Source organism: Paenibacillus sp. FSL K6-0276, assembly GCF_037977235.1.
Classification (GTDB): domain Bacteria; phylum Bacillota; class Bacilli; order Paenibacillales; family Paenibacillaceae; genus Paenibacillus_AQ.
This window is the reverse complement of record NZ_CP150276.1, coordinates 230,686-346,028: the sequence shown is the minus strand read 5'-3', so window position 1 is coordinate 346,028 and position 115,343 is coordinate 230,686. Positions and strand designations below refer to the sequence as shown.

Here is a 115,343-nt window from a genome sequence, read left to right as displayed (position 1 = left end):
TTCATAACGATATCTAATCTCCCCTACATCATAACCCAGTGATTGGATGATAAATTCCGGTGCTTCATCTTCACTTATAGGGCCAGTATGGTTAAAATAACCCGGAGTGATTTTCCCCTTGTAGGTAAACCCACCGTCTGCTATCTGTTGATCCTCTTCCTGTACCTGCCCCCCGGAAAGGGTATTCTTTAACAAACCGCCGTTAACCTTGATTTGAACAAAAGAGCTATAAGAGAGTGATTCACGCAGCTGAATGATAAGCTTATTCTCTCGAATGTATACCTCACCTAAATCGAGCGTGTCCTCACTTTGATTCAAAGTAACACTCACCCCATCCCTCGCAGCATTAGGATTAGAGTCATCTGCGATATTAAAGGCTAACGGTGCTGTAAACGGCAAAACAATCTCAGTATCACTGACGAGATAGTCATAGATATGTTCTCTAAATTCCTGCTGGTCTATCTCAGGCGCGCCAAGTGGATTTGGTGTTTCCGTTGGCTCTGGCGTCGGTGTTGGCGTTGCTGTTGGTTCCGGCGTCGATGTCGGCGTTGCCGTCGGTTCCGGTGTTGGTGTCACAGTTGGCTCCGGCGTTGGCGTTGGTCGTTTTGGCTTCGATAGATCTAGAGGAATCGAACTAGATAGATCATAATTAATCTGAGGTGAAAATGTTGGCATAGATATGACCGGGTGACCCACCATAGCATCTTTTATTTGCTGGATTAATCTTTCGATTTGATTATTTACTGCTTCGGTTAATTTCCCTTCTTCGTTCAGATATTTCAAATGCTGCTCTAGAGCAAATTGCGGTAATACATCCAGGGACAGCCTTTCTGTCACCCATTGTTGATTCTCCATAATAAGTTGTTGGGAAGCTGTTATCATACGCTCAATCAGCGTGGAATCTATAGACGGAACTACATGAACTGTTCCTTCCAAAACTGCCAGATAGCTGCCGTTATTTCCATTAAGGACATTGCCTTGACTAGGATTAACACTAACAAAAAACTCTGTGCCCATAACGCCCATGATAGCCGTCGGAGTCTCAATCTCAAAACGAGAGTCGCCATCCAGCTTCTTCTTCACCTTAATCATGACTTGTCCATTTTGCAGCTTCAGGCTTGTCTTACCGCCCAGCGCCTTTGCGCTTTCGACTAATTGACTGATAGTAAGTGTCGTTCCTGCACCGATCGTAACTTCTTTGTTAGCATCAAGATCGAGGCTGATTTGCCCATCAGTGCCTGTTATAATCGTATCGCCTTGGGTAATCGCCATCCCTTTAAAAGCATTGAATTTCTTCGTTCCACCGCTCTTCTTTACCTCAGACTTGCCTGAGACCGCAGTTATTTTCCCCACTTTGACGCTATCCTTCGCCTCTGTGACAACCGCTGGCCAAAGAATACTGAACAACAAAATAAACGAAAGGGTAAGCTTTAACGACTTCATCTCAATCCCTCCAATTCGTAGACGCTGATTCCTTGTTCCTTGCCCTTTACCTTGATCTCTCCTAATGAATCAGCAGTTACTCTATCTTTTACAAAAGCGTAGGTAGCCTCACTGATGAGGATTTGTCCAGGCTTCGCATTGCTTTCCAGACGGGCTGCCGTATTGACGGTGTCGCCAATCGCTGTATAATCCATCCGTGTCTTGGAGCCGATGTTCCCAAATACAGCAGGGCCAGTATGTACCCCAATGCCGAATTTCACTACAAGCCCAAATCGTTCAAACAGCTTTTGTTCCACCGCCGCCGAGCCTTCCTTCATCGCCCACGCAGCCTTCACCGCTTGCATCGGATGATCCTCCAGCAACAATGGAGCATTAAAGATCGCCATCGTGGCATCACCGATAAACTTATCCAACGTGCCATCATACTTAAAAATACAACCCGCGGTCAGATCTAGATACTCATTCAAAATCTCTACAATCTCCTCAGGTTCAGCGGCCTCCGACAACGGAGTAAAGCCACGAATATCGACGAATAACAAGGTTAGCTCTCTGCGACTTCCTCCTAGCTTCAGCCCTTCTTGACCGTTTTTGAGAATTTGATCCACAACCTGCGGGGCAACATAGCGGCCAAAAATATCCGTAACCCTACGTTTTTCCATCAACTCTTCTAAATATTGAAACCCTATCACGATAATGCAGCTTACAATTAGAAACGGAACCACATAACCTAGTGAAATCACCGTTCCTCGATCATAGAAAAATCGACCTGCAAAAATAAGAAGAGCCATAATAACCGCAATGGCGGCGTAAGAATACAACATTTTCACTTTGCGGAATAGTAGATAGGCCAGGAGTGCAACCAGCAGCAATACAACTTCATTCCACTTCCAGTCCAGCACGCGTTTGTAATTATCGTCCAGCAGCGATTGAATGATATTCGCATGTATTTCCACGCCGTATAACGTGTTTTTGCCGCTGATCGGTGTTAGGAAGTCATCCTTAAACCCTGTAGCATAAGGCCCAATTAGCACAATTCTATTCTCAAAATAGGAGGGTGGAACCTCTCCGCTAAGCACCGCCGAATAAGGGATCTCCTCAAAATCACCATTGCCTCCGGAATAGGGGATATAGAAACGCCCGAACTTATCTAACGGCAGCTTCTGCGGATCAGCGATGCCCCCCATCGCCTCTCGATATTTCTGATAGACTCTCCATGACAAGCTGTGAATAGCTTCGCCCTCATAATCAAAAGAAAAAAGAGCTTTACGCACCACATGGTCCGTGTCGGTAATGGTATTGATATGGGCTGTGGCAGCCGCGGCTTCCCGTAAGGCCTCAAACGGCTGGAACAGCTCCAGCGCTTCGATCTTTCCCTGCTCGGTATTTGGCGCAAATGTGCCATATACCGGCAGGACTACATTCCCCGCACGGGCCACAGCCGCGGCGAATTCAGTATCCGCCTCCGGGTCCTCCGAGCCGACAGGGAACGTAAGGTCAAAGCCGATTACAGCTGGATGTCCTTCGGAGAGTGTGTCCAAGAGCTGGGCATGAACATTTCTGTTCCATGGCCAGCTGCCGAAATCCTCCAAGCTCTGATCATCTATCCCGATAATAGCAATGGTAGTATCCACTGGACGCTCATGCTGCATCACGCGATCTTGTAACAGATGATCAATGGAGTCGAGACTCCCTCTATACAGTAGAACCGCAAAAATCACCGTAAGCAGAAGCAAAATATGTGCTAACTTTACTCTCAAGGTCCGTTTCTCCAATCTATGTATTATGGAATGAGTCCGAGCCAGCGCCAATAAGGAATGCAAAGGATCTCTAGTAATATAACGGCAAGTCCATAACCTAAAGCAATCTTTTGAGCCTGCTTGTGGGTAAAGGCTTTACCTTCTGCGCTATAATAGGCGGTCAGATACGTTGGTGATTGATAAGCGAAGAAGAAGGGGTCCGTGGATAATAAGATCAGGAACACAAGCACCCATGGATGAATGCCGAGCCCTGCGCCAATCGGAAGAAGTGCCGTGGCGAGTAGAATGACGGCTGGATCATCGCGAATGACAAGTGTAACTACGAAGGAAATCATTATAACTGCCAACAGAAACAATACCGGAGATGAAACAAACAGAGACATATACTCATTTAAAAAGGAAGAGAGCACCCCACTAATCGTCAGCACCGCAAAGCCTATCAGCCTCACCCATGTATTATCCAGCCCGTGAAGCGGCTGAAGCACCATTAACACAATGCAGCCAATAATCGTCCATAGGGAGATGCGTTCTTCTTTGGTGAGTGGACCGAGCAGTGTCAGTTGTTCGTTAAGCACATCGCCAGATACCACCTTGGAGCCTGAGACATTGCGGAACATGAAGGATAAGACGGCTAATAATACACCACCAAAAATAATCAGTGTGGGGAGAGCATACAGCAGCCATTGCAGCCAAGTAACCTGTTGTCCGCCTGTCACCAAACCGTAAGCCATAACATTAGTATAAGAACCTGTCATTACAAAAGGAGCGGTGAAGCCATAGAATAACATGGCGGCCAGACCTAACCCTGCTGCTCCTTTGCTTCGTTCACCGTAGCCCATGGACTCGGAGAGTGTGTGTGCAACAGGTACGCCAAGTGATACCTTAGCTGAGGAGGAGGGAATTAGCGGATTCATAATCATGCCACCAGCAACAATGCCTCATAGCTGCCCACGAAGTGTAGTTTCTACCGCTGCCTGTGCTCCTGCCGAACGAACTTCACCTGTTAGCAGCGCCATCTCTCCAAGCACTTCCCATTGTCCAAGCAGCGCTAAAGAGCGGCGGCCACCCGCTTCCGTGTTCAAGAATAGCTCAATGGTGCCTCGTTCAACGATAAACATCCGATCCCCAGGATCACCCTGTTCAAACAGAAGGGTACCCGCAGGAAGCTCCAGCTTCGTAAGCATTCCTAGCAGTTTAGCCTGCTCCATATTCGAAAGATCCTTGAACATCTCTATTCTTGTCAGCTTCACTTGCCATCTACCTCTTATTTTGAAAGATTATGTCTATTAAAATTATTCAAAAATATTATATATGAAAAATCATATGAATAGTAAGAATTTCCTATTTTTCTAGAAGAAAAGGGATGTAAGGTACAAAAAATGACAAAAAGCAGGTCAGAGTTACCTCTGCCTGCCTTTGCCATACTATTCTTATAAATTGATTATTCCATAAAGTAGTTTTGCAATTTCAGCACGGGTTACTTTGCCACGAGGATCGAAGTTATTGTCACCCTTGCCATCAAGGATTCCCTTAACTTTCAATTCACTTACCGCTTGTTTCGCCCACTCTGATACGCTGTTCATATCCTTAAAGCTTGCAGTAGCAGCAAAAGAAGATTGCGATCCTTCTTTGTACTGTATCAGTTTTTGCAGGACAACTGCCGCTTCCTCACGAGTAATAGCATCTTTAGGACGAAACTTGCCATCACTGCCTTGGATGAATCCAAGTTGAGCAGCTTTGTCAATCGATGATGCATAATACGCCTCTTTAAGTACATCAGCAAAAGTACTGTTCGCGATAGCCCCACTTGCCTCATCCAATCCAAGGGAACGAATGGCCAGTGTAACAAAGTCTGCACGGGTTACATTTGCCTGTGGTCCATAATGCGTATCGTCGATCCCTTTTATCACATGCTTAGCGGTCAGCTTGGAAATATACGACTCTGCCCAGTGACCAGCAGTATCATTAAACTGCTTAACGTATTCCAGCACCGCGAAGGAAGAGAAGTGATCGGTTGTAAAGGTAACTGTATTCCCTTTAAACACTCCACCCAAATATTCCAAGGTGCTGCCATTTACATAATAGACACCTGCAAAATCTGTATCGATCCTGGCAAGCTGTTCCTTCGTCAGGGTCAAGGTAATTGTAACGGCACCTTTTAACTGGTGAATAGCCGTTTCTTTGCCGCCTGCTGTAGTACTGAGGTTCAGCGTAACGGTAGCCCTTGATGGACTCATTCCAGCGACATTTGTTAGTACAGATGTCGTACTTGTATCTACGCTCAGTAGCAGCATATCACTGCCGGCCGGGATCGCTGGTATGGAGCTTGTTGGTACGCTCAATGTAACGTTGGAAGACACAATATTCAGATCTAGCTTCTTAGCGACAGCCAGTTGTATGCTCGCTGCATCAAGTGCAAGTTTAATCTGATCTTGGGTCGAAGCTCCTCCGCCTAAGCTAATCTTGATTTTCCCGCCTGTAGTAGCTTCCTCTATCAGCTTCTTAAATGCTAACGGATCAGCGGTATACGTTCCGTCACTTCCCAAGGTCAGTTCAATACTTCCTTTTTGCGCTCCAGGTGTAGCTGTAGGACTCGGAGCCACAGTAGGCACTGGTGAAACTACTGGAGGTGTAGGTGTTACATCCTCTTTTCCAGTGTAGAAGCCCCAAATGTCTGAAAGCACACTGCCGGAGTGATCATCCTCGACCTTTGTATACCATTGGTAGTAGCTATCCGGATTCAGCTTACTCCAAGTAACTTGAGTCTCCGCGCCGCTCACCACCTGCTGATTGGCCGTGATTTTCTGGTCGCTATAAATCTTGACCCCGATGTAATCGGTAGCCACTCGTTTAGTCACAGGCTGTAGATCCAGATCTAGTACGAACTCATCTTTGCCTGGGAATTCACCTTCATCATAGTAATTATAATCATCCAAATAAGGCGAATAAGTCTTCACGCGAAGCTTGTTGTCAGCTACATCGAACTGAAGCAGACGAATATAACCAAGTCCACCCTCTTCGGCACCTTGATAATCTGCCAACATTTGATATACATTGCGGTCTGGAATACCGTCGCCGTTATCATCCAACTCATCTACCTTAAGCTCTGCATCATGATAATGACCGGACAGTGCTGCGATTACGTTCTTGTTAGGTTTTACAACCTTTTCAAAGATCGTATCGGCAATCGGCGCGCGGTTATTAGATACCAGCATGTATTCGTGGAGACAGAGGATGGCTTTACGCTCTGGATAACGGGCAACAATCTCATTCATCCATTCAATTTCTTCCTCTGCCAGTCCCCAGCCCATATACACGATAATAAAATCATTTCCGTTCGCAGATACCAAATCATAATGACCTCGGTTGTTGTCATAAGAGCCCCCGAAGGTCGGCATGTTCTTGAATCTCCACTCCCCGAAGTATTCCCAGAACTTGGTGTAATCTCCGGTTTGATGACCTACGTCATGGTTACCCGCAAGAACACCATAAGGAATGTTAGCCTCCTCCAGAACCTTCATGTTCTGGTCAGCTTCCTTCCACTCATACTCTTGATAGGATTTATCCACGATATCGCCTGTATGGATAACATATTTCAGGTTCAAGCTCTCTTTGTTGTCAGCAATCCACTTCACATTCTTACGATAAATGTAAGGGTAGCTCTGTGAATAATATTGCGTATCAGACATCCATACAAAAGAGAAGTCATACGTATCTTGCGTAACTGTAGTTGCTGTCTTAGCCACGGACGTAATCTCATCCTGAACCATAACTGCAATGCTATTCCCATTAGCATATTCTCCAACAGTCACCGTAGATTTCAATTCAAAATCCTCAGTTCCGGCGATCAAATGATCCAGCTGTACCCATTTCTCTCCAGCAGGACTCCAAGTGTAGAGACTAACTTTACGTCCCGGCAACGAGTTCCCTTTCCATTCAATATCCACACGATCTGAAGCTTTCACTGATTCATCCAGCTTAATTTCATAACGCTGATAAGGAAATTGTTCAACAGCATCGTTAATTAAATACTGTCCGTCCATAGCACTTATTTTACTGTATTCGTCAGCGCTAAGCGCTTGTTCGCCCGCAGGAACGGATTGTTTTGGCGGTTCTGTATCGGATGCGTTCTTAAATCCAGTAAATCCTTGCTCTGGATGGTTACCATCGTACTTGAAACCTCTATAGAAGGTAACGCCCATCTTATCCTTGTTAGGATCTTCAACCTTAACCTTCAAAGTTGAATTAGTACCTACACCGCTCTCCCAGTTCGTAGGTGAGATCAGCAGTGGTGCAAATGGATTTTCATTCGGCACATGGAATGTAATGACCTTCTCCACCTGATTGCCGATCTTATCCAGGGCAGTGATAGAAAGCGTATGGTCTCCACCGGACAACTTCCCAGACGAAGTAGCATAAGGCAGCTCAATAACATTGCCGTCCAGCTTCACGCTGACTTTATCTACACCTGCGTAAGTATCCTTAATCTCAGCAGCAATTTCGAAATTACCACGATAAGTTTTTCCTTCTTCAATCGATGCTTTGATAGATGGTGGCGTGTTGTCTACAATTACATTTGACGATATCTTGGATCCACCTTCGGTCAGTGTTACTTTATGTTCTCCGTCAGTTACTTCTTTAGTATTCCAGTTATAAGCCTTCGAACGGAACAAATCCGATTTCAGATCGAACCGGAAGCCGATGGATTCGTGCTTACCTGCGCTGTCCCCCATCTTAATTTCTTTATCACGTTCTGCATAAGCGGGGTCCCAAATTTCAGTACCATCTGCAAGCAGAAGGCGAACATTTTTGACTTCAAAATCATCTTTATTCTCCTCTGGACGAGGGTCAAAAGGCGATGATTTAGAGCCAGCCCGAATGTAGATCACATTATCCGTGCCCACTTGTAAAGTCTCAGAGGAAATCGGGAAGGTCATTGTCGTATACGTAGTAATCGGGTCCATAAAGGTATACAGAATGCTCGCATCCCCTAGTTCTTCCGGTCCCATTGTAATGCCATTTTTGAAATAATAATCAACATTCTTAGCTTCAAATACAAAGTAAGCATCATTCTCAAGGGCGGCATATGCCTCGTTATTGCCCAGCACCTTATTGTCGGTGCTCAATCCCACTTCATCAGCCTTAGCAGTGGCAGAGGTTCCTTTTACCGTCATGGAGCCATTAATGAATTGCCCATCCTTCACATTCAAACGAAGCGCGGATTGATCGGGACCACCTGTAATTTTCACTTTCATTACCGGAGATTCTGTCTCATTCGTTCCATCAGAAACGACAAAATAATACTGTATTTCATTTCTACCAATCAAATCAGCTGATGATAATTTAAAGTGATACAAGCTATCGTTGAAGTCTTGGGATAGATTATGGCTGACAAAATCGGGCTGCTTATCCGAAGCTACTCTTACTTCTACGGACGTAACGGCTTTATTGTCATCAGCGAAAGCCTTCAAATCAAGACTCATCGACTGATCAATCTCCGTTATGGCAGTCAGATCATTTACCGTCGGATTTTCGGTATCCGGCTCCACATGGATCGGCGTGTTTGGAAGTTGTGCTACATCCACCCGGCCTGGTGAGGGGACGGCTGATCCCGTGCTAGTCTTGAGCATTTTGCTTTGCCCATTCACAGGATATTTGTATAGAAGGGCTTTATTTTCTTTGGTATCGTCACCTTTAGCTCCACCATCATAGGTAAGGTCAGCATCATAATACGCGGAGGAAATCTCCTTCTCCGTATTACTCTTGATTACGACTGCCCGGCGGCCAGAGTTGGCCATACCATCACTTTTGATCAGAAATAGGTTTGTGCCTTCCACCAGATTCGTATTGAATTCTGTATTGAATTCATTAGCCGTATACGTACTATTAGCACTATTAATAATCCAGAACACAACGGACTGCTGTGCAGGAATCTTAAAGTTCTCTTTCGTCGAAGGCCACTTCACATCGGAAGCGTTTCCTTTATCAGGATAGCGATAATAGATCTTGTAGTTCTTGAAATCAATCGGTGCGTCAGTATTGTTATAAACCTCAATGAATTCAAAAGCGTCACTACTCGTTCCTTTTACATTCGTCGAATTCGACAGCAGCTCTGTGATTAACAGTGGCGGCAAATTGTTCGAATCAAACGTTGGCAGGTTCACATGAACAGAATAGCTCTCTGTCACATTGTTTACGCGAATGCTGTAGTGCAATTCTGGCTCTTCCAACGCAGCCGCAGGAATTACCGCCGTATATTCATCTTCACCCTTTGGAGTCATGGTGATCACCGTATCTCTTACCTGGGAAGGAGAGCGATACTGTAGCTTTACAACGGGCAATGTTCCATCTGGTCCAATCTCTAGATTAGTAATCTTCGCGCTGATAGGGAGATCGGCTGCATCAACACTACTTTGCGAAATATGTACGATCTCCGTTTTTTTCTCCACAGGAACTTGCTCAGGCAGTTGTTCTGGATTTACCGTTCCAGGTGTAGCCGCAACCGTTCCCGAAATCGCCATGAGACTCATCACTGAGCTATCGGCTTGCGAATATTGATAGACAATCCCGTTATTCTCCTTAACATGTTCTTTTCCGTAAGAAGCAGTGACAATTAGAGCATCTCCTGCTTTACTTTTAATTTGTAAATTACGCGACGAAGTATTAGCCATACCGCCCCCGCCGTTGATACGGAACAGATTCACACCTTCCTGCAGAGATGCAGAAGGGTTAAAGTTTTTGATGAAATCCTCCGCAGGAACAGCCAGATTAATCCCGTTCATAATCCAGAAGACGATATTGCCGTGCGCCGGTATTACCGCATCGCCATTAGGTGTCCATGTATCTTTGTCATTATAAAAGAAATAATAATCCTTAAAGTTAATCGGCTTGTCCGTATTATTGTAGACCTCAACAAATTCGTAACCATCCACAGAGGTCCCATCCGTGCCTTTTACATTTTTAGTATCTGGAACAACCTCTGTAATAAGTAAAGATCCTGCATGGGTAGGAACTGCATACACATCTGTCGTTACGTTTGTTTGACTCATAAGCGTGACAAGCTGATCCTGTTCATCAACATGTAATCCTAATTCAGATGATGTCTGCTCCATTTCCAGCTGCTGTTCTTCAGCAAATCCCACCGGAACCATTAGTCCCAGCATCAAACTGCTAGCAATCAAGCTGGATAGAAAACGTTTAGTCTTTGCTGTTATTCTCAAAACTCCGAACACTCCCCATAAGTTTGATTGTGACCTATTTGCATAAATATGCAATTTAGATCATCTGGAAAGTATACAAGGGCTATATTATCGCTATATCAATTCAATGTTAAATCTTTAGGTTATCTTAAATATTGTTTAAGCTTGGGCTCAGCTTTCCGGGTTACAATAGAACTAAGTTAAATCACAACCAACACAGACACCTTAATCAGAACCCATAAAAACGTTATTTGTAAAATAAGAAAAGAGGACTCTAATGGATATAAAAAGAGTGATTATAGTAGGCACCGTAGTTATGGTAATGTCTTTTGGAAATGCTTGGAGTAGCCTTACTGCTAACGCAAGTTCGACTACCCAATGGTCCACTGTAAAGACTGCCGATAAAGACGAATTATTATTGAAAGCACTTAACCAACCTACAGATGAAGATCTATACGATGCCTTATATGACGGCAAGTCACTTCAAGATATTGCATCAGAACAAAACACAGATATTGAAGATGTGATCGATCTACAGGTAGCCCAGCTAACGGAACAACTAGATTCACGACTAGCTTCCGGAAGCATTTCAGCCGAGCAGTATGCAGCACACAAAGCGGAGCTGAGGGACATCGTTACGGAGAGTGTTCTCACTTCTTTCGGCTAACAAGGGTACATACAGTGGCCGTACAACATTTCTCCACACAAAATAAAGAGGGTGATCCGATAGCCATTGAATGGCTATCGGATCACCCTCTTCGTATATTCAACGCTATTTAACTGAATTCCTAAGTCCCTATCTTGTTATCTCTATTGATCTCTAGTATGTCCAGGAAGAATACAAAAATTGGAATTCCGAGAATTAGACCCCATACACCCAAGTAATGTTCAGAGAATAACAGTACGATAAAGGTGTAGAACATCGGCAGGTTCATTTTGGATGACATTAGTTTTGGATTCAAGAAGTAACCCTCGACAAAATGTAATACGGCAATCATAGCCAGTACATATATCGTCATAGCTAGGCCGCCAATATTGTAACCAATAATACAAAGTGGTATTAAGGAGACCACAAAACCTACAACCGGAATCAGACTAAGCAGGAAGATCATAATCGATAAGGCGAATAGGTACGGAAAACCTAAGATCCAGAGTCCAATCACCGTAAAGCATGTATTAAACAGCGCGATCAGAATTTGCGCTTCAATAACTTTACCGAAAGATGAGATGAATTTTCTACCAAAATACTCAAGCTCTACATAGAACCAAGAAATCTTACTCTCTTTAAGACGGGCAGTGAAACTGACAATTCTGTTCTTCTCAAGGATAAAGACAAAGCTCAGAATAGTGGATAATACGAAGCTGGTACCCCAATTACTTATTTTTAGACCGTATTCAAGACCATCTTTCACATAAGACTGATAGTTCAAATCCTTAAGCTGGGTAAATAAATACTGCGCGATTTCGTTCTGTGGAATATTTGCAGGGGCTAAACTGGTCAGAAAATTTGTTAACTGCTTAATCTGAGTGAAGACCTTCGGCAAATAATTAACTAAAGTAACTACGATCAGAGCAATTAAGGCTAAATACAAAATAATAATAATGACTTTACTGTTGACTGCAACATATTTATTGATCCGCTTCGTGAGTAGCACTTGAAAGCTGTTCATTACATAAGCCATCAGAAATGTTAACAGTACTAAATTGAGCATATCTCTAATACTGAATAGCAGTAGGGCAACCAGCCCCAAAATAAAAAAACGCCGGACCGTTAAATTCGCGTAATAACGCTTAAATACTTCCATCAGTTCTCTCCATTCGCCTACCAATTAGTACTCTATTTATAGTCTACAGTAAGGAATTCACTTATAGCAACTAGTGATTCGCCTAAATTGACGGAATTTCTCACTTTTTGTAAACTCCTACTGAACATAGAGAATAGTGATATCCATTCCATACATTTCCTTAGCCTTTTACGCTCCTCCAGTTGTGTGCATTAACTTAACGATTCGACTCTTCTGATCATAGTTCAGATTAATATGAAGATCTTTGCATAATTGAATAAACGGAACCATCAAAATCCCTTTTCTCATTTCGGGCGTGCTTCCTACCAGATCTACTCTTTGGTTATTCAGGGTTAATTCCATTGGCGAATCTATATGCTTGATCTGCTCAAGTGTTTGGACTGCGGTAAGACCCTGGCTTCCCCCGTTAATTCGAGAGGCGTTCCGGTCCGTTCTCGCATTTATTCCATCCTGAATTTTAAATGTCAGCGAAATCCCGAGTGAATCACAAGCAGATAGCAATCGGTCATTATAAGATCCATAGGGAAAGGCAATCGCTGAATCCGTATTCCCCAGTTCTTCCTTCAGCCTTTGCTCCGCTTTGGCCAAATCATGAGTGACTCTGCTGTAGTACTCCACGTTCAATTCATTTCTGTTCTCATCGTCGATATATAACAAGGCGCTGGCTGCTGGCCGCTCCCCACCCTCAGCATCCACGATACCATAATGGTGTAAATCGTACGTATGACTATAGAATCCCATCCCGTCCCGCTTCATTTCCCGCATCTGCTCCCAGGTGAGTTTCGGCACACTATTCGGATCTGGGTGATCAATCGCAGACACGATAACGAAATTAACTGCCGTATAGCCATACTTTTTCAGGATAGGAAGGGCCAATTCATAAAAGCTCTCATATCCATCATCAAAAGTTAGCAGCACCGCATTATCCGGAACCGTACCATTATTCAGCATAAATTCCCGGTATTCTTCCATCGTAATCACATGAAAACCTTCCTGCTTCAGCAGCTTCATTTGATCATCAAACCGATCGGCCGATAAGATCCAAGGAAACTGCGGCATTGGCTTCTCTGAAAGATGATGGTACATCAGCACGGCTACCTGATCTCTGTAGTAAATACCTTTCGGAAGTGGTCCCGGCTTCTGCCAGTTGATATGTATGTTCAGGGCCTGTTCGGCAACAGCCTTGGGGATCATAAGCTCATCAGGCGAGGCCGGGTATGTAGCTACCGTCTTAATGATTTGACCGTTCACATTTATAGTAACTATAGAAGACTCGCGTTGATTGTTGAAAATAGCAGCAAGACTTATTAGCAGAACGATGACTAAAAGTATCCTATATTTTTTCGTATGCAATCTCTGAATCTCCTTAAAAAGATCTTTTATTCACTATGTAACTACATATTTGGTGACAGTTCCACCTACTATTGGTTACATTTTCTTCTTATTTTGTTTTTTATAATAAAAACAGGAGGCGATCCTTAAGCCTGAACTGGCTTAAGGAACACCTCCTTCAAATGGAGATATATACAATTATATACATCTATATGTAATTGTAGACAGTCTAGAACCTTCTCTTGTCTGCAAAGTAATTCTCTTCACCAAGCTCATCCACAAACTGCTGCAGCCAATGATAATATTGGACGGCATGCTCCAGCTTCTCCAGATCCTTCAGGCAGAATTGCCGCTCCTCCTCAGGCGTATCCATGGCTTGAACCAATCCCTCCAGCTCAGGAATGACAACGTCCAAAGCCTGCTTCATGACATCAATCTCCCGCTGCAGCTTCATCCCAAAAAAGTTCTTAAAGGTCTGAAAGAAATCTGTTTCCACTGCATACAGATCCTTTCGCTCCCGCTTCTCCTCCAGCTTGGTCACCATCTTGGAAGCCATCAAAGAACGGACCCCATAGCTCATATTACTCTTGCTCATATTCATCACATTCTTCATCTCTTCAAGCGTCATCGGCCGGTCTTCAAAGAACATAATCCCATACAGCTGCCCGAATGAGTAATTGGCGCCATATAAGTCCATCGTCTGAGCAATCGCATCGATCATCGGACGCAGCAGCTGCTCACGTGGAGATAAGTCTTTATTCTCTTCACCAAAGGCTACCTGTTTCATAGCTGCACCTTCATTCCACTTAGAATCTACCCTTCTATTTTACACAAAACAGCAACTACTTTCGCTAATCTCTTAAATTTTTACATAATCTCGCATCGATCTTTACGCCCACTTGACCACGCAGCTGCTCGATGAGTGTACAATTTTTTTTGAACGGAAGAGCTTTCCTCAGAATTATACCGCAAAAAACAGAAGATGGAATGGGGTATCGACAGAATAATGAAACGTTCGAGATTTATAGGTGAGTTGAAACCGGTGCTCTTCACCTTGCCAGCAATGATTCCATTCGTTGTATTTTGGCTTGCGCCATTACTTTATGTATTTTATCTCAGCTTTACCGAATGGGACTTCATGAGCCCCGAGAAAACCTTTGTCGGACTAACCAACTATCTGGATCTGTTCAACAATCCTGCCTTCTATAAAGCACTTAGAGTGACTCTGTTATTCTGTGCGGGAAGTGTGCTGCCCGTTATTCTGATCGGACTTGGACTAGCACTCCTGATGAACGGAAAACTGAAAGGCTCCACCCTTTATCAGGTATTGCTTTTCTCCCCTTGGGTCACGCCGACCGTGGCTGTATCCATTGTCTGGTCCTGGATCTACGAACCGGAAATCGGTCTTGCCAATACTGTACTTGATCTATTAGGTCTAGAAAAAATCGGCTGGCTCCAAGATCCTAAATGGGCGCTGCTCGGTGTTCTGCTTGTGACGATATGGAAATCGGTAGGCTGGGCAATGATTTTTTACTTGGTGGCGCTGCGTAATGTTCCTTCTGATCTGCTGGAAGCCGCTGAACTGGATGGAGCAAATGCTGTTCAAAAATTCATCCGCATTACTTTACCGCTAATCTCGCCGACGACACTGTTTCTGTTCATCGTACAGATCATTGGAGCGTTACAGGCATACGACCAGATTAACGTACTTACACAGGGTGGACCCTCAGGATCAACACGTACCTTGCTCTATATGTATTATCAGTCTGCCTTTGAAGCCTTTCAAATTGGAGAAGCCTCTACTGTCGCAATGGTTCTTGTATTTATATGTATGCTGCTATCCGTAGTCTCGCTAGAGGTTAGTAAACGGACAACTCATTATCAATAACAACTGCTGTAAAGGAGAACGACTGATGAATGCAACGATCGTACGAGTGGGTAAACTGGCCCGCCATCTATTTTTTGCAGCTATTGCACTGATCATGGCCTTCCCCTTCTATTGGATGGTCACCAGCGCCTTAAAAACCAATGATGAAATCTGGCAGTCTCCTCCCACGATCTGGCCTAAAGAACCGCTGTGGAGTAACTTTTCAGCCGCCTGGCACGAAGCCCCTTTCTTCAGATATATGGGCAATAGCGTATTTGTCGCCGTGTCGATTGTTATTTTGCAGGTGATAAATTCCGGGATGATGGCCTATGCGCTTACACATATGAAATTCCGCTTCAGAGGACTGTTCTCAGGGGTTATTCTTTTCGGCTATATGGTCCCTGCCACCGCTGTTTATCTTCCGGGATATTTGGTACTGTCCCAGCTTCATCTACTAGATTCATATGCCGGACTAATTCTCTCCAACTGTGTAAGTGTCTTCTCGATCTTTCTAATTCGGCAAGCCTTCCTTCAGGTTCCCCATGAGCTGGTGGAGGCTGGAGAAGTAGATGGTTCCTCGCATATGCGGATTCTGTGGACCATTCTTGTCCCCATTACACGTTCTTCCTTTGCTGTGCTAGCCCTGATCACCTTCATTGATCAGTACAATAACTATTTCTGGCCGATGCTGATCACCAAAGACCCTAATCTACAGCTAGTCTCGGCCGGTCTGCGTAGTTTCTTCACTCAAGGAGGTGCTTACGGATTAAAATGGCCGCTGATCATGGCCGCTAGCGCATTCACCATCGCCCCGCTGCTGCTAGTATTTCTACTAGCTCAAAAAACGATCATGCAAAGTGTCAATATGACCGCTGGATCAAGCAAAGGATAAGCTAACAATTCTATTTAAATTAAGAGGAGAATGATGATGAACGTATTAAAGAGACTGTCCACCCTATCTTTGATTGCTGGATTTACAATGTTAACAGCTTGCGGAGGAAATTCGAATACAGGCAATGTTACAGCGGCAAATGGAGCTTCTTCTTCCCCCTCCACAGAGGCTGCGCCCACACAAAATGCACCGGTAACGATTGAATTCTGGTATGGTCTCGGCGGCAAGCTTGGTGAGAATATGGAGGCACTGATTCAGAAATTTAATGCTTCTCAGCAAGAGGTCATCGTCAAAGGTATCGCACAGGCGGATTACACTGAAACCGAGCAGAAGCTGCAAGCGGCGATTGCTACAGGAAAAGTACCGGCTGCTGCTCTCTCCTCAAATGTAGATTGGGCCCGTAAAGGATATTTCGCTCCGATGGACGAACTTATGGCAATGCAGCCAGATTTTAATAAAGAGGACTTTGTCCAAACCTTTCTAAATCAGGGCCAGGTTGATGGTAAGCAATACTTCCTGCCGATGTATGGAACAACGCAGGTTATGTACTACCGCAAAGATGCTTTTGAGAAAAACGGAATTGATGCGAGCACACTGAAGACTTGGGAAGACCTAGCTGCCGCCGCTGAGAAAATGACAGTGAAAGACGGCGACAAAACCACCTTCTTCGGTTGGGAGCCTATGTGGGGTCCAGGGAACATGATTGATGCCGTGCTCAGCAAAGGAGGCACTATTCTTAGCGAGGACGGGAAACAAGTCATGATTGACTCCAAAGAATGGATCGAAACCTGGGATTTGTTCCGCAAGTGGATTCACGAGGATAAGATCATGCGGATTCATTCCGGTGGTCAAGGCTGGGAGTATTGGTACAAGACGATTGACGATGTCATGAAGGGTCAATCCGCAGGCTACACCGGCTCCAGTGGGGATCAGGGCGACCTCGACTTCAGTATTGTTTCTGCCATGGAGCAGCCAGGCTGGGCAGGGATTGGCGAGGGTAAACCCGGAGCACAAGCACTTATGGCCGGCGTTCTATCCAAAGCCAGCGACAGTGAGAAGGAAGCGGCTATGAAATGGCTAACCTACTTCACAAATGCTGAGAATACTGCCTTCTGGTCAATTCATACTGGATATATTTCCGTGCGCCAATCCGCATTGCAAGACCCGGCGTTTGTGTCATTCAGCGAAAGCAATCCGCAGATTAAGGTTCCGTTGATGCAAGCCTCTCATGGTTCTGCACCATTCCAAGACCCAACTGGCGGCAAGATCAACGATGCGCTGAAAATCGCCGCAGATAAGGTGCAAATTGAGAATATTCCTGCAGCACAAGCACTTAAGGAAGCGCAAGAAACGGCGCAAGCAGCGCTTGATAAATTAAAATAAAGGGTGGTGGACTTCATGTCTGAGCTCATCACTCCACAGGGCAGATACACTGTTGCAGCTATTCTATTCGATAAGGATGGTACGCTGCTCCAGTTTGTATCCCTCTGGGGCAGCTGGGGCGAATGTTTTTTAGAGAAATTCATAAAGTATATGAAGCAAAGAGGACTACAGGTTGCAGAAGAACAACTCCCTGTATTAATGGGAACTGTACACAATGCCCAGGGAAGCATTACCGATTATGATCGCAACGGACCGCTGGCCATGGGGACCATGAGCGATCTCTATGCCATCCTGTCATGGCAGGGTTATCTGCAAGGTTTATCTTGGGCTGAGTCCATGGAGCTTGTTCATCAGTGCCGTCAGGAAGCGGATGATATGTTAGAAGAGAACCGCCCCGTTCTCTCACTTCCGGGACTACATCGTTTTCTTGATGATTGTTTGATTGCAGGCATCCCTCTCGCCGTGGTGACCGCAGATGAAACAGATGCCGCGGAAAAACATCTCCAATGGCTCGGCATACGGCATTATTTTACTGTGGTGATTGGAACAGATCTTGTGGATCAAGGTAAACCCTTCCCCGACATGGTGCAGCTTGCCTGCGAAAGGTTGGCCGTGGAACCCGCGCAGACAGCGGTTATCGGCGATACTAACGGGGATATGCGAATGGCTAAAGCAGCGGGCGTACAGGTAGCTATCGGCCTAGCAGACAGTGAAGACAATATTGCTTCGACGCACATTCTCCCGGATGCAGATCTCATTGTGCGATCTTATGCCGATCTCAGAATCGAGGTTACTTCCCTGTGAAAATAGAAGGAATATGGGCATGGATGTTTCTGACGCTGGCTATTGTGTTTGAGCTCTCAGGGACCATCTCTATGAAAATATCTCAGGGGTTCACTCAGCTCTGGCCTTCCGTGCTCATGTTCCTGTTCTATGGGGCCAGCTTCACCTCCCTGAATTATGCCCTCACCTCTATTAAGGTAGGCGTTGCTTATGCGATATGGTCAGGAGCGGGAATCATTCTAATTTCCTTCATAGGAGCCCTGTTTTTTGAAGAAAAGCTAACCCTGTCCTCACTACTATGGATAGCTGTTATTATTACCGGGATCATAGGACTGAACATTAGCGGGAAGACACATTAGCGAACAGCAACAGTATTTCATAGATTCATAGATGAAGGAGGATGCCTAAACATGAGTACGAACACATTACCTGAAGAGAAACCTGTTATCACCTTTCAGATTATCACGGATACGCATGTCACCGCTGAACGAAATCATGAGTACAATCTTAACTTCGAGCTGGCACTCCGTGATATAGCGGCGCATGGGAAAGGCAGCAGCGGGATTATGCATATCGGTGATGTCACAGACCACGGGTTCCCTGCTGAATACGAAGAAATGCTCCGTATCCTCAATCAGTATAAAGCGGACTTACCCGATATTACCTTTACCTTAGGCAATCATGATGTGGGCCTCGGAAATTGGGAGTCTCGCTTAGGGATGTATACGTCACAGACCGGAATGTCTGGACCCTATCATGATCACTGGATCAATGGCTATCATTTTATTTTTCTAGGTACAGAGCAAGGATTGCCCCTATTCTGTGACCTTTCCTCTGAACAACTTGATTGGCTGGAGCACAAGCTTGGGGAGCAATCTTCACCGGATCAGCCTGTCTTTCTCTTCCTGCACCAACCGCTCAAAGACACAGTGGCTGGATCGCTAGAATCACAAGATTGGTACGGTGTCACACAAGATAAGGAATTAAAAGAGATTCTTTCGAGATACCCCCAGACCTTGTTATTCACCGGACATACCCATTGGGAGCTAGAGGTAAACAACACTATGTACCCTGGCCATGGAGAGATCTCAACGATGTTTAATGCCGCTTCTGTCGCCTACCTTTGGACAAATGAAGATGAGCATAAGACGGGTAGCCAAGGCTTCTATGTGGAAGTGTATAGGGATAAAGTGCTTATCCGGGGCAGAGATTTTAAAACAGGAACATGGATTGAAGCTGCACAATATGAGGTAGCTTATCCAGCGGTAAACGTATAATGAAACTCCCCGCAGCAAGCTGCGGGGAATTTCATTCTGTAAATTACGCGCAGAAGTATTAGCCATACCGCCACGCCATTTTGCACATATTCACTTGCTTCACTTTTAAAGATGGACAAGAAGAAACGGCTGTGGAATGTCCTGCGTTATTCATCCCATGCTTCTAACAGCTTCGGAATTCCTTCTACAAGAAGCTTGTGGTATACCTCACAAATATCTTCAATATCATCCGTATTCGCCACACCCAGCAGCGTCTGCATAACGATCCCGTCAATAGCTCCAATCAGCAATGAGGCAATGGCTTTATTGTATTTCCCAGGCTGTTTTTCATATAAGCGTTGCAACAGCTCCTCGGTATGACCAATCCATTTCTTATATTTAACTTTCAATTGATTGGAAATTTCCTCGTTCCCGAGTATCGCTTCCTGGGCAAGATAGAACTGCATTCGATTGTCATCTATTTTGTTAAAACGATCTTTCACATTCTTGCTGATTCGCTCAATAACTTCCCCGCGGCTATACTTCCCTTGCTGTACCTCCTCGGCAATTCTCGTAGATACGGATAGACTGCGATCCATCGCATCATAAAGAATCTCTTCTTTACTATTGTAATGATGATACAACGCCCCCGTGCTAAGCCCTGCTTCATCGGCAATCCTCCGCATTGTCGTACCCGCAATACCCATTCGATAGATAACACGATTCGTCGCCTCAATAATATGTAATTTTCTATCCTCAGACATTAGCTCCCCGCCCAACTGAATCGCTTGTTGCGATTTTTTCATATAAAAAGAGTACTGAATCTGATCTGTTTTGTGTGTGTTAATTAGCACAGACAAGACCAATTAATTCCTAATACAATAAAACCGAACAGTTGTTATGTTTATGAACTAACCAAGCTTCGCAAGGTTGAAGCTTAGTGTCGGTACATAATGATTACGCTTTCACAAAAAAAGGAGGTTTATCATGGATATTCCTGCATGGCAATATGGCGTCAGTATGATCGGTTACATTGTTCTACTTCTTATTGTTGTCAATATTATGCGCAAACATTATAAGTTTGCCCACTGGTTCTGGATTGCTTCTTTACTGACCTTCCCCTTATGGCTCATGGGCGGTGTCGAAGGATGGTTTCGTTGGGCCAAGATTTTAAGTGTGATTCTTCCTACGATATTTGTAGGATTCATTCGTATTGCCAACTACGAGAAACGAAAAGGACCGTTCTGGAATGCGTTGCAGAAGGATTGGGTATTGTGGTTCGTATATGGCGTTCTATTCCTTAATATTATGGAAGCAACCATTAAAGACTTTACAATGGGGAATACGTTCAACGCGCTAACCGGCCTCTTATTATGCATAACCATCCCTTTTGCGCCAAAATACTGGAAGATTTCCACGCAATCGCACGGCGATCTCATTGTGTATACGACCATCGGCTGGAACTTCCTCTATACAACCTGGAACGCTGCTTTCGTCTATGCCGAGAGTCCGAAGTTCTTTGCAAGTTCGCTGTGCATTCTTCTCGCAGCCGAGCTTTATCCCATCATTAAACGCCGCCCGGAACTCTACATCACTGCGCGGGTCTATACACTGGCGGCTCATTTGCTCCTGCGTGCCTGCTTCGTTAACCTGTTCCCGACGCTGATGGATGCTTCGTCCTGGCATAATGCAGATGTCATGTACTATTGGGGAATGATCAACTTTATTATGATTGTTCCGTTTGTATTCTGGCATATGTGGCAGCTTCACACCGGCAAAGCAGAAACCAGCTTCCGGCGTGGCCGTCCTGAAGTGAACTAACCAAGAACGCCCTTATCCTTTCCATGAGGAAAGGGTAAGGGCGTTCTTTCTTTATTTCTTCTATCTGTCGATCTCCAGAATATCCAGGAAAAAGACGAATATCGGAATGCCCAGGATCAAGCCCCATACACCCATATAGTACTCGGAGAGGCTATCGTTGAATCGGTTCGATCCGGTAGCTTGCGTTAGCGCTGGCATCGTCTTCCACGCCGGCTCCGCCGTGAATCTGCCAGCCGAAAGACAGCACAGATTCCAGCCGGTTCTTCTCGGCTGTCGTCAATACCATTTCTATGGCTTCTTTACCCGCTTCAAGCTCCAACTCTGCCTCTTTACCAAGAGCAACCCATATCCAGCTACGAATGCCACGAATCGTGTTGTACTTGATCTGATAGCCTGTCTTCACCGCTTGCTCGAACAATTCTGGCTGCTCCGCTTGCAAAGTGGTCAACTGCTTATAATCAAATTCGTATTCACTCTCATCAACGGGTAAATCGCCTTCTGCCACTTTGCGAATAATTTCCTCATTAGACCAGCCCAAAGCGCGCAGCGATTCCACCAATAACGCATCCCACTGGGATAACTTTACTTGGTTCAAGTTCTCTGACATCCTGATTCCTCCCATACCTGTATATAGATTCTACTCATTCCGTGAAATCATAAGCAACATAATGACCCGGACTAACTTCCTGCAATGTAGAAGTCTCAGCCCTGCCGTACTCTGCCGAATATCCATCTAAAATAATTCTCTGATTAGCCCGCTTAGGGTCCGTCTCCAAAATCGAAGACAGCAGCGCCTTCGTATAAGGATGAATAGGGTTCTCGTACAGTTCATCACTTTCGGCTACCTCTACGAGACGACCGCCGTACATCACGCCAATCCGGTCCGAAATATGCCGTACCATCGACAGATCATGCGCAACAAACAGGTAGGTCAACCCGAATTCGGACTGCAAATCCTCCAGCATATTCACTACCTGCGCCTGAACAGATACATCCAGCGCTGAGATCGGTTCATCGCACACTACAAATTCAGGTTTCACAGATAACGCTCGAGCGATCGAAATCCGTTGGCGCTGCCCACCACTGAATTCATGAGGGAAGCGGTATAGATGCTCTCTTTTTAAACCCACCTTATCCAGCAGTGCAGCAACAGCTTCTATGCGTTCGTCGCCTTCGTGGATCCCGTGGATTTTCATAGGCTCACTGATCAGATCAAGAACATTCAGGCTTGGATTCAACGAGGAATATGGATCTTGAAAGATCGATTGAATCCGTCTGCGAAAAGGCTTAAGCTGCTTCTCTCCAAGCTTGCTCAGCGGCTGCCCGTCAAAAGACACTTCACCATCTGTATAGTCATACAATCGCAGCAAGCAGCGTCCAACCGTGGACTTGCCGCTTCCTGACTCTCCGACCAGTCCAAAGGTCTCCCCCTGACGAATCTGAAAGCTTACGCCATCTACCGCCTTGAGCACCGATGTATCGCGTCCCCATATATCCTTGCCTTTGGAGAAATGCTTTTTCAGATTATTTACATCCACTAGAATCTTATTATTACTCAACCGAACCGCTCCCTTCAACACCAGCTACGGCTGGAGTCTCCTGCACACCGTCTGCCAGCCAGCACATCGAACGGTGACCAGGCGATAATTCGGTTACCGGAGGGCGTTCGCTGCAGCGAGCAAAAGCATTAGGACAACGTTCCATAAATGGACATCCCGAAGGAGGATTCAGCAAATCCGGTGGTGTGCCTTCGATAGGGATAAGACGTTCCCGCGAATTGCCATCACGCTTCGGAATCGAGCGAAGCAGGCCTTTCGTGTAAGGATGCTGTGGGCGATAAAAAATATCCTCCACCGTGCCTTCCTCCATCACGAGTCCACCATACATTACGATAACCCGTGTACATACCTGAGCGACCACACCCAAGTCGTGGGTAATGAGCGCTACAGCTGTACTCGTATTATTCTTCAACTCTTTAAAAAGATCGAGAATTTGTGCCTGTATCGTTACATCGAGCGCAGTTGTTGGCTCGTCTGCAATCAACAGCTCTGGCTTACAAGAAAGAGCCATGGCGATCATGACCCGCTGGCGCATCCCGCCGCTGAATTCATGCGGATATTGCTGTAGCCGCTGTTCAGGATTATTAATACCTACCTGACGCAGGATGCTTGCCGCCTCTTTAAATGCTTCTTGCTTATTTAAACCACGATGCCGACGGATGACTTCCGTAAGCTGCTGGCCGATTTTTTTTACAGGATTAAGAGAGGTCATGGGGTCCTGAAACACCATTGCTATGCGGTTACCTCGCAGCTTTCTCCACTCTTTTTCCGAAAGGTTCGATAAATTCTCACCACGAAAATTAATATTTCCACCGATAATCTTACCCGGAGGTGTAATTAACGACATAATCGCTTTCGCAGTTACACTCTTCCCACTTCCGGATTCACCAACGATCCCTACCGTTTCTCCAGCATCTATATGAAAGCTAACGCCGCGAACTGCCTGATTCTCTCCGTCTCGAGTTTGGAAGGAAACCTTCAAATCCTCAACAGACAATAACCGTTCCGTCATGATGTCTTCACACTCCTATCTTCGGATCAGCTTCGGTTCAAAGCCAACCCGCAAAATATCGCCTAGAACATTAAAGCTCAGTACCGTTAATAGTATCAATAACCCAGGGAACAGAGCCAGATATGGCGCTTGCGCGATATATCCCTGTGCATTGTTAAGCATACTGCCCCAAGTCGCATTCGGGGGCTGCACGCCGAACCCAAGGAAACTTAGGGAGGACTCCATCATAATCGCCGAGGCGATATTATTCGTCGCACCTACAATGACAACAGGCACTAACCCCGGAAGAATATGACGCCAAATAATTCCGAAATTGCTCTGTCCGGAGGCTTTTGCATAGAGTACATATTCCCGTTCTTTGATCGTCATCGTCTCTGCCCGAATGACACGGGCGATATTCATCCACATTAATAGAGCAATAATAATGATGATATTCCCAACACTCGGCTTCAGAAATACGCTAAGCAGCAGCAGAACTAAGAAAGAAGGAATGGACAGCACTACATCAAGCATCCGCATGAGAAGATTATCAACCCATCCGCCAAAGAATCCACTGATTACACCCACAGTCACACCTATGCCTGTAGCAATGATCATTGAAGCAAAGCCAACTAGCAAGGACACCCGGCCACCATACAACGCGCGGGCAAAATAATCCCGGCCATAGTCATCCGTCCCGAACCAGTGATCGGCTCCCGGCGATTTCAGACGTGCCAGAACATCCATCGCATTCGGATCATGTCCAGATAAAAAAGCAAATATAGAGCCCAGTGTGAAGATGATTAAAGTAATGAGGGCTGCGACGCCCAATTTATTCGTAAATAGCTCATCTCCAACACTTTTCCATTTACTGCGATTCATGAGGTCACCTCGTTAATTTAATTCGTGGGTCCACGAAGCTATATAGAATATCCGCGACCAGATTGCCGATGATCAGCATTAAAGAGGAGAATAGAGTAATTCCCATAATCACGGGGTAATCCATCCCTTTAACTGCAGTCATCCCCAAAGAGCCAATACCTGGCCATGAAAATACCGTTTCTGTTACAATTGCACCTGCCACCAGATCACCCATAGACATCCCGAGTAATGTAATTACAGGAAGCAACACATGCTTCATTACATGACGGAACAGAATCGTTGTCTTGTTAGATCCAAAAGCATATTGAATCTGCACGTACTCTTCTTTTAGCTGTCCGATTGTACTAGAGCGAATGTATCGTACATAACCAGCCAGGAATCCAAAAGCAAGTACGGTGCAAGGCAGGATACCATGCTTGAATACATCAAACGCCGATTCCACTCCAATCGTTCGCATCCCCATAATGGGGAGCAGGTGCAGCTTAATCGCGAATAAATACATCAGTAAGATGGCAAGCCAAAACAAAGGTACAGATATTCCAACATAGGATAAGAAATTAATCAGCTTATCCACCCAGCGGTTCCGGTTTGCGCCAGCAATAAGACCGAGTGGAATTGCTAGCAAAACAGCAAGACCGATTGCAGAACCCATCAACCCTGCCGTTGCAGGTAGGCGTTCTAGAATTTGATCCAATACAGGCTGATGATTCACAAGGGAATAACCGAAATTCCCCTGCAGTATTTCTTTAATCCAGATTAAATACTGAATGTAGGCTGGCTTATCCAGCCCAAGGTTATGCCGGATACGCTCAATATCATCTGCGTGCATATTCGGCGTAACGAAGGATAATACCGGATCCCCCGGAGCCAGCTTAATCATCGCAAAGCACACAACCGAAACAAAAAACAACATCGGCAGGGTTTGCAGTAATCTTCGGACGATAAGTTGTCTCATACGTTTATTCTCCCAGTTCTGTATCGGTAAAAAAGTAAGCTGGATAACCCAGCTTACTTTTTCCCGTTTTTATTTAAGGTAGATTTTCGATAAATCTTCAAAAATAACGACAGGCTTCAAGACTGCTTCTTCAAGACCGCCGTAGTTCTTGGAGACAGCTACAATAGTCTTAGTATTAGCGATTGGATAAATCGGTGCATCGTCAGCAATGATCTCTTGGATCTTCTTATAGATCTCACCACGTTTAGTCGCATCTGCTTCTCCTGCACCTTCATTGAACAACTTATCAACCTCAGCATTATTATAATGCGAATAGTTGGAGTCAGCGGCCGAAGTGTACAAGATTCGATAAGCATCAGGATCATAACCCATGATATAACCTGCGATCGCAAGTTCAAAATCTGTTGAATTCATATCACTGAACTTCTGACCAAATGCTGTGGAATCCATATTTTGCAGTTCCACTTCAGCGCCAATAGCCTTTAACTTTTGCTGCACATAAAGTGAAATGGCTTCCTGTGCTTTATTACCGCTCTGTACAATTAATCTCAACTTCAGATCGCTAACCCCAGCCGATTGCAGAAGCTCTTTTGCTTTTTCCACATCATTATCAAAAGAAGGTACATCATTAGTATAGAACAATGCATCCGGAGTCAAGAATGACTTCGCCGGGTCTGCATACTCGTTAGAGGTATAAGCAGCCTGAATGATTTCATCACGACTTAGTGCTAGAGACAAGGCTTGACGAACTTCTTTTTTAGCAAGAGCACCTCTATCGCTGTTCGCATTGAACAACAGGTAGGACAATCGGCCTTCACTATAAGGAAGGATTTCGAAATTGTTCGAAGCTTCAATCGTTCCAACATCCTGTGGATCTAGATATTTAATGTTGATCTCACCGTTCTGAAGTGCGAGATTCGCAGCATTCGTATCTTTAGCAATCCGGTACGTTACGGAATCAAGATGTGGCTTGCCGCCGAAGTAGTTATCAAATCTCTCGAGTGTAACATATTCGCCTGCTTTGTATTCTTTAAATTTGAAAGGGCCAGATCCAACCGGAGCAGCATTCTTGGTGCTTTTCTCTAGATCAGTCTCATTCTCAAAAATATGCTTTGGAATCGGAAATACTTGCACAAGTGTTGCTTCAAAAGCTGGGCTGACCTGCGGAAGCTTGAACTCTACGGTCAGATCATCCACCTTAACTGCCTTAACGGGTTTATCACCGATGAATAAGTTCGCTCTCAGGAAGCTGTTTTGCTTCTCATCCAGGATACTATCGATTGTGAAGACCACATCGTCAGCCGTAAGCTTTTCTCCGTCATGCCATGTCAAGCCGCTTTTCAGTTTCAATGTATAAGTCAGGTTATCTTCTGAAAGCGTTAGGCTATCAGCCAAATAAAAAGTTTTCTTACCATCATTCACTTGGAACAGTGGAGCATAGAGCGCTTGGTCAATCGTAAGACTGACACGGTCACCCGCATAATTCGGATTTAGAATGACAGGATCAGCAGCGACCCCAATAATTAAGTTGCCACCATCTTTTGGCTCAGTGCTTGCTGTCGTTCCTTCATTAGCAGCAGGTGCCTGATTTGTATTTGTGGAAGTGGCGTTATTCCCCCCGGAGCACGCGCTAATCAAAAATGTTAACAAAATCAAAGTAATAACTCCAGATAATCCTTTACGCATAAGTTTCTCCCCCGTAATCCATATTCTGCTTCGCTTGTGTTTTTTATATTGTATATCGGAATACTAGGAATTACAATGGATAGCATTTCACATTAATGTAATATTGAGGGAATTCATGATCTTAACCTCTTTCATTATAATCCCTTACCTCCTACGCTCTGTCCGGCCCAACAATATGAGCTTTAGTCTTCGCTGTCTCTTCCGGTGCATATATTTCCTCAACATCCTCGTCCAGCAGTGGTCAATAACTCACCATTTGCATCATACCAGAACACATTCGCACGAGGATTCATGGCCAGTAACAGATTGATTAACTGCAGCACTTTTAGTGGTGACTTGTCCACGGTCCTCATTTCTTTGCTCTTCAAGTTGTCATTTATATCTAATTATTCGGTTATTGTACAGCAGATCGTTACTAATTAATATATCAAACATTTATTTACTATAGCGCCCTAGAAAAAATAAGGATTAATACCGCCCCCTGTAAATATATTGAGAACATACGAATACCTCTCAGAGCGAGAGAGAGTCCCCCAAGGAGGCCGTAATGAAAGTGAATAAGACACGCGTATTAATTGGCAGCCCCATCCACCAGAAGCCTATGGTTTTGCGAGAATTTCTGAATTCCCTGCAACGCCTGAACCTAGATAATATCGATCTAGATTTCCATCTGATTGATGATAATGACGATGAAGAATCCAGCCGGCTGCTTCAGGAATTCAAAAGCATGGGTGATCATATTTATCTTCACAGCTCCGGCTTTCACGATGCGTACATTCGCAATGATATCACCCACTTTTGGAATTCCGATTTGGTCTGGAAAGTAGCCGACTTCAAGAATCTCATGATCAACCGAGCTCAGACCCTGAACTATGACTACTTGTTCCTGATCGACTCCGATCTCATTCTCCATCCCGATACACTAAGACATCTCATAGGTACAAACAAGGATATTATTTCAGAGATATTCTGGACACAGTGGCAGCCAGAGACCATGTTTCAACCACAGGTATGGATGCATGACGAATACAATCAGTGGAAGCTACTGCCAGGCGAAAAGCTGCAACCAGAGGAGATCAACCGCAGATTTCATGAGTTCATAGCTGAGCTGAGAAATCCTGGAATCTATGAAGTTGGCGGTCTTGGGGCTTGTACATTGATCAGCCAGCATGCGATAAAAGCTGGGGTTAGCTACAATCAGATTCGCAACATTTCGTACTGGGGAGAGGATCGTCATTTCTGCATTCGTGCCGCAGCCCTTGGCATCCCCCTGTTCGTCGATACTCATTATCCCGCGCTGCATTTGTATAGAGACAGTGATTTAAGTAAAGTTGAGGATTTTATCAGAGAAACTACGGAGGCCGGGGCCGACTCTACTGAGTCTGAGAGCAGTTTATCTACGGAGGAAGTACCTATATTGGCAGAGCCGACATCCATAACAGACAACGAAAGTTTCAAGGAAACTGTCCCCACGACCAGAAAGCGACCTAAGCTAACCCTCACCATGGTTGTAAAAAATGAAAGTGGGCGCTTTCTGCGACAGGTTCTGGAAGAGCATCGCAAATATATCGACGAGGCCGTCATTATTGATGATGGTAGCACCGATAATTCAGCAGCCATCTGCTTGGAGACTCTTGAAGGCATTCCCGTTCATCTCATTCACAACACCAAATCCAAATTCAGCAATAAAATTGAGCTGCGAAAGCAGCAATGGGAAGAGGTTCTAAAAACGAATCCCGAGTGGATTCTGAATCTGGACGCAGACGAAATCTTTGAAGCGAGTTTTGCTGCAAATCTCGAACCCTTGCTGTACGCCAATGAGGTCGATTTATTCTGTTTCCGTCTTTACGATTTATGGAACGCGGACCATTACAGGGAAGCTATTTACTGGCGCCCCCATTTGAACTATCGTCCGTTTTTGCTCCGCTACAAGGAGGACTTCAACTACGTATGGAACGAATCGCCACAGCATTGCGGACGTTTTCCGGAAAATATTTTCGAGCTCCCCCATCAGCTAAGCAACTTGAGACTCAAGCATCTAGGCCAGTGGAAGGAGCAATACCTGTCCATTCTGGATGAACACCCTCATTTAATTCCTTGGGTAGAGTGAGTGTAATACGACAAGCATAAACGCCTTCGGCATCCCTATTAGAATGGTAAGCTTTTATGCGAGAAACATTAGACATAAAGTATAGGTGAAAAACTTATACTTTCTAATATTTTCAAAAAGGGCGTCCACAAAACCTTAACGGCTTTGTGAACGCCTTTTTTATTTCTTTATTGTATTTGAAGCGATAGTATCCCGTTTCGCTAACTTCTTCTTATTCAGAACGCTGTGGTTCATCGACATCAGGCTTCATAATGGACACCGTCAGTTCGCCGCCGGATTCATCTACTTGAATCACTGAACCCTCTGCGGCTTCGCCAGCAATGATCGCACGTGCCACACGGGTCTCCAGACTACGCTGGATGAAGCGTTTCAGCGGTCTCGCCCCATACACAGGATCAAAACCTTCCTTAGCGATAAAACGTACCGCCGGCTCAGTTAAATGAAGACCAATCTCCCGTTCTGCAAGACGTAGACGTAATCCGTCTACCAGTTTGTCCACGATTTTTTCAATCTCGCCCAGGGTCAGCGGCTTGAACATCACAATGTCATCTACCCGGTTCAGGAACTCTGGACGGAAATGACCACTTAGTTCCTTCATTACTCTGTCTTTGGCAGCATCCGTAAGCTGACCTTTCTCATCGGTGCCTTGAATTAAATGTGGTGAGCCGATATTTGAGGTCATAATAATGATCGTGTTCTTGAAGTCAACCATCCGCCCTTGTGAATCGGTCAGACGTCCATCATCAAGCAGCTGTAGCAGAATGTTAAATACATCAGGATGCGCCTTCTCCACTTCATCTAGCAGCACTACCGTATAAGGCTGACGCCGCACGGCTTCTGTAAGTTGGCCGCCCTCCTCATATCCAACATATCCCGGAGGTGCACCGACCAAGCGAGAAACACTGTGTTTTTCCATATACTCCGACATATCTATACGGATCATGCCATCTTCGCGATCAAAGAGAGAGACCGCGAGCGATTTAGCCAGCTCCGTCTTCCCTACGCCAGTCGGACCGAGGAACAGGAAGGAACCGATCGGCCGATTCGGATCCTTGATCCCGGCTCTCGCACGAAGTACGGCATCAGCTACCAGACTGACGGCTTCGTCCTGCCCCACAACCCGTTCATGCAGCGTTTCTTCCAGACGTAGCAGCTTATCCCGTTCGCCTTCTATCAGTCTGCTAACTGGCACGCCCGTCCAGCGAGAGACGATATCCGCGATCTCCTCTTCAGTTACGGCTTCACGCAGCAATCTTGTATCCTGATCCTGCTGTGCCGCTTCTTCCGCTGCTTTCAATTGCCGCTCTAGATCAGGAATGATGCCATAGCTCAATTCCGCCGATTTATTAAGATCGTATTCTTCCTGTGCATCGACCAGATCCTTGCGGGCTTGCTCCAGCCGTTTTTTGATGTCGCGGATGCCTTGGATCGCTAACTTTTCCTTCTCCCAGCGCGCCGTCATCCCAAGCTGCTTCTCCTTAAGATCGGCGAGTTCGCGTTGTAAGATTTCCAGACGACGTTTGCTGGCGTCATCGGTTTCTTTTTTGAGCGCGGCTTCTTCAATCTCCATCTGCATCAGACGACGTGTCACTTCATCCATCTCACCCGGCATGGAGTCGATTTCCGTGCGGATCATTGCGCAGGCTTCATCCACAAGGTCAATAGCTTTATCCGGCAAAAAACGATCCGTGATGTAGCGGTTAGACAGAACTCCTGCAGCCACGAGGGCGCTGTCATGGATTTTGACCCCGTGATGGACTTCGAATCGTTCCTTCAGACCGCGCAAAATGGAGATCGTATCCTCCACATCCGGTTCGCTGACCAGCACCTGCTGGAAACGGCGTTCTAACGCCGGGTCCTTCTCAATATATTTGCGGTATTCATCAAGCGTGGTCGCACCAATACAATGCAGTTCACCCCGAGCCAACATCGGCTTCAGCATATTGCCCGCATCCATCGAGCCTTCAGTTTTACCTGCGCCCACAATCGTGTGGAGCTCATCAATAAAGAGAATAATACGGCCGTTACTTTCGCGAACTTCCCTCAATACCGCCTGAAGGCGCTCCTCGAATTCACCACGGAACTTCGCACCTGCCACAAGGGAACTCATATCCAGTGAGAAAATCGTCTTATCCTTCAGACCCTCCGGTACGTCTTTGCGTACAATCCGGTGAGCCAAGCCTTCTACAATCGCTGTTTTACCTACACCTGGCTCCCCAATCAGCACAGGGTTATTCTTCGTTTTACGGGACAGAATTCGGATCACGCGGCGTATCTCTGCATCACGTCCAATGACTGGATCGATCTTGCCAGCTCGAACCTCTGCCACAAGATCACGTCCGTATTTCTCCAGAACCTCATAAGTAGCCTCTGGCTCCCGACTCGTTACACGCTGATGCCCCCGAATCTCAGCAAGTATAGACATCAGCTTCTCGCGTGTTAATCCACGACTAACAAAAAGATCACGCAGCTCTCGATTGTCCCTGCTCGAATCCGACACCATGGCCAGTACAGCATGCTCAACGGAGACAAACTCATCCTGCATCTTCGCTGCTTCCTTCTCCGCCTGTTCCAGCAAATGAATCAGTGATGGCGAAGCATAACGCCGTACCGTGCCTGCTCCTGAACCACTTATGCTCGGCTTATGCTGAAGCAGTTCATCCGTGCTTCGCAGCATTTCAGCTACGGGGATATTCATCTTTTGCAGCAATCTTGGCAGCAAGCCTTCTTGCTGCTGGAGTAACGCTTTTAAGAGATGGAGATTATCGATCTCCTGATGACCGCTGCCCGAAGCAAGCGACTGCGCCGCAGCCACTGCTTCCTGCAGCTTTTGAGTAAGTTTGTTGAAATCCATAGCTCTCTCACCTTTCTATTTAGGAATGATATATTGGATCGGCTGTTTTGGCCGGGAATAGGTTAATTTAGCGGGATTTATACCATTAATTTTTGGGCGTTGAGCCGAATTCGGCGAATCTACGGGATTTTTACCGTACATTTCGGGCTTTGAGCCAGATTTGGCGCAATCTGCGGGATTTTTACCGTACATTTCGGGTATCGAGCTAGATTTGGCGGATTCTACGGGATTTTTACCGTACATTTCGGGTGTTGAGCCGAATTGGGCGTATTCAGAGGCATTTTTGCCTTTCTTTTCGCTCATCGAGCCAAATTCGGCACATTCTAAAGTACTTTCACCCTTCTTCTCGCCCATCGAGCCGATCTTCATCGTTTCAGCAAAGATTTCTTCTATAAGTTAGTTTCAAATCAAGTTACTATCCTACAACTAGCATTCCATTTACCATATTCACCAACTAGAGTTGATCTCGAACATACGAAATTACCTCTACCTATCTATTAATTACCCACTTTAGCCCTCCGGCGCTGCGCACCAACGCTTTGGCGTTTAGCTCTGGCCTCGAAACGGCTGGATTCAGCTAGTTTACGGTATAAACTCTTCTCCGCCTCGCTGGTTGGTTCAGGGATAACAATCTCAATTTCAAATAAAATATCGCCGTTCGAACCATTCTCACGTTTCAAGCCTTTGCCGGGGATGCGCAGCGTTTTGCCACTCTGAATTCCTGCAGGAATCTTCAATTTCACTGCCCCTCCACCCGGTAATGGAACCTTCACCTCTCCACCCAATACCGCTTGCCATGGAGCAACTTCAACTACGCCGTATAAGTCGCCATCGCGAATCTCGTAAATATCATGAGGAAGGATATGAAGTGCCAGCAGTACATCGCTACCCGAAGCTATGCCACCCGGAGTGTTACCATCGATTTTCATAAGCATGCCTTCATAGGATCTTGGCGGAATGTTAACATCCACAGCTTTATCGCCGATCTGTACTCTTACAGTTGCTCCCTTATAGGCCTGCTCCAACGTAATATCCAGCTGCGCCTGCATCGTACTGCGGTCCTCACCCCATGGATTGCCGTTCGAACGCCCACTACCACTACTAGAAAAGAAATCAAAGCCAGCTCGATCCGCCGATCCCCGATTCCCAAAAAACATTCCGAACAAATCTTCCTCTGAAATACCAGAACCTCCTGCAGAATAAGTTCCACCGCTCCAGCTTCCACCAAAGTTTGAATCCCACGAAGAGGCCCCACTCGTCGCACCTCCACCAGCTCTGCCACGCTGAGCACCATACAGTTGTTCTTCATCGTAAAGCTTTCGCTTTTCCTCATTACCTAGAACTTCATAGGCTTCAGCCGCTTCCTTGAACTTCGCCTCTGCCTCAGGGGCTTTGTTCACATCAGGATGCCACTTCTTGGCCAGCTTTTGATAAGCCTTCTTGATTTCCTGTTTGGTAGCTGTTTTACTCACGCCCAAGGCATCATAATAGCTTTTGTTAGCCACCCTGGATCCCTCCTTTCAAAACGTTTATCTTAATTCCCTCGCCGTTCAATTCCGAGAAAAGACGCACCATAGCCGGAATCCTCCACTACAATGCGCCTTCTACTCTTAACCAATATATTAAAAGTTCGGTGTCCGCTTCTAAGATGCTGTGCGGGAGTTTCCTCCCGCTTTTAGCTATGCTTATTCAGACTGTGAACCCGTAGAATCGCTGTCTTGAATCTCAATGCGTTTACCTTGAGGTTTTTGCCGTTTTGGAACTTCCAGCTTCAGCACTCCGTCTTTCAATGATGCGCGAATCTCTTCCTCTGCAATATCCTGAACATAGAATCTACGAACATATTCGCCATATCGACGTTCTCTGCGTACAATCTGATGTTCTTTATTCTCCTCGGCATTCTCTTCCTTACGCACCGCTTTAATCGTCAAGTAAGGGCTGGCATAATCAATGTCGATTTCTTCTTTTTTAAAGCCAGGAAGTTCAGCTTCAATCAGGTAAGCCTGCTCACTCTCGCGAATATCCGTTCTAAAGGACATCGTGGAGCTCTTGATCGGTGCAAAAAAATCATCATGAAAAACATCATTCAAGGACTTAGCCAGCATACCAAAAGCATCATCTCTACGTTTACCAAAAGGAACCAAATCAAACATTATCCATTCTCCTCTCATTGACTTTGACTTTATTTGACCTATGACCTTATTATAGTCCCCTACCAGAGGAATAACAAAACCGATTTAAGCCAATTATCGGCCAAATTCAGGCGAATTAGCTGATTTCATATTACAAATTTAAACCTTTTTAATGATTTGACCTTTTTTGACCTTTGTTTGATCTTACATAAACTCACCATTAACCCTCCATCGGAGCAAGCAGTATGATTATTATATGTTTAGGCCTCACGTTCAATACAAGCCTGCAACTCCACAATCATTTCAAGGCCAAATAATCCTTCTCAAAAAGAAGTGATATAATGAGAGACAATAACGACCATTTTCCTTACAGGAGACCAATTGTATGCAACCAACCTATACTATGGATGATACGCAGTGGAGCAAGCTCATCCAGAATGTCGCCTATTATTTCGATGATCTTACCCTCAAAAGAGGGTTCCAATATTACAAGCAAAGCCGAGTTCGTTCGTTCACTATGACGGAACCAGCTAAAATGAATGCACTTGTTGAAGGTAGAGAGGATTACCGTGTTTCCATTGATCTGGACAGCTTCACTCGGTGTCACTGTAACTGCCCAGTTTCAGGTCATTGCAAGCATATGGCCGCCGTACTGCTAAGTTATGCTGAACAACAGAATAGGTCTGTGCAAGTTCTAGCTAACGCCAAGGCCGCATCTTTTCTCCCAAAAACATCAAGTAGTTCCCCTGTCGGATCCGATGGAAAGCGCCAGCAGCAGCTAAAAGAGCATGCCAGCCGGATCGCTAACGGAGGAATCACGGAGTGGCGCGAGTATTTTGCATTCTGCATCACGCCTCTGGCACATACCACTCGGAATCCCGAATATGTGGATCGAGCATTATCTTCCATTACTAAATTTAAGCCGAAATTACTTCCGGAGATGGACAAGCTATTCACTCTGCATGCCCATCTTTTTCTTCTAGAAAAGCTGGCTAAGCCTTCCGCCAATCTACCCGGTCAGGTCGCCTTCACCTCATCACTCGGCTATTACACGCAAGTAGCGGTTTCAGAACTGCAGGAAGTAATCACACGTCTATTAAAAAGCGTACTCCCGCTATCTCTCGAGCAAGAGCAAGAACAAGATCTATGGCCACTTGTCATCGATACACTCTCCTACTTGCGGCGCGAGATGTTGACGGAGTCGCGTGATCGCTTACGGAATCAGCCCTCTTTTTCATTAAGCTATGACCTATTGTGGAGAAACTGGATTTACCCAAATACAGGTGGAACTAAGCTTTACCTGGATGAAATCAAACAGCTTCAGCAGGCAGAAAGTGAATTAGGCGCTTCCCTTTCACGACATGCGTGGCTATTAGCCCAGAGCCGCATGTATTTTTATCTGAAGGATGACCAAAAGGCTTGGGGCTTACTGAATAAAGCTGCCGAGCGCCCGGGTCTCCATCCCGATGAGCTTATGAGCTTCACCTCCCCGCTTCTGGATGCAGGTGATTGGTCACGCTTGGTGGGTTGGCTTGTTCAGATCGGTCCTCTGCTGAGCAGCAGGCTCTATAATCTGAATAGCTATTCGACCAGCTGGGAAGAGGCCGTTCGCCACCTTCCTGAAGCTGAGCCGCAGATGTGGAATACACTAGCCACCATGTTACCTATATCTGGCGAAGTATATGAAGAGAAGCTAGTTACTTATGAAAAATGGCAGACATGGATGGATTATCAACTGTCCATCGGTAAACAGCCATCCGAATTTCGTGTCAAAGACCTCCAACCTGTAGAGAAAAACGCACCCGAAGTCCTGTTGCCCTTCTACCATCAGGCCGCCGAAAGATTTGTGCTAGATAAGAATAGACACAGCTACAAGGCGGCTGTGAAATTATTGAAGAGATTATCCAAGCTGTATAAAAAAATGAAACAAGAAGAACGGTGGGAAGAGTTCCTTGATGCCTTCACCACTAGGCACAGCAGGCTCCGCGCGCTGCAAGAGGAGCTTCGGAAAGGAAAGCTAATACCATGAACATGCACTTGCGTACGATGACCATCCGGCTTACGTTAAGCCAGTATGGCGACGCTTTATTATATGGAATGAACGAAAGGGAAGATCTCGTGCCCGGCCTGCAGCTTAAGCAGCGGCTATTCGCCTGGCATGAGGCGTCTTTTTATGGTACGGAGTTAACCGTTCAACCAGCTGGCGAAGGTGTTGAGCTAGTGATTCTTCCTGCTGAGCAGGTACTTCCCTTCTTTGCAGAGCAGAAGCTACTGTCGCATATCGAATGGATCTGGGAGGGCGATGCGGCTCATCTCACTGAACTGGCACCACTTCTGGCTGTATGTCTGGAGAACAAACAATATATACCCGATATATCTACTTACCGTGCGGGGAGGCTGCAATGGACTTGGGATGAGGAGGCTCTTGTGCAGGTGGCAGTGGAGAATGACACTGCCAAAGGGGCCTTTGAGGCGCTAAATGGCGGCAGCGAATTTAGCGTTGGCTTACGCGCGGCGTTCTCCGCCGCCGTATCGCAGAGGTATTACAGCACGGAGGCCGAGGCAGGCGACCTCCGGAGCGAATTCCCGCTTCTATTCGATAGAAGCGGGGCTCTTGCAGCGGGCATGGATACCGCTGCATGGCTTATCGCCATTGGCTGGAAGGCGGATACCGCGCCTTTCCGGCCTGCACTTCAGCTGCTGGAGCCGGAGGGGGATGAATCCCCTTGGCGGCTGCAGCTGGTGCTTCAGGACAAGCGCGATGAATCCGCGCTTGTTCCCATCAGGCTCGCCGATGACGGCGAGCCGCACGGCTTGTGGCCGACAGCATGGTCGGCCCACGTGCACGAACGCGCCGCGGGATGGCTGGAGCGCCTCCGCGGCAGTCTGCCGCCCGAGCGCTTCGCGGCGGGCGGCGACGTGCTGGCCGAACCGCTCAGCGATGCCATCGCTTGGCGGTTCTTGACGGCCGAGAGCCAGCGGCTGCTGGAAGCAGGCTGGCAAGTGCTACTGCCGGCGTGGTGGGAAGCCGCCAGCCGAAAAAAACCGCGCCTCCGCGCCAAGATCAGCTCCGGCGAAGGCAATCGCGGCGGCGAGTCGCTGTTCGGCCTCGATTCGATCATCGATTTCGATTGGCGAATCTCCATCGGCGACGCTGACCTCACCGAAGCTGAATTTGCTGAGCTGGTCGCAAGAGGGGAACGACTCGTCCGCTTCAAGGGCAAATGGGTCTCGCTCGACCCCGCACTACTGGCGCAAATTCAAAGAGCCATGGCGGGGATGGACAAGTCGCAAGGCCTGTCCTTCCAAGATGTGCTACAGCTTCATTTGCTAGGATCCGGCGAGGAAACAGACGCTGAAGCTACGGAAGAGCAGCTTCAAGAGGATGCGGCGCGCCTGCGTCTCGAGGTAGAGCTAAACGAGCATTTAATCAGCCTCATAGGTCAGCTCGGCCAGCGCTCGCAATGGCCGAAGCCTGCGGTACCTGCAGGACTCAAGGCAGAGCTGCGCGCCTATCAGCATGAAGGATATGCTTGGTTGACTTTCCTGCGTCGATTCGGTTTAGGGGCTTGTCTAGCCGATGATATGGGACTAGGTAAAACCGTCCAACTCATCGCGTATTTACTTCACATCAAAGAAAACACCGATGCAAGTTCATCCCGTCGCCAGACCGACCCACCGGGTTGGCCTGCTCTAATCATCTGTCCTACCTCTGTCCTGGGTAACTGGCAGAAGGAACTGCAGCGCTTCGCGCCTTCTTTAAACGTTATGCTTCATTACGGAAGTCGCCGTCTGGACGCAGGTTTCTTCTATGGCGCAGCTTCGCAAGCCGACGTAGTGCTAACCTCTTATGCAACTGCGGCGCTTGACCAGGAACTGCTGAAGGAATTCACTTGGGCGGCAATTTGCCTGGACGAAGCACAGAACATCAAGAATGCTCAAACGAAGCAGTCTGTAGCTGTGCGCAGCTTCCCAGCTTTGCACCGGATTGCGCTAACAGGAACACCTATAGAGAACAGATTATCTGAGTTGTGGTCCATTTATGATTTTATAACCCCAGGTTATCTGGGCAGCGCCAAGGCCTTTAACGACCGATTCAGTAATGCCATCGAGAAGGAACGTGACGAGAAGCGTACGGTGGATCTACAGAATCTCGTGAAGCCTTTCATGCTGCGTCGTAAGAAGAAGGATCCTAACATCCAGCTCGATCTACCCGATAAAAACGAGATGAAGACCTATGTTCATCTGACAGCTGAACAAGCTGTACTCTATGACCAGACCGTAAACGGACTGTTGGATCGTATGCAGAAGTTGGAAGGCATTGAGCGTAAAGGCGCCATTCTCGGGGCTTTGACCGGACTTAAGCAGCTGTGTGACCACCCGATGCTTGTGACCAAGGAAGCCCTCCCTGAAACAGATTCGGACAATAAACTAGATACCAGTCTACTCATTAACCGTTCTTCCAAACTCGAAAGACTGCTGGATATGGTTAAGGAACTGCGTGAAGAGGATGAGCGCTGTCTGATCTTCACGCAATATGTCGGTATGGGAAAAATGCTTCAGGCTGTTCTACAGCAGGAGCTGGGAGAGCCTGTCCTTTATTTGAACGGAAGCACCTCCAAACTGGCGCGTGACCGAATGATCGAGCGATTTCAGACGCCCGCTCCTTCCGAGGACGAAGGGTCCAGACGTCCAGATGCGCTACCGTCTGATCAGCCGAATGTATTCATCCTTTCACTCAAAGCTGGGGGTGTCGGTCTGAACTTAACCGCAGCCAACCACGTATTCCACTTCGATCGCTGGTGGAATCCAGCCGTCGAGAATCAGGCGACTGACCGCGCTTATCGCATGGGCCAGACACGTGATGTACAGGTGCATAAGTTCATTGCACTCGGGACGCTCGAAGAAAAGATTGATGAGATGCTGGAGAGTAAGCAGCAGCTAAGCGACAATGTCATCTCCAGCTCCGAAGGCTGGATTACCGAGCTGTCTACTGAGGCTCTGAAAGACCTGTTTACATTGCGGCGAGGCTTAACAGACTAATCCTACCGCTGTCAGTATCACAAGCATAAATGCCTTCGGCGTCCTTACAAGGACGGTAAGCGTTTAAGCAAGAAATATAAGGATATTATAGCCAATACAGATTTGCCACCAAATAAAGGATGTGGTAAACTCGACTTAACTTTTTATGAACGGAGGGTTACGTGTGATAGACTTTATCCGAGTTAGAACTTTGCGCGGCTAATTGAATAGCGCTAAAGCTCTGCCCATGTGCAGAGGACTCAGGATAGGTCTGCCCATTTAACTCCATAGAAGCCAACAAGCTAAAACGCCTTCGGCGTCCTTATAAGGACGGTAGCGTTTATGCGAGAATTATAAGGATAAAGTATATCGTGAAACTTATACTTTCTTATAATTTAAACTAACTGCTACCTCGTAAGGGATTAATCTACCTCCCCCTACGACCAAGCCGTTGTTTACTTCGATATATCTATGGAAGACCCTAGTGTCGTAACGGAGACTTCTCCTTACACATTTGTTCTGACGTCCTCTAACGAACCTTAAGCACAGGCAGATGGCCTGTGTTTTTTTGCGTTTACTATTTACTACTGGAGGATGAATAAATATATGGAACAACTACGAGAAAAAGCAATTATGGTCGGTGTCCAGCTTCAAAATGAAACAAACTTCGCTTATTCGATGGAAGAGCTTAGTAATCTGGCAGCGGCCTGTGACCTGGAGGTTGTCGGGGAACTTAGTCAAAAGGCAAGCCGGATCAACCCTTCTCACTATATCGGCACAGGCAAAATCCAAGAACTATCGGCGCTTTTAGAAGCGCATGATGCTCCTATTGTTATTTTTAACGATGAGCTATCCCCTTCACAGATTCGCAATTTGGAGTCCTCTCTGGATTGTCAGGTCATTGACCGGACGATTCTGATTCTGAATATTTTCGCGGAAAGAGCGAAGACCAAAGAAGCACAGCTGCAAGTAGAAGTAGCCAGACTGCAATATATGCTGCCCCGATTGACGGGTCTTCGAGAATCACTCGGCAGACAAGGCGGCGGTGCCGGACTCAAAAACAGAGGCGCTGGTGAAACCAAGCTGGAGCTAGATCGCAGAAGAATAGAAGAGCGGATTTCAGCGCTACAGGTTGAGCTTCAACAGCAAGTGGCCAGACGCCAAATTCAGCGGAAGCAGCGGCATAAGAATGAGGTTCCTGTCGTCTGTCTCGTCGGCTATACGAATACCGGCAAGTCCAGCTTAATGAATGTGATGGTGGAGACGTATCATCCAGGCTCTAATAAGCAAGTGTTCGCCAAAGATATGTTATTTGCTACGCTGGAGACGTCTGTTCGGAGCATTGAGCTACCTGATCATAAAACCTTTTTATTAACGGATACCGTTGGATTCGTCAGCCAGCTTCCCCATCATCTAGTCAAAGCATTCCGCTCCACGCTCGAAGAGGTGACCGAAGCTGACTTATTGATTCACGTAGTCGACATTTCCGATCCGCAGCATCAGCAGCATATGGCCGTCACCGATGAGACGTTGAAAGCGCTCGGCGCGGACCAAATTCCGACGATCTATGCCTATAACAAGGCTGACTTAACTGACTTGCCTTACCCTCACCTTGAGGGTGACAATGTCTATCTCTCCGCCAAACAAAATAGCGGGATGGCCGAACTTACAGATCTGATTCGCAGTCATGTGTTTACGGATTATGTACAGTGTGAAATTCTGATTCCATTTGATCGTGGCAATGTGGTCTCCTATTTTAACGAGCATGCGCATGTCCAATCGACTAGCTATGAAGAAACAGGGACACGGCTTGAACTGGAATGCAGAAAATCTGATTTCGAGAAATTTCGCAACGACTTTATTGAACTTTAACAAGAATAAACGACATTGTTGTCCATAATTAAAAGGATAGAGTTTTCAGAGTTATCTGAAGCTCTATCCTTCTTTTTAGCAGAAAAAATCAATGAATTGCCTCTATCGTTCCATTGTCTCGCGGATCGGTTATTGTTTTATGCGCAATAAGTTCGTTTTCTTCACTAAATCCCTTAATTTCTAAAGGCGTAGACTGTGTAGTCGGCAGTAATACAAACCAGATGGTGCTTTCTTTTGTCGTATGGATCAGCTTTGCTTTATATTCATCTTTGTCCTTAGTCTGGATTGTTACATTCTTAATCGCTGAATCGAGAACATCGCCAAACACCATTGGGAACGGAGAGGAGATATGTTCTACTGTAGGTATACTCATATAAGTTAACGCATTCTTCGTTTGTGTAGGAGATTTACTCTCACCGATTACGTATCCTCCGCCCCAGCCCCATTTCCATCCGAACCATGTTTTTCGTATATACTCTACCTGAAGATCACTGCCATCTTGCTTATCCGTTCTTTTCATAAATAAAAGCTTGCCCCCTTCGATGGGTTCACGGTGTATGACCTGAAACGTCCCAGAACCCCGCATTTGTTGAACAGCTTCCTCTGGGGTATGGCTAAGTGGAATACGCACCGTACTCTCCAATCCCCAAGCGCGTGATAATCGCCAATCGGATATTCCACCCGGAGTTTCATAAACAAATACAAAAACATATAACAGTACGATGGACGAAGCAATCAGACCTGCTGCCATCCATATCTTTCGTTTGTTTTTACTTCGCACTAGCATGCTCCACCCCCATTTTGTCCAAATTATAGAATAAAAAAAGAACAATACAAAAGAAATACTCTCTTTGCATTGCTCAGCAAGCTATAAAACAGGCGAGGCCTAGATCTTATAAATGTAGCTTCTAGACCCTATTCTTGAAAATACAGTGTATTGGGAGCCTCTATTTTCCGCCCCGGGTATGACAGAATCTGTAGATAATCTCTGTAAATAATTAAAGTCAGGATGTATCGATTCATTCGTAAGAAAAGCTGAGATATTACTTCCGGGCACTCTTTCCTCATTAAGCGAGTCTATGATGATTTCTGCAGTGGTTATCCCAATGCCATGGCCATAGAACAGGTCTTCTTCAAGCTTAACAGCATTCTCACCCTGCCATTCTGGCTTGCTAGGCGCATGATCTGGATTTCTGAAATACACAATATCTCCACGCCGCATTTGATCCTTATTATAGTTCGTAATTAAGCGTAGATTCTCGTCGTAGTTCCAGTCCCATAAGAACAAATCCTTAAAATACTTATTAAAGGCTTCTTCACCTATAGCTTCAATTGTCGCCTTGTACAAAACAATGACCATGGCTGTCGCGCATTCGAAGGCATATAAATGTCCGTTCCGAAAAATGTCTTTAACTCCCACCGAAGGCTCCACGCCAGCGTTCAGCTGAAGTCCTCCAATATCAGTAAGCGTCCAAAACTGCGGATTGGAGCGGGATTCATCAAATGTAGCAAAATCCACTCCACTGTTATTTAAAGCTTCGGCCGATTCCACGATGCTATCTCTCATTTTCCGTTCAAATTCAAGGGCATCGGGTGAACGAACTTCCTTCACCATGCTTAGTCCCTCCAATGTTATAGGTTCTAAATATAGGTTATTGTACGTGTTCGCTGCCCTGTTGGTGCTTAATTCATATCATTCCCGGGACTCAATAAACCACTGATTAAGCTGCCTTGTCTCTTCCGTCAAAATATCCAAATATATAGAAGTGCGGTATGCCGTATCTTTTAAGCTTTTGCCCGTAATCTCTGTTATTCGATTTAATCTATACAGCAATGTGTTGGTATGAATATGTAAAAAAGCGGCGGATTCCTTCAAGTTTCCACTGAGCGATAAATAAACGGCGATTGTTTTTAAAAAATCACTTTTATGCTCGCGGTCATGCTCTTTAAGCGGATACAGCAAAGGACTTTTACGGGTTCGACTGCGCTTCTGCTCCATAATAGCCGGAATATACGCCCAAAATCCGATATCCTCATACAATAGTAATTCCCGGCCATGAAAAGGCAGTAGCTTCTTGATCTCCAGAATGGACCCTGCTTCCCAGTAAGCAATTGCCGCCGACATATATTCGCTGTAATCTAGGCTACAACCTGCAGCCAGCATACAGCTCTCACCCTTACGCATATCCTCGATAATTTTGTGCATGAACGAAGACAGTCTGCCGGTCCCTTCCATGTGAAAGCTGAATGAAAACAATATAATCAGCCGATTGTGCTCTGCAGTCAGAAACAATAATTGCAGACCCGGATAGGAGGCTATTGTTTGCCGAAACCGAAGTACGAAATGATCATTGATTACCTTGTCACTTTCAAACACGCTAATATAATACTTTTCCGGCAAAAGAATCGACCAAACTTCCGCATCCTGTTTAATATTCGCTTCATTGTCATAGTGGGAAGTAAGCAGCTTCCAGAAAAAATCCTCCTGTGTTTTCTCCTGCTTCGTCTTCCAACCCCGCTGTTTCAATATATAGCGACCAACGATGGCCGCCGCTTTCTCAACAATATTCTCTGCGTGTCCTTCAACTAAATTCCCTGCATCCACTACCCATATATAACCGAGAATTTCCTTCTGATGTTTGATGCAAATGGCTAGACGAGGTCCAAGTCCCACCTCCATGACCGCAGGAATCCGAATCGGACGTGCAGCGTTCTCAAGCTGCTGCATAATCCCCTTTTTACGCAAACCGATAATGACGGCGTTAGGTACGCGCTTTCCGATTATGGTTGAAATTCTCGCAGAATCACTCTCAAATTGATGGGAGCTGTATCCGATCACATGGTGATTGCTGTCCTCAATCGTAACTTGAGACTGAAGAGATTCACTAATAGCATCCGCCAACGATTCCATACTATCGAAGAAACGATCAAATAATGGATCCTTATCCGTCACTAGCCCCACCCCTACCTGAAAAATAGCCGAATCTTGTACTCTAGAGTGATTTTATTATAGTATGCGTACTCCCAGCTGACTACAAGATAATGGGAAGGTTTGCGGGATTCGGGATAGCTGGAAAGGTGGTCGGGTGGCGAGGTAGCGTGGGGCGGAGTTGCGGCGTTTCGAGGTGGGGCATATAACCGCTATTCGTAGGTACTCCCTTATAATTTTTAGGGAATTCCTCCCTATAATTGTGTGTTTTAGACCTTACCTACTACTAATCAGGGAAAAACTCCCTATAATTCATCACGTTTGGGCTTAATCGGTCATATTCTTCGTATTTATAGGGAGGAATTCCCTAAAGTCAGTGTTTATAAGCTATTTCCGCGTAATTTATAGGGAGGATTTCCCTATAAATCATCTCCGACAAACCTCTCACCATCGCAAAAACCAAAAACTAACCAATACTAGCTGTAACTAGCCAAATCTAGCTCGACATAGTTGGAACTGGCTAGTTTTGATCGAATTCCAACCATCTTCAAAACACAGTCCTACAGCCTTATCATCGAACTAGCAGACTTCTGTCGGATCTAGCCACACTTAAGCCGATCCCAACCACCTTTATCACCACACTAGCAGATCTCTACCGGATCTCCTCCGGACCGAGGGAACCAGAAACACCAAAAGACAGCAAACTCCCGTAGCGGGAACTTGCTGTCTTTTGGTGTTTCAAATATTACTACTCATATAGAACGCATCTATTTAGCTCATCGTGAACGTCTGCTCCATCGCTTGTTCTACCGTATAATATTTCTCACCAAGCGCTTCAGCCACCGCTTGGCAGGTGATCTTACCATTGGCTACATTCACACCGCTTCTTAGGCCGGCATTATCCTGAATCGCCTTGATCACGCCTTTATTGGCAATTTGCAGGGCGTATGGAACGGTGACATTGGTTAAAGCAATCGTCGAAGTTTTGGCAACAGCACCCGGCATATTAGCAACAGAATAATGCAGTACGCCATGCTTGATAAACACAGGATTATCATGTGTTGTCACTCTGTCGATCGTCTCTACGATACCACCTTGGTCAATCGCCACATCGACAATCACCGATCCCGGTTTCATGGTCTTGACCATTTCTTCCGTAACCAGCTTCGGTGCTTTCGCACCCGGAATCAACACCGCACCTACCAACAGATCTGCCTCAGCTACCACTTTGGCAATATTGTAAGGGTTAGAGATCAGCGTATTGATCTGTGCCCCAAAAATATCGTCTAATTGACGTAATCTTTCCGCACTAAGGTCAACAATTGTAACATCTGCGCCCAAGCCGATGGCCATTTTAGCTGCATTGGTACCTACTACTCCACCGCCGATAATGCTAACTTTCCCACGGCTAACTCCGGGAACACCGGAGAGAAGAATCCCTTGTCCGCCATAGTTTTTTTGCAAGAACTGAGCGCCAAGCTGAACAGACATCCGGCCTGCAACTTCACTCATCGGTGTTAATAGTGGCAAGGTACGTTCATGAACAACCGTCTCATATCCGATGGCAAAGACACCATTGTCTTTGAGCGCAGCAGCCAGAGAAGGTTCAGGCGCAAGATGCAGATACGTGAACAAGATAAGGCCTGGACGGAAATAGGGGTACTCGCTTTCCAGCGGTTCTTTCACTTTCATCACCATTTCGGCAGAGCTCCAGACCGTGGCTGCATCCTGAATCAGTTCTGCTCCGGCAGAAGCATACTCTTCGTTCGGAAATCCACTTCCCACACCAGCCCCAGCTTCCACCAGCACCTGATGTCCTTCCTTAATAAGGCTAACTACACCCGCAGGTGTTATGGCTACACGATTCTCATTGTTTTTAATTTCTTTAGGCACTCCGATAATCATCATTCATCTCTCCCGTCTAATGTAGATCCCTTATGTAAAGAATGATAACATACGTTTAGTATTCCCAATTTGGTAAAAAATTAAAATATTATCTATCATCATTGTGTTTTTACACAAAGGATTCGACTTAAACTGCCCAGTTACTTTGGGTTCATTTGGTACCCAACACAACCCTCTTCATTATCTCATAAAAAAAGACACCGCTTAGATTGTCTTTTTGACGATTTCGTATGAAATTAAAGCACTACTGCTATATTGGAATGTTACATTTAGTGACGCGCATTATTTTGAAAGCAATAACATCACCGTTTCTAGGATTACATTTACCCCTTTTTCACAGTCTTCATAGGAGGTAAGCTCCTCTTCACAATGACTTTTGCCATTCACACTAGGTACATCCTCTTCCGTCAGCGATAACCGGGTCACGCCATTTTTATCTGTACGCCCAAAATTCGCAAATGCCTCAATCGTATTCTTTAATCTCTCACCGTTCACGAATATTTTTTGCAGCTGCATCGTAAGTCCTTCCGCTTCGAGCGTTCATGATTTTATGGCTTTCTATATATGTTATACCAATCCATATTATTTTCATTTTACATACTGTAATAATTATTATTCGCGTGATGTTACGACGAAGTTGAGGCAGCAATAAGTAAACTAAAGTAGTATATACAATCTTTTAATACGGAGGGTAAGCTTAAGGTAGCTATTTATCCAGTTCTACCAAGGAAAGGAGCCAGCACATGAATCTAAGCATTGTGGTCCCTGTATACAATATAGAACATTATATAACCCCTATGTTTGATTCACTCCTTATCCAAAGTGAACCGCATTTCGAGGTCATTATCGTGGACGACGGATCTACGGATAATACCTATAACGTGATAGCAAATATTCTCGCACTTCACCCCACCCTTTCCTGCAAAGTCATTCGAACAGAGAATCAGGGGGTTAGTGCGGCTAGAAATAGAGGCTTAGCAGAAGCCACAGGCCATTATGTGCTGTTTCTGGATGGAGATGATTATATCTCTACAGACTTAGTACGAACCATTCATACCTATACTCAACTATCTGACCCCGAGATTATCTGCTGGGGATATAGCCATGTCTCAGAGGATCAAGTCACTACTTTGAGTTACACCTCCGCTTATAGCGACATAACAGGCAGTGAAGCACTGACTCATATTTTCGTGAACAAAAGCTTACGAATATGGACAGGGAGCATTGCGTACAAACGGGAATTCTTACTCCTTCATGGGCTCAAATATACGGAACGCTGTGTGAATGGAGAAGATCAGGAGTTTATCTACAAAGCCTTGTCCAGAGCCGCCAGAGTCATCACGCTTCCGGATATATTATCGTTTTATTTACAAAGAAACACGTCGATTTCCAATAGCTATAATGTGAAAAAATTTGATGTCGTGGGTGTATTCAAACGGGTCGATGCCTATTTCGAGGCCCATCCCTTTGAGCAGCTGGATACGATATCCCCTTATATAAGAAATCGCGAGTTAATCGAGAACTACTTTTTCAACCTAAAGACCTGTCTAAATGGGACAGAAGGCGTAAGCATTCAGGAGTTACTTCACGACATCGATCATACCTACCCTGAACTAAATCAAGAAATGTATGATCTCATAAGACGTTATAGAGGTAATGATCGAAGATTAGCCCTTTATATCCGAGCATTCTTAATCTCCCCGCTTCTATATCACAGATTCATTTCTGTGGAGAGAAGCTTATCCAGGTTCAAGCGAAAGGAATCTAGAATATGAAAAAGATGCTGATCTATGCCTATACCGAATTTAATTTGGGCGATGATTTATTCATAAAGGTGCTATGTGAAAGGTATCCGGATACCGAATTCAGAATCTGCGCTCCACGCTTATACAAGCTGATCTTCAAAGAGATCAAGAACCTCAAAGTGATTCCTTCCGATTCCATTTTCTTAAGAGGCATTGCCTTTATTTGTAGAAGGTTAAAGATACATAATCTGGCGCAAAAATATATGGCAGATCACTCCGATGGCGTTGTTCATATCGGTGGCTCGATCTTTATGCAGGCAGAGCATTGGGAAGAGCATTTCAAGAACGCAGAGGCCATTCGGAATAAGAATAAGCCCTACTATTTATTAGGATCGAATTTTGGCCCTTATACAGATAAGGAATATTATGAGGAACACAAGCGGATCTTCAAGGACTATACAGATATCTGCTTCAGAGAAAAATACTCTTATGATTTATTTGATGATCTGAACAATGTTCGTTTAGCGCCAGATATTATTTTTCAGCTAGACCCGCCAGATCTTCAAAGCGAACCCGAGGATTACATCGTCTTATCCGTCATTAAGCCTTCTGCTAAAGGTCTGAACGGTTTTGACAACCTCTATTATGAAAAAATGAAAGATCTCGCAATTTATTTCATTGAAAAAGGATACGCTGTTCATTTCATGTCATTTTGCGAACACGAAGGCGATCAGTTAGCGATTGAAGAAATCCAGAATCTTATGGGTCCCTCCTACGAGGATGCCATTCAAGTGCATTTATATAAAACGAATATGGAAGAGGTCTTGGCCGTTCTAGCCCATTCCAGCTTTATCGTTGCTTCAAGATTCCATGCGATGATCCTGGGCTGGGTGTTGGGTAAACCAGTGTTTCCTGTGGCTTACAGCAAAAAAATGATCAATGTAATGGAAGATGCCCAGTTCAAAGGGATATATACCGATTTCACTACACTGGAGCAGCTCCAGCCTGCGCAGGTTTTTGAAAGCATGACTACTCACTACATGGATGTCACACCGCAAGCCAAACATGCCGAGAGACATTTCGAGCATCTGGATACGTATTTATCGCTTTACGAAAGGAGGATACGTTATGAGAGCCAAGCGGAGCATTCTTAACTTATCCTTTGGACTCGGGAGTCAGCTCATCACGATCATCCTCGGTTTTTTCATACCCAGACTGATTATGGTGAACTATGGCTCAGAGGCCAATGGTTTAATTGCTTCTATTGTACAGATCATTAGTTATTTGGCCCTGCTGGAAGCCGGCGTAGGCGCCGCTTCGATCCAAGCTCTTTATAAGCCGGTAGCTTCGGATGATAAGAACCATATCAACTCTATTCTAGCCGCCACCTCTAGCTATTATAAAAAAACAGGCATTTATTATTTCTTCGCTGTCCTTCTAATCGCCATTGTGTATCCATTAGTGATCACTTCTGACATCGATCGATTATCGATTATGCTCATTATTTTGCTCACAGGAATGGGCGGAGCGATCAATTATTATTTTCAAGGGAAATTCAAAGTGCTGCTCGCTGCAGAGGGAAAAAGTTATGTAGAGACATCTATAGTCACCGTGGCTAACATTCTGAACAACGTGATTCGGATCCTGTTATTACTTCAAGGTGTTAACATCACCGCTGTGCAAGCTTCCTATTTCATATTGACCATACTTCAAATCGTCGTCTTCTATATCTATATCAATAAGCATTACAAATGGATCAACCTACATCTCAAACCAGACTACGAAGCCATTGGTCAAAAAAATTCCGTGTTAGTCCATGAGATCTCCTACTTGGTGTTTAGAAATACCGACGTGCTAATCCTGACTATATTTACGAACTTAAAGATCGTCAGCATCTATGTTATGTACAATATGATTTTTACGATTGTAGATAACATCGTCCAAACCATAAACGGAAGCGTGAAAGCTGCTCTAGGCCAGAGTTTTCATGAGAGTAAAGAAGCATTCATTAAATTTTATGATGCTTACGAAGTGTATTTTATGGGGCTCATTTTCTCGATTCTAACGGTGGCTTATATTCTAATTCTACCTTTTATGAAATTGTATACAGCTGGGGTAAATGACGTGAATTATATCGATATGTGGCTGCCGATCCTGTTCGTAGTCATCAAATTATTAACCAATGCCAGAGCTTCTTCTAATAATGTGATTACCATCGCCGGACATTTCAAGAACACACAGAACCGTTCCATTCTGGAATCCGCCATCAATCTGGTCGCATCTATTGTCTTCGTTATCTTTATGGGGATTTACGGTGTATTGATGGGAACGATAGCCGCTCTCTTGTACCGCTCCATAGATATTGTGGTCTATGCCAGCAAACATCTGTTGCATCGCAGTCCTTGGGTCACCTTTAGAAGATGGCTCACGAATGCATTGATTTTTGTAGGCATTATTCTAATCACCACCGCAATCGACATCCCCATCCATTCCTATGCGGGAATTATGATATGGGGCGTAATTTTAGGAATTGTGATCTTGCCTATATATTTCGTTATCGCCTCTTTGATGGAACGGGAAGTATTCCTGTACACGTGGGAGCATCTCCAAAAATATCGATATAAACTCAAAAGTAAAATTGTAGCTAGACCTAAGGTAAGTGGTTTATCCAAATAACACATCAGGAGGACTTGAAATGGATCATAGCGAGGTTTTACAGCAAGCCTGTTACGTCTTTCTAAATGACCTTAATGATGAAATGAACCATTCATCTGCCCTTCAAATGGATGATCAAGAAATAATCCAACAATGCCGCCTTATCATAGATAAAGAACAAAATGCGCAAACCAAAACCTTTCTAGAAACCTTATCTGAGGTGATCCATGCTTATCTCACAGGGAGAGCTTCAGAGGATGCATTAAGGTTCTATCTGTCAGAACAATTCAGTATCGTGAACGAAGAAATCGACGGATTAATTCATGGGCTAGTTACAATCAAAAACCAGTCTTCAGATACGGGTATTTCACACCCAGCAGCTTATTCCTTAGCCGAGCATCCCAAGGTCAGTGTCATCATCACTACTTACAATAGAAAAGCATTCCTATATCAAGCGGTCCAAAGCATCTTAATGCAAGACTATCCTCATAAAGAGATCACAGTGATCGACGATTGTTCTACAGATGGTACGGAAGAGTTAATGCATCAAAGCTTCGGAGACGAGACGCAGGTAATCTACATGCGGAACGAAAAGAATAGCGGTCCTGGAAATAATCGCCGTAAAGCCTTTGCCGCTCATGGTGATGGTGACTATGTTCTTTTTCTCGATGATGATGACTATCTGATTGACATGAATTATTTAAGTAAGGCTGTGGAATTTCATAGTCTCCATCCAGAAATATCATTTGTGGCCGCTAATGTGTTTCTTGAGTATTCCAAGGTTAAACAACTGAAAATCTCTAATCTGCAGCTTAGCAGTATTATTAAGAAACGCGATTATTTCATGAATTTCGAGAAAAAAGGATACCCAAAGCCAGCCTCAACTTTAACTACTGTCTTTAAGCGTGAGGCCTTAATGGCTATGGATATCCTGAATATGAACATGGTCAACGATGCTTCTATTTATCTGCGTTCCTTGTTGGTCGGTGATGCTGGCTTCATAGATACCCTTGCAGGTGTGTATAGATTACACGGGGACAACATTACCTTTAATCTGAGCCAGGGATTCTTAATTGAGAATCTGGAGGAAAAGCTGTTGATTAAGAATATGGCCGTTCAGAAATATGGATATAGCGAGCAGGAAATGACCGAATGGTTCAACCATAATGCTTATGATACGATCTCATACTATTTATTAAATTCTGCAAAAGACGCTACAGACTTTAAATTCATGTATCACTGGGCCCTTAACCATTGCCCGCCGATCTACAATACATTAAGAAATGAATTTCGTATGAAGCTTATTAAAAAACAATTATTACGGATTTCGTTACTTCGAACGCTGCTCGGAAGATGATTCACGCATTAGCTTATCAAGCAGCAGTAAGAATCCTTTCACCTCTTCTTTAGGGATGTCGGCGTATTTGTCTCCAATACTGATCTCACAATAAGAACTATGGTCTCCTGTTGGTCTTATTGCTGCGCTTAATCCGATTCCTGTTGCCTCATATAGAGAAGACAGAATCGGTTCAATGCTCTCCCTAGACATTTGAAAATGCATATGAAACATGTTAGAGATAGGCTCAGTGGGCATAGTAGTCACGGCGTGACATTGATTAACTAAGGCAGCAAGCTCCCTGGCTCCTTCATAATACTGCTGCATCTTATCTACTCTTTGCCGGTAGTAGTGATCTGAGGAAATAATATATGGATACAGACTGATTAGGTCTCCACCATGACGCCGTTTCCATATCTTCGATTGCTTCGTAAAATCCTCACTGCCTGCCAGAATCGCGCCTGCAATTCCCCCGATACCTTTATACAGAGAGATATAGACACTATCAAAGAGTGCGCAGATCTCAGCAGCTGTCTTGCCATAATAGGGAAGCGTCTCAAGCAATCTTGCGCCATCCAAATGCAGCTTAATTCCCCGAGTACGGCAATGTGCAGAAATCGCTTCAAGCTCCTTATACTCCGGTAACTGTCCACCAATCTCGCGCTGCGGCAATTCAAGCAGCAGACAAGCAATATCTTCCTTCATATGTAATACATCATCCAAGGTGATTAGTCGATCCTTGTCCGCAAGTAGGACAGGCTCGATATGATGCAATTCCTTCAACCCATCCTGCTCATGGATCTCCAAATGACATAAAGGATGATAGGCAACGCTCTTGAGTCCTTTTTCATCACACCATATTCTTAAGGCGATTTGTTGTGCCATCGTTCCACTCGGAAAGAAGACTGCTGTTTCTTTTCCCAAAAGCTTCGCCATCTCCGACTGAAAATCCTCGATAACCTTTCCAGAGCCATAAATATCAGATGCTGTACTGTTCTCTACAGCTTCAAAGGCTTCCTTCAAGACTTGAACATCTCTATTCCCATGTCCTACGATTCGATAAATCGTTTCATTAAAGGCCTCTTGCACTGATTTTTTTCCGTTCATTGGTAGAATTGCCCCTTCCGTGTTTGCCTTGTCCCTAATATAGACGAATTTCAAAAAATCCCATCTTGATTTTACCCGATCTAAGGTGAAAAAACATGAGCGCTGTGCTACAATATTGGAATTGCAACGGCAATCTTAGGGAGGGTTATTGAATCACATGCTCATCATTGGTATCGCCGGCGGCACCGGCTCGGGAAAAACAACCGTAGCCCGCTCCGTCATTGACCGTCTTGGAACGGGAAAGGTAACTTTCATATCTCAAGATAACTACTATAAGGATCATTCGCACCTCAGCTTCGCTGAACGTGAATCCATTAACTATGATCATCCTTTCGCTTTCGACAACGAGCTGCTTATTGAGCATCTTAAATGTCTGCGAGAAGATCAGACCGCATATGCACCGGTGTATGACTTCACAGTTCATGCCCGCTCCACTACGGAGACCGTAGAACTGAAACCAAACAATATTGTAATCATCGAGGGACTCCATGTTCTATCCGATGAGAACCTCCGCGATATGCTTGACATCAAAGTCTTTGTTGATGCTGATCCTGATGTACGCATCCTCCGCCGGGTACTCCGGGATATCGAGGAACGCGGTCGGAGCATTCAGTCGATCCATCATCAATATTTGAGCACGGTTAAACCGATGCATGAAGCTTTTATTGAGCCATCCAAAAAATACGCCGATTTGATCATCCCTGAAGGTGGCCATAATGAGGTCGGTATCCAGTTGCTGTCCATATTGACCGAAAAGCATCTGACGAACGACTGGATGTCCTAAAGTTCTTAAATATCTAGTTCTAACCCTAGCTGTCGAGATTCTCTCGACGGCTTTTTTGCGTGCTCATCCCCAAAGCCGTAATAGATTATTCAAAGAATAAGGATGTTGGTACCTTAGTTCGGATGCTCCGTTATTTCTGTATATTTATTTCACTACTAGCCCCATCTTTATATGTAGCTATTTCTTTCTTTGAATCTCTTTTTCGAATATTTTAATCATTGGGCACATTTAAATAGCCATTTTATTGGAAAAACTCGCCATTACAAATCTTCAAACGTTATAATAGTTTTAAAATAACTATGAATAGGTGATTGCATATCTTATCTCTGATCGAAAAGTATGAGTTACAATTCTCTAATAATAATTATTTTGGCGATATCGGGCTTGACCCCTCCTACTCTATTGTAGAAGGCTCACTTCCTATACTTGTGTCTGCTCCGCATGCCATTAACCACTATAGAGAACATGCTGTAAAACCTGCGGATATGTATACAGGCTCTCTTGCGCTGCTGTTACAAAAGCTCACAAAGTGCCACTGTATCTATTCCAATAGCTTCTCCAAAGAAGACCCTAATTACATCCTTGGCGGAGAATATAAGGCTGCGCTTGGAACACTTGTCAAAGAACATCAAATTAACTTTGTTATAGACTTGCATGGTGCCTCTAAGGATAGAGAATTCGATATTGATTTAGGTACATTACACGGAACATCCATACAAGACAATAATATAAATGAAGTCATACGTATCTTTTTCAATAATGGTATTACCAATGTTCTTCAAAACCACACCTTTTCTGCATCTCATCCCGGAACGATCACTTCGTATTCCGCCAAAGAATTGTTAGTTCAAAGTATTCAAATTGAAATTAATCGAAATTATCGCAACCCGAAATCATTTGATTTATTCCAAAAAACCATTCATTCCCTTGAACAAATCATCAATCAATTGGGAGGCGCCTAACATAAATATCGAACAGACCTTCACTATATTGGACAAACAAAGTTATACCGCCCGGGAAGAAATCACGATGAACCCCGATGAGCTGGTCGATTTAGGCTTAGTCCATCATATCTTTGTCGATCTTGCAGCAGTGAATGGCGCTCAGGTTAGTTGTTTACTTTTATCTAAAAGTGATATCCCAAGAGGCAGTATTCAATTATCCAAAAGAGCAAAGGACAAGCTAGGGGACTGCCCCATTACAGGATTAACCATCACTAAACCTGAGTACAACACAATCCTTCGGGGAATTCCTAAAGTGGACGAGATTGCCAAACCTTATGTCAAAGCATGTCCAACGCTCGTCCGTAAATATTCGAATCATGTCGAACTGATTAATCCTAAGAATGGCTTTCGGGTTAACCTAACTTTAAAAGAAGATGACACAGCCAAGCCGAATACCCTTTATTTCAACAGATACATCATGTTGTTGCTTGAGACCCATTCTGCTGAGAACGATCAATTGATCATTACCCGTGCAAGAACACCTCATCAGCCCACGCCAGGCATACATAAACTTATAAATCTGGGAATCAAACGGCCCTTAACCGCATTAGGAAACTTTTTCATTGGCAAAAGAGAGCTTACCCTAAGAGTAGGACATCCCTACCCTTTTGATGAGCACCAAAATCTATGCCGAATTCATCCCAATGTTAGAAAATTGCTGGGCATGGAAGAGACCGATAAAATCGTCATTACCTATAACAACAAACAAATAACCGTCCCCATCTTAGATATAGACACTGAGCACATTGCCCAGTTAATCAAACTTAATGAGGAGAATGAGCAGCTTAAATTTATCGACAGCCACTTATTTATCGGAATCACCGCTTTGTCACGAAACGAATTAGAAATCCCTAGTATCGGCACATCGGTTACCGTAAAGAGAAGCATGAACTCCCTATTCTTAAAACACTTAAATAAGCTGGTCTTGCCCGTAATCGCTTTGTTGTTTACAGTAGTACAGCTGTATAAGGATTTGAACTGGAGCATCGCTTTGACCGTTGCTATTTCTCTGGTACTACTTCCGATAATCATCTATACAACACTATCTGAAGAACGTGCAAAAATTAACTAAATGGAGCGATTATCGTGGAATTCACTTCACAATCCCAGGTAGAAGATATGATCTACAGCTCTTATCTAAGAGCCATTAACAACATCACAGAAACTTTGGATGAACAAGTTAGAAGACCGGAATTAACCAGAGCATTGCTGGATCTAGTCAGAAGTCCGGATCGAGATCAACAATACATACTAGTCACAGGCAGTAAAGGTAAAGGCTCCACCTCTAGATTTATCTCCTCTTTGTTAAGTCATCTAGGATTTAAAGTGGGCTTATTCACCTCTCCTCATCTGGTGGATTTCAACGAAAGAATACGGATTGATGGGCAGGCTATACCCACAGACGATTTTGTACGATTAGGAAATGTAGTTCGCGAGGGATTCCAAACGATTGAAAATCAGCTTGCCGCTGATGAGTATCAAGGTCCTGTTGGGGTGGGTCTGGCAATTGCGACGTTGTATTTCAAGGAGAATCATACCAATTTCAATGTGATTGAATGCGGAAGAGGCGGAAGGTTTGATGACACAAATGTCCTGAAGAATGATTGGGCTGTCATTACTCCGATTATGGAAGAACATGTAGCTAATTTGGGACCTGACCTGAACAGTATTACACTACATAAACTGGGCATCGTCAAAAACAAGGCTATTAACGTCTATATTAGCAAACAGAAATCGAGCGTACTTGCGACTATAAAGGCGAACCTAACTTCCAATTCTGTGCAGTATTATGAGGAGCAGTTCTGGGCTGACTCTATTACAATAACACCCGTTGGAACTACTTTTGATGTTCGGACAAATCAAGGGGTTTACCCCTCCTTAACAATTCCGTTATTGGGACAATTTCAAGCTCTAAATGCAGCCACGGCAGTCGCACTATGTGAGGATATTACAGGTGGTCCCTTGAATAGGGAACTCGTTCTCAATTGCTTTGCAAAACTGCAATGGCCGGGGCGCTGTGAAGTGATCTGCCATGATCCATTAACGATTATTGACGGAGCTATTCATAGAGAATCTGCAAGCTATTTGGCCGAACTAATTCAACTAGTGAATCCTGACCGCAGTCGACCTGTAACTTCAATCATCGGTGTTCCTAAAGATAAAGATTACACAGGGGTCATCGAGGTCATGAGTACGGTATCGGATCAATTAATCGTTACAAGGCCTGATATCAGTCATCTTTCTTTTCCTACAGATGCACTCCATGTTGCCAAGCGTTTTATCGAAAAAAGTTCCGAATCCCCCTACTTGGAGGATGCTCTTACGCACATTAAAGCACGCTCGTCTTCCGAGATTTTTGTAATTGTCGGTACGCAAACCTTTATCGGAAATGCCAAAAGATTATTCGGGCAATCGCTGCTCGATATCGGCTTATAGCTTCTCAAAGCGCATGAGAATTACTTCCTTATAAAGGTCAGATAGAGCTGGCACTTCGCTTGGATTCTGCTTACAATATTCATCTAGCATGACCTTATGATTAACCTCGATAACCATGAGGCCTTGATTAGTCTCTAAGATATCTACGGAACAGAAATCAAGGCCCATCGTTTTAGAAGTCTGGGATGCAAGCTCCGCCAGCGCCACTCGTTTGGCCTGATCGCTAACCTCAATAGCAACAGCCCCGTTAATCAAATTGTGCTTCCAGGAATGAACTCTTTTTTTGCCAAGGAATACACGCGCCTGATGATTAAAGGTTACGATTCTATACTCAATCTCCGCTTCATAATAAGGTCCTATCGCCCCATTAAGCTGCAAAGAAAATAATACATCTAGCTTCTCGTGTAAATCTTCCACCTCGTTGACCTTATACACATGATTCCCCTGTGCCCCGTTGTCCTGCTTCACAACCACATGCCCATTGAATTTATAAAAAGAACGCTCAGCTAATAGGTAGGGATTTGAACGATTAAATCTGGAATCCGGATGTGGCAAATAGAGATGTTCAACGGCAGGTATTCCGCTCTTGTGCAAGACGTCATAAGTTAGAGATTTACTCATCGCAATGATCGTTGAGGCACTGCTGTTCAGACCTACTTCGGCGTCTACCATCACAAAGGATTTGGCTCCATCTGTCGCTCTATACACAAAATTCGGCGTGATTTCTTCAAAGGTAATGCCTGAGGATTTCACGGAATGCTGGATCATTTTCAAGTACGTTCTTGTCGTCACTCAGTCTCCTCGATTCTAAAAAAGATATGACCAAGCCTAATCATAGCACGGGATATAACAATCGAGAACGATAAAATTATGTTATAATACATAACGCGATCCGTATCTAAATTCTATTTTCATCGACTTTTTATAAAAAATAGTCGATTTTATGTCATATTAAGTGACGGGTAGCGCTTTTATAAATAAAAATAAGTATTGATTATTTAGTGATGATCCTCTATGATAAACTTATCAGGTGGATCAGAAAGTTAAAGCGGTTAAACTTTCTTTCCTAAATTCCTAGTAATCCAGCATATTAGTAGTGTTAGTACGTCCTAAAGTTAAAGCGCTTAAACTTTTTAATGTGAGAGGTTGGTGTGTCATGATCAATCGCGAGAACAGGCGGCAGACGTTCTACATGTATCTGTTCATTTCCCCTTGGATTCTCGGCTTCCTTGTATTCGCCCTTTATCCTATTTTATCATCGCTTTATTTTAGCTTTACTGATTATGACATTATCCACCCGCCCAAGTTCATCGGACTCGCTAACTACACAGAGATGTTTCACAACGAACTGTTCTGGAAATCAGTAGTAGTCACACTGAGATACACCTTTATCGGCGTACCTATCCAGCTTGTGCTTGGTCTTGGATTCGCACTGCTTCTTCATCAGACGATCCCGCTTCGCGGCTTCTTCCGAACTGCAATGTATTTCCCAAGTATGGTATCTGGCGTGGCTATGTCGCTTCTATGGTATTGGATCTTCAATCCACAAATTGGGCTCTTCAATTATATCCTCTCCTGGTTTGGTATTCATGGACCGGCTTGGCTGATGAACCCAGACACCGCACTGTATGCTCTGATTATCATGACCTTCTGGACCGCAGGATCAGGAATGATTCTATTCCTTGCAGGTCTGCAAGGCGTACCGGCAAGCCTGATTGAAGCCGCTAACCTTGACGGTGCTGGACGCTTTAGAATTTTTGTAAACATTACCTTACCTATGATCTCTCCTGTGCTGCTCTTTCAGCTAATTATGGGACTGATTGATTCCTTCCAAGTCTTTACCCAAGCTTTTGTCATGACCCAAGGTGGTCCGAACTACTCTACTTGGTTCTATGTCTACAATTTATACACCAGTGCTTTCAAAGAATATCGCGCCGGTTACTCCTCAGCCCTGGCTTGGGTGTTGCTCATCGTAGTTATGCTATGCACGGCACTTATTATGAAATTATCTAACCGTTATGTTCACTACGAAGGAGGCGGACGCAAATGAGTACAGTTAGAGCCCTAAGCCACCGCCCCAAAGATACAAGACGTCGCCGGAAAATGGAACCGATTAAGATTTTAAGCTTTATCACTTTAGTAGTTACAACATTTCTGATGTTACTCCCGTTGTTCTTCATGGTCTCCACTTCATTGAAGTCGAAGCGTGAGATGCTAAAATTCCCTCCCTCCTTTCTCCCGGAGAGTTGGCAGTGGAGCAATTACACGGAAATCTTTGATACTCTACAATTCGGTACACTTTACAAGAACAGTCTAATTATCGCCGGCTTTAGCGTTGTGGGTACTCTGATATCATCAGCGCTGGTCGCCTATGGGTTCGCCAGATTCAGAGGTAAAGGCAATCAAATTTGGTTCATCATGCTGCTAAGCACCATGATGTTGCCATATCCGGCTATCATGATTCCGCAATTTGTACTCTTTTCTAAGATGAATTGGATTGATACCTTCTTTCCGCTAATCGTGCCTGCGTTCTTCGGCTCAGCCTATAACATTTTCTTGCTGCGCCAATTCTTTTCCACCCTGCCTGAAGAGCTGTTTGATGCTGGACGCATTGACGGCTGTGGTGAAATAAGGATGTGGGCTACCATAGCCCTCCCACTCTCCAAACCAGCTCTCGCAACTGTGGCCATCTTTGCCTTCATCTACAACTGGAACGATCTACTCACACCGGTGCTTTACTTAAGCTCGTCAGATAAGTTCACACTTCCAGTCGGTATGTCCTCCCTTACCTCTTCACGGTTTCGCATTCCGCCTTGGCATCTGCTAATGGTTGCGTCCGTACTAGCTATGGTTCCTATCGTTACGCTATTTGCTGTAGCTCAGAAGCAGTTCGTTGAAGGTATTGTACTTACGGGAATCAAGTAATAATCCGCCATTAGGCGGCCAAATATAATTCAAATCATGGAGGGTTTAGCTAATGAACAAGAACAGGAAAACCATTGCGTGTTTACTCGCAACAACCATGCTCGTTGTTCTGGCATTGTCAGGCTGTAGCGGAGGTAAATCAGCAGGTAACACGCTATCTGAAGAAAACGGCGGCTCTACTAATTCCGGAGGCAAAGCGGAAACGGTAACGATTACCCATTACACGATTGATTCAGAAGACCGCACATTTGTCGAAAAGTTAATCCCTGATTTCGAGAAACAACATCCGAATATTAAAGTCAAAGTGGAAAAAGCACCTTACGAACAGTTCGATAGCAAGCTACAAACGCTAATTGCTGGAGGCAAATCGCCCGATGTGACAAGTCACTGGGGGTATGGCGGCTTCGCAGAATACTATAACAAGGGTATGCTTCTCGATATGACCGACCTTATGAAAGAGGATGGTTTCAAGGCAGAGGATTACAACATCCCAGAGAATTTGATGAACATCTACAAGGTTAAAGACCATACCTATGGCATCCCGGTTAATATGTATGTCACCTTGATGCTTTATAACAAAGACATGTTTGATGCTGCCAGCCTGTCTTACCCAACAAGCGATTATGAAGATAAGAGTTGGACCTATGACAAAATGGTGGAGAATGCCAAAAAGATGACACTGGTATCCGACGATATTGCCAAGACACAATACGGCGTAGACTTTACCTGGTCTGAACGGGATATGCGGCCGTTATACTTTGGAGCTGAGCCTTATTCAGAGGATACATGGACCAATGGCGGTGTGCCATCCGAGACCTATTTTGACTCCCCAGAGGTAATCGCCGCATACAACAAGCTGTTCGATCTCGTCTTCAAAGATAAAGTATCTCCATCCACCGAGTGGAGCAAAAGCGTAGCCGGTCAGAACGGCGATCCCTTTGTTGCAGGTAAAATCGGTATGTCTATCGGAGGCTCATGGAACCTCGCAGGCGCTAATGACTTCCCATTCAAGATCGGTGTTGCTGCTGTACCATGGGGCGGAAATGACAAAGTACGGAGTACTCTGTATGTTGACCCGCTGTTGATCTTGAAAGACTCCAAGCATCCGAAGGAAGCTCTTGAATGGATTAAATACCTGATTACAACCGAAGTGCAAGAGAAATCCATTGACCTGAGCGGCGGTAACCCACCGGTCAATACAGAAGCTGCGGAAGCCTACTATAAACATTTTGACGGTATCGATCCACAAGATATCAAGAATGTCTACGAGGGCGCTGTCAATTACGGCTTTGAGTCCTACAACCACTTAATCACTAACTACTCGCAAATTAATGACATGTTTATTAATGAATTACAGCCCGTAGAGACTGGACATAAGACGGTTGAAGAGGTTATGACGACGATTCAGAAGAAAGTAACAGAAATCATTCATCGATAATACAACATTATACTTGATACCTATGCCGTCCCTTTAGGGACGGTATACCTGCTTGAAACCATACGTTTAGCGGACAGTCAGCCAACCCTGTATACTAAAGGTAGAATACAGGATCGGAAAATCTGCCCCAAGGAGAACTAGAGATGAAAGTGAGTATTTTTGATGTAGCTAAAAAATCCGGACTATCCGTCGTAACCGTATCCCGGGTCTTAAATGGAGCCAAATCGGTACGAGAAAATAATCGACAAAAGGTACTGGATGCAATCAAAGAGCTGGATTATCACCCCAATGCCGCTGCACGCAGCCTCGCCAGCGGTAAGACTGGCATTATCGGTTTGATTGTCACGACCCTGCAGGATTCCTTTTTTGATGCGGTGGTCAAAGAGCTGAATGAGATCCTAGCGATGCATGGATATTTTTTAGCCATATCCATCTCAACCGGCATTGAATCCGATGATAGCCACTATTTGATTCAGGAGGATCGGGTAGATGGATTGATCTTGCTCTCTCCAATGGAAGAGGACAACTATATTGTTGAATTAAAGCGGCGAGACATCCCTTATGTACTGATCGATAATCAGAAACCGGAGAATGATACTTACTCCATCACAATCGACAACTTTAAGGGAGGCTATACAGCTGCCAGTCATCTGCTAGAGCTCGGACATACGTCCATCGCCCATGTCTGCGGTCACGAAATGTTCCGTAGTACGCGCGAGCGTCGCAGTGGATTTATACAGGCGCTTCAGGAAAAAGGGCTCACCCCGTTCGAGATCGTACATGGCGATTTTGATATCGGTGTGGGGTACGATACCTGCAAGCGTTGGCTAGACGAAGGAAAGCTGCCTTCCGCGGTATTCGCCGGCGATGACAATATCGCCCTTGGGGTCATTAACGCACTGATGGAAGCCGGCATCCGTGTGCCGGAACAGGTAGCTGTGGTCGGCTATGATGATCATTACATTGCTTCACAGCTTCATCCACATCTGACAACGATACGTCAGCCTTCAGATAAAATCGGGCTCGCAGCCGCAGATATGCTGCTCAGACGCATCTCTGGAAAGATGAAACGTGGAGCCGGTATGCGGATTGACCCAGAAATTATTGTGCGTGAATCTACCACAGCCAAGTAGATTACATACTATACACTAGGAGTGATAACCATTGACTTACTACTTAGGGATCGATGGCGGAGGTACAAAAACCTATGCTCTGCTAAGCGATGAACTTGGTAATGTTCTCGGTAAAGGCAAGAGCGGTAACGGTAACCACCAGACTGGCGCCCTTGAGGCAGCTAACAGCATTCGAGAGGCCACATTCGGAGCACTGGCAGAGGCTGGACTCCGATTGGAAGACATCAAGCACGCCTATCTTGGGCTTGCCGGTGCCGACCGCGAGGCCGATTATGCCATTCTCCATCCTATGATACGCGAGATCGGATTTACCAATTACACCATTAACTGTGACACCATGATCGGACTACGAGCAGGGACGACTCGCCCTTATGGAGTTGCACTAATCTGCGGCACTGGTACCAATTCAGCAGGAAGAAATTTGCAGGGGGAGCACTATCAGTGCGGCGGATTCGACTACATGTACGGTGATTTCGGTGGGGGCGGTGCACTCAACATTGAAGTCTTTCGCTCCGTCATAAGAGCTTGGGATGGACGAGAACAGCCTACCCTCTTGACCGAACTTTTGCTCAAAATGCTAGGTTATGAGAAAGTTGCACATATGTTTAATGATTTCCTCGATCATTGGAAACAGGTGCCTGTGCACGCTGCACGTTTGCTCTTCGAAGCGGCTGCTGAGGGAGATGTCGTAGCCTTAGAGATTCTAAATCGGCAAGGCGTTGAATTAGGAAAATCCGCCGTTGCTGTCATACACAAGCTTGGCATGGAACAAGATACCTTCGATGTGGTTCTGGCGGGAAGTCTGCTAACCCGTGGGGATCGCGGCTGGATTCGCGAACCTATTGAGAAGGCCGTGCAGGCTGCAGCTCCACAAGCAACTGTGGTGACCCTTGCCACAGAGCCTGTAGTAGGTGCCGTATGGTCAGCGATGGATCATGACGGTTTGACTCTTAGTAGTGAAGTCTATGAGAAAATGCGGCAATTTCAAGATTATGAATCTATCCAACAACAAATAAGACAGGAGTGATTGATCTTGGCAACTAATCAAGGATTAAAGATCGCAGTTATCGGTGGGGGTTCTTCGTATACACCCGAATTGGTAGAGGGATTTATTCTTCATTACAAGGAGCTTCCTGTTCGCGAACTATGGCTTGTAGACATTGAGCCTGGACTCCGCAAGCTGAATATCGTTGGAAATCTCGCTAAGCGTATGGTAGAGAAGTCCGGACTTCCGATTGAAGTCCATCTCACTACAGACCGCCGCAAAGCTATCGAAGGCGCGGACTTCGTCAGCACTCAGATGCGTGTCGGCATGCTAGATGCCCGCGCACGTGATGAATCGATTCCTCTTAAATATGGTGTTATTGGTCAAGAAACAACGGGTCCTGGCGGAATGATGAAAGCACTGCGTACGATCCCTGTCATACTGGATGTGTGCCGTGATATTGAAGAGCTGGCTCCTAACGCATGGTTGCTCAATTTCACCAACCCTGCAGGGATGGTCACTGAGGCTGTTCTGAAATACTCCAACGTAAAGAGTATCGGTCTTTGTAATGCACCTATCGGCCTGATCAAGCAAGTATCCGCCAAATATAACGTAGCTGCGGACCGTGTTTATGCCGAATTTGTTGGTCTGAATCACTTACACTGGATTACTCGAATCGACGTTGAAGGTGAAGATAAGCTGGATGATATGCTCACAGAGGGTTACAGTGCCAAGAACGTTCCAGCCCGGGAGTGGAATCCCGAATTCTTACAATCGCTTCGCGCCGTCCCTTCCTACTACTTGAAATATTTCTATATGACGGATGCCATGCTCGAAGAGCAGATGGAATCGTTTAAGCAAGGCATCAACCGTGCTGAGGTCGTGAAACGCGTAGAAGAAGAGCTGTTTGAGCTATACGCTAATCTAGAGCTAAGCGAGAAGCCAAAACAGCTAGAACAACGCGGTGGTGCGTTCTATTCAGAAGCGGCCGTTAATCTCATGAGATCGCTCCATAACGGATCAAATGACATCCAGACCCTGAATGTTGCTAACCGTGGCATACTGGACTTCTTGCCAGATGATGCAAGTATCGAAGTCAACTGTGTCGTCACCAAGAATGGTCCACTGCCTCTACCACTAACCAAGATTCCACCGATGGCCAAGGGACTCATCCATGCGGTCAAAACTTATGAGCAACTAGCTATTGATGCCGCTGTAACCGGTGATCGTGCGCTTGCCCTTCAGGCACTGGTACATCATCCACTCGTTCCATCTGTAGATGTGGCGGTTCGTATGCTGGATGAAATGCTGGAAGCCAATAAAGAGTTCTTGCCGAACTTTTATGCCAACTAACCATTGAAAAGAGGCGTCAATATGTCAGCTAAAGCGGTGTGGAAAGGCGATATCAACCAAGCACTATGCGCGTTTACATTTGATGATGGACCTTCCCAGCTTCCCGTTGAATTGTGGCTTGATGTTTTGGAGGAGGAAGGGGCTGTAGGCACCTTTTTCTTCACTGGGGAATGGATGGATCGGCATCCAGAGAAAGCGAGATTAATCCTCTCACGGGGTCATGTGCTTGCTCCGCATACGTATCATCATCGGCGAATGGCCCAAGTGCCAAAGGCGGTATTCTTAGAGCAGTTGAAGCTGACTGAGCTGGCATATCAGGACGCAACGGGTCTTCCGTCTCCCAACTTCATGCGTTTTCCATACTGCTCCTACCGGGAAGAGAATCTCGATTGGCTGACAGAATGGGGCGGTTATCTGGATATTGAAGGCGTTGATTGCGGAGATTGGGCAGGTATTTCTGCAGAAGAGATCGTTGCCAGAGTTGAACCTACACTTGAAAATGGAATCATTGTAGTCATGCATAGTAATGATGTTGCAAAGGGTTCACCGGATGCTTTGAGAGCACTTATTCGGATCGCCAAGCAAAAAGGCTTGGAAAGTGTCGCCGTACCTGAGATCCTAGGGTCCATTGGCGTAGATGTAAACTACAGACCTTGGAAAATAGTCGTAGACGTTCCTGCGGAGTTAGATCATCCCGTGGAAAAATGGGTGCCTTTAGAAAATAGTAAGCAGCTTACCGATCTCTCGGCCCAGACTACTGAGTGGAACATTCCGCAATATACACTGCATTTCACTTCTGAAAAGGAGTGGCTGGAGCATCTGGAGAGTCCGCTAGAAGAGGCTTCGGTTACAGAGGATCGCGAGTTGTTTACCATACGGCAATTTGATGGCAGCTATTGGGGATATGTACGCGCCGGTGTCGTAGACAATACCCTTGTATTATTAGATTATGCGGCTAAAGAAGCGCAGGCGGATACCTTGGTGTACTTACTTCGCTGGGCTGCGGATACTTCGATCAGACTGGGACTTACCAAGATTGAAGCCAGACTCAATATTCGTAAAATGAGCGAGATGTGCAGACAGTTAGGCTGGCAGTCAGAAATTCTAGAAGATCAATAAGAGACCTCATTCATACCCAGAAAAAAATTTTAAGTTCATATAACGCATTTCCTTAAGTCTGCTAAATTAGCAGGCTTTTTTATTCCCCCAAGTTGGTCATAGCTTCTATTGCTGCTTCAGCGAATTTCTCGAATAACCTGTTCAATGCCAGAGGGAATATCAGGCTCTTTTACACTAGATACGTTGAGCTTTAGAATTCTCTCTTTTTTCGCAAAATTGGGCAGATACCCGCTATCCGCCATCTCCACTCGAATGGACTTTTTTTGCAGCCGTTTGATCATCTGCTCTGCTCTAATGCTATCCTCCAATTTCAGATATGTATGCACGCCAAGCTGGCTGGCAGGACGATAGGAATAATGCTGCTCAGACGCTGCATTTAGCTCCCTCACAATCGAATCATGGAGGAGCATTGATCTTTTTCCGTAGCAGGAACGCATCTTTTTTCGGTGGCGCTCGAACATCCCACTTTTCAAATACAACTCCAGGGCAGCTTGGGACAGCATAGAGCTATCTATATCCATCAGTCTTTTAAATCGGTTAAAGGACTCACAGAGCACCTCGGGAAGTACGGCCACACCGACGCGTAGACCTGGAAATATAATCTTGGAGAAGCTTTTTAAATAGATAACATGTGAAGTATTGTCATAGGCGTAGATCGGATCTTGCTTCGCATCCTGCTCCAGATCTGCCATGTAGTCATCCTCAACAATATACACATCGTATTTAGCTGCAAGCTGGGCGATCGCCTTCTTCTGGGTACGGGTATAGGAAACGCCTAGCGGATTATGAAACCGTGGGACGGTATAGAAGAACTTGAACTCGCCCGTTTTAAATAACCGCTCTAATTCATTCAAATCCACCCCATCATCTGAACGTTGTATCCCCTCTGTCTCGATGTCGTACGTCTTCAAATATTCCATAAACAGCGGGTAACTCGGCTGCTCAATCAGCACACGCTCCCTGCCATTCGGAAAGGGAATTCGAGTCAGAAGTCCAAGGGCCTGCTGCACACCGGAGGTAATAAAAATCCGCTTCATATCGGCAAACACCTGATAAGAGGCCAGTTGTCGCTGCATTTCACGGATAAGGGAAGGCAGCCCCTGCGGTGTTCCATAGATGAACAAGTCTTTGCGGTACATATCGATGGCTTTATTGATGCAATGTTGAAAATCCAGATACGGAAAAATATCCGGGTCCGGTGCAGATGCCGTAAAATCGATCCAATGCTCGCCTTCCTCTTTTCGCTCCCCACTGCGCTTCATGACATAATATCCGCTCTTTGAAGCAGCGTAGATTAGGTGTTTATCCTGAAGATCTTGGAGTGCACGAATAACCGTGCTTTTATTGCAATCATAACGTAGCGCCAGCTCCCGAATGGAAGGTAGCTTATCGCCCTCACGATACGTATCTTCAGCGATTTGCAATTCCAGATCGTTGATTAACTCCGAATACTTATACATTCTTTCCACCATCCTTTGAGTCTATTTGTACCGGTACAGATGAACAATAATTACATTGTAGCACTGCTAATCAAGCCTTAGAATAAAGAACATAACAGGACCGGTCCTAAATGCGCGCAACACTTTGGAGGTCTTAACAGATGAATATATCTTCTAATCAAAAAGCGATAGTGGCTGCTGTCATGAATGCTATTATTGTCGGATTTTCTTTTATATTTGTAAAAATGGCATTGACCGTCTCGGATCCATTCGATACGCTAGCTCACCGCTTCACGTTATCTTTCCTTGCCGCTTCTTTATTTACTTTTCCAGGCTGGGGTCGGGTGAAGTTTGGAATATCCAAGGCAGCTGTGGTAATCCCACTGGCTCTACTATACCCAGCGTTGTACTTTACGCTTCAGGCGTTTGGACTTCTGCATACAACATCAGCTGTAGCGGGCATTATTCAGGCGACAATGCCCATCTTCACCATCATTTTGGCAGCGATGTTCTTGAAGGAAACCACGAGCAGCTTCCAGAAGATCTCCACATTAATCTCGGTTGCAGGCATTATTCTTATCTTTGCCATTCCGGGTGTGAGTATTTCTTCCTCTAGTCTTTGGGGAGTCTTACTCATCCTAATCTCAGCGCTATCCCTTGCCGGTTATAATGTCGCAGCCCGAAAGCTGACACGTACCTGGAGCCCCAAGGAACTTACCTATATGATTACTTTATTCGGATTTATATTTTTTAATGGAATGTCGATCATTAAGCACGGTTCAACAGGAACCTTGAATCAGTATTTCACACCTTTTCTAGAGCCAAAATTCATATTCTCCATGATCTATCTCGGCGTACTGTCATCCCTCGTGACCTCCTTCCTATCCAACTACGCTTTATCTCGAATGGAGGCCTCACGCGTGAGCATCTTCGGCAGTCTTTCGACAGTTGTCTCAATTCTTGCTGGTGTACTTCTGCTGAATGAACAACTGGAATGGTACCATTGGACCGGCACGGTGATGATCATCGCCGGGGTGATCGGGGTGAATTGGCGTAATAAAGTAAAGCCTCAAGTAAAGGACCAGAATCAATTGAAATAAAGCGCAATACGAGAACGCAAAAAGACACCCCACAAGGTGTCTTTTGCTTTGACCTTTTCAATATCTCTATTCTGTAAGAAACCGCGCTCTATACACGTTACTTCGCTGATTCAAACGCCTTGATCTTCTCTTTATATTGATCCAACAGATTAGCTAAAGCTTCCTTAATCGCGGTGGCATCTTTGGATTTAGCTGCACTATTCAGATCATTTTGCGCTTTGAAGAAGGCTTTATCAGCTTCACTAGGTTCTTGGGTAGAAGTCGATTCTACAGCCGCAGTCGCTTCTACAGCTTTAATTGAAGTAGAGATGTTACTCTCCACCTTCTTATCTTCAGGTAATTCTATCTTAAGGCTGCTACCAGCTTCAATATAACTCACGGGCAGAGCTTCGGCAGATAGAATTTCTTTCGATAATATAACTCCCTCCGCCTGCTCAGAAGGTACAAGCTCGGAAACTGCGGTTATACTAAATCCAGCAGCCTTGTAATATTGATCTAAAGTCTTCTTCCAGTCTTCTAGAGTATTCGGTGCGTATGTTTTAGCCAGTTCAAGTGGATCTGCCCAATCAATGTTTGTTAATTTTACGGAAATTGATCCACTAGCTGCCGGAGTAACCACGGCTGCGGCCGTTGTTTTCGCACTATGATCCTGAGCTCCACTCGCCGCGTTCATTGCAGACGGTGCGGCAACTGCGGACACTAGTAGGGCGGACAACGCTAACTTTTTAAATAACATCTGTTGATTCATAAATACAACACTCCTCGTCGATTCGAATGATCTTACAAGTCCAAGCTTACAAAATCGGTGTGGCATAACATTGGTTAATTTGTGGAAAAACGATGGCAGACCCCTATACCCACCTGTGGATTGATATAATTGCAGAAGAATAATCTGGAGGTTACCGAAATGAATACCAACTATCTCATTGCCGTAGTTGACGATGATCAACATATACGTAATCTTGTAGAGGCTTATTTACAAAAAGAAAACTACCGCACCATTGGCCTCAGCAGCGCTGAGGAAGCATGGACCTTATGGCAGACAAGCCCGCCGGATATGTGGGTGCTCGACGTTATGCTCCCCGGCATGGACGGATATGAATTTTGTCGGCGAATTCGTAATGAAGCCGAAGTGCCAATCATTATGATCTCTGCAAGAGATAATGAAGTGGATAAAATATTAGGCTTGGAGCTAGGTAGCGATGATTATCTGGTCAAACCATTTAGCCCTCGGGAGCTAGTTGCTCGCATTAAGCGCCAGTTACAACGCTGGTATAAAATGAGTAATCCAGTGGAACCCGCAAGTAGTAGCCCACACACATCGACGCATATTGAAGTTAGCCATCTACAGTTATTACTGGAAGAAAGACGTGTGTTCTGGCATGAGAAGGAGATTGAACTCACCAGCAAAGAATTCACCCTCCTAAAAGTATTCGCAGCTTCTCCCAACCGTGCATTTACAAGAGATGAGCTACTAACTCATGTATGGGGAGATGACTACTTCGGGAGCGACCGTGCCGTGGACCATTTAATTAAACGAATGCGGAAAAAGCTAGACCTGCTGCCGATTGAAGCCGTATGGGGACATGGCTATCGCATGCGTATAGAGGGGGGCGTGGAGATCGATGAAGCTAGCACATCAGATTAATTTAGCCTTTAGCATTGCCTTGGTACTACTCCTGTCTATTACCGCTGTCGTGATCCATTTTGTGCTGCTCAATCATTTTGTCGGAACACAAAAAGAGGAATTACGGACCATTGGCTCTGCCATGTCTGCTACTATGGTTCAGGGAACCACTTACACGGGAAACATCGAAACTGAGCTCCATGCGCTGCCCGCGATCATGCCCTCCACTGTAGGCACTGCAAGCGTTGAGGCCATACTTAGCGATGAGACAGGAAAAGTCTTGTCCACCTCACCGAAGATGAGTTCAATCGCAATAAACTCCAATGCTCAGTTTGTCACAGGCCAAACCACTGATCTCCAGAATATTTGGAATGGAACAGATACAAGGTATATAACAGAAGTGAAGGCTACGCCGATAGGCACGCTAACCCTGCTTACACCTATGAGCGCAGTCACAACGATTGAACAAGCTCTACTCAAAAGACTACTGATCGTTTTCGGTGCAGCAGGTGCATTTATGTTCCTGTTTGGTTTATTTATCACGAAAAAGCTAATCCATCCTCTAATGAAGCTGCAGCAAGAGCTGAAAAAGGTAAAGGAACGCCACTTCTCAGAGGTGAAACTGATCAAAGCTGGTGGAGAGATTGGCACTGTTGCCCAATCGGTATATGACATGGCTGGTGAATTGAATCGATTCAACCACGTGCAGAAGCAATTTTTTCAGAATGCCTCCCATGAATTAAAGACCCCACTGATGTCTATCTCTGGTTATGCTGAAGGGATCAAGGATGGCGTCTTCGAGGGCGAAGGCATCGATAAAGGTCTGGATATCATTATGAGTGAGAGTAATCGTCTGAAGAAACTCGTTACGGAAATGACTCTGCTTGCGAAGCTAGATAGTGAGGAAGATATATTTAGAACTAGCGAGATCTCTCTGGACGATTTAGTTGTAGAAACAATTGAACGCATGAACCCTCTTTTGATAAAAAAAGGGCTGACCCTACATGTATCCTACGACGATTGCGAACCACTTACGGTCCGTGCCGACAGAGATAAGCTGTTACAGGCACTTCTTAATGTAGTTTCCAATGCAACTCGTTATGCAAACCAGCATATCTATATTCATGTTTCGATTAAAGATGGCCAGGTCATACTATCGGTTAGCGATGATGGCCCTGGCATTTCAGAGGACCTACTTCCATACTTGTTCCACCGATTTGTAAAAGGAAAAGATGGCGAATCAGGACTAGGACTAGCCATATCCCGTGCGATCGTCGAGCGCTCCGGAGGTCTGATTACAGCAGGGAACCGTAAGGATGGCGGTGCAGTGATCACTATGGGATTTCCTACGCTCTCTCCTACCTGAACAGTCCTATCTCTCTTCTCTTCGATATGGGCTTAAGATTAGCAGTATAACAAATTATATTTAGAACAAACAAAAAGACACCCCGGACGGTGTCTTTTACTTCTACTATATAACTCGATGCTGAACCCACTTCTTACCCATGAAGCGCCGGAGAAATATCAATCCTCTGATTCCCCACTCACAGTTCATAGCTAACCAAACCCCAAGAATGCCAAAGTTCAGAACAATACCCAAGATGTACCCGAGCACCACACGGAACAACCACATACTCAGCATAGAAACCATGGATGTAAACTTGGAATCACCCGCTGCTCTAAGCGCCGATGGTGTAATGAAGCTAAGAGACCACAGCGGGATTTGTGCCAGTGTATTGATAAGGACAATCATGAAGATATCTCCCACGATCTCAGCAGGTGGATGGAATATCGACACTAGCGGATTGAAGAAAGGCATAACCAGCAATCCCATCACTACAAAGGAAAGGGAAGATGCTACGAGAAACGATTTAATAAATTTTCGGGCATCCTTAACATTATTGCTTCCCATACATTGTCCAACTACTGTAATAATCGTCAAAGACAGCGCATTACCCGGAATTTGCATTATCCCTGCAAAGGAAGAGGCAATAGCATTAGTGGCAAGCGCGTAGGTACCAAGATTGACGATAAAGACTTGCGTCAGAATCTTACCACCATTAAAGAACATTTGCTCCGCCGCAAACGGCATACCGATGAACATTATTTTTTTGAGCATGGAGAATTGAACGACCAGTAAGTCACGAATTCGAATATGCAGTTCATTGTCCATCCGGAACAGATAATACAGCGCACATATCGCTCCCAAATATCGAGCTATGTTTATAGAAATGGTCATTCCTAGAACGCCCATATGCAGAAGGTTAATAAATACGAGATTCAAGAGGACGTAAACTAAGTTCATAATTAGCGATAGCGCAAGCGAGGCTCTCGTCCTTCCGATTCCGCGAAGAGCACCACACACTGCCTCTACCACAGCTATACCAAGATAGGAGACACAGCTCCCAATCAAATAAATTCGGGCGTTGTGCATAACCTCAGGTGAGGCCGCCCCAAATAGTAAGTTCAACAGCGGATTGTGAAAAAGGATACCAAACATACCAATAGCAAACGCCATAAGGGAAACTGATGAGGTAGCACCTGCGGTAGCTTTTGATACCATGAGGTCATTGCCACTTCCTTTATACTGCGCTACGACAACTGTCCCACCTGTTGATACCGCGATAAATACACTAATGAGAAAAAGATTAAGGGAATCAATCATGTTCACCGCACTGATAGCCGCCACACCCGACGAGCTGATCATGGCTGTATTCACTAGATTTAGCCCTACTATAAAGGCCTGATCCACCAGAATAGGGATGAATAAAGCAATCATGTGGCGATAATCTAACGATTCTCCTGAAAAATATTTTTCAAGAAACCGCACACTTCGCTTCGTATTTACATTAGGCTCCATCTTCGCTTCACTTCTTTTACATTAGAGTTTTCCAAATTTGAAATATCCTTAAAAATAGAAAAAGGCTCTTCAGGTTGAAGAGCAATTCAAAGGCATAGCTAATTTATAGGCACTTAGGTATGCGGTCGAGAGGACTCGAACCTCCACGGGGATTAACCCACACGGACCTGAACCGTGCGCGTCTGCCAATTCCGCCACGACCGCACAAAATATAAAAGAATCATGCAGTGCAGAATTTAAATTAACATAATTTAGAGGAATGGGCAATACCAAATATAACAGAAAAAAATACCGATGTCCCACTAGAGAACATCGGTACAATTTTTAGTTAGAACAGTCAGATTATGAAGCTTTCTCAAGCATACGGTAGATAATTACTGCCGCTTGAGCGCGGTTTGCTATGCCCTTAGGTGCAAATTTACCACCATCTACACCGTTAACAATACCCAATTGGGTCAGTTGTGCTATAGCGTCCTGTGCGTAAGGAGCAATACTGGACTTGTCTGCAAACTTGCCCAGCGCTGCATTCTTATCAATCGGCTGTAGTTTATTTTTCAACGCATTAGCAATCATAATGGCCATCTCTTCGCGGGTCACTTCACGGCCCGGTTCGAACTTACCATTTCCAGAGCCTTGTACAAGTCCGGCCTTCACCGCAATAGCGATAGAATCCGTGTACCATACCCCTTGTTTAACATCGCTGAACGTACTAGTTGCTCCCGAACCAGTCAGATTCAGTGCGCGAACTAGCATCGTAACGAATTCTGCACGGGTCACTGTTTTGGTTGGTGCAAAAGTGTTTGCATCCAATCCTTTTATAATGCCTTTAGCAGCCAAAGCTTGAATAGCCTCTTGCGCCCAAGCTACCTTACCCAGATCCTTGAAACTTGCTGCTGGAGCAGTAGTTGGCGCTGGCGTAGCCGTTGGTGCTGGCGTTGCTGATGGTTTCGCGGTTGGAGTCGGTGTCGGGGTTACAACAGTAGAGCCGTCGCCACTGCCTGATCCCGTATCAGCCTTCTCTTTGTTAGTAATACGACCTTCAATGGCCGCCTTAATCTCTTTACCATTAAACGTCTTCACAATATATTTGTAGAATACATCCAAATCAATAGGTCCAGCCAGTGAATCACTCGCTTTAGTCAGAACCTTGTAGTTATCCCCACCCGCAGCCATAAAGTTATTCACTACTGCCGTATATTTCTGCGTAGGATTAATTGGTGTTCCGTTGGTTAGCGTAAGACTCGTAATGCGATCTGCCACTGGCAGATTCATAATCGCTGTATATTTCAGTCCAGAAATTTGCAGCGTTTTGATATCTGCTGTTCCGTCAGCTTTCACATTCCATTGCTGCTGAAGTAACGTTTTGATCTGGTCTCCAGTTAGTGTCAACTTCACAAGTGTGTTACCGAACGGCTGGATTTTGGCAAGGTCTCCGAAAGTCACATTACCTCTAGGCAGATCCGCGCGGATACCGCCTGGATTCATAAAGGCAAAATCAGCAGCCCCAGCACCGTCACCGAAGTCAGCAGTACGCATAGCGTCAGCAATCAGGTTGCCAAGCGCAGCTTCTTTGGTGTATGCATCCGTACGAGTAACGGTTCCGTCTGTTGTACCCACTGGTTGGGTCAGTTCTGGATGCTTCTTAAGGTAAGCATCAACCAGCGCCACACTTTCTGGATCCGGTGTTACACCGTCTTGGAAGGTAGATGATACCACAGCGGACTTACTCTTCACATCCCCTGTTTTATGGTCAATGACCAACTTAATGTCTTCAAATGCTGTACCGTAAGAGTATGCTTGTACAATCAACTTGCCATTTACAATACCGTTTGCCAAAGCATGGTTATCACCAGCAACGATAACGTCAACTGGGGAATCTGCAGGAAGTGCTTTGGCCAGATCAGCCGCTTCACCTGTAGTTACACCGTCTTTAGTTGTTGCCGGATCATGCGCAAGCACGATAATCGTTTCTACACCCTTATCTTGCAGTTCCTTCGCATACTTCTCAACAGCTGCCACTTCTTCCTCAGGAGTGAGGAAGTGCACGCCCACCGTTCCGGAAGGTGCAACCTTACTTGGTGTGGATTTGGTTACAAGACCTATAAAGCCGATCTTCACACCACCGACTTCTTTGATTACATAAGGATTGATAATTGGTGTACCTGTCTTGCTGTCCACCGCATTAGCATTCACATAATCAAAATCAGAACCAGCATGAGTAATTTTTTTGTCCTTTGGATCGATACCACCATAAAGCTGTGTCATCAGTGCTTCAACACCTTGATCAAACTCATGATTACCAAGAGAACCCACATCAAATTTCATCATATTCATCCAAGCATGAGTCGGCTCATCGCGTTCAAGGGATGATACAGGAGCCGATGCTCCAACGGAGTCACCGTTATGGAAGAGCAAGGAGTTCTCGTACTTTGCACGAGTTGCTTTCAAATAAGTCGCGAGATAGGCAGCCGTGCCTACAGACTTATTGCTCACTGTTGAAACCGTGTCTAATTGACCATGGAAGTCATTGATTCCAAGGAGGTGAACTTCAACATCTGCAGTTGGCGCAGGAGTTTTCACACTTAGATTCAGTTTGAAAATTCCGAAGCCTTTATTGTCTTGCTGACCCGTATCGGAAATGTTGGCAGGAAGCACGCTTGCTGCTTTAGGCGTTGTTGTGAACGTTACATCCACGTCACCTTGGATAGGTGCCAAGGACCAATTGCCATCAGCCGTCGGATCAATCGTTCCAGCTTCACTAATATAGTCCATCAGGACCTGGCGATTCTCATCTTGAGAGTCTACAACCAGCTCTGCACCTTTAACACCCGGGAAGTTACCGCCACCGCTTGCACGGTAATTGTTAGTGACAACAATGAAATCCTGATTAAGATCTAAAGGCTGATCGTTGTAAGTCACTTCCGTTACACGACTCGATGAAGCATCATTAATAGAGCCATCCGGATTGTACTTCGCGTTTTTCGTCACATCAATTTTATATTGGACCCCATCGATTACATCAAAGTTAAAAACTTGGAATTTCGGGTTCAACAGAGACTGCGGAGTCGAGATTCCAAGTTTGATGCGGTTAAATGCACCCGCGCTCATTTCCAACCATTCTTTTACAACAGAACCCTTAACCTTGATCGCTTTAAGCGTGTTGTCGTATAGATAGAGGTCGCTTGCGCTACGGATAGTCAAGTTGCCTTTATCTATACTAGTGTATTCTTCTGGGCCGTTACGTCCTGCTTTAAAAGGAGCGCCCACACTTAGAATCGGTAGGTCCTTATATCGAGGAACATTGACATCAATATAGTTCTGAACGTACCATTTCTGTGCATACGTAACGAGTTGAACGGTAGGATCGTCCTGAACCATTGCGAAGTAACTGTTCATTGGAGCCGTAGTAACGCCCAGCTTCTGACCAGTATAAGCAATAGTAGCCTCATGTGCCGATGCAACGGCAGCATCTACAGCCTGGTCAGGCTCGACCGTTGGAATATTAACTTTATTCTCTGTCTTATAGATAGAACGAGCAAAAGCTTTTGAGCTTTGCTTATCTACCGCCCAACCTTTGTCGCCTTGTACAATATCCAGATCGATTAGACCCAAATAAGCGCCGCCGTAGCCAGCTTGTACAGCAGGCGTACCGTTAATGTGGCCATTCACATTATCGATCACAGCTTTATCGTTTGCGTAAGGAAGTTTAGTTCCCGGATCTTTGAACGAAGCATCCAGTGTGGCGTCATTTCCCGTCGGGAATACCTTATGGGTATGTGAGAACGTGATCGCATCAATACCCGGAACCTTACTCAAGGCATTAATGTCATTCTCGGAACCATCCCCTACAACAGCATTGACATCAAACCCAGTATGGGCCATAGCGACAATGACATCTGCTCCAGCAGCTTTCATTTCTGGGACAAACTTCGTAGCCGTTGCGGCAATATCTTCAACGGTAACTTTGCCTTCCAGATTAACCTTGTCCCACTCCATGATCTGTGGAGTAACTAGGCCGATCAGTCCGACTTTAATCTCTTGTTCTTGACCATTACTATCTTTTAATTTCTTATCGAGAATAACATAAGGAGAAAAGGCATTCGTGCCATCTGTTTTATAAATGTTCGCATTCACATAATCAAAATTTGCACCAGTAGTTGACTCATTACCATCACTACCATTTATAGTACGATCTAAAAATTGCAATCCATAATTGAATTCATGATTCCCAAAAGTCGCGGCGTCATATTTCATAACATTCATGGCCGCAATCATCGGATGAATCTCAGTAGGATCTTTCAGTTCCGATTTTTTCGCCACGTACGTACCTAGCGGGGTTCCTTGAATCAGATCCCCATTGTCAAGCAGGAGGGTGTTAGATTTTTCGCCTCTGGCTTGTTTCACCAAACTTGCTGTGCGGTCAAGACCGACAGTTACCGATGCCGCATTCTTAAAGTAATCCCAGCCATACACATTGGTGTGCACGTCTGTTGTGCTCATCAACCGGAGCTCAACCTTTGCTGCAGATGCGGGTGAAGCAGCTACCTTGTCTGGACTCCAAACTGTGCCCAGAACGACTCCGCCTAGTACCTGCGCTGATAGCACCGCAGTTGCCAGTACGGACGCAAGTGGCTTATTCCATCGTGTCTTCCATCCCATAAAAATTTAGTCCTCCCTATCATTTTTACATATATTCGGTGATAGTATATCACACAAATATGACGAAGAAGTATATAATTGTAAAATTAATGTGAAACTATGTTAAATATATTAACGTAAGAAGAAAGGCCTAGGTTATGTTATTATTTTATTAGGCCAAGGGTCTCTAGACACACAAAAAAAAACACATCTTATACAGATGTGTCCTAAAATAATCGTTATATAAAGTCTGTAAAAGTCGAATTTTTGTCCGATGATACTTATTATCCATTCATGGCTGTAAGCCAAAAACAAATGGCAGTGACCAAAGACAAAGGTGTCATCACAAGTCTCTCTTTTATACTCTTCGATAATAAATTCATTACGGTATTGACAATTAGATAGACTGCGAAAAAATAACATACGCCTCTATCAAAAGGTGATCCAATAGAAATCACATGGCCTGCCTGCAGTAAGTACAAGATTGCAATCAGCTGTATGACTACTGAAATCGCACACGCAACTCTCATCTGTGAGGGCATGACTCTATGTTTCCCACCCATTGCAAATTCACCATAAGGTAATCCTAAAGACAGTAATATGTAAAGAATCGCCGCTCCCGCAAAGGTAATACTTCCAATCCATGCAGATAACATCCTTCCACCCATTTTCATATTAATGATGAACCAGCACAAGCAACACCAGAATATCTGAGTAATATAGAATTAAATAGACCAATGGGGTGATCCACGAATGTCAAACAGAGCAAAGATTCGCAAGCGAGCTGAACAGCTCAAGGGTAGACCCGTGTGCATTACGCTTCATGATGGACGTACGTATGTAGGATGGATAACCGGCCTCGATAAGGATGGATTGACCCTTGCCAAACCACGTAAAAATAAAAAATCAAAAAGACACTCTTCTTCCCGCTCCCGGAAAGCAAATGTATCTGGACTCATGCCGTTATTCGGCTCACTTTTCGGAATGGGAGGAGGGGCTGCCGAGGCTGCAAGTTCAGGTCCTTCAGGATTCGGTGGAATTATGGGCTTCGTAGGGATGATACAAAGAACTATGCCGGTTGTGAAGATGGGCTACAATATGATTAAGTCTATTTCCCCCTTCCTTAATGGACTAAAAGGTTTAATGGGATAATCAAAAGACACCCCTCAAGGTGTCTTTTATTTTCTCTCATGAACTTATCAGTTTCTTTAACAGTCTCCCCGCAGATCTTACCCGTGAGCGCTTTAAATGCTCCTGTACATAGCGATAGTCCGTCAATTCAACACTAGCATCACGGATCGCATAGTTAAAATCATCATCAAAGGGTAGACGATATTCCCAGACTCGCTTCTCCCAATGTGGTATATTTGCAAGCATCCACGGATCGTCGATTCCGGGATGAATATAGGTTTCACTAACACCATTAGGTAGCGAATACAGCTTGGCGATAATGGATTGTTTGAAACGATCGTACGTCTCACCTTCCTCCACACCAAAAGGATGCGACAACAAGTAATCTGGAATAGCAACCCCAAGCGTATCCGCCAGCCCCGCTCCAAGTGCAACTGGACGTTCAATATTTTTCAGCGATCCCAGAAGGGGATCTTCTGCATGAATGTATCGGAAGAATCGTGAGGGCAAGCCCCAGCGGGAAATTCTCCACAACGTCTGTGGAAGCAAGCTGCGTCCCGTTTCCATTCCATATAAACTTCCCATATGGTTGTCTACATGACTAATCGTTATTCCGGATTGCTTCACTCGCTCGTACTGCGCAACAATCTCCTTCAACACAGCTTTTGTGCGTGCCCCCTGCTCAAACTCTTTTACCGTCTTAAATTGATGACCACTCTCGTCATGGAGAGAAGGATCACCGGTTAGACTACTCCAACGCAAGGCTTCAAATTCACTAGTCATCGTCAAATGGAGGCCCACATTACGTTGCTGCCTACGGCTACACCATGCAGCAGCCTCCTCGAATCCAGGGGCCACTGCCATAATCGTTGCTGATGATACTTTCCCCTCTTCCAGTAGATGCATAATCGCCTGATTCATGGCAGGGCTTTGCCCAAAATCATCACAATTGATGATTAATCTTCTGATCATAGTCAGCATCACCTCTCAATTGCCCCGTAAATGTGAATTTTATAGTAAAAGATATGACAACAGATATGGCTAGTAGACATAACGGTACCACACTTATTAAATACCGGAACGTTGCTTCTGGATCAGACCCCGGATCATCGCCACCTTTATAACCAAAGATCATACCCACAACGAAAAAGGCCAACGCCGAGATTAACCCACTTGAACGAGTAATAAATCCGCTTACCGCAGTATAGATACCTTCTCTTCTCAGACCTGTCTTCTCCGCATCCTCATCAATAATCTTGCCACCTACGATCGCTGGGGTTACTAGAAATCCCGCTAATCCGAAACCAACAACAACGCCTGCAGCAACACCACTTACGAGATCATAACCGAACCATAGCGGAATTACAGATAAAGCATATAGGATCAGAGATAGCCGCCACGCCTTGACCCCATCCATCTTACGAATAATCCAATACCATACAAACACTAATGGAATGACCGACACAAAGACAGCTGCGAGCAAGATAGACACCTGTGCTTCTGAGATATGCAGTACATATTTTGCATAAAAAGGAATCATCGAACTAACAAGTCCATTCACCGTTTGGGCAAAAGAGTTCGAAATATTAAACACCCAGAACTTCTTATTCCGAATCGTCTCCCGAAAGGCCGGAATCAGCTTCAACGGCTCGACCTCTGTAGACTCTTTCTTCTCTTGAACGTTCATCATACATAAGAACATAAACACCCCAAACAGACAAGCATATACAATAGCCATATTAGAGAAGTTAATCGCTGCGAAAAGGATTGGCGTTAAAGCAGTACCGATTAGCAGAGCAACCACTTGATATCCTTGCTGAATCGCAGAGGCTTTTGCCCGAATACGATCTCCACGGAAGAGCTCTGGAAGCAGTGCGCCATAGTTCACCCACAAGACCGTAGCCACAGCCTCATAGAAAATAAGCGTCACTAGAAACCAAGTGAAGAGTCCATTTTCGGATAATCCGCCGGGCGGGGAAAACACAAGCACAAATGCCAGCATAAATAGTGGAATGGAACCGAACACCCAGGGTCTGCGCCGACCATAACGAGTATTTGTGCGGTCTGACCAGTATCCAAATAGCGGATTGTTCACCGCATCCCAGATCAGAAAGATTGTTCTGGCTAGTGTAGCAAGTCCTATGCCCAGACCCAATTTCTCCACATAAAAATAACTGTAAAAAGAGCTAAAAGCCTGACTGGGTACCATCATCGCAAACATCCCTAAAGCAAAGGTGTACGGGGAATTCATCCATTTATGCTTCACTCACATACCTCCCATATGGTAATCATCTAGTTGTAATATATTACCACATCTTCTGGAAGTTTAGTGACAAATTTGATCCAACCTAATGCGTTTCCTCATCATAAAAGGAGGGCTGAACGCGGATGTTTACACAGATCAAAAAAGCGCTCAGTAGTATAAACTACCGAACACTTTCCTAACTCTACTATAAAACGTCTTTTAGCTTATTCCGACTCTGAATATCTAAAGATGAATAATCACGAATTTCGCATCTTTTTCCGTTGATGTCAGTCAGTATGATGCGGTTAAGACTCGGGTATTGCATATGCTCATGCAGGTTTCGCATGACTATTCGGGTCTGGCCCAGATTCGTTTGCAGCTCCCAAATCCACATATCTGCCTTCTGTTTGATGGAATCAATACGGGTAACAAGTGGAAGAAAGTATCGTAGCTGCAATTCTTTGTCCACTTCCGCCCGACTTTCTTCATCCAGCTGATCAATGTCACGAATGACACCAATCTCCTCACTCTTAGAATTACGCACAGAAATATACTGGGTGTTGTATTGAAAAGGAAATATACGAAAAAGGATTAGTTCTTCATAAACCTTACCTTCTACCACGCCTTGAAACACCCCGCCTTGACTACGGCTGAAGGAGATCATACCCGGTTCAAAAATGTTAATTTCATAGGGATCTTTATCTTTATCTTTATCTTTATCTTTAGCTTTCAATTCATCACTGACGCTGATTGGATCACTCATTCATTTCTACCCCCTTGATCTGGGACATTTCCTTCTGTGCCTCAACCAGTTTGAAGTAAGCCCCTTCCACTGCAAGCAATTCTTCATGCGTACCCACCTCAATAATCTTACCGCGTTCCAGCACGACAAGCCGATTCGCATTTCTTAAGGTAGACAATCGATGGGCAATCGCGAATGTCGTTCTGCCTTTGACCAGACGCGAAATCGCTTCTTGAATTTGCCGCTCAGTCACCGTATCTACTGAGGCTGTTGCTTCGTCCAGAATTAGAATCCGCGGATCGTGAATTATTGCTCGGGCAATAGACACTCGCTGTTTCTCCCCGCCGGACAGCTTATGTCCACGTTCTCCTACCCTAGTGTCGTAGCCATCCGGCAACTGAACGATAAAATCATGGGCATTCGCTATTTTTGCGGCACGCATAATTTCCAACTCCGTTGCGTCCGGTTTAGAATAAGCGATATTCTCAGCAATCGTGCCGTCGAATAGAAACGTCTCCTGTAGCACTACGCCGATCTGACTCCGCAGGTCAGACTGGCTAATATTTCGGATGTCCACACCATCGATGGTGATAGTCCCCTCATCTGTATCATAGAATCGGCAGATCATATTGATGAAGGTCGACTTTCCAGCACCTGAATGTCCGACCAGACCGATCATCTCTCCTGCACCCACTTTTAAATCCACGTTCTTGAGCACAGGATGATGTTTTTCGTATCCATAAGTGACCTGTTTAAACTCTACCTCACCATTTACACGACCGATGTCAGCTGGGTTCGCAGTATCAGGCACATCGGATGGTGTATCCATAATCTCGAATACCCGATCCGCCGCTGAAATTGCATGACTGGCCCAATTGATCATTTGGCTTACCCATTGCAAAGGTCCGAGCAGCATACCCAGGTAAGTAACCAAAGCGATTAGTGTACCAATGGATAATTGTCCATCAAGCACCGTTCTGCCGCCATAATACCAAATCAATAATGTACCTACACCGGCAACTAACGCAAAAGCGGGAAACATCCCCTGCCACAAGCCTTCAATCCGAATATTGTGCCGAACCAATTCCTTATTAGCGACTGTATAACGTGACATTTCCGTAGTTTCCTGACCAAATGCTTTAACCACACGAATCCCCTGCAGAGAATCGCCAACCAAAGCGTTTAGTCTGAAAATGGATCTCCACTGCTGGTACCAACGTCTACCAATCATTGGCCATAATACAGTCGACAGTACGACCATAAGCGGCATAGGCAACATGGCTAGCAGCGTTAACTTCCAATCCATACTAAACATAATGGTGAAAATAGCGATCACCCGCAAAGATTCACCCGAGACCCAGATTACGCCATCGGTCATGAATTGCCGCATCGCCTCTGAGTCATTATTCACCCGTCCAATGAATTGTGAAGACTGTCTTCGATCAAAGAAAGATAACGACAATTTCATCAAGGAATGATACACATCATGACGCAGATCACCCATGATTTTGGAACCAATCCACACCCCAATAAGTCCACGCACAGTCTGCATTACAGTCACCACCAGAGATGTGGCTGCGAGCCCGATCACAATCCATAGAAGCGTGGAACCCATATCCTTTTCTGTTAACACATTATCAACAATCATTTTGGTCAAAAAAGGTGGAACAAGCTCTACCAATGTAGTAAAAATCAACATAATCGCTGCTGCAATCATTTGAATTTTGTAAGGTTTGGCATAACTGAGCATCCGAAACAGAACCTTGCCGTTGCTTTTACATACCGGACAAGCTTGAGAATCATCTGGTAGAGGATTGCGACATTTTGGACAATGTCTTGGGAATTCTTTTTCAGAGGCCGTTGGCCGCTCCTCGCCTTTAGCCACAGCAGCAATTAATTTAGACGCAAATCCAAATATAGAGGTAAGTGATGCTGTATAACGTATAAGAATCATTGGACCCTCTTTAGTATCAACAAGTAACGAACCTCCGCCTACTCCGCCTACTACTCGGGCATCGGTTATGCTCGAAACAAAAAGCTTCGAAACCATTCTCCCGTCCGTCCCCCAAACGGAAACTTCCTTCTCAGTCAATACAAGCCACTGCTCACCGAATTGGCCATCTTTCATTAAATCAGACATAAAGTGAAATAACGGTTGTTCCGTAAGCTGCATTTCTATAGACTTGGGAAGTTTATCAATATGTAGCATTCTTTTCTCCCCCTTCTTTATCCATCTATTTACTCACATATATTTACAGCGGTAAAGATGAAAGAATGACTATAATTATTTTGTATAGTTACTTGAGCAACCAAAAAAGACACCCCTAAAGATGTCCTTTTCATTACTTCCTATAGTTGTCTTTTGTGAAAAAATTGATCAAATGTAAACAAAATCATGGGGCTCTAAAAACAAATCCGCTGTAACTCTTCTGTTGGTGGGATGACCTCATAATTCAACACCTAAATTAGAGCCTTCGTAGTTAAAAATGGATTCATTTTTTTATGTATAACGGGTTAATAAATGTTCCTGCGGTAATTTCAAGCAGTTTATACGATTGCACTCATGACTTATTAAACAACCGGATGGATCGGATTCTAGAAATCTGCACATTATTTACGACGGCGAATGTTCATGCGATTATACATCACTAAGCCGGCAATGACCATGCCGAGCGTACCTATACTACTCGCTACTCCAGCCTGCATACCCAACAAAATACAAAGGTTAGTAACCAAGCTTCTTGTAAGCAGCGCGACAATAATCAGCATGAGCGGGCGCCAAATATTATATCCTCTCATTTCAGTAACACTCCTAACCCATTTTTTTTTAAACTCTTAATATAATTAATCTATAAGTATTATAGCATAATTAAGTAACCGCATACATTTTACGTAACGATAACTGACTTAATAGGAATTCACCCTCGAAGTATACCCGAATTGAACTTCTAACTCCCAATACTCGCCTTCGTTCGACTTTTACTATGGACTTATCCTTTTTTACGGATTATAATAACAAACGAACACCAAAAGACGAACATTAAGGCGGAAATCATGACTGAATATATGCAAATATTCCTGGGCACTTCATTTTCTAGTAAATCACCAAAAGAAATTCAAATATTAAAAGACCATCTCTTTTGCATTAATACGGATGGGATGATAGAAAAAATCGTCGCACCAGAGCACCCCGGCTATCAACCCTTACTAGATACTTATCAAGACCAAGACAATTTCCATCGATTAGATGAAGGTCAGTATTTACTGCCTGGCTTTATCGATTTGCACGTTCACGCCCCGCAGTGGGCTCAATCTGGAACTGCGTTAGACATTCCACTCTATGATTGGTTAAATACGTACACCTTCCCATTGGAGTTTAAATTCTCGGACCTGGATTTTGCAAAAAAGGTCTACGATGATGTGGTTGATACTTTACTCGCGAACGGAACCACTACAGCACTTTATTTTGCAACGGTGCATAAAGAAGCCAGCTTATTATTAGCCCAAATATGTGCGGATAAAGGCCAACGCGGACTCGTTGGAAAAGTCGTGATGGACGACCCTCAGGGAAATCCAGAAAACTATCGCGACACTGACACACACACCGCACTTAAAGATACGGAAGAATTTATCCTAGCTGTAAAAGAACTAGCCAAATCTACTAAGCAAGGCGTTTATCCAGTAGTGACACCTAGGTTCATTCCAAGCTGTACAAATGAGGCATTGCAAGGTTTAGGAGACTTAGCCGCCAAATATGATACTCATATTCAATCGCACTGTAGTGAAAGTGATTGGGCGCACGGTTATGTGCAAGAACGATTCCAGAAGAACGATGCTTTTGCCTTGCATGATTTCGGTCTGCTCCGTGATAAATCTGTCATGGCACATTGCAATTTTTTAGATGAAGACGATGTAGATTTATTTGCGGAGACAGGAACGGCTATTGCGCATTGTCCGATATCGAACGCTTATTTTGCCAATAGCGTCATCCCTATCGCTCATTTTCATTCCAAGGGTGTGGAGATTGGTTTAGGGTCTGATATTTCCGGAGGTTTTTCACCTAGTCTCTTCGATAACATAAGACAAGCTGTAATGTCTTCAAGAATGCTAGAGGATGGCGTTAATCCCTCCCTTCCTGCACAAGAGCGTGGGTTACTGGGATCACGAATCACGATTGATGAATCCTTCTATTTTGCTACTGCTGGTGGTGGTGAAAGTTTAAGCTTACCTATCGGTCGTATCCAAGAAAACTATACATGGGATGTACAAATTATCGATACGAAAACACCATCGGCTAGATTGCCTATCTTTGATGGAAATGAAGATTTACAGGACGTGTTTCAAAGAATGATGTATCTGGCTCGACCTGAGAATATCCGTGAAGTCTGGGTACAGGGTAAAAAAGTTCATTCACGTTAAAGATCGATTAAACTAGAAAATTTAAGGTGGGCATCTGAGTGGAAACACAAGCAAACGTGCAAGATCAAGCTCCATTGAAGACACAGCTATTAACCGTTCTACCCGATGAAAAAGTTTCATTCGGTAAATCCATCATCCTAGGTTTTCAACATGTATTGGCAATGGACGTTTATGTGGTTCCTTTCCTTATTGCAATGTTAATCGGCTTACAACCGAATCAGTCAAGCGCGTTGATTCAATCTACCTTTATTGCTGCTGGACTTGCAACGATTGTACAGACTTATTTCTGTATGAAGCTTCCTATCGCTCAAGGTCCCTCTTATGTTCCACTTGGTGCGATCGTCAGTATTTATGCCGCTAGTGGCGGCGGGGAGCTAGGTTGGAGTTCCGTGTTAGGTGCCAGTTTAATTGGTGCGATCCTGGTTATTATTTTGGGCTATGTCGGGATTTTTAATAAAATCGTTAAAAACTTTATCCCACCCATTGTAGGTGGTACGATCATATTCATAGTAGGTCTTTCTTTATTGCCCGTTGCCATAAGAGACAATATCTATGGAGCCTCAGGCGCTTCAATCAATCAGAACGTGTTATTGGCCCTTATTTCAGCTGGTACACTCCTTTTATTCGTGATTCTCGGTTCTATGTTCCGTAATAAAGGATCTATCTTCCGAATTATTTCCGTCATGATGGCGTTAGTAGTCGGATGTATCTCTGCTAAAATGATGGGTGTGTTAGATTTCTCAGCGATTAACAACGCCAACTGGTTTAGCATGCCGCGGATCGCTTTTGTAGATTTCGGATTTTCTTTCAACTTTTCTGCTATTATCACCATGGTCATTATTTATCTCGTACTGCTAGCTGAAACAACTGGTACCTGGTTTGCTGTCAGCAATGTGATCGATAAGCCTTTAACAGATGAACATATTAACAAAGGTGTTATCGGTGAAGGGATTGGCTGTCTTATTGCTTCTGCACTCGGTTCAACACCTGTTACAGGTTATTCAACAAATGCAGGTATAATCTCCATCACAGGTGTTGCCAGCCGTCGAGTCTTTCTCGCTGTAGGAGGATGGTTTGTCCTCTTCGGTTGTTCTGGTAAACTAGCTGCTTTAATCTCTTCGATTCCTTCCGCTGTAATCGGCGGCGTCTTCGCTATCGTCTGCGGGATCATCGCAATTAACGGTGTGCAGGTGATGAAGAACGTAACGATTGGCGAAAAAGAAATGTATATTATTGCAATACCGATGATTATTACGTTAGCTTTGGTACTCATTCCTAGCGATTACTTACATTCCTTACCTTCTTTCGTGCAATATTTATTGGGCTCACCTATCCTAGCCGCTTCATTGGCAGCGATCTTATTGAATAAATTATTGCCAAGTGGAAAATAAAAGGCGGGCCAGCCCCAAAAGGTATTTATCCTTTTGGGGCTGGCCCGCTTTAAATCCTGCCTATTTCTAACCTTAAAGGCGTTTGACTAGACCAGGCTAAACTCCTTGAATATATTGTCATTAGCTATCCTATTCACTGGCTTTTAATAAATAGGCAGGGGGAGATCACAGTGGCTATCCGTTATAGCATCATTATTCCAACCTATAATCGACTCCAGCAGCTATTGCTCACATTGGCTTCATTTGAAATACAGACCTATCCGAAGCAGCAATTTGAAGTGATTGTAGCAGATGACGGTTCTACAGACGGTACAAAGGAAATGGTTGAAGGCTTTCAATCATCCTATTCTCTTATTTATGCGTCAAGTCCAGAGCAACGCGGTCGATCTGCCGTGAGAAATCTAGGGGTGAGCCATGCAAAAGGGGTATTTATCATATTCTGCGATGCTGACTTTTTGGTGTTCCCTGAATTCATTAGGATTGTAAACCAGTTTCATCGTAAATATCCTAAGTCCGTCCTTTCAGGTATCCCTCACTCGTGGGATAATGCTTACACCCATTATTACCCAGACTTTTCTCCTGAGGAAAAAGAACATTGTCGCAATACACTCACCCCCTCCAACTTATGGAATCCCGACTTTGAAACAGCGACTGAAATTATCCCACTAATCACACCAGATGATATCCTTCAGCAGACGGAGGCCTTGTCAAAAGTCATCTTCCCCTCAAGAGTTCCCCCAAATACTAAAAAGCAATTTGCCAAAACAGATGTAGCTCCTTGGATATTACTCGTCACTCGTTGTGTATCCATAAGGCGTAGCCAGTTAACTCGTGCTGGAGGTTTTAATGAACAGTTTATACTCTATGGACTCGAAGACTGGGATCTTGGCTATCGACTACATCGATTAAAAATCCCTTTTCGCAGCATCAAAGAGGTTGTCGGCGTTCACCAAGAGCATCCAACCCACTTCAGAGGAAATGTCCTAAATGTTGAAAATGTGAAGATCATGTTTAAAAGTTACGGATTCAATGACTCCTCATTAAATTTGTTCGCTCTTCTCTCTCCATCCGAGAACTTAGAGGAATATAAACATACGTTGCGGGTCTTACGGAGGGGATACCGATCTAAGTTAACCCGTTCATCAGCGCTATTGTTAAGAAGAACATTGCGGATTTCAGCCAAACAGTTCTATGAACCCAACGATACCGCAACATACCAAAAGTCGTTACGACGAATAAATGCAAAAGTAAAGAGAAGAAAAAGCCGTGTCGCTCATGTATTACGAGAAATGTTGGTGAAGGCTGAAAAATTGGTGGAGTAAGATTAACCTTTATCAACATGCAATTCGGATTAATCAAATTTGCATGGTTCTTCTGAATAGTCCATATAGACAAGAAAAAAGACACCCTTCAAGGTGTCTTTTTTCTTGTCTATATGGATGAAGGCGTGGACATGTGGAGCCAAGCCACAATTTTTCACGGACTGTACTGATATAAAATAGCCATCTCCATTCCAATGATTCTAGAATGATACCCGAAAGTGTTGGGGTAATGGCAGGCGCTAACATCATGACGAGTCCGATACTACCCATGGCCGCTCCTCTCTTTTCAGGAGGATATATTAAGAGAATCGTATTCATGAGTACTGGCATCATTAATCCAGTACCTGCGTTTGGTGCTCGGAAAAATCAGCTTGAGATGTGATTTCGAATACCACTCACATTATCTGACGATGTTGGGATACCAGGAACATATATTTTCAACCTGATGGCTGGAAAGGATGTTGAAGGAAAGCGAAATAGTAACCGGAAGCTTACAAGGTAAAGGAAGTGTATCTACTGAGTGGTTTGATCGTTTGCGGAGATTGCTCTATCAACTCGTAAATGGAATTTGCTAATACCTGACCTCCCCTTGGCACATCATAATGAACTTCCTATGTTCAGTTACTATAAATATAGTTCATTAACCCGATTCGATCTATAGCGATGAGGTTTGAAATTACAAACCAGTAGTATAGAATTGCATATATACAGAAGGTAAATAAAATCCGCTAGATATTTAAGAATCTAGTCTACAATTCTTCTCGCTAACAATCAAACTCTGTAATTTCAACATAGTCATCAGGCAAGTTGTTAAATGAAGTTCCTTCCATAGGAGTTGCATATTCTCTTTTGCCAGCTACTACTCCATTCTTGAGATATAGCTTTCACATTTTCTCATTAAGTCTGGAGTTCCACGGCGGTGTGTCTGTAAACTCTTTAATGGATTCCGTAATCTGTCTTGCATCTGTCACTGAATAAAGTAGCATTTGAAAACAAATATGAGGAGCCTTCCTGTCACGAGCCATTAGAGTCACTGCAGCAGCAAGTGCACCACCCACACTAGATTTATAAGTTCATTTGGAGGGGTTTATAATGCCTTATCAAGATTTCAGAAGAGCAAACGCCCTACTCAATCAACATATATCGCAAATTGCCGACGATCAGGTTTCATTTCGGATTCAATATTGGGGGTTCATGCCTCTTCATTACAACAATTCTCTGCATCGGCATTCATTCTTCGAAATCTGTTATGTACATGAAGGCTGCGGAGAATACTCGGATAACGGAATCGATTATCCACTGCAGGATGGTACCTTATTCTGCTCAAGACCCGGTATATGGCATCAAATCCGTAGCGAGCAGGGCCTTACATTATTTTTCATTGCTTTTGAGATCGACGAGTCACGGACTTCCGAAACCTATTCTAGGAACTTCCGAAGCTTGATCCACTGTGGAAAAATCATAGCTGAACCGAAAAATGCTAACATTTCCGCTCAGATTTGGCAGACGATCTTTAGCCTCATTGAGAGTAAACAACCCGCCTCCAAGGATATGGTACAGCATCTTGTTCTCTCCTTGTTTCTTTCTTTTCTACATGGGCTCTCTTCCGTGCCGGATCTAAGTGTGAATTCCTTGGATGAAAATACCGAGGAGCATCGCCTGCTAAAGCGGGCTAAGCTTTATATCGAGGATAATTTATCTTCCCCTTTGAGAATTGAGCATATCTCTCAAGAGCTTGGTATTTCCTCACGGCATTTATCAAGATTATTTCAATCCCAGCTGGGTCAGACGTTTGTACATTATGTTCAGGAACGAAGAGTTCAAAAAGCAAAAAAATGGCTACTTAACAGTGACATCGCCATTAAGGATATTGCCAAACGTACTGGATTCGATTCGATTCATTATTTTACCCGTGTATTCACAAAAAAGCTGGGTGTCGCCCCCGCCAAGTTTCGAAAATCCCAGTTCTCAGATGGAAGGCAAAAAAAGAAACAAACATAATATTGCACAAAATGTCATTCTTCTCCCCCATGTAATGATGTCCGAATTGTACAAAAAACAGGAGTGTATTTCTAAAGATTTAAAGCTTTATAATCCTTACAATGAATCTACAGTATGTAATAGGGGTGTGATTTGAATGTTTCAAAAAAGACCTGTCAATCCTGTTCGTCTTCATCATCCTATCCAGCCTGGTTCAGAGGCTCCTTTTGCCGAGCCCGGCTTGCAGCATGGGTTTGATGCGATTATAGCTCCAATAGTTTCTTTGGCCGAAGAGGGTCAACGCGACATCATACGTGTTACCTTTGACGGCACACATGGAGCCGATTTTCAGTCTATTCTCCAAAAAACTGTGGAGTCTCTTGAACACAGTGGTCACCGCGTCTTTGTATTAGGAACCAGCAGTTTCTTAAAAACAAGTGAAGAGCTGCGACAACATTTTAATCCTAATATTACAGACAACCGTGCGTTTGGATATTTTACAGAAGGAACGATCGAAGATTATTTTAGACCTAATGCCAAGTATGAAGCTTCTATTATCATGAATGATGCCGTAGCAGCTATTCCATCATCCGAATTGCCGACAATTTTTATAACATTTGGCCCAGGGTCATATTGGCTTGGTGAAGGGATGTTTGACATTACTTATTTCCTGGATGTCTCCCGCGAGTATCAACAAATGGAGCATAAGCAACAGCTGCTGAATTTCGGTTTCAGCTGGAACCGGGATAGTGTGGAAAAGTACAAAATATCTCTTTTTGTGGAATGGCCCATTTTCGAAACCTATCGCAAGCAAATTTTGGAGCTTACCCATTATTATATCGATATGAATCAGCCGGGAGACCCCGTTCTGACAACAACCTATACTTTGCGCCAAATGATCTTCAACATTGCCAAAGCACCCATGCGCGTAAAACCATTCTTTGCACCTGGTGTATGGGGTGGTCAATTCCTCAAAAAATTCGCCGATTTGCCGGAGGATTGGACCAATTGTGGTTGGGGTTTTGAACCTATCGCCCCAGAAAACTCGATCATTTTGGAATATGAAGGTAAGCAGATCGAGGTCCCTTTTCTCACCATTATGCATTATGAACACCACAATATTCTCGGAGAACGGCTCGTCAAGCTATTCGGAGATTACTTTCCGATCCGTTTTGATTATCTGGATACTATTGGTGGTAGTAACTTGTCAGTCCAGGTCCATCCGAAGCAGGAGTACGTTCGTAACCAGTTCAACGAGTTTATGACGCAGCAGGAATCCTATTATATTATGGAGAAAAAAGGCGATACCAAGGTCTATTTAGGACTGACTGAGCAATGCACCAAAGAAGGGTTCTATGAAGCCGTGCAAACCGCTCAGGAAACCGGTGTCCCCATTCAGTTTACGGACTATGTAAATTCCTATGCTGCGGAGAAAGGGGATCTCTATCTTATTCCGACAGGGACTGTACATGCATCTGGGACAGATAACTTAGTTCTAGAAATCTCATCCACCACATGGTGGTTCACCTTTAAAATTTATGATTATCTCCGTAAAGGATTAGATGGTAAACCGCGTCCGATTAACATCGATCATGCGTTCGACAATATTGATTTCTACAAAAAAACAGAATGGGTAGAAGAAAATCTGATTCCAACCCCTACCCTGCTTCAAGCCCAAGGGGACAACGAGGAGTATGTATTAGGCCAGCGTGATGACTTACTATTCTATGTACACCGAGTACACCTAAATAATACATGGAAAGCTAATACAGAGAACGAGATGGTCATGTACAATCTGGTTGAGGGTGAACAAGTTCGGATCGTTTCATGTGCGGATGAATCCATTTTTGTAGAGTTCAGGTATGCCGAATCCTATATCCTACCTGCTGACTTCGGGGAATATAAGATAATCAACCTTGGCAAAGAACCGTGCAAATTAATTAAAGCTGGCGTATCTAAAGCCTGGGATGTGAGTCTCCTTGAAGCGTAACATCGTCATTGCACTTGATGTGGGAGGAACGTTCATCAAAACATGCATTGTAGAGAACCATATTCCCCTATCAGCAAGTCAGCGGGAATTTCCTTCTCTCGCAGATCAAGATAAAGAGATCATTCTCGATCAATTTATGAACATTTTCAAATCTCAATACGAATTCTATCATTCACAATTCACAGGAAATGAACTAGATTGTCATTGGCATATTGGCTTGGCCTTTCCAGGCCCATTCGACTTCAAGCAAGGAATTTGTTATGTACAGGGACTGGGTAAATTCGAATCCCTTTATGGGGTGAATCTAAAAAAGGCATTCTACGAACGGATGGAGAAAGAGGACGGAACATGGGCGAAGCGACTTCAAAGGGCGGAAATCCGTTTTGAGCATGATGCTAGACTGTTTGCGCTTGGTGTAAGTCTGGGCTTCCCTCAGCATCGCTTTATTGCATTGACTTTGGGAACCGGGCTCGGTTCTGCCTATATCGATCAATCGCAGATTAAGACCCAAGGCCAAGGTATCCCTGCTAATGGATGGCTGTACAACCATCCATACCAAGACGGAATCATCGATGATGCTTTCTCCAAAAGAGGGTTGCTGCAGCTTGCAAAAGATCTTGGAGCCTTCCAGCCTGGAATGGATGTGAAGGAGCTCGCTGAATCAGCGAGACTCGGCAGTATTCCCTGCAAAGAGGTTTTCTCCGAGTTTGGTAAACGTCTTGCCGAAATGCTCGTTCCGTATATTAAGGGATATGAACCAAACCTCATCGTTCTCGGAGGACAAATTTCTAAAAGTTATGATTTATTTGGTAATGCCCTTCAGGATCATATAAAGCCACAACAAGTTCAAATTTACACTTCGGTTAACTTGCTGGAGAAAACATTCATAGGTATTTCGCGTATGTTTGAAAAATGAAGTCAAGTCGAGGCCATATCATGCTATGCCATTAATCCAACACAAAAGGGAGACGCACTTCTATCCCCGGATCGACCAATGAAATTTAAGCTCTATAACCCTTTCGATTATGCTCAAGAGGATTTCGCTCAGCTCATTATGGAGAGCTGGCACTACGATCTCATTAAAGACGGATTTGAAGTCCGGGATGTAGACAGCGGTGAGTTATATATCTCTCAACTCAGACAGGCACCGCGAGGTGTTATTGTAAGTTTTCCCGTTACGCTACAGGCCGGAGAGGAGAAAACCGTCCATATTCAGGTAGTAAAACGAAACAACTTAAAAACCGCGTATCGGAACGATTATGTTGGATCCGACCGTATGATGGATTTGGATGTGACCAGCGACCAGCAACCATTTAAGATTACATCCACCTATATCGATACCCCGTTCGTAAAGATCGAATGGGCTAAAGGAGCGGGTATTACATCATGGGTTGATAAACGTACGAAGAAGGAAATGTTGCGTCAGGATCGTAATCACCATGCCTTTACCCCAGTGTATGATGTGACTCATGCATCCAATGTTCAAGAGATGTATGAAGTGCGACGAAAAATGGGACGTAATCGAAAGGGTCCCGATGCCGTTATTTCTACAGGTGTCCTCACCAACGTAGAAGTCATCTCACAAGGCGATGTATATGGTACGGTCCAGCTGACATTCGAGGTGGCCGGTTGCTCCCATTATTCTTTGCTTGTTACGGCTTATGTCAATCACCCTCGAGTGGATGTGGCAGTCCGTATGCACAAGGACAGTGTATGGGCCCCTGAGAATTTGTATATTTCACTTCCTTTCGGAAGTCCAATAACGAGTGAATCCGAGCAATTATGGATCGATAAAATGGATGCATTAACACGCCCTCGCAAAGATCAATTGACCGGAAGCTTGGCAGATTACTATTGTTTAGGCGAAGGCGCTGCTTATGTAACAGCCCATGATGGTGTCGCTATTGCCATGCCAGATACGCCCCTCATTCAACTCGGCTCGTTAAATCATGGGTTCCGTCTGCTGAATGGAGATGCCAAGCTACAGCAGGATCCCGGTCATTTATATGCTTGGACGATGAATAATTATTGGGAGACGAACTTCTCAGCCACTTTGGGTGGATTCTATGAATTCCGATATCTCGTGGCTTGGGGAGAACAATACCATACGCCTGAAGTTGCGATGAATGCATGCCGTAGTATGAACGCCGGTATTCTAGCTTGGAGAATTCGCTAATTTGGGAATGAAGGATGCTGAATATCTTGATATGATTATATGGACAAACTCTTCAATAAATAATAACAGGCTCCTCTCAGTTTTTGAGTGGAGCCTGTTATTCATTGCTTAGGGATATACACGTTTCGGTTTAAACGTTTTCTCGGATAACCGGTAATTATTGAGCTCTAGGACGACGAACGTATAGGATGACTCCGAAGATTAGTAATAACATACCTACAACCTTGAAGATCGTTCCTGCAGACGATTCTCCCGTTTTAGGAAGAAGCGATACTGTCTTGTCATAACCTTTATTCGGTGTAGAATCATTCGTTTTTGTTCCTGTAGGTACTGTCTTGTCATAACCTTCATTCGGTGTAGAATCATTCGTTTTTGTTCCTTTAGGTACTGGTTGTTCCTGTATTGTATGGACCGGAGCAGGTGGATCTACTGGATTTGTAGGTGGTTCCCCTATTTCCGTCGGTGTTTTACCCGGATCTGTTGGAGGTACGCTTGGATCCTTAGGTTTTTCACCTGGATCTGTTGGAGGTACGCTTGGATCCTTAGGTTTTTCACCTGGATCTGTTGGAGGTACGCCTGAATCCTTAATTTTAGTATTCGTGATGTCATAACCATGTACTTCGAATTTATATCCTGCTACTGGGTGTTCTTTTACGGTATACGTATATGCTTTGCCGTCTGCATCATACGCTGCCAAATCTGCAAATGCATATTTCCAACCATTCGCTGCTGTTACTTCTTGGGTTTGGATGACTTGACCGTTTTGCAGTAAGTCTACTTTGATGGTGCTTGGACGATCCGACACATTGTCATCTTTCCACGTTTTTGATCCTTCTACGGTTGTTTGTGCTACTTTTGTATTCGTGATGTCATAACCATGTACTTCAGATTTGTATCCTGCTACCGGTTGTTCTTTTACCGAATACGTATATGCTTTGCCATCTGCATCATACGTTGCCAAATCTACAAATGCATATTTCCAACCATTCGCTGCTGTTACTTCTTGGGTTTGGATGACTTGACCGTTCTGCAGTAAATCTACTTTGATGATTGGACGATCCGACACATTGTCATCTTTCCACGTTTTTGATCCTTCTACGGTTGTTTGTGCTACTTTTGTATTCGTGATGTCATAACCATGTACTTCAGATTTGTATCCTGCTACCGGTTGTTCTTTTACCGAATACGTATATGCTTTGCCATCTGCATCATACGCTGCCAAATCTACAAATGCATATTTCCAACCATTCGCTGCTGTTACTTCTTGGGTTTGGATGACTTGACCGTTCTGCAGTAAATCTACTTTGATAATTGGACGATCTGTCGCATTGTCATCTTTCCACGTTTTCGTTCCTCCTACAGTTGTTTGTGCCACTTTTGTATTCGTAATGTCATAACCGTTTACTTCGGATTTGTATCCTGCTACCGGTTGTTCTTTTACCGAATACGTATATGCTTTGCCATCTGCATCATACGTTGCCAAATCTACAAATGCATATTTCCAACCATTCGCTGCTGTTACTTCTTGGGTTTGGATGACTTGACCGTTCTGCAGTAAATCTACTTTGATGATTGGACGATCTGTCGCATTGTCATCTTTCCACGTTTTCGTTCCTCCTACAGTTGTTTGTGCCACTTTTGTATTCGTAATGTCATAACCGTTTACTTCGGATTTGTATCCTGCTACTGGTTGTTCTTTAACTTCATACGTATACGCTTTTCCATTTGTATCATATGTCGCTAAATCCGCAAATGCATATTTCCAACCATTCGCTGCTGTTACTTCTTGGGTTTGGATAACTTCACCATTTTGCAATATGTCGACTTTAATACTGCTTGGGCGATCTTCTGCGTTCCCATCTTTCCACGTCTTCGTTCCTTCTACTGTGGTTTGACCACTTTTTGTATTAGTGATATCAAAACCGTTTACTTCGGATTTGTATCCTGCTACCGGTTGTTCTTTTACTGTGTACGTATAAGCATTTCCGTCAGCATCATACGCAGGTATATCTTTAAACGTGTAGTTCCAATCATTTGCAGCTGTTACGTCTTGTGTTTGAACCACAGTACCATTTTGTAGTAAGTCTATTTTGATTATGCTTAGGCGATCTGATGCATTATTATCAATCCACGTTTTTGTTCCTGAAACGTCCGTCTTCTTCACTTTATTCGGAATCTTAAGCTCTACACCTTTTTCAGCATTCGCATCAATGGTAAAGTTTATTTTTGCCTCTGGATCAAAATCCAAATAGTCTGGAGCATTAATTTCTTGTACATAGTAGTTTCCTACTTTTAAGTCAGGAACTTCAACCTTACCTTCTGCATCTGTTTTGTAGGTATCTCCTATTTGCTGACCTGACTCTGTATACAGCTTAAATAAAACATTCGGAATACCTTTTTCTTCATTCCCTGCAATATGCTTAACAATTCGCAACGTTCCTTTAGGTGGTAAATCACCGTCGGCTTCGCCACCCATGTCAATATTCTTAACTTTGGTTTCGCCTTTATTAGTTACCGGATCTTCATGCCAAATTTGGTAATCGACCTCATAATTATTATAGAAAGCCTCTTGTTTCTTTCCATCTGCAGTGATATTCGCTTTATAATTAATTAAAAATTTATTACCGTTGGCTTGATCCTTATCAATCTCAACCTTAAATGAGGTATCGCTAGTAAACGTAATATCAATTCCATACTTTTGGATTTGGTCCATTGATATATAATCATCATTAATTGCTATCGAAAAACTATTTTCCTTAAGCGTTTGTCCTGATTGTAAATTGTCTAATATAACAATATCCTTATCCAAATATTTCTGTGCACTATTTACATATAAGGCCCAACGCACCTCATTAGTATTGTTCGGTAGAATATCGCCAACTTTTCCGAAAAAACGCGAAGATGTTCCGCCCTCAGTTGGACCAATAATGGTTACCGATTGCTTCTTTAAAGTTGTACCCAGATCGGTTTCGATGGTTTTCGTTTCATTCGTTGCTACATAAGATGCCATAACTTTAAAATAAAAATGTCCTCTAATATTTTCAAGGTTCTCAACCACATCAGTAAATGTGCATATCACTTCTGTAGTCGTTACTTTAACAGTACCAAAATCAGTCCCTTCTTCATTCTTTAATGGGATCAATCCAGTAAATCCTTGTAATTCTTGAGGTAACGTTAAGGTCAGTGTGTCTCCAGCCTTCATCTTATTTCCGGATTTATCGCTAAAATTCACTGTTATTTGAGTCTGTTCACCGTAATTTAGTGTTGTTTTGTCAATCTTAAAACTATCAACAAATCCTGTTGTATTTAATTCTTCTGCATTTGCTATTAAAGGAACAATGCTCTGACCTAAAGTAACCATAAAAATCATAAGAATTAAAAAAGTTGAAAATACTCTTTTTAACTGTATATTCATACTAACTAACCTCCGAATCTCTGTTTTCTCCCAAGTTACCTTGAGTCTACTCTACTATTTTTCCTTTAATAATCAGACGATGGGTAGGGTTTACAATCGGATCACAAGTGACCAGTGTAATTTCCTTATCCTTACCGTTAGGTTCCAGTACCCAAACCTCATCTGGCTTGACATATAACTTTTCCGTTACTGTGTACTCGAACTGCTCTTTTCCATTATCAACCTCGATGTGATCCCCCAAAGTCAGTTCGTCCAGCCTATTAAAATTTCTCCCATATGTCCGACTTCGGTGACCGGCTACCGCATAATTTCCGACTTCGCCCGCCTTACCCGTATTCACGATACTGGCGACGGTCTTTTTCATGTTTTCTTGCGTTGCTCCATGAAGAATGGGAAGCGTTAAATCTATGTTTCCAATCGTCAGAATTCCTTCTGCAGCGTCATCTTCTTGAGAATTGACTGTTTTATCGTCTTCACTGCCTCGAGCTGTGGGGAGGGTAGCTGTGAGCTTCACGGTTCCTTTCTGCATTTGCTCCATAGGTTCTTCCGTGCTGTCAATATTATGAAGAATAGCCTGCCATTCCTTTAATATTTGTTCCTGCTGATAATCGCGATACATCTCCGTCATTTTTGGTAATACCATGAACATGACTCCGACAACGATCAGCAGGATCGCTGTAATTTTTTTACTCATCTACCCATTCACCCCCTCTTCTTTCCTTGTAAACCCCTTCTCAAAATCTCCCTCCTTGATCTTATATTTAGTTCCTCTCAACACAAAAACGCCCGACTGCATTAACGATGTTAATTGCGGCCGGACGATCATAAGTCATAGACTCTTAGATTCCTAAACTTTGCGAGCTAACCTTTCGATTAGTGTGCCAAATAGTGTATCAAAATTATGTAATTGTCGTTAGTGCAGATATACCCCAAATAATAGAGTACACAGAAGGTGTCGAAAAATAGTATATAAATACTACAACCAATATATACCATGTATATATGAATGTCTATTTATGTAAATAAAAAAAGCGAAAGATTTTCATAATATTCAGAAATTGTTCACAAATTTCAATCGAAATAATTGAAAGTATCCATGATTTTATTTTTCTAAAGATCCTCTTTACACAGGAACAAGCCGATCGGGCTTGTTTTGATATATCTCAAACGATCTTGCTTCTGTTACTAGTGTATCGTCTCTTACTTGGATCTTCCAGCCAGTACATGCCCACAAGCTCAAGATGAAAACCCGACCTCATAAGGTCGGGTTAATTAGGTGGAGGCAGGCTTAACCGTTCATAGGGCTATTTTTTTAGAATCGAAAAAGCTTTTTCCAGGTTCAAATCACCGTACATTTGATCAAACTTTTTCCCGTCGGCCGATTGAGAGTCAAACGGGTTGGATTGAGGTGTTGTAACTACATATATCATACCGTTTTCCTCAGCAATTGTACCTCCGATTTGACTCTTGTCATCATCGGAAAGCTTATTCCAATCGTTCTGTGCAAAAACAGAGATTGCAATTAACGTTTGGGAATCTTTTTTATCCTTCGTTGTGTAATCAAAGTAAACGACATGCTTAGCCGTTGGGTACATGCTGTCGGACTTTTCAGCGCGCACCTTATAGCTGCCATTCCAGGAAGAAGGAATTTCTACGCTGAAGTTTGCTTCGGAATTTTTGTAAATCGTGCTTTTCACATTGTCCTTAGACGAATTCGATTCATTCTTTGGCTTTGTAATTTTTTTACCGATCAGTTCCCATTTGCCCTTATTCCATTTCCAGTTGGAAGTAACGTAAGAGGTTGTATCCGAAGCAGTAGTTCCAACTCTCTCAACACCCTGCAAACCGTGAGTGCCTTTTTTGTTCAGAACGATTGGTTTCAGCTTAATGAAGCCATTTCCCTCCACGCCTATCTTACCTTTGGCAATTCCCGGGAGTGAGATTTCTGAAGGCTTGTTGTTTTTTAAAGTGTAAATATGGCTGGTAATATAACCGCCGCTTCCACCTGTATCTGCATTAACCATGATGTCAGCGACTTTATCATTGTTAAGATCCTGAATCAGAAGCTCAGGGGAATACCCGCCGTCATTCAGCGAAACAGAAGTCGTTTTCTTCGTCTTCGAATTTTGAATGACAAGCAGCAAGTCATCATTATATATGTCGCTTTTCTTTTCCTTGTGGCCATAGAGCGTGATAACGTCTGCTTTTTTGTCACCGGTCACGTCGACTTGTTTCTGCACCAGCTTGTGCATGTTGGATGGCAGCTTAAAGCTATTATTGCTCGCGGCCATAGCGGTTCCGCTGAGTACGAGCGATGCGATCATAGTGCTTGTGAGGACTTTTTTGATATTCATGTTAATTCCTACTTTCTTTTTATGATTTATGAGATGTTTTCTCTTGATATAGTACAGACGTTGCAACGGGGTTAAAAAGTTTGTTCGATTGCAATATAATATCTCTAAGATGCATATTAGGAAATACACGAGCAATCGGTCGATCGTTAACATCGTTTTTTCATCAGACTAATGTACGTTGTATATATTCATAATTGTTTTGTTGCCATTCTAATTTAGTATATTCGAATTTTTCTGTGTAACGAAACTAGTCTTTTTCGGATATATACATGAGGAGGTTAAGAAACTTAATTATTTTAAAAAGGTGAAAAAGAAAAATATTAAGACGCTCATCCTTTCCATTTTATCGGTACTCCTACTGGCTACAGCCCTTATTGGACTTTTTGTTATTGGTTTTCCTGTATCTTCTAAAGATGTGACCATCGATTATCAGAAGACAAAGAGTCGTTTAGAAGTTCATCTAACTTTGGAAAACGGCAAGGACTTGATATTCTCAGGGAAAACTAAATTTATCCGCGATGAAAATAATAATGTGATAGGTTCCGAAACAAGGTATACGCCTAGAGGATTACTTCATAACCCCTTTGATGATGTAGGAAAAAAAGTTATGTTGGGGGCAGAGATTCATACCAATCTGAATTTTCCAAACAAGCTTATCCTTGAATTCAAAGATAAGACTATAACGTTCATTAATGGTGTTTTGGTGGAATAGACTTTGCCGTTAAAACGAAAAAAGACACCCATTAAGGTGTCTTTCGCTTTATTCCATATGGAGATGTGTTTTCGATTATAGTAAGTGAGAGCCAAAAAAATACAATCCTTTAGTTCATCTACTTAATGTAATCACTAAGTACATGTTCATACATCTAAGATGAGCGAAGGGCTTGTCTTCTCATCCACATCGTTGCAACCCACTTTTCGCCTTTGATTACTGGTGTACCTGCATGCAAGGTAAACTCGTTTAATTCATGATTATCGTAAAAATATTCGAAGTAGACCGCCATACCTTTGTTAGGATACACTGATAAATTAAGCATAGGGAACGCTGTTTCTCCGCCTTCCTCTACATCATTTAAATACATCACAAGCGTACTAATTCGATTATTGCTACTTGCTCGACTCGTTTGTGTGAAGAAATCATGATGGGGTAGATACTCTTGACCAGGGATATACAGCAGAACTTGCAAGCCATCACCATGCTCGATAGGAATATTCATAATTTGAGAGAATCGTTTCTCGATTCTTGTAACCGTGGCGTTTTCCTCACAGAACACACCACTACTCGTTCTAATTTGATTGACCGCACGGTCTTCGCCTATTCTTGAACGTTGCAATCGTTCCCTAGAATATTCAATTAGCTCATTGCATTCCTCATCGCTAAGCACATTTCCTAGTAAGACAACCAGCGGTTCCTCATACTTGGCAAGAATTCGAATCTCTCGATCTTCTGTCTTGATCGTATTTCCGACATGATCAAATATCGTCCGTTCTTTGTCTGTCGTATTCCCTATCATCCTTATACAGCTCCCAAGTTATAACATCCATCACACAAAAACATACCATAAAATGGTTTTTTTCGCTCAATTAACTTCAGAACATGTTAGGGAGGTCAACAATGGATATCGAATCTCAAAGATTTATTAAAGCCTTGCAAGAGAATCGATTAGATGAATTGAAGAAAATACCAAAATCCGACTTACATAATCATCAATCGAGAGGTGCAAACAAGCACGATTTAGAAAAATGGTTAGACGTAAGCATTCCCCCTTTTCAAAAGGTGAGCACATTAGCTGAGATGGATAGCTGGTACAGGTCTAATATCCAATGGTTGACGCCCACAAAAGAAACCTTTGAGATGAAAATTAGGAGTGCATTTGAAGAAGCTAAGAGAGAAAATCTTCTCGTTTATTGTCTGAGTATTGGTCCTGGTGATATACAATATTTTGATAACAGCATGGAGCAATTCATCGATACTATTGAGTTTTACAGGAGCTCCATCACACCCAATATCACATTTATTCCTGAAATATCTATATACAGAAGTGAAAATCTAGAATTGAATCAACATCAAATCGACACCGTATTAAAATGCTGAAGATGAAATATTTCAAATCCATTGATCTAATTGGAGATGAAAAACTGCCCTCTTCCCAGTTTAGTGATTTGTTTAGAACATGCAAAACACAAGGAATGAATACAAAAACGCATATTGGGGAATTTACAGAATATCAGAATATTATTAGAGCATTGGTGGAATTAGAGGTGCAAGACATTCAGCATGGCATATCAGCATCTGAAAGTCCTGAACTTATGGCAATGTTAAATGAAAAAAACATCACGTTACATATATGTCCTACCAGCAATCTGATGCTAGGAAGAATACAAGATTATTCTTTTCCGCAGTTAAGGACATTAATAGATCACGGAGTAAAGGTAACGATAAACACAGATGATTTGTTGATATTTGATTCATCTGTCAGTCTAGAATATATACACTTATATAAGAGTGGCAATTTTACAACAGAAGAATTAAACGATATTCGTCTGCACGGGTTAAGCTATGCGACTTGACCATATGGAGCCGAGGCGAATGCTTGTCCCAACGAAGATTCACTAAAAAATCAGCCCATCGTTCGCTTATATCACATTTTTCGTTGATACGTAGATAGCATAACTCTTATTAAAATGAACAAAAACCCTAATATTTCTACACCTGAAATCGGCAATAGTCCTCGCGGAAGCAGAGCGCACTCTTTCATTTTGCAGCAAATCCATCTCTCCAAAGAAATCTCCTTTGCTAAAATAGAAAGAATCAAGGCTCCTCGGGAGCCTTAATGCATAATCCAAGAAACATTTTATCCCCCGCGAAACGCATTAAGAAAATATTCGATACGCCCATTCACTTATCTCCGCTCCTACATACAATGTTTTAGCCTATCCATTAAGGAGTGACAAGATCATGTCATTTTTACCACCTCCAATCCCCTCAGGATTCCCAGGTTTCCCAGGGCAACCTGGGCAACCGGGGCAACCAGGACTCACGGCACCCAGCTCACCTCCCCCGGGATTCATTCCTCAGCAACCTGCGGTTTCGCCCTTTGCTGTCGACCCGGGAGCAATTGCTGGTTGTTTGTTTCGGAATACGTACGTTTGGCTCGTGAATAGAAATCAATTCTGGTTTTACCCGGTTTTCGTAGGGCGCACCTCGGTTGCAGGGTTTCAGTGGAACGGAAGGTTTTGGATGTATACTGGATTGAGCTTGCAGTCCATCCAATCCTTTACATGTTTCTAAATGAGCACGCAAAAAAGCTCCGTTCCACTAGGAATGGAGCTTTTGGCTCTACGTTAGAGTTAACTATCATTTAATCCTTAATGCCTGGCCACAGCGTGCACAGTAGCGTGTACCCTGAGGAGACATTGACCCGCAGCCTTCACAATAAAGCTCCTGCGTCATAGGCTTCACTTGATCGTCATGCCTTATTGCCTCATGCGTGGTTGGATTTAGCAGATTCAATGCATGGAACTCCTCTCTTCTCCCCCTGCGAATGAGTGAGAACAATAAATAGAGGCCCATAAACCCGACTACGGTCATAGCACCCGCCTTAATCAGACCCGATTCAAAGTGATAATTCCATAGTGCATGCATCACAACTGCTGCCAAGAACATCCCAATTGCACGTCGCCATCTTGTCCATGAATTGCCGTTCCCCAGGTTCGAGTCCTTATGTATGCTACTTGCATACCATATCCCCACAGTTGCAATCGCAGTCCACGTTCCATGACCAAAGGGCGATAATAAGGCTCTAATCCATAGAACTGCGAGCATCCCAAGTGAAGAGGCCTCGTCTATATGCACCCATCCATAAATAATACTTTCCACTGCAGCGAAGCCCATTCCTGCTGCGGCACCAAACACCACTGCATCCATCAGAAACTGAATTTTTCGCATTCGAAGGAGCATCACACAGATTAATAATTTAGCAGTTTCTTCTATTAGAGCTACAGACAAAGGTACGTAAAGCTGCGAAAAGTCAAAGGAATTTTCTTTTACTTCAAAAAGCCAAATCCGCTCTAAATACCAAGCCAGCGGGATAGCAACAATCGCGGTAGACACAAAAACTAAACCAAGCCTCATCTGACGAAAGCCTATTAACTGCTGACTTCTCACAAAAGCTACGAATGCTACAGGACCCACCACTCCTCCAACAATTAAGGCGGAGATCTTCCACCATTGGCTATGAAGGAATAGTGCCAAGAAGGATAAGACAAGGAATCCACCTACCAGCCACAGTAATTGCTCCATCCACTTGTCTTTGGCTTTAGGTACCGATTCATTATCCCGGGCAACTGACTCCTCGCCGAAAGCAATTGTAACTTTCTCCATCAGATGGGGTGTTCGTAAATTTAGAAACTCAATGAGCTGTTGACGAACCGGAGCGTAATAGTCGAGTATAGTTAAGAATTCTAACTTGCCCATGATCAGTAATTCACTATCTTCTACCGCGATCAACGTGTGCGAGGAAGCCGTGTCTGTTAGTAACTCTGTCTCTCCATAAAAATCCCCTTCTCGAAGAACAGTCTTACGCCGCTTTTGACCGCGAAGTTCGATACTCCCGCTACTAATCATGTGAAATTGATCCATTACCGCACCTTCCACGATAATCTCTTCGCCCTTCGTTATTTTCTTGATCGTTGTAATCTCTGCAAGTCCCCGAAGTTCAGCATCAGGGATGACCGACCAGATTGTCGCTTTGCGAAGCATACTATGGATCATTCGGATCCGTATGTTCACAAGCACACTCTCGTAAAATAACGGACTCAGGTTCGCCAAATATTCGAACGACGGACGGTCTAAACGCAACGCTTTTACTGGCCCAATTGCCGTAACACTAGCTGATCTTTGTACGTTCCGAATAAGACCGATCTCTCCGACTAACTCTCCCGGTCCAAGTTCAGCCAAGAGCAGTGCCTTCCCAACTAAGTTAACCGAGGTGACCTGCACTTTCCCTTGCCATATAATGAAACAGTCCTTAGAGGTGGACTCTTCCATAAGAAGTCGCTGTCCATCCTCTAAAGACACAAGTTTTATAGCGTTAATTACATTTCGTAGCTCAGCATCAGGAATGCCTCGTAACAACGGATGATTACGCAGAAAATCGACTGCAACATTGGGTATCATAGTTTTTAACTCATCACCGCATATTTCCTATAACACTACTTCTGGAATCATCCATTTTTTTAATAAAATTTGTCATTGTATCGAAGGCTTCGTTACGTTTATTCGATAAACTTTGTAAGCGCAGCATGTCCATTTGCTGACTATTGCTTGCACTATCAATCTCTGACTTGATTTGCCCCAACAGATTCTCAAGTTCCCCTTTTGTTTGCGGTATAGCCATACTCATAGCAGTAAACATGGCGCCCTTGTCATCTGCCAGCTTCACAGCAGCGTCAGCCTCAGCACCTGAAGGAAGCTTCCCTAGCTCTTCATTGATAACTCCCAACAATTGATTCAGTTTTGAGATTTTATCATTCTGGGCTTGTACGGCTGTGATTTGATTTTTCAGCTGATCATCTAACATACTTGAACGACTACTCTGTACAGCCATCATTGCTGTTTCAAGATCCATACCCTGAATGTTAACCTGTGTCATACCACCCATATTAACGCTACCTACTGAATTTTGCGTGGCATTTCCATTCAGCGCATCCTTAACAGAGTTATAAACCGAATTGTTATATAACAAGGCCCCGCCTACAATGATCCCCAGTACAAAAGTACCTGACATAGATAAAACCAATTTTTTTACACTCATTCCATTCCCTCTTTTCATTTATTGATGATATTGTGTCGTTACGATTAATAAATCCAAATATGCGCTTTCTTTGTTAATATTGTTATATCATTTAGGGTGATTAATGGTCTGTAACCCCAATTACAATTTCCAAATATTCGAACTCAAATTACGTCAAGTATATTTCTAAGTCTATCTATGTTACACACGAGTATTTTCCTCTGATCAATACGTATCAACTGCTCATTCTGTAATTCAAGCAATGATTTTGTCACGGTCTCGCGCGCCGTTCCTGTCATATCTGCCAGGTGTTGATGCGTTAGTTTCAAATCGATTAAAACGCCTTCATCAGAGGACACTCCATGCTGTTCTGTTAGACGTAACAACACGCGAGCAATACGCGTACGCACATCGAGAACGGTCAAGTCCGTTATTAATTTATTGGCATCACGTAGACGATCTAAGGCTGTTTCCAAAATGCCAATCAGTATTTCCGGATTACTTTTTAATAAGGGAATGAAATCGCGTTTTTTCAGAATACATAAGGTGGACTTCTCAATGGTCCTTGCAGAAGCAGAGCGTGCTCTTTCATTTTGCAACAAAGCCATCTCTCCAAAGAAATCACCTTCTCTAAAAATAGAAAGGATTACATCCCTAGAGTGGTTATCTTGATAGATTTGAACAACTCCAGATATAACCAGATAGAGTTCCTCTCCCTCTTCACCTTCAAAAAAGATGGACTCTCCTTTTATATAAATACGCTCACTACATAACTTGGCAATTTCAGCTAAATATTCATCGTCCAGATGTTCGAAGAACGGGAAATCTCGTAACAGTTGTGGGTTCATCTTCAATAGCTGCCTCCAGTGTGAGTAATAAATTTTTTAATGATTGAATCGATTTCATAATTGCATTTTCAGCTTAATCTATCCGATTGTCTTTGAATGCGCTAAGCTGCTGGGCGGCTTCACGATCATCTATCGTTGTTTCCATGCCGGCAAGCTTCAGGACCATCCTATATTGTAATTCTTTTAAATTGAGATAAATAGTGACAGCAGTCATCAAATTATCATGTGACATTTTTACATTTTATGGATTAAAAACCTCGCCAGGATATAACAATTAAAATAACGGCTATAGTAACTGGAAGTCATTCCATCCATGTTCCGCAAGATTGTAATAAAAAAAGAATCAAACGCGTGGACCATCGAAAAGATGCTCACGGTTTGATTCTTCTTTTAAAAGGTGAGTCGAGCCCCTGGCCACTCTGATCCGCGGATGACGGGAGTCCGAATGATCGAACCAGTTATGGTGGAAGGTAACAAAGAATTCTGCAGACTCACTAAGTCCGACTAGAGCAGCTTTTCCGGAACTCATATTTTTCACATCTAACAGTATTCTGAGTTAATGATTATAGGACAAAACATTGATACACCCGTACTCTCAGCAATGTATCCTAGGCTCTTGTGAAAATACAACACGAATAGCCACACAGTAGCCAGCACATAATAAAATTCACAACCATTAGATAATCAAGGGAGGAGCTTTCAATTGAGCACAAATCAACCAGACAAGAATCTAATCAACACGGTAAAAGAACTGGAAGCCACACCCGTAAACAGCCTGGAGGCCCAACAGCAGCAGCAAGCCCGTAATGATCGCCGCAAACAAGCTCTGCATGACAACGATGGCAAATTCTCAGAAAATGAATCTGGGAACTTTCATTAGAGTGTCAACAAATTTGGAATCCCAATAAACCGCACGCTTTATGATCCTTTTCAAAATGCAAAAAACGTAAAAAAGCGACCACGATGGTCGCTTTTTTACTGATATTTAGAAATGCCTTCTCCTGCAAATCGTTTCAATGGCCTCCCATCTTATCTTCAGTATCCTGACGAATACTCTTTGCTTTCTTTTAAGTGAGCGATATCATGGCCCGTTGGGTTTTGGAAGACACGAAGCCCAAATATCGGTACAACTGCAAAAATGTGATCAAAGATATCAGCCTGAACCGATTCATACACCACCCAGTTAGTATCATTGCTAAACGCGTAGATTTCTAAGGGCAGTCCATTATCCTCTGGCGCTAACTGTCTGACAATCAGCGTCATATCCTTATGAATTCTAGGATGATTCCTCAGATATTCATGGATATATTCTCTGAATACACCAACATTCGTGAGATGTCTTCCGTTTACTTTACTCTCCGTATTGATTTGATGTTCGATATTATAGACGTTAATTTCATTTAATCTTGTCTTTATAAAATCGGTAAGGTAGTGGATCTTCTGGAATTCCTCCATCATTTCTTTTGTACAAAAGCATATGCTGCTTGTATCGATATGGACGCTTCGTTTAATCCTTCTGCCGCCAGATACTTGCATGCCCCTCCAATTTTTGAACGAGTCTGAAATGAGGGCGTAGCTAGGAATCATGGTGATTGTTTTATCGAAATTCATAACTTTTACCGTATTCAATGTAATGTCAATTACATCACCATCCGCATTATATTTAGGCATTTCGATCCAGTCACCTACACGCACCATATCATTAGATGATAATTGAACACCTGCCACCAGGCCTAATATGGAGTCCTTAAAGATTAGCATTAGAACAGCCGATAAGGCACCAAGACCACTGAGAATAATCAAAGGATTCTGACCGATGAGGTTCGAGATCACCACGATACCGCCAATGATGAATAGAATAATCTTTGCAACCTGAATGTACCCCTTGATCGGTCTAATCTTGGAGACCTCAAACGAGCGATAAATAGCATCGATGGCATTAAGTAGTGCATCAAACACCGTGATAGTTACGATAATCATATAAGTTAAGGCGGATTTTTCAATAAAAGCCTGATATAGCGGAAAGATAGACGCAGAATAATAGATGATAAAGGCTGGCGCGAGATGCGACAGCTTGTGAAACACTTTTTTCTCCAAAACGATGTTATCCCACGAATACCGATCCTTACTAATGACATGAATAATTATCTTCAACACGATTTTTTTGGCTATTAAATTGGCCAGTACAGAGAGTAGTGCTATAAATAAGACCATGATTATATTCGAAAGATAACCTGTCATTTGTTCGCTTACACCGTAACCTGCTAGTTGATCTTTTATAAAATTCATCATTTCCTCCTGCTGCGTGTTCTTAGATTGTTTGATGAAATGGTCTAGCACTAACATTCAACGCTTCGATCGTTGCCAGTTAACTATTATTGCCTAGTTTCAACTAATTGTATTAACCTTGTCAACGCGCTTGAGTAAATCGAGTCATGTCTATGCACAAACCATACCTGCAAATCTCGGTACTCTTCAGGCAAGCGGTGGGAAGCGATTATGCCCTTTTCTTCCGCCTTGGCAATCGATGATCGTGGCAGCATAGACACACCGAGTCCAGAAGAAACTCCATCTAAAATAACTGCTAATGTACCAAATTCCATAATTTGATAAGTGGTCAGGCCAGTGCCTCTCAGAAAACTCTCTGCTTTTGCCCGATGCGTGCATCCAACGTCAAAGAACAACATCGGCTTCATGAGTAACTCACACATTTCGTTTTTTCCCGGCTCAGAGATCAACACCAACTCCTCTTCAAAAGCCGCGATATATTCTATATCTGGATCGTCAACAGGACCATAGACGAACGCTCCATCAAGCTCGTAATCCAACACCTTTTGTAAGAGCGCATGTGTCACACCCGTAGTGAGCGATAAATTAACATCTGGATATCGTGATTGATACTCGGCCAATAAAGGAGTCAGATGAATGACTGCTGTCGCTTCAATGGAGCCTATCCGAAGAGGCCCTGCAGGATGATCCGAGTATTGTGTAGTTTTCACAGCCTCGTCCAACAGAGTCAGTATTTTATCCGCATATTCCAGTAAATTCTCGCCAGCCGAAGTTAGCGTCATTCCTCGATTGGATCTCCGAAAAAGGGTTGTTTTCAACTGCGCCTCAAGATACTGAATTCGAGTCGTCACATTAGACTGTACATAATTCAACATTTGCGCAGCCTTGGTTATGCTACCCGCTCGAGCTACAGCTTGAAATATTCTTAAATCTCCGCTTTCCATTTCTATGTCACCTGCTTGGTATGATCATTTATGATACTCACATTCGGTTTTGTTCATTTTACTGTATGATTCCCACTCTGTACAATTCAAAATAGATTCATTGAAATACGAATTACTGGAGGATTGGGATGAAAGCAATCGTACATGCTGGGATGAACGGCTTGAAGAGCTTGACATATGAAGACGTTGTTGACAAACAGCCAAGCTTCGGCGAAGTAAAAGTAAGGCTGAAAACCGCAGGATTAAATCATCGAGACTTATTTCTCATGGCGGATCGAACAAATGAGGATGCTCCCCTGATTATGGGTTCTGATGGCGCGGGTATAATTGAAGCAATAGGTGAAGGCATAACATCCCTTACAATAGGTACCGATGTAATCATTAATCCGTGTATCGGATGGGAAATCACCCACGATGTCCCGAACGTTCCGGCCATAGTTGGCGGCCCTTCAGATGGTACATTTGCCGAGTCTATCATCATCCCTGCGCAAAATGCCGTCCGCAAGCCAGCTTATTTGTCTTGGGAAGAAGCGGGCGTGTTGCCCTTGTCTGCCTTGACAGCCTATCGGGCTTTGTTCACAAGAGGTCGCTTACAGCAAGGTGAACATATCCTTATTCCAGGTATTGGTGGCGGTGTGGCCACTTATGCCATGCTTATGGCTTCAGCAGCGGGTGCACGAGTCAGTGTCACATCACGAAGTGAAACGAAAAGGCAAGTTGCTCTTGCACATGGGGCAGATCATGCCTTTGACAGTCATAGTGATTGGAAGGAAAGTATGAAAGGAGAAACAGTGGATCTCATCCTGGATAGTATCGGGCCAGCGACGTTCCAACAGTACTTTGATATCATTAAGCCAAATGGCCGTATCGTTACGTTTGGAGCAAGCTCAGGAGATCGAATGGAAATAGCAGTACGATCCATATTTTACCCCCAAATCAGTATCATCGGCACCTCAATGGGAAGCAGTGAAGAGTTTATTGCGATGCTTGAATTTATGGAACACCACTCGATACGCCCTATCATTGATAGTGTGTATCCTTTACAAGACACATTTCAAGCCTTTCAGCGAATGCAACAGGGGGAGCAGTCTGGGAATATTGGAATAAAAATTAATTGAGACTCTGAAAAAGATAATTGCCGATTAAGAATTATATAACTCCCTCTTTTTCTGCAATTCTATAAAAGGAGCGGATCCTTACCTATAAGGATTCATCAGGATGATATGGTGAGCGGCGGCTCGCAAGTTTCTATCAGCCTTTACCGCCACAAAAAATAAAACAATCAAAGAAATGAAAAAAGACACCTCTCAAGGTGTCTTTCACTTACTCCAAATGGAGCAGAGCCGTGGCATGGCAAATCCATTAGCATGCAAGTATTCCACCGCAACATGCCAAGAGTCAGCAACCATCTATCCTATTACGTGGTGCTAGCACGTCGATTAGCAAGCGCCATCGCGGCGGCATAGCCGGAGCTCCAGGCCCATTGCAGGTTATAGCCGCCGCAATCTCCATCGACATCCATCACTTCACCTGCCAAATACAGCCCAGGCACTAGCTTAGATTCTAGCGTTCCTTCGATTAGCTCAGTCGTATCGATGCCACCGGCTGTTGTTTGTGCATTAGTGAAGCTATTGGTATCGGTCACTTTAAATTCCCAACGCTTCAAGATTCGATAGAATATTTTCTTGGTTTTCCACGATAGATCCTGACAAAGCAGATGCAGCTGTTGATCAATTCCAGCCTCCTTCAGCAGAACCGGAATCAACTTCTTGCTGACGATGCCAATAAGGGAATCAGCAACCGTCCGGTGTCCGAAGATCCCCCAGTGTATTTCCAGAAAATCAATTACCTCTTCCTCCGTGCGGTCCGGCATCAAATCAACCGACAGTGTAACTAATTCTCCTCTTCCGAGATTATACGCAGCCTTTCTGCTTAGCTGGAGGATTGGCGGGCCCGAGATGCCATAGTCCGTAAAAAGAATTTCGCCATACTCACTGCGGATGACTTCATTGTTTACTATAACATGGGCCTGTCCCTCGAATTTGATGCCGGATAGTTCCTTCAAATACGGATAATCCAGCTTCAATTGTACAATACCTGGCACTGGATCGATCATAGTGTGCCCCAGACGTTGGACAAGCGTATAACCGGATCCATCCGTTCCCGTTTTCGGAGCGGTAAGGCCACCTGCACATAGAAAAAGGTATTCGCTGGTATACACAACCTGTTCCTCTGTCTCCGTTTGACATTTTATCGTAAAGCGCGGATGTTCCGTCGAAACGGTAATATCCAACACTTTATTCTTGAAATAGATCGGAACATTCCGGTCCTCCAGCGCAAGCCGAAAAACACCCGGTACAGAAGCAGCTTGCAACGACATCGGATACATCCGACCATCCTCCAAGCTTACAAGAGGAAGCCCGAGCGAGGAGAAAAAATCGATAGTTTGACGGACACCAAATTGCTGCAGTACATGTATTGGAAATCCTGACTGATTGCTGTGATACTTGCGCGATAAAGCGACCGCTTCATCCGTACCGGTCGCCGTGGATTCGTTCGTAATGTTGCAACGCCCATTACCCGTCGTTATTATTTTCTTCCCAAGCCGGTCATTGCCTTCAATAATTGCTGTATCAATACCTTGGTCCCTTGCTGTAACTGCAGCCATTAGACCTGCAGCACCTCCACCGATAATGAACAGTTCGTGGTGCTTAGAAGTCTGATCCTCATACATGTTAATTAATGCATCCCTTTTCCTATAAATTTATTGAATTTGCTTAGCTATCGCCATTGCGGCCGCATAGCCGGAACTCCATGCCCATTGTAGGTTATAGCCGCCGAAATCTCCGTCCACATCCATCACTTCGCCAGCCAAATAAAGTCCAGGCACCAGCTTGGATTCAAGCGTTCCTTCGATTAGTTCAGTCGTATCGATGCCGCCGGCTGTCACTTGCGCATTCGTAAAGCCATTGGTATCCGTCACTTTAAATTCCCAACGCTTCAAGATCCGATAAAATTTCTCCTTAGTTTTCAGCGATAAATCCTGGCAAAGCAGCTGTGGTTGCTGATCTAAGCCGGTCTCCTTTAGTAACACAGAAACAAGCTTCTTGTTGAAGATGCCAACGAGGGAATCCACCACCGTCCGGTGTCCAAAAGTCTCCCAGAGCCTTTCTAAAAACTCAACTAACTCTTTCTCCGTGCGGCCCGGCATCAGATCAACCGATAATTTCACTTGTTCTCCTCTTGCAAGATGAAATGCAGCCTTCCTGCTTAGCTGAAGAATTGGCGGACCGGTAATACCATAATCCGTGAAGGCAATTTCACCCTGTTCACTGCGGACGACTTTACCGTTCACAATGATATGAGCTTGTCCCTGAGATTTGATACTGGACAGTGCCCTCATATTCGGATATTGCAGCTTCAATTGCACAATGGCCGGCAAAGGCTCGACTAGGGTGTGCCCAAGACGTTCGGCAAGCGTATAACCAGGAGGTTCTTTTCCCGCATTCGGACCGGTAAGGCCACCCGCAGATAGAAGTAGATAATCGCTAGTATAAATAACCTCCTCCTCTGTCTCGGTTTGGCATTTTATCGTGAAGCGCGGATGACCTGTTGAAACAGTAACATCCAACACTTTGTTCTTAAGGTATACTGGAACATTCCGATCCTCCAGCGCAAGTTGAAAAATATCCAGCACCGCTGCTGCCTGTAGCGACATCGGATACATTAATCCATCCTTCAATCTTGTAAGCGGAAGCCCGAGAAAGGAGAAAAAATCAATGGTCTGACGAATGCCAAATTGCTCCAATACCGCAAGTGGAAATCCGGGCTGATTACTATGATACTTGCGCGATAAAGCGACCGCTTCATCCGTACCCCTAGCAGTGGATTCATTCGTGATGTTACAACGGCCATCACCTGTCATTAATATCTTCTTTCCAATCCGGTCGTTACTCTCCAGAATGGCAGTATCGATACCCATATCCCGCGCAGTAACAGCGGCCATTAATCCGGCAGCACCTGCGCCGATAATAAACAGCTTGTGGTGCATAGAAGTCTGATTCTCATACATGGTTGGTCAATGCATCCTTTATCCAATTTTTCTGAAAGCACAAAAGCACTTTATTAAATTATAGCATAAGTGTACTGGTTTTCATTTATCTCCTTATTAACTCATCCCATC

At 44.1% G+C, this 115,343-nt stretch carries 94 protein-coding genes, 1 tRNA gene, 1 pseudogene and 1 riboswitch (1 of these 97 running past the window's edge); of the genes and pseudogenes, 45 read left to right on the top strand and 51 right to left on the bottom strand.

Annotated features, from left to right (window positions below):
- The 5 genes from MHH52_RS01585 to MHH52_RS01565 all read right to left on the bottom strand — a co-directional run.
- Positions 1-1,443 carry the 5' portion of a FecR domain-containing protein gene (locus tag MHH52_RS01585; RefSeq protein ID WP_340006222.1) on the bottom strand. Its footprint begins 222 nt before the window's first position, so only the first 1,443 of its 1,665 coding nucleotides appear in the window; its start codon is at positions 1,441-1,443; its stop codon lies beyond the left edge, outside the window.
- Positions 1,440-3,200: an adenylate/guanylate cyclase domain-containing protein gene (locus MHH52_RS01580; protein WP_340006221.1), complete on the bottom strand. Its 1,761-nt coding sequence runs from the start codon at positions 3,198-3,200 to the stop codon at positions 1,440-1,442. Before MHH52_RS01580 ends, MHH52_RS01585 begins: the two co-directional genes overlap by 4 nt.
- Positions 3,201-3,223: 23 nt before the next feature.
- Positions 3,224-4,135: an anion permease gene (locus MHH52_RS01575; RefSeq protein ID WP_340009444.1), complete on the bottom strand. Its 912-nt coding sequence runs from the start codon at positions 4,133-4,135 to the stop codon at positions 3,224-3,226.
- A gap of 3 nt (positions 4,136-4,138) precedes the next feature.
- A complete protein-coding gene (locus MHH52_RS01570; protein ID WP_340006219.1) occupies positions 4,139-4,450 on the bottom strand; it encodes a cyclic nucleotide-binding domain-containing protein in 312 nt (103 codons plus the stop codon).
- A gap of 180 nt (positions 4,451-4,630) precedes the next feature.
- Positions 4,631-10,420 (bottom strand): S-layer homology domain-containing protein, encoded by a 5,790-nt coding sequence (locus tag MHH52_RS01565; RefSeq protein WP_340006218.1) that lies wholly within the window; start codon positions 10,418-10,420, stop codon positions 4,631-4,633.
- A gap of 256 nt (positions 10,421-10,676) precedes the next feature.
- Here MHH52_RS01565 and MHH52_RS01560 point away from each other — a divergent pair, with 256 nt between their 5' ends.
- On the top strand, positions 10,677-11,066 hold the full coding sequence (locus tag MHH52_RS01560; protein WP_313636518.1) for a hypothetical protein: 390 nt from the start codon (positions 10,677-10,679) through the stop codon (positions 11,064-11,066).
- A gap of 121 nt (positions 11,067-11,187) precedes the next feature.
- Here MHH52_RS01560 and MHH52_RS01555 read toward each other — a convergent pair whose 3' ends face one another.
- From MHH52_RS01555 to MHH52_RS01545, 3 genes are all read right to left on the bottom strand, one after another.
- Complete coding sequence (locus tag MHH52_RS01555) at positions 11,188-12,204, bottom strand: AI-2E family transporter (RefSeq protein WP_340006216.1); 1,017 nt, start codon at positions 12,202-12,204, stop codon at positions 11,188-11,190.
- Between the two features lie 168 nt (positions 12,205-12,372).
- Positions 12,373-13,557 carry a polysaccharide deacetylase family protein gene (locus MHH52_RS01550; RefSeq protein WP_340006214.1) on the bottom strand — a complete coding sequence of 395 codons (1,185 nt, stop codon included), beginning with the start codon at positions 13,555-13,557 and terminating at the stop codon, positions 12,373-12,375.
- Between the two features lie 208 nt (positions 13,558-13,765).
- On the bottom strand, positions 13,766-14,323 hold the full coding sequence (locus MHH52_RS01545; protein WP_340006212.1) for a transcriptional regulator: 558 nt from the start codon (positions 14,321-14,323) through the stop codon (positions 13,766-13,768).
- Between the two features lie 195 nt (positions 14,324-14,518).
- On the opposite strand from MHH52_RS01545, the gene MHH52_RS01540 reads away from it, so the two are divergent.
- From MHH52_RS01540 to MHH52_RS01515, 6 genes are read left to right on the top strand one after another with little or no spacing between them, the layout of a single operon-like run.
- Complete coding sequence (locus MHH52_RS01540; protein ID WP_340006210.1) at positions 14,519-15,424, top strand: sugar ABC transporter permease; 906 nt, start codon at positions 14,519-14,521, stop codon at positions 15,422-15,424.
- Positions 15,425-15,449: 25 nt separating this feature from the next.
- Positions 15,450-16,295, top strand: coding sequence for a carbohydrate ABC transporter permease (locus MHH52_RS01535; RefSeq protein WP_313636523.1), 846 nt, complete (start codon positions 15,450-15,452; stop codon positions 16,293-16,295).
- Positions 16,296-16,331: 36 nt separating this feature from the next.
- A complete protein-coding gene (locus tag MHH52_RS01530) occupies positions 16,332-17,678 on the top strand; it encodes an ABC transporter substrate-binding protein (protein WP_340009442.1) in 1,347 nt (448 codons plus the stop codon).
- Between the two features lie 15 nt (positions 17,679-17,693).
- Entirely contained in the window at positions 17,694-18,482 is a 789-nt protein-coding gene (locus MHH52_RS01525) for an HAD family hydrolase (RefSeq protein WP_313636524.1), read from the top strand.
- 23 nt (positions 18,483-18,505) lie between these two features.
- A complete protein-coding gene (locus tag MHH52_RS01520; RefSeq protein WP_060626586.1) occupies positions 18,506-18,820 on the top strand; it encodes a multidrug efflux SMR transporter in 315 nt (104 codons plus the stop codon).
- 51 nt (positions 18,821-18,871) lie between these two features.
- Positions 18,872-19,738 carry a metallophosphoesterase gene (locus tag MHH52_RS01515; protein ID WP_340006207.1) on the top strand — a complete coding sequence of 289 codons (867 nt, stop codon included), beginning with the start codon at positions 18,872-18,874 and terminating at the stop codon, positions 19,736-19,738.
- Positions 19,739-19,884: 146 nt separating this feature from the next.
- On the opposite strand, the gene MHH52_RS01510 is transcribed toward MHH52_RS01515, so the two are convergent.
- Positions 19,885-20,523 (bottom strand): TetR/AcrR family transcriptional regulator, encoded by a 639-nt coding sequence (locus MHH52_RS01510; RefSeq protein WP_340006205.1) that lies wholly within the window; start codon positions 20,521-20,523, stop codon positions 19,885-19,887.
- Between the two features lie 181 nt (positions 20,524-20,704).
- Between MHH52_RS01510 and MHH52_RS01505 the strand changes: the two genes are divergently transcribed.
- On the top strand, positions 20,705-21,538 hold the full coding sequence (locus MHH52_RS01505) for a hypothetical protein (protein ID WP_340006203.1): 834 nt from the start codon (positions 20,705-20,707) through the stop codon (positions 21,536-21,538).
- Between the two features lie 151 nt (positions 21,539-21,689).
- Here the strand turns inward: MHH52_RS01505 and MHH52_RS01500 are convergent, their stop codons facing one another.
- The 7 genes from MHH52_RS01500 to MHH52_RS01470 form a co-directional block, all read right to left on the bottom strand.
- Positions 21,690-22,145, bottom strand: a complete 456-nt coding sequence (locus MHH52_RS01500) for a hypothetical protein (protein ID WP_340006201.1) — start codon at positions 22,143-22,145, stop codon at positions 21,690-21,692.
- 34 nt (positions 22,146-22,179) lie between these two features.
- Positions 22,180-23,097 (bottom strand): ATP-binding cassette domain-containing protein, encoded by a 918-nt coding sequence (locus MHH52_RS01495; RefSeq protein WP_313636529.1) that lies wholly within the window; start codon positions 23,095-23,097, stop codon positions 22,180-22,182.
- Positions 23,090-24,109, bottom strand: a complete 1,020-nt coding sequence (locus MHH52_RS01490) for an ABC transporter ATP-binding protein (RefSeq protein ID WP_340006200.1) — start codon at positions 24,107-24,109, stop codon at positions 23,090-23,092. The genes MHH52_RS01495 and MHH52_RS01490 overlap by 8 nt, the downstream gene beginning before the upstream one ends.
- A 15-nt stretch (positions 24,110-24,124) precedes the next feature.
- Entirely contained in the window at positions 24,125-24,970 is an 846-nt protein-coding gene (locus MHH52_RS01485) for an ABC transporter permease (RefSeq protein ID WP_313636531.1), read from the bottom strand.
- Positions 24,971-24,974: 4 nt separating this feature from the next.
- Positions 24,975-25,925 carry an ABC transporter permease gene (locus tag MHH52_RS01480; RefSeq protein WP_042123467.1) on the bottom strand — a complete coding sequence of 317 codons (951 nt, stop codon included), beginning with the start codon at positions 25,923-25,925 and terminating at the stop codon, positions 24,975-24,977.
- A 69-nt stretch (positions 25,926-25,994) separates the two neighbouring features.
- On the bottom strand, positions 25,995-27,611 hold the full coding sequence (locus MHH52_RS01475) for an ABC transporter substrate-binding protein (protein ID WP_340006198.1): 1,617 nt from the start codon (positions 27,609-27,611) through the stop codon (positions 25,995-25,997).
- Positions 27,612-27,829: 218 nt separating this feature from the next.
- Positions 27,830-27,979, bottom strand: coding sequence for a hypothetical protein (locus MHH52_RS01470; RefSeq protein WP_340006196.1), 150 nt, complete (start codon positions 27,977-27,979; stop codon positions 27,830-27,832).
- A 179-nt stretch (positions 27,980-28,158) separates the two neighbouring features.
- Here MHH52_RS01470 and MHH52_RS01465 point away from each other — a divergent pair, with 179 nt between their 5' ends.
- Positions 28,159-29,721, top strand: coding sequence for a glycosyltransferase (locus tag MHH52_RS01465; protein WP_340006195.1), 1,563 nt, complete (start codon positions 28,159-28,161; stop codon positions 29,719-29,721).
- Between the two features lie 211 nt (positions 29,722-29,932).
- Here the strand turns inward: MHH52_RS01465 and clpB are convergent, their stop codons facing one another.
- The 4 genes from clpB to MHH52_RS01445 form a co-directional block, all read right to left on the bottom strand.
- A complete protein-coding gene (gene clpB, locus MHH52_RS01460) occupies positions 29,933-32,575 on the bottom strand; it encodes an ATP-dependent chaperone ClpB (protein WP_340006194.1) in 2,643 nt (880 codons plus the stop codon).
- A gap of 15 nt (positions 32,576-32,590) precedes the next feature.
- Complete coding sequence (locus tag MHH52_RS01455) at positions 32,591-32,944, bottom strand: hypothetical protein (protein WP_340006193.1); 354 nt, start codon at positions 32,942-32,944, stop codon at positions 32,591-32,593.
- 128 nt (positions 32,945-33,072) lie between these two features.
- On the bottom strand, positions 33,073-34,080 hold the full coding sequence (locus tag MHH52_RS01450) for a DnaJ C-terminal domain-containing protein (protein WP_340006191.1): 1,008 nt from the start codon (positions 34,078-34,080) through the stop codon (positions 33,073-33,075).
- A 180-nt stretch (positions 34,081-34,260) separates the two neighbouring features.
- Positions 34,261-34,728 carry an Hsp20/alpha crystallin family protein gene (locus MHH52_RS01445; RefSeq protein ID WP_340006189.1) on the bottom strand — a complete coding sequence of 156 codons (468 nt, stop codon included), beginning with the start codon at positions 34,726-34,728 and terminating at the stop codon, positions 34,261-34,263.
- 364 nt (positions 34,729-35,092) lie between these two features.
- On the opposite strand from MHH52_RS01445, the gene MHH52_RS01440 reads away from it, so the two are divergent.
- From MHH52_RS01440 to hflX, 3 genes are all read left to right on the top strand, one after another.
- The gene (locus MHH52_RS01440) at positions 35,093-36,736 is read left to right on the top strand and encodes an SWIM zinc finger family protein (protein WP_340006187.1); all 1,644 of its coding nucleotides are present in this window, start codon (positions 35,093-35,095) and stop codon (positions 36,734-36,736) included.
- Complete coding sequence (locus tag MHH52_RS01435) at positions 36,733-39,750, top strand: DEAD/DEAH box helicase (protein WP_340006185.1); 3,018 nt, start codon at positions 36,733-36,735, stop codon at positions 39,748-39,750. Before MHH52_RS01440 ends, MHH52_RS01435 begins: the two co-directional genes overlap by 4 nt.
- Positions 39,751-40,335: 585 nt before the next feature.
- Positions 40,336-41,601, top strand: coding sequence for a GTPase HflX (gene hflX, locus MHH52_RS01430; protein ID WP_313636542.1), 1,266 nt, complete (start codon positions 40,336-40,338; stop codon positions 41,599-41,601).
- Between the two features lie 88 nt (positions 41,602-41,689).
- Here hflX and MHH52_RS01425 read toward each other — a convergent pair whose 3' ends face one another.
- From MHH52_RS01425 to MHH52_RS01405, 5 genes are all read right to left on the bottom strand, one after another.
- Entirely contained in the window at positions 41,690-42,388 is a 699-nt protein-coding gene (locus tag MHH52_RS01425) for a hypothetical protein (protein ID WP_340006183.1), read from the bottom strand.
- A gap of 99 nt (positions 42,389-42,487) precedes the next feature.
- On the bottom strand, positions 42,488-43,216 hold the full coding sequence (locus MHH52_RS01420) for a protein-glutamine gamma-glutamyltransferase (RefSeq protein ID WP_313636544.1): 729 nt from the start codon (positions 43,214-43,216) through the stop codon (positions 42,488-42,490).
- A 78-nt stretch (positions 43,217-43,294) separates the two neighbouring features.
- Positions 43,295-44,554, bottom strand: a complete 1,260-nt coding sequence (locus tag MHH52_RS01415) for a helix-turn-helix domain-containing protein (RefSeq protein ID WP_313636545.1) — start codon at positions 44,552-44,554, stop codon at positions 43,295-43,297.
- A 747-nt stretch (positions 44,555-45,301) separates the two neighbouring features.
- A complete protein-coding gene (gene ald / locus MHH52_RS01410; protein WP_313636624.1) occupies positions 45,302-46,435 on the bottom strand; it encodes an alanine dehydrogenase in 1,134 nt (377 codons plus the stop codon).
- Positions 46,436-46,717: 282 nt separating this feature from the next.
- A complete protein-coding gene (locus MHH52_RS01405) occupies positions 46,718-46,951 on the bottom strand; it encodes a hypothetical protein (protein WP_340009876.1) in 234 nt (77 codons plus the stop codon).
- Positions 46,952-47,178: 227 nt separating this feature from the next.
- Between MHH52_RS01405 and MHH52_RS01400 the strand changes: the two genes are divergently transcribed.
- From MHH52_RS01400 to MHH52_RS01385, 4 genes are read left to right on the top strand one after another with little or no spacing between them, the layout of a single operon-like run.
- Complete coding sequence (locus MHH52_RS01400) at positions 47,179-48,210, top strand: glycosyltransferase family A protein (protein WP_340006180.1); 1,032 nt, start codon at positions 47,179-47,181, stop codon at positions 48,208-48,210.
- The gene (locus MHH52_RS01395) at positions 48,207-49,334 is read left to right on the top strand and encodes a polysaccharide pyruvyl transferase family protein (protein WP_340006177.1); all 1,128 of its coding nucleotides are present in this window, start codon (positions 48,207-48,209) and stop codon (positions 49,332-49,334) included. The genes MHH52_RS01400 and MHH52_RS01395 overlap by 4 nt, the downstream gene beginning before the upstream one ends.
- On the top strand, positions 49,309-50,856 hold the full coding sequence (locus MHH52_RS01390) for a sugar isomerase (protein ID WP_340006176.1): 1,548 nt from the start codon (positions 49,309-49,311) through the stop codon (positions 50,854-50,856). The genes MHH52_RS01395 and MHH52_RS01390 overlap by 26 nt, the downstream gene beginning before the upstream one ends.
- 19 nt (positions 50,857-50,875) lie before the next feature.
- Positions 50,876-52,192, top strand: coding sequence for a glycosyltransferase family 2 protein (locus tag MHH52_RS01385; RefSeq protein ID WP_313636550.1), 1,317 nt, complete (start codon positions 50,876-50,878; stop codon positions 52,190-52,192).
- On the opposite strand, the gene MHH52_RS01380 is transcribed toward MHH52_RS01385, so the two are convergent.
- Positions 52,166-53,278: a beta-eliminating lyase-related protein gene (locus MHH52_RS01380; protein WP_313636551.1), complete on the bottom strand. Its 1,113-nt coding sequence runs from the start codon at positions 53,276-53,278 to the stop codon at positions 52,166-52,168. The two genes, MHH52_RS01385 and MHH52_RS01380, sit on opposite strands and share 27 nt — an antisense overlap.
- 157 nt (positions 53,279-53,435) lie before the next feature.
- Between MHH52_RS01380 and udk the strand changes: the two genes are divergently transcribed.
- The 5 genes from udk to MHH52_RS01355 all read left to right on the top strand — a co-directional run bounded on the left by udk (position 53,436) and on the right by MHH52_RS01355 (position 57,502).
- A complete protein-coding gene (udk, locus tag MHH52_RS01375; RefSeq protein ID WP_313636552.1) occupies positions 53,436-54,062 on the top strand; it encodes a uridine kinase in 627 nt (208 codons plus the stop codon).
- Positions 54,063-54,121: 59 nt separating this feature from the next.
- Positions 54,122-54,277 (top strand): spore germination protein, encoded by a 156-nt coding sequence (locus tag MHH52_RS01370; protein ID WP_313636553.1) that lies wholly within the window; start codon positions 54,122-54,124, stop codon positions 54,275-54,277.
- 96 nt (positions 54,278-54,373) lie between these two features.
- Positions 54,374-55,024, top strand: a complete 651-nt coding sequence (locus tag MHH52_RS01365) for a hypothetical protein (RefSeq protein ID WP_340006171.1) — start codon at positions 54,374-54,376, stop codon at positions 55,022-55,024.
- 28 nt (positions 55,025-55,052) lie between these two features.
- Positions 55,053-56,138 carry a hypothetical protein gene (locus tag MHH52_RS01360; RefSeq protein WP_340006169.1) on the top strand — a complete coding sequence of 362 codons (1,086 nt, stop codon included), beginning with the start codon at positions 55,053-55,055 and terminating at the stop codon, positions 56,136-56,138.
- A gap of 14 nt (positions 56,139-56,152) precedes the next feature.
- Complete coding sequence (locus MHH52_RS01355) at positions 56,153-57,502, top strand: Mur ligase family protein (RefSeq protein ID WP_340006167.1); 1,350 nt, start codon at positions 56,153-56,155, stop codon at positions 57,500-57,502.
- Here the strand turns inward: MHH52_RS01355 and MHH52_RS01350 are convergent.
- The gene (locus MHH52_RS01350; RefSeq protein WP_313636557.1) at positions 57,497-58,294 is read right to left on the bottom strand and encodes a hypothetical protein; all 798 of its coding nucleotides are present in this window, start codon (positions 58,292-58,294) and stop codon (positions 57,497-57,499) included. The genes MHH52_RS01355 and MHH52_RS01350 overlap by 6 nt on opposite strands.
- A 364-nt stretch (positions 58,295-58,658) precedes the next feature.
- Between MHH52_RS01350 and MHH52_RS01345 the strand changes: the two genes are divergently transcribed.
- The 7 genes from MHH52_RS01345 to MHH52_RS01315 all read left to right on the top strand — a co-directional run bounded on the left by MHH52_RS01345 (position 58,659) and on the right by MHH52_RS01315 (position 66,455).
- Positions 58,659-59,552 carry a sugar ABC transporter permease gene (locus MHH52_RS01345; RefSeq protein WP_340006165.1) on the top strand — a complete coding sequence of 298 codons (894 nt, stop codon included), beginning with the start codon at positions 58,659-58,661 and terminating at the stop codon, positions 59,550-59,552.
- Positions 59,549-60,427, top strand: a complete 879-nt coding sequence (locus tag MHH52_RS01340) for a carbohydrate ABC transporter permease (protein WP_313636559.1) — start codon at positions 59,549-59,551, stop codon at positions 60,425-60,427. Before MHH52_RS01345 ends, MHH52_RS01340 begins: the two co-directional genes overlap by 4 nt.
- Before the next feature lie 52 nt (positions 60,428-60,479).
- Complete coding sequence (locus MHH52_RS01335; protein WP_340006163.1) at positions 60,480-61,865, top strand: sugar ABC transporter substrate-binding protein; 1,386 nt, start codon at positions 60,480-60,482, stop codon at positions 61,863-61,865.
- A gap of 143 nt (positions 61,866-62,008) precedes the next feature.
- Positions 62,009-62,998, top strand: coding sequence for a LacI family DNA-binding transcriptional regulator (locus tag MHH52_RS01330; protein WP_313636561.1), 990 nt, complete (start codon positions 62,009-62,011; stop codon positions 62,996-62,998).
- A 31-nt stretch (positions 62,999-63,029) separates the two neighbouring features.
- A complete protein-coding gene (locus tag MHH52_RS01325) occupies positions 63,030-64,025 on the top strand; it encodes a BadF/BadG/BcrA/BcrD ATPase family protein (RefSeq protein ID WP_313636562.1) in 996 nt (331 codons plus the stop codon).
- Positions 64,026-64,031: 6 nt separating this feature from the next.
- Entirely contained in the window at positions 64,032-65,336 is a 1,305-nt protein-coding gene (locus tag MHH52_RS01320; RefSeq protein ID WP_313636563.1) for a 6-phospho-beta-glucosidase, read from the top strand.
- A 21-nt stretch (positions 65,337-65,357) separates the two neighbouring features.
- Positions 65,358-66,455, top strand: a complete 1,098-nt coding sequence (locus MHH52_RS01315) for a polysaccharide deacetylase family protein (RefSeq protein ID WP_340006159.1) — start codon at positions 65,358-65,360, stop codon at positions 66,453-66,455.
- A 116-nt stretch (positions 66,456-66,571) separates the two neighbouring features.
- Here the strand turns inward: MHH52_RS01315 and MHH52_RS01310 are convergent, their stop codons facing one another.
- Positions 66,572-67,915 (bottom strand): PLP-dependent aminotransferase family protein, encoded by a 1,344-nt coding sequence (locus tag MHH52_RS01310; protein ID WP_340006158.1) that lies wholly within the window; start codon positions 67,913-67,915, stop codon positions 66,572-66,574.
- Positions 67,916-68,055: 140 nt separating this feature from the next.
- On the opposite strand from MHH52_RS01310, the gene MHH52_RS01305 reads away from it, so the two are divergent.
- Positions 68,056-68,994, top strand: a complete 939-nt coding sequence (locus MHH52_RS01305) for a DMT family transporter (protein WP_340006156.1) — start codon at positions 68,056-68,058, stop codon at positions 68,992-68,994.
- A 97-nt stretch (positions 68,995-69,091) separates the two neighbouring features.
- Here MHH52_RS01305 and MHH52_RS01300 read toward each other — a convergent pair whose 3' ends face one another.
- On the bottom strand, positions 69,092-69,742 hold the full coding sequence (locus MHH52_RS01300; protein WP_340006155.1) for a hypothetical protein: 651 nt from the start codon (positions 69,740-69,742) through the stop codon (positions 69,092-69,094).
- A 159-nt stretch (positions 69,743-69,901) separates the two neighbouring features.
- Between MHH52_RS01300 and MHH52_RS01295 the strand changes: the two genes are divergently transcribed.
- Positions 69,902-70,642 carry a response regulator transcription factor gene (locus tag MHH52_RS01295; RefSeq protein ID WP_340006154.1) on the top strand — a complete coding sequence of 247 codons (741 nt, stop codon included), beginning with the start codon at positions 69,902-69,904 and terminating at the stop codon, positions 70,640-70,642.
- On the top strand, positions 70,620-71,987 hold the full coding sequence (locus tag MHH52_RS01290; protein WP_313636571.1) for a HAMP domain-containing sensor histidine kinase: 1,368 nt from the start codon (positions 70,620-70,622) through the stop codon (positions 71,985-71,987). The genes MHH52_RS01295 and MHH52_RS01290 overlap by 23 nt, the downstream gene beginning before the upstream one ends.
- 105 nt (positions 71,988-72,092) lie before the next feature.
- Here MHH52_RS01290 and MHH52_RS01285 read toward each other — a convergent pair whose 3' ends face one another.
- The 4 genes from MHH52_RS01285 to MHH52_RS01270 form a co-directional block, all read right to left on the bottom strand.
- Entirely contained in the window at positions 72,093-73,481 is a 1,389-nt protein-coding gene (locus MHH52_RS01285; RefSeq protein ID WP_340006152.1) for an MATE family efflux transporter, read from the bottom strand.
- Between the two features lie 120 nt (positions 73,482-73,601).
- A tRNA-Leu gene (locus tag MHH52_RS01280) sits at positions 73,602-73,685 on the bottom strand.
- A 138-nt stretch (positions 73,686-73,823) separates the two neighbouring features.
- Entirely contained in the window at positions 73,824-78,140 is a 4,317-nt protein-coding gene (locus MHH52_RS01275) for a bifunctional 2',3'-cyclic-nucleotide 2'-phosphodiesterase/3'-nucleotidase (RefSeq protein ID WP_340006150.1), read from the bottom strand.
- 263 nt (positions 78,141-78,403) lie between these two features.
- Positions 78,404-78,775 carry a hypothetical protein gene (locus tag MHH52_RS01270; RefSeq protein WP_340006148.1) on the bottom strand — a complete coding sequence of 124 codons (372 nt, stop codon included), beginning with the start codon at positions 78,773-78,775 and terminating at the stop codon, positions 78,404-78,406.
- A gap of 97 nt (positions 78,776-78,872) precedes the next feature.
- Between MHH52_RS01270 and MHH52_RS01265 the strand changes: the two genes are divergently transcribed.
- Positions 78,873-79,271 carry a hypothetical protein gene (locus MHH52_RS01265; RefSeq protein WP_340006147.1) on the top strand — a complete coding sequence of 133 codons (399 nt, stop codon included), beginning with the start codon at positions 78,873-78,875 and terminating at the stop codon, positions 79,269-79,271.
- Positions 79,272-79,307: 36 nt separating this feature from the next.
- Here MHH52_RS01265 and MHH52_RS01260 read toward each other — a convergent pair whose 3' ends face one another.
- The 5 genes from MHH52_RS01260 to MHH52_RS01240 form a co-directional block, all read right to left on the bottom strand.
- Entirely contained in the window at positions 79,308-80,222 is a 915-nt protein-coding gene (locus tag MHH52_RS01260) for a polysaccharide deacetylase family protein (RefSeq protein WP_340006146.1), read from the bottom strand.
- Positions 80,194-81,516, bottom strand: a complete 1,323-nt coding sequence (locus tag MHH52_RS01255) for an MFS transporter (protein ID WP_340006144.1) — start codon at positions 81,514-81,516, stop codon at positions 80,194-80,196. The genes MHH52_RS01260 and MHH52_RS01255 overlap by 29 nt, the downstream gene beginning before the upstream one ends.
- A gap of 184 nt (positions 81,517-81,700) precedes the next feature.
- The gene (locus tag MHH52_RS01250; protein ID WP_340006142.1) at positions 81,701-82,258 is read right to left on the bottom strand and encodes a DUF1854 domain-containing protein; all 558 of its coding nucleotides are present in this window, start codon (positions 82,256-82,258) and stop codon (positions 81,701-81,703) included.
- Positions 82,251-84,446, bottom strand: a complete 2,196-nt coding sequence (locus tag MHH52_RS01245; protein ID WP_340006140.1) for an ABC transporter ATP-binding protein — start codon at positions 84,444-84,446, stop codon at positions 82,251-82,253. The genes MHH52_RS01250 and MHH52_RS01245 overlap by 8 nt, the downstream gene beginning before the upstream one ends.
- Positions 84,447-84,847: 401 nt before the next feature.
- Positions 84,848-85,036 (bottom strand): hypothetical protein, encoded by a 189-nt coding sequence (locus MHH52_RS01240; protein WP_340006138.1) that lies wholly within the window; start codon positions 85,034-85,036, stop codon positions 84,848-84,850.
- 255 nt (positions 85,037-85,291) lie between these two features.
- On the opposite strand from MHH52_RS01240, the gene guaD reads away from it, so the two are divergent.
- The 3 genes from guaD (at position 85,292) to MHH52_RS01225 (ending at position 89,369) form a co-directional block, all read left to right on the top strand.
- A complete protein-coding gene (gene guaD, locus MHH52_RS01235; RefSeq protein ID WP_340006136.1) occupies positions 85,292-86,656 on the top strand; it encodes a guanine deaminase in 1,365 nt (454 codons plus the stop codon).
- Between the two features lie 38 nt (positions 86,657-86,694).
- The gene (locus MHH52_RS01230; protein ID WP_340006135.1) at positions 86,695-88,047 is read left to right on the top strand and encodes a solute carrier family 23 protein; all 1,353 of its coding nucleotides are present in this window, start codon (positions 86,695-86,697) and stop codon (positions 88,045-88,047) included.
- 170 nt (positions 88,048-88,217) lie between these two features.
- Complete coding sequence (locus MHH52_RS01225) at positions 88,218-89,369, top strand: glycosyltransferase (RefSeq protein ID WP_313636583.1); 1,152 nt, start codon at positions 88,218-88,220, stop codon at positions 89,367-89,369.
- Positions 89,370-89,537: 168 nt separating this feature from the next.
- Here MHH52_RS01225 and MHH52_RS01220 read toward each other — a convergent pair.
- Positions 89,538-89,729 (bottom strand): annotated as a pseudogene (locus MHH52_RS01220) (MFS transporter); the annotation flags it as partial.
- A 732-nt stretch (positions 89,730-90,461) separates the two neighbouring features.
- Between MHH52_RS01220 and MHH52_RS01215 the strand changes: the two are divergent.
- The 4 genes from MHH52_RS01215 (at position 90,462) to MHH52_RS01200 (ending at position 95,515) form a co-directional block, all read left to right on the top strand.
- Positions 90,462-91,370, top strand: a complete 909-nt coding sequence (locus MHH52_RS01215; RefSeq protein ID WP_340006132.1) for an AraC family transcriptional regulator — start codon at positions 90,462-90,464, stop codon at positions 91,368-91,370.
- 136 nt (positions 91,371-91,506) lie between these two features.
- Positions 91,507-93,339 (top strand): class I mannose-6-phosphate isomerase, encoded by a 1,833-nt coding sequence (locus MHH52_RS01210; RefSeq protein WP_340006130.1) that lies wholly within the window; start codon positions 91,507-91,509, stop codon positions 93,337-93,339.
- Positions 93,329-94,255, top strand: a complete 927-nt coding sequence (locus MHH52_RS01205; RefSeq protein ID WP_340006128.1) for an ROK family protein — start codon at positions 93,329-93,331, stop codon at positions 94,253-94,255. Before MHH52_RS01210 ends, MHH52_RS01205 begins: the two co-directional genes overlap by 11 nt.
- 78 nt (positions 94,256-94,333) lie before the next feature.
- Positions 94,334-95,515, top strand: coding sequence for a hypothetical protein (locus MHH52_RS01200; protein WP_340006126.1), 1,182 nt, complete (start codon positions 94,334-94,336; stop codon positions 95,513-95,515).
- Positions 95,516-95,672: 157 nt separating this feature from the next.
- Here the strand turns inward: MHH52_RS01200 and MHH52_RS01195 are convergent, their stop codons facing one another.
- From MHH52_RS01195 to MHH52_RS01185, 3 genes are all read right to left on the bottom strand, one after another.
- Positions 95,673-98,930 (bottom strand): Cna B-type domain-containing protein, encoded by a 3,258-nt coding sequence (locus tag MHH52_RS01195; RefSeq protein WP_340006124.1) that lies wholly within the window; start codon positions 98,928-98,930, stop codon positions 95,673-95,675.
- Between the two features lie 46 nt (positions 98,931-98,976).
- Complete coding sequence (locus MHH52_RS01190; protein WP_340006122.1) at positions 98,977-99,624, bottom strand: class D sortase; 648 nt, start codon at positions 99,622-99,624, stop codon at positions 98,977-98,979.
- Between the two features lie 112 nt (positions 99,625-99,736).
- A riboswitch (cyclic di-GMP riboswitch) is annotated at positions 99,737-99,823 on the bottom strand.
- A 411-nt stretch (positions 99,824-100,234) separates the two neighbouring features.
- A complete protein-coding gene (locus MHH52_RS01185) occupies positions 100,235-101,284 on the bottom strand; it encodes a hypothetical protein (RefSeq protein ID WP_340006120.1) in 1,050 nt (349 codons plus the stop codon).
- Between the two features lie 304 nt (positions 101,285-101,588).
- Here MHH52_RS01185 and MHH52_RS01180 point away from each other — a divergent pair, with 304 nt between their 5' ends.
- The gene (locus MHH52_RS01180) at positions 101,589-101,996 is read left to right on the top strand and encodes a hypothetical protein (protein ID WP_340006118.1); all 408 of its coding nucleotides are present in this window, start codon (positions 101,589-101,591) and stop codon (positions 101,994-101,996) included.
- A gap of 154 nt (positions 101,997-102,150) precedes the next feature.
- Here MHH52_RS01180 and MHH52_RS01175 read toward each other — a convergent pair whose 3' ends face one another.
- Entirely contained in the window at positions 102,151-102,798 is a 648-nt protein-coding gene (locus MHH52_RS01175; RefSeq protein ID WP_313636596.1) for a 2OG-Fe(II) oxygenase, read from the bottom strand.
- 101 nt (positions 102,799-102,899) lie between these two features.
- On the opposite strand from MHH52_RS01175, the gene MHH52_RS01170 reads away from it, so the two are divergent.
- From MHH52_RS01170 to MHH52_RS01160, 3 genes are all read left to right on the top strand, one after another.
- Positions 102,900-103,379 carry a hypothetical protein gene (locus MHH52_RS01170; protein ID WP_340006116.1) on the top strand — a complete coding sequence of 160 codons (480 nt, stop codon included), beginning with the start codon at positions 102,900-102,902 and terminating at the stop codon, positions 103,377-103,379.
- Positions 103,373-103,855, top strand: a complete 483-nt coding sequence (locus MHH52_RS01165; protein WP_340006115.1) for a hypothetical protein — start codon at positions 103,373-103,375, stop codon at positions 103,853-103,855. The genes MHH52_RS01170 and MHH52_RS01165 overlap by 7 nt, the downstream gene beginning before the upstream one ends.
- 388 nt (positions 103,856-104,243) lie before the next feature.
- Entirely contained in the window at positions 104,244-104,576 is a 333-nt protein-coding gene (locus MHH52_RS01160; protein ID WP_340006114.1) for a transporter, read from the top strand.
- Positions 104,577-104,642: 66 nt separating this feature from the next.
- On the opposite strand, the gene MHH52_RS01155 is transcribed toward MHH52_RS01160, so the two are convergent.
- The 4 genes from MHH52_RS01155 to MHH52_RS01140 form a co-directional block, all read right to left on the bottom strand.
- Positions 104,643-106,463 (bottom strand): cyclic nucleotide-binding domain-containing protein, encoded by a 1,821-nt coding sequence (locus tag MHH52_RS01155; protein ID WP_340006113.1) that lies wholly within the window; start codon positions 106,461-106,463, stop codon positions 104,643-104,645.
- 13 nt (positions 106,464-106,476) lie between these two features.
- Positions 106,477-107,100, bottom strand: a complete 624-nt coding sequence (locus MHH52_RS01150; RefSeq protein ID WP_340006112.1) for a hypothetical protein — start codon at positions 107,098-107,100, stop codon at positions 106,477-106,479.
- Positions 107,101-107,243: 143 nt separating this feature from the next.
- Complete coding sequence (locus tag MHH52_RS01145) at positions 107,244-107,927, bottom strand: Crp/Fnr family transcriptional regulator (protein ID WP_340006111.1); 684 nt, start codon at positions 107,925-107,927, stop codon at positions 107,244-107,246.
- A gap of 73 nt (positions 107,928-108,000) precedes the next feature.
- Complete coding sequence (locus tag MHH52_RS01140) at positions 108,001-108,159, bottom strand: hypothetical protein (protein ID WP_340006109.1); 159 nt, start codon at positions 108,157-108,159, stop codon at positions 108,001-108,003.
- Positions 108,160-108,630: 471 nt separating this feature from the next.
- Here MHH52_RS01140 and MHH52_RS01135 point away from each other — a divergent pair, with 471 nt between their 5' ends.
- Complete coding sequence (locus MHH52_RS01135) at positions 108,631-108,807, top strand: hypothetical protein (protein WP_340006107.1); 177 nt, start codon at positions 108,631-108,633, stop codon at positions 108,805-108,807.
- 155 nt (positions 108,808-108,962) lie between these two features.
- Here MHH52_RS01135 and MHH52_RS01130 read toward each other — a convergent pair whose 3' ends face one another.
- A complete protein-coding gene (locus MHH52_RS01130) occupies positions 108,963-110,216 on the bottom strand; it encodes a mechanosensitive ion channel domain-containing protein (protein WP_340009438.1) in 1,254 nt (417 codons plus the stop codon).
- Between the two features lie 86 nt (positions 110,217-110,302).
- Entirely contained in the window at positions 110,303-111,160 is an 858-nt protein-coding gene (locus MHH52_RS01125; RefSeq protein ID WP_340006105.1) for a LysR family transcriptional regulator, read from the bottom strand.
- Positions 111,161-111,288: 128 nt separating this feature from the next.
- Between MHH52_RS01125 and MHH52_RS01120 the strand changes: the two genes are divergently transcribed.
- Positions 111,289-112,278: a zinc-binding dehydrogenase gene (locus MHH52_RS01120; RefSeq protein ID WP_340006104.1), complete on the top strand. Its 990-nt coding sequence runs from the start codon at positions 111,289-111,291 to the stop codon at positions 112,276-112,278.
- Between the two features lie 299 nt (positions 112,279-112,577).
- On the opposite strand, the gene MHH52_RS01115 is transcribed toward MHH52_RS01120, so the two are convergent.
- Positions 112,578-113,894 carry an NAD(P)/FAD-dependent oxidoreductase gene (locus MHH52_RS01115; RefSeq protein ID WP_340006102.1) on the bottom strand — a complete coding sequence of 439 codons (1,317 nt, stop codon included), beginning with the start codon at positions 113,892-113,894 and terminating at the stop codon, positions 112,578-112,580.
- 30 nt (positions 113,895-113,924) lie between these two features.
- Entirely contained in the window at positions 113,925-115,232 is a 1,308-nt protein-coding gene (locus tag MHH52_RS01110; protein ID WP_340006101.1) for an aminoacetone oxidase family FAD-binding enzyme, read from the bottom strand.
- Between the last annotated feature and the right edge of the window lie 111 nt (positions 115,233-115,343).

What these genes read in the sequence shown, in the direction of transcription:
- MHH52_RS01305 (WP_340006156.1), top strand. Translation starts at nt 68,056, where the DNA reads ATGAATATATCTTCTAATCAAAAAGCGATAGTGGCTGCTGTCATGAAT.
- MHH52_RS01345 (WP_340006165.1), top strand. Translation starts at nt 58,659, where the DNA reads ATGATCAATCGCGAGAACAGGCGGCAGACGTTCTACATGTATCTGTTC.
- MHH52_RS01515 (WP_340006207.1), top strand. Translation starts at nt 18,872, where the DNA reads ATGAGTACGAACACATTACCTGAAGAGAAACCTGTTATCACCTTTCAG.
- MHH52_RS01285 (WP_340006152.1), bottom strand. Translation starts at nt 73,481, where the DNA reads ATGGAGCCTAATGTAAATACGAAGCGAAGTGTGCGGTTTCTTGAAAAA.
- ald (WP_313636624.1), bottom strand. Translation starts at nt 46,435, where the DNA reads ATGATTATCGGAGTGCCTAAAGAAATTAAAAACAATGAGAATCGTGTA.
- MHH52_RS01165 (WP_340006115.1), top strand. Translation starts at nt 103,373, where the DNA reads ATGCTGAAGATGAAATATTTCAAATCCATTGATCTAATTGGAGATGAA.
- MHH52_RS01520 (WP_060626586.1), top strand. Translation starts at nt 18,506, where the DNA reads ATGTTTCTGACGCTGGCTATTGTGTTTGAGCTCTCAGGGACCATCTCT.
- MHH52_RS01170 (WP_340006116.1), top strand. Translation starts at nt 102,900, where the DNA reads ATGGATATCGAATCTCAAAGATTTATTAAAGCCTTGCAAGAGAATCGA.
- MHH52_RS01115 (WP_340006102.1), bottom strand. Translation starts at nt 113,894, where the DNA reads ATGTATGAGGATCAGACTTCTAAGCACCACGAACTGTTCATTATCGGT.
- MHH52_RS01475 (WP_340006198.1), bottom strand. Translation starts at nt 27,611, where the DNA reads ATGCGTAAAGGATTATCTGGAGTTATTACTTTGATTTTGTTAACATTT.
- MHH52_RS01540 (WP_340006210.1), top strand. Translation starts at nt 14,519, where the DNA reads ATGGAATGGGGTATCGACAGAATAATGAAACGTTCGAGATTTATAGGT.
- MHH52_RS01455 (WP_340006193.1), bottom strand. Translation starts at nt 32,944, where the DNA reads ATGAAGATCGGCTCGATGGGCGAGAAGAAGGGTGAAAGTACTTTAGAA.
- MHH52_RS01120 (WP_340006104.1), top strand. Translation starts at nt 111,289, where the DNA reads ATGAAAGCAATCGTACATGCTGGGATGAACGGCTTGAAGAGCTTGACA.
- MHH52_RS01500 (WP_340006201.1), bottom strand. Translation starts at nt 22,145, where the DNA reads ATGTCAGAGAACTTGAACCAAGTAAAGTTATCCCAGTGGGATGCGTTA.
- MHH52_RS01425 (WP_340006183.1), bottom strand. Translation starts at nt 42,388, where the DNA reads ATGCTAGTGCGAAGTAAAAACAAACGAAAGATATGGATGGCAGCAGGT.
- MHH52_RS01435 (WP_340006185.1), top strand. Translation starts at nt 36,733, where the DNA reads ATGAACATGCACTTGCGTACGATGACCATCCGGCTTACGTTAAGCCAG.
- MHH52_RS01560 (WP_313636518.1), top strand. Translation starts at nt 10,677, where the DNA reads ATGGATATAAAAAGAGTGATTATAGTAGGCACCGTAGTTATGGTAATG.
- MHH52_RS01210 (WP_340006130.1), top strand. Translation starts at nt 91,507, where the DNA reads ATGTTTCAAAAAAGACCTGTCAATCCTGTTCGTCTTCATCATCCTATC.
- MHH52_RS01405 (WP_340009876.1), bottom strand. Translation starts at nt 46,951, where the DNA reads ATGCAGCTGCAAAAAATATTCGTGAACGGTGAGAGATTAAAGAATACG.
- MHH52_RS01270 (WP_340006148.1), bottom strand. Translation starts at nt 78,775, where the DNA reads ATGTTATCTGCATGGATTGGAAGTATTACCTTTGCGGGAGCGGCGATT.
- MHH52_RS01505 (WP_340006203.1), top strand. Translation starts at nt 20,705, where the DNA reads ATGGATATTCCTGCATGGCAATATGGCGTCAGTATGATCGGTTACATT.
- MHH52_RS01380 (WP_313636551.1), bottom strand. Translation starts at nt 53,278, where the DNA reads ATGAACGGAAAAAAATCAGTGCAAGAGGCCTTTAATGAAACGATTTAT.
- MHH52_RS01400 (WP_340006180.1), top strand. Translation starts at nt 47,179, where the DNA reads ATGAATCTAAGCATTGTGGTCCCTGTATACAATATAGAACATTATATA.
- MHH52_RS01125 (WP_340006105.1), bottom strand. Translation starts at nt 111,160, where the DNA reads ATGGAAAGCGGAGATTTAAGAATATTTCAAGCTGTAGCTCGAGCGGGT.
- MHH52_RS01385 (WP_313636550.1), top strand. Translation starts at nt 50,876, where the DNA reads ATGGATCATAGCGAGGTTTTACAGCAAGCCTGTTACGTCTTTCTAAAT.
- MHH52_RS01275 (WP_340006150.1), bottom strand. Translation starts at nt 78,140, where the DNA reads ATGGGATGGAAGACACGATGGAATAAGCCACTTGCGTCCGTACTGGCA.
- MHH52_RS01245 (WP_340006140.1), bottom strand. Translation starts at nt 84,446, where the DNA reads ATGCTACATATTGATAAACTTCCCAAGTCTATAGAAATGCAGCTTACG.
- MHH52_RS01445 (WP_340006189.1), bottom strand. Translation starts at nt 34,728, where the DNA reads ATGTTTGATTTGGTTCCTTTTGGTAAACGTAGAGATGATGCTTTTGGT.
- hflX (WP_313636542.1), top strand. Translation starts at nt 40,336, where the DNA reads ATGGAACAACTACGAGAAAAAGCAATTATGGTCGGTGTCCAGCTTCAA.
- MHH52_RS01200 (WP_340006126.1), top strand. Translation starts at nt 94,334, where the DNA reads ATGAAATTTAAGCTCTATAACCCTTTCGATTATGCTCAAGAGGATTTC.
- MHH52_RS01190 (WP_340006122.1), bottom strand. Translation starts at nt 99,624, where the DNA reads ATGAGTAAAAAAATTACAGCGATCCTGCTGATCGTTGTCGGAGTCATG.
- MHH52_RS01335 (WP_340006163.1), top strand. Translation starts at nt 60,480, where the DNA reads ATGAACAAGAACAGGAAAACCATTGCGTGTTTACTCGCAACAACCATG.
- MHH52_RS01290 (WP_313636571.1), top strand. Translation starts at nt 70,620, where the DNA reads ATGAAGCTAGCACATCAGATTAATTTAGCCTTTAGCATTGCCTTGGTA.
- MHH52_RS01465 (WP_340006195.1), top strand. Translation starts at nt 28,159, where the DNA reads ATGAAAGTGAATAAGACACGCGTATTAATTGGCAGCCCCATCCACCAG.
- MHH52_RS01260 (WP_340006146.1), bottom strand. Translation starts at nt 80,222, where the DNA reads ATGATCAGAAGATTAATCATCAATTGTGATGATTTTGGGCAAAGCCCT.
- MHH52_RS01300 (WP_340006155.1), bottom strand. Translation starts at nt 69,742, where the DNA reads ATGAATCAACAGATGTTATTTAAAAAGTTAGCGTTGTCCGCCCTACTA.
- MHH52_RS01175 (WP_313636596.1), bottom strand. Translation starts at nt 102,798, where the DNA reads ATGATAGGGAATACGACAGACAAAGAACGGACGATATTTGATCATGTC.
- MHH52_RS01145 (WP_340006111.1), bottom strand. Translation starts at nt 107,927, where the DNA reads ATGAACCCACAACTGTTACGAGATTTCCCGTTCTTCGAACATCTGGAC.
- MHH52_RS01545 (WP_340006212.1), bottom strand. Translation starts at nt 14,323, where the DNA reads ATGAAACAGGTAGCCTTTGGTGAAGAGAATAAAGACTTATCTCCACGT.
- MHH52_RS01155 (WP_340006113.1), bottom strand. Translation starts at nt 106,463, where the DNA reads ATGATACCCAATGTTGCAGTCGATTTTCTGCGTAATCATCCGTTGTTA.
- MHH52_RS01395 (WP_340006177.1), top strand. Translation starts at nt 48,207, where the DNA reads ATGAAAAAGATGCTGATCTATGCCTATACCGAATTTAATTTGGGCGAT.
- MHH52_RS01250 (WP_340006142.1), bottom strand. Translation starts at nt 82,258, where the DNA reads ATGAGTGATCCAATCAGCGTCAGTGATGAATTGAAAGCTAAAGATAAA.
- MHH52_RS01480 (WP_042123467.1), bottom strand. Translation starts at nt 25,925, where the DNA reads ATGAGACAACTTATCGTCCGAAGATTACTGCAAACCCTGCCGATGTTG.
- MHH52_RS01490 (WP_340006200.1), bottom strand. Translation starts at nt 24,109, where the DNA reads ATGACGGAACGGTTATTGTCTGTTGAGGATTTGAAGGTTTCCTTCCAA.
- MHH52_RS01185 (WP_340006120.1), bottom strand. Translation starts at nt 101,284, where the DNA reads ATGAATATCAAAAAAGTCCTCACAAGCACTATGATCGCATCGCTCGTA.
- MHH52_RS01265 (WP_340006147.1), top strand. Translation starts at nt 78,873, where the DNA reads ATGTCAAACAGAGCAAAGATTCGCAAGCGAGCTGAACAGCTCAAGGGT.
- MHH52_RS01510 (WP_340006205.1), bottom strand. Translation starts at nt 20,523, where the DNA reads ATGAAAAAATCGCAACAAGCGATTCAGTTGGGCGGGGAGCTAATGTCT.
- MHH52_RS01195 (WP_340006124.1), bottom strand. Translation starts at nt 98,930, where the DNA reads ATGAATATACAGTTAAAAAGAGTATTTTCAACTTTTTTAATTCTTATG.
- MHH52_RS01110 (WP_340006101.1), bottom strand. Translation starts at nt 115,232, where the DNA reads ATGTATGAGAATCAGACTTCTATGCACCACAAGCTGTTTATTATCGGC.
- guaD (WP_340006136.1), top strand. Translation starts at nt 85,292, where the DNA reads ATGACTGAATATATGCAAATATTCCTGGGCACTTCATTTTCTAGTAAA.
- MHH52_RS01160 (WP_340006114.1), top strand. Translation starts at nt 104,244, where the DNA reads ATGTCATTTTTACCACCTCCAATCCCCTCAGGATTCCCAGGTTTCCCA.
- MHH52_RS01215 (WP_340006132.1), top strand. Translation starts at nt 90,462, where the DNA reads ATGCCTTATCAAGATTTCAGAAGAGCAAACGCCCTACTCAATCAACAT.
- udk (WP_313636552.1), top strand. Translation starts at nt 53,436, where the DNA reads ATGCTCATCATTGGTATCGCCGGCGGCACCGGCTCGGGAAAAACAACC.
- MHH52_RS01555 (WP_340006216.1), bottom strand. Translation starts at nt 12,204, where the DNA reads ATGGAAGTATTTAAGCGTTATTACGCGAATTTAACGGTCCGGCGTTTT.
- MHH52_RS01525 (WP_313636524.1), top strand. Translation starts at nt 17,694, where the DNA reads ATGTCTGAGCTCATCACTCCACAGGGCAGATACACTGTTGCAGCTATT.
- MHH52_RS01485 (WP_313636531.1), bottom strand. Translation starts at nt 24,970, where the DNA reads ATGAATCGCAGTAAATGGAAAAGTGTTGGAGATGAGCTATTTACGAAT.
- MHH52_RS01390 (WP_340006176.1), top strand. Translation starts at nt 49,309, where the DNA reads ATGAGAGCCAAGCGGAGCATTCTTAACTTATCCTTTGGACTCGGGAGT.
- MHH52_RS01440 (WP_340006187.1), top strand. Translation starts at nt 35,093, where the DNA reads ATGCAACCAACCTATACTATGGATGATACGCAGTGGAGCAAGCTCATC.
- MHH52_RS01240 (WP_340006138.1), bottom strand. Translation starts at nt 85,036, where the DNA reads ATGAGAGGATATAATATTTGGCGCCCGCTCATGCTGATTATTGTCGCG.
- MHH52_RS01535 (WP_313636523.1), top strand. Translation starts at nt 15,450, where the DNA reads ATGAATGCAACGATCGTACGAGTGGGTAAACTGGCCCGCCATCTATTT.
- MHH52_RS01340 (WP_313636559.1), top strand. Translation starts at nt 59,549, where the DNA reads ATGAGTACAGTTAGAGCCCTAAGCCACCGCCCCAAAGATACAAGACGT.
- clpB (WP_340006194.1), bottom strand. Translation starts at nt 32,575, where the DNA reads ATGGATTTCAACAAACTTACTCAAAAGCTGCAGGAAGCAGTGGCTGCG.
- MHH52_RS01150 (WP_340006112.1), bottom strand. Translation starts at nt 107,100, where the DNA reads ATGAGTGTAAAAAAATTGGTTTTATCTATGTCAGGTACTTTTGTACTG.
- MHH52_RS01140 (WP_340006109.1), bottom strand. Translation starts at nt 108,159, where the DNA reads ATGTCACATGATAATTTGATGACTGCTGTCACTATTTATCTCAATTTA.
- MHH52_RS01130 (WP_340009438.1), bottom strand. Translation starts at nt 110,216, where the DNA reads ATGAATTTTATAAAAGATCAACTAGCAGGTTACGGTGTAAGCGAACAA.
- MHH52_RS01315 (WP_340006159.1), top strand. Translation starts at nt 65,358, where the DNA reads ATGTCAGCTAAAGCGGTGTGGAAAGGCGATATCAACCAAGCACTATGC.
- MHH52_RS01330 (WP_313636561.1), top strand. Translation starts at nt 62,009, where the DNA reads ATGAAAGTGAGTATTTTTGATGTAGCTAAAAAATCCGGACTATCCGTC.
- MHH52_RS01530 (WP_340009442.1), top strand. Translation starts at nt 16,332, where the DNA reads ATGAACGTATTAAAGAGACTGTCCACCCTATCTTTGATTGCTGGATTT.
- MHH52_RS01310 (WP_340006158.1), bottom strand. Translation starts at nt 67,915, where the DNA reads ATGTATAAGTATTCGGAGTTAATCAACGATCTGGAATTGCAAATCGCT.
- MHH52_RS01420 (WP_313636544.1), bottom strand. Translation starts at nt 43,216, where the DNA reads ATGGTGAAGGAAGTTCGTTCACCCGATGCCCTTGAATTTGAACGGAAA.
- MHH52_RS01295 (WP_340006154.1), top strand. Translation starts at nt 69,902, where the DNA reads ATGAATACCAACTATCTCATTGCCGTAGTTGACGATGATCAACATATA.